The 112,234-nt window shown below is 69.5% G+C and carries 103 protein-coding genes and 3 pseudogenes (1 of these 106 only partly in view); 50 read left to right on the top strand and 56 right to left on the bottom strand.

All coding sequences use genetic code 11. The annotated features are described in order from the left end of the window. Nucleotides 1-451 precede the first annotated feature (451 nt). Together ACZ48Z_RS35775 and hutH are read left to right on the top strand one after the other, a co-directional pair. Nucleotides 452-1,600, top strand: coding sequence for a GGDEF domain-containing protein (locus tag ACZ48Z_RS35775; RefSeq protein WP_468740076.1), 1,149 nt, complete (start codon nucleotides 452-454; stop codon nucleotides 1,598-1,600). Between the two features lie 81 nt (nucleotides 1,601-1,681). Then, nucleotides 1,682-3,220: a histidine ammonia-lyase gene (gene hutH / locus ACZ48Z_RS35780; protein WP_468740184.1), complete on the top strand. Its 1,539-nt coding sequence runs from the start codon at nucleotides 1,682-1,684 to the stop codon at nucleotides 3,218-3,220. Nucleotides 3,221-3,268: 48 nt separating this feature from the next. On the opposite strand, the gene ACZ48Z_RS35785 is transcribed toward hutH, so the two are convergent. Beyond that, nucleotides 3,269-4,054: a hypothetical protein gene (locus tag ACZ48Z_RS35785; protein WP_468740077.1), complete on the bottom strand. Its 786-nt coding sequence runs from the start codon at nucleotides 4,052-4,054 to the stop codon at nucleotides 3,269-3,271. A gap of 42 nt (nucleotides 4,055-4,096) precedes the next feature. Continuing rightward, on the bottom strand, nucleotides 4,097-4,378 hold the full coding sequence (locus ACZ48Z_RS35790; RefSeq protein ID WP_468740185.1) for a hypothetical protein: 282 nt from the start codon (nucleotides 4,376-4,378) through the stop codon (nucleotides 4,097-4,099). Nucleotides 4,379-4,508: 130 nt separating this feature from the next. On the opposite strand from ACZ48Z_RS35790, the gene ACZ48Z_RS35795 reads away from it, so the two are divergent. From ACZ48Z_RS35795 to ACZ48Z_RS35820, 6 genes are all read left to right on the top strand, one after another. Continuing rightward, nucleotides 4,509-4,853, top strand: a complete 345-nt coding sequence (locus ACZ48Z_RS35795) for a hypothetical protein (protein WP_468740078.1) — start codon at nucleotides 4,509-4,511, stop codon at nucleotides 4,851-4,853. 212 nt (nucleotides 4,854-5,065) lie between these two features. Next, nucleotides 5,066-6,331: a L,D-transpeptidase gene (locus ACZ48Z_RS35800; protein ID WP_468740079.1), complete on the top strand. Its 1,266-nt coding sequence runs from the start codon at nucleotides 5,066-5,068 to the stop codon at nucleotides 6,329-6,331. Nucleotides 6,332-6,499: 168 nt separating this feature from the next. Further along, the gene (locus ACZ48Z_RS35805; RefSeq protein WP_468740080.1) at nucleotides 6,500-7,981 is read left to right on the top strand and encodes an ABC transporter permease; all 1,482 of its coding nucleotides are present in this window, start codon (nucleotides 6,500-6,502) and stop codon (nucleotides 7,979-7,981) included. Between the two features lie 272 nt (nucleotides 7,982-8,253). Then, on the top strand, nucleotides 8,254-8,937 hold the full coding sequence (locus tag ACZ48Z_RS35810) for an ABC transporter ATP-binding protein (protein WP_468740081.1): 684 nt from the start codon (nucleotides 8,254-8,256) through the stop codon (nucleotides 8,935-8,937). 212 nt (nucleotides 8,938-9,149) lie between these two features. Beyond that, entirely contained in the window at nucleotides 9,150-12,461 is a 3,312-nt protein-coding gene (locus tag ACZ48Z_RS35815; protein ID WP_468740186.1) for a S8 family peptidase, read from the top strand. Nucleotides 12,462-12,621: 160 nt separating this feature from the next. Beyond that, nucleotides 12,622-13,392: a globin domain-containing protein gene (locus ACZ48Z_RS35820; protein ID WP_468740082.1), complete on the top strand. Its 771-nt coding sequence runs from the start codon at nucleotides 12,622-12,624 to the stop codon at nucleotides 13,390-13,392. Nucleotides 13,393-13,399: 7 nt separating this feature from the next. On the opposite strand, the gene ACZ48Z_RS35825 is transcribed toward ACZ48Z_RS35820, so the two are convergent. After that, nucleotides 13,400-14,302: a helix-turn-helix domain-containing protein gene (locus ACZ48Z_RS35825; protein ID WP_468740083.1), complete on the bottom strand. Its 903-nt coding sequence runs from the start codon at nucleotides 14,300-14,302 to the stop codon at nucleotides 13,400-13,402. Nucleotides 14,303-14,486: 184 nt separating this feature from the next. Here ACZ48Z_RS35825 and ACZ48Z_RS35830 point away from each other — a divergent pair, with 184 nt between their 5' ends. Then, entirely contained in the window at nucleotides 14,487-15,527 is a 1,041-nt protein-coding gene (locus ACZ48Z_RS35830; protein ID WP_468740084.1) for an NAD(P)-dependent alcohol dehydrogenase, read from the top strand. Between the two features lie 75 nt (nucleotides 15,528-15,602). Here the strand turns inward: ACZ48Z_RS35830 and ACZ48Z_RS35835 are convergent, their stop codons facing one another. The 6 genes from ACZ48Z_RS35835 to ACZ48Z_RS35860 form a co-directional block, all read right to left on the bottom strand. Then, nucleotides 15,603-16,574: a toll/interleukin-1 receptor domain-containing protein gene (locus ACZ48Z_RS35835; RefSeq protein WP_468740085.1), complete on the bottom strand. Its 972-nt coding sequence runs from the start codon at nucleotides 16,572-16,574 to the stop codon at nucleotides 15,603-15,605. Beyond that, nucleotides 16,549-18,009, bottom strand: a complete 1,461-nt coding sequence (locus ACZ48Z_RS35840; protein WP_468740086.1) for a vWA domain-containing protein — start codon at nucleotides 18,007-18,009, stop codon at nucleotides 16,549-16,551. Before ACZ48Z_RS35840 ends, ACZ48Z_RS35835 begins: the two co-directional genes overlap by 26 nt. Nucleotides 18,010-18,123: 114 nt before the next feature. After that, on the bottom strand, nucleotides 18,124-19,185 hold the full coding sequence (locus ACZ48Z_RS35845) for a FecCD family ABC transporter permease (protein ID WP_468740187.1): 1,062 nt from the start codon (nucleotides 19,183-19,185) through the stop codon (nucleotides 18,124-18,126). Between the two features lie 98 nt (nucleotides 19,186-19,283). Continuing rightward, nucleotides 19,284-20,273, bottom strand: coding sequence for a FecCD family ABC transporter permease (locus tag ACZ48Z_RS35850; protein ID WP_468740087.1), 990 nt, complete (start codon nucleotides 20,271-20,273; stop codon nucleotides 19,284-19,286). After that, nucleotides 20,270-21,331 carry an ABC transporter substrate-binding protein gene (locus ACZ48Z_RS35855; protein WP_468740088.1) on the bottom strand — a complete coding sequence of 354 codons (1,062 nt, stop codon included), beginning with the start codon at nucleotides 21,329-21,331 and terminating at the stop codon, nucleotides 20,270-20,272. Before ACZ48Z_RS35855 ends, ACZ48Z_RS35850 begins: the two co-directional genes overlap by 4 nt. A gap of 260 nt (nucleotides 21,332-21,591) precedes the next feature. Then, on the bottom strand, nucleotides 21,592-22,512 hold the full coding sequence (locus ACZ48Z_RS35860) for a DUF5829 family protein (RefSeq protein ID WP_468740188.1): 921 nt from the start codon (nucleotides 22,510-22,512) through the stop codon (nucleotides 21,592-21,594). Between the two features lie 319 nt (nucleotides 22,513-22,831). Between ACZ48Z_RS35860 and msrA (ACZ48Z_RS35865) the strand changes: the two genes are divergently transcribed. Then, the gene (msrA, locus tag ACZ48Z_RS35865; RefSeq protein WP_468740089.1) at nucleotides 22,832-23,344 is read left to right on the top strand and encodes a peptide-methionine (S)-S-oxide reductase MsrA; all 513 of its coding nucleotides are present in this window, start codon (nucleotides 22,832-22,834) and stop codon (nucleotides 23,342-23,344) included. A 52-nt stretch (nucleotides 23,345-23,396) separates the two neighbouring features. Here msrA (ACZ48Z_RS35865) and ACZ48Z_RS35870 read toward each other — a convergent pair whose 3' ends face one another. From ACZ48Z_RS35870 to ACZ48Z_RS35885, 4 genes are all read right to left on the bottom strand, one after another. After that, nucleotides 23,397-24,491: a MerR family transcriptional regulator gene (locus ACZ48Z_RS35870; RefSeq protein ID WP_468740090.1), complete on the bottom strand. Its 1,095-nt coding sequence runs from the start codon at nucleotides 24,489-24,491 to the stop codon at nucleotides 23,397-23,399. A gap of 3 nt (nucleotides 24,492-24,494) precedes the next feature. Continuing rightward, the gene (locus tag ACZ48Z_RS35875) at nucleotides 24,495-25,232 is read right to left on the bottom strand and encodes a HEAT repeat domain-containing protein (protein WP_468740091.1); all 738 of its coding nucleotides are present in this window, start codon (nucleotides 25,230-25,232) and stop codon (nucleotides 24,495-24,497) included. An 86-nt stretch (nucleotides 25,233-25,318) separates the two neighbouring features. Continuing rightward, nucleotides 25,319-26,464, bottom strand: a complete 1,146-nt coding sequence (locus ACZ48Z_RS35880; protein ID WP_468740092.1) for an AI-2E family transporter — start codon at nucleotides 26,462-26,464, stop codon at nucleotides 25,319-25,321. Nucleotides 26,465-26,571: 107 nt separating this feature from the next. Next, nucleotides 26,572-27,735 carry a DUF2332 domain-containing protein gene (locus ACZ48Z_RS35885; RefSeq protein WP_468740093.1) on the bottom strand — a complete coding sequence of 388 codons (1,164 nt, stop codon included), beginning with the start codon at nucleotides 27,733-27,735 and terminating at the stop codon, nucleotides 26,572-26,574. Nucleotides 27,736-27,851: 116 nt separating this feature from the next. Here ACZ48Z_RS35885 and ACZ48Z_RS35890 point away from each other — a divergent pair, with 116 nt between their 5' ends. Next, the gene (locus tag ACZ48Z_RS35890; protein WP_468740094.1) at nucleotides 27,852-28,475 is read left to right on the top strand and encodes a hypothetical protein; all 624 of its coding nucleotides are present in this window, start codon (nucleotides 27,852-27,854) and stop codon (nucleotides 28,473-28,475) included. A 440-nt stretch (nucleotides 28,476-28,915) separates the two neighbouring features. Next, nucleotides 28,916-29,509 carry a hypothetical protein gene (locus ACZ48Z_RS35895; protein ID WP_468740095.1) on the top strand — a complete coding sequence of 198 codons (594 nt, stop codon included), beginning with the start codon at nucleotides 28,916-28,918 and terminating at the stop codon, nucleotides 29,507-29,509. Nucleotides 29,510-29,822: 313 nt separating this feature from the next. On the opposite strand, the pseudogene ACZ48Z_RS35900 reads toward ACZ48Z_RS35895, so the two are convergent. The 8 genes and pseudogenes from ACZ48Z_RS35900 to ACZ48Z_RS35935 all read right to left on the bottom strand — a co-directional run. Beyond that, nucleotides 29,823-30,272: pseudogene (locus tag ACZ48Z_RS35900) on the bottom strand (SRPBCC family protein); the annotation flags it as partial. A gap of 95 nt (nucleotides 30,273-30,367) precedes the next feature. Further along, the gene (locus ACZ48Z_RS35905; protein WP_468740096.1) at nucleotides 30,368-30,961 is read right to left on the bottom strand and encodes a DUF4291 domain-containing protein; all 594 of its coding nucleotides are present in this window, start codon (nucleotides 30,959-30,961) and stop codon (nucleotides 30,368-30,370) included. A 123-nt stretch (nucleotides 30,962-31,084) separates the two neighbouring features. Then, nucleotides 31,085-31,222 (bottom strand): annotated as a pseudogene (locus ACZ48Z_RS35910) (peptide-methionine (S)-S-oxide reductase MsrA); the annotation flags it as partial. Continuing rightward, nucleotides 31,223-31,705, bottom strand: a complete 483-nt coding sequence (locus tag ACZ48Z_RS35915; protein ID WP_468740097.1) for a hypothetical protein — start codon at nucleotides 31,703-31,705, stop codon at nucleotides 31,223-31,225. Then, a complete protein-coding gene (gene msrA / locus ACZ48Z_RS35920) occupies nucleotides 31,705-32,376 on the bottom strand; it encodes a peptide-methionine (S)-S-oxide reductase MsrA (RefSeq protein WP_468740098.1) in 672 nt (223 codons plus the stop codon). Before msrA (ACZ48Z_RS35920) ends, ACZ48Z_RS35915 begins: the two co-directional genes overlap by 1 nt. Nucleotides 32,377-32,513: 137 nt before the next feature. Further along, nucleotides 32,514-33,647 (bottom strand): hypothetical protein, encoded by a 1,134-nt coding sequence (locus tag ACZ48Z_RS35925; RefSeq protein ID WP_468740099.1) that lies wholly within the window; start codon nucleotides 33,645-33,647, stop codon nucleotides 32,514-32,516. Then, nucleotides 33,644-35,269 (bottom strand): M48 family metallopeptidase, encoded by a 1,626-nt coding sequence (locus ACZ48Z_RS35930; RefSeq protein WP_468740100.1) that lies wholly within the window; start codon nucleotides 35,267-35,269, stop codon nucleotides 33,644-33,646. The genes ACZ48Z_RS35925 and ACZ48Z_RS35930 overlap by 4 nt, the downstream gene beginning before the upstream one ends. 181 nt (nucleotides 35,270-35,450) lie before the next feature. After that, nucleotides 35,451-36,569: a hypothetical protein gene (locus ACZ48Z_RS35935; RefSeq protein WP_468740101.1), complete on the bottom strand. Its 1,119-nt coding sequence runs from the start codon at nucleotides 36,567-36,569 to the stop codon at nucleotides 35,451-35,453. 294 nt (nucleotides 36,570-36,863) lie between these two features. Between ACZ48Z_RS35935 and ACZ48Z_RS35940 the strand changes: the two genes are divergently transcribed. Then, nucleotides 36,864-38,021 carry a cystathionine gamma-synthase gene (locus ACZ48Z_RS35940; protein WP_468740102.1) on the top strand — a complete coding sequence of 386 codons (1,158 nt, stop codon included), beginning with the start codon at nucleotides 36,864-36,866 and terminating at the stop codon, nucleotides 38,019-38,021. 12 nt (nucleotides 38,022-38,033) lie between these two features. On the opposite strand, the gene ACZ48Z_RS35945 is transcribed toward ACZ48Z_RS35940, so the two are convergent. The 3 genes from ACZ48Z_RS35945 to ACZ48Z_RS35955 all read right to left on the bottom strand — a co-directional run bounded on the left by ACZ48Z_RS35945 (nucleotide 38,034) and on the right by ACZ48Z_RS35955 (nucleotide 39,493). Then, nucleotides 38,034-38,282 carry a hypothetical protein gene (locus ACZ48Z_RS35945; RefSeq protein WP_468740103.1) on the bottom strand — a complete coding sequence of 83 codons (249 nt, stop codon included), beginning with the start codon at nucleotides 38,280-38,282 and terminating at the stop codon, nucleotides 38,034-38,036. Between the two features lie 91 nt (nucleotides 38,283-38,373). Further along, nucleotides 38,374-38,874 (bottom strand): sigma factor-like helix-turn-helix DNA-binding protein, encoded by a 501-nt coding sequence (locus ACZ48Z_RS35950; RefSeq protein ID WP_468740104.1) that lies wholly within the window; start codon nucleotides 38,872-38,874, stop codon nucleotides 38,374-38,376. Nucleotides 38,875-38,989: 115 nt separating this feature from the next. After that, nucleotides 38,990-39,493 (bottom strand): MarR family winged helix-turn-helix transcriptional regulator, encoded by a 504-nt coding sequence (locus ACZ48Z_RS35955; RefSeq protein ID WP_468740189.1) that lies wholly within the window; start codon nucleotides 39,491-39,493, stop codon nucleotides 38,990-38,992. A 163-nt stretch (nucleotides 39,494-39,656) separates the two neighbouring features. Here ACZ48Z_RS35955 and ilvA point away from each other — a divergent pair, with 163 nt between their 5' ends. The 3 genes from ilvA to ACZ48Z_RS35970 all read left to right on the top strand — a co-directional run bounded on the left by ilvA (nucleotide 39,657) and on the right by ACZ48Z_RS35970 (nucleotide 42,883). Continuing rightward, complete coding sequence (gene ilvA, locus ACZ48Z_RS35960) at nucleotides 39,657-40,886, top strand: threonine ammonia-lyase (protein WP_468740105.1); 1,230 nt, start codon at nucleotides 39,657-39,659, stop codon at nucleotides 40,884-40,886. A gap of 162 nt (nucleotides 40,887-41,048) precedes the next feature. Next, nucleotides 41,049-42,029, top strand: a complete 981-nt coding sequence (locus ACZ48Z_RS35965) for an ATP-binding cassette domain-containing protein (RefSeq protein ID WP_468740106.1) — start codon at nucleotides 41,049-41,051, stop codon at nucleotides 42,027-42,029. After that, on the top strand, nucleotides 42,026-42,883 hold the full coding sequence (locus ACZ48Z_RS35970; protein ID WP_468740107.1) for an ABC transporter permease: 858 nt from the start codon (nucleotides 42,026-42,028) through the stop codon (nucleotides 42,881-42,883). Before ACZ48Z_RS35965 ends, ACZ48Z_RS35970 begins: the two co-directional genes overlap by 4 nt. Before the next feature lie 95 nt (nucleotides 42,884-42,978). On the opposite strand, the gene greA is transcribed toward ACZ48Z_RS35970, so the two are convergent. Together greA and ACZ48Z_RS35980 are read right to left on the bottom strand one after the other, a co-directional pair. Continuing rightward, entirely contained in the window at nucleotides 42,979-43,479 is a 501-nt protein-coding gene (gene greA / locus ACZ48Z_RS35975) for a transcription elongation factor GreA (RefSeq protein WP_328750160.1), read from the bottom strand. Nucleotides 43,480-43,647: 168 nt separating this feature from the next. Then, nucleotides 43,648-44,046, bottom strand: a complete 399-nt coding sequence (locus tag ACZ48Z_RS35980; RefSeq protein ID WP_468740108.1) for a DUF4307 domain-containing protein — start codon at nucleotides 44,044-44,046, stop codon at nucleotides 43,648-43,650. 192 nt (nucleotides 44,047-44,238) lie between these two features. On the opposite strand from ACZ48Z_RS35980, the gene mca reads away from it, so the two are divergent. Together mca and ACZ48Z_RS35990 are read left to right on the top strand one after the other, a co-directional pair. After that, on the top strand, nucleotides 44,239-45,099 hold the full coding sequence (gene mca / locus ACZ48Z_RS35985) for a mycothiol conjugate amidase Mca (RefSeq protein ID WP_468740190.1): 861 nt from the start codon (nucleotides 44,239-44,241) through the stop codon (nucleotides 45,097-45,099). Beyond that, a complete protein-coding gene (locus ACZ48Z_RS35990; RefSeq protein WP_468740109.1) occupies nucleotides 45,092-45,352 on the top strand; it encodes a hypothetical protein in 261 nt (86 codons plus the stop codon). The genes mca and ACZ48Z_RS35990 overlap by 8 nt, the downstream gene beginning before the upstream one ends. 447 nt (nucleotides 45,353-45,799) lie before the next feature. On the opposite strand, the gene ACZ48Z_RS35995 is transcribed toward ACZ48Z_RS35990, so the two are convergent. Beyond that, nucleotides 45,800-49,000 carry a tetratricopeptide repeat protein gene (locus ACZ48Z_RS35995; protein WP_468740110.1) on the bottom strand — a complete coding sequence of 1,067 codons (3,201 nt, stop codon included), beginning with the start codon at nucleotides 48,998-49,000 and terminating at the stop codon, nucleotides 45,800-45,802. 172 nt (nucleotides 49,001-49,172) lie between these two features. Between ACZ48Z_RS35995 and ACZ48Z_RS36000 the strand changes: the two genes are divergently transcribed. Both ACZ48Z_RS36000 and ACZ48Z_RS36005 read left to right on the top strand, forming a co-directional pair. Further along, complete coding sequence (locus tag ACZ48Z_RS36000) at nucleotides 49,173-49,835, top strand: hypothetical protein (RefSeq protein WP_468740111.1); 663 nt, start codon at nucleotides 49,173-49,175, stop codon at nucleotides 49,833-49,835. Between the two features lie 29 nt (nucleotides 49,836-49,864). Beyond that, entirely contained in the window at nucleotides 49,865-51,895 is a 2,031-nt protein-coding gene (locus ACZ48Z_RS36005) for a thioredoxin domain-containing protein (protein ID WP_468740112.1), read from the top strand. Between the two features lie 65 nt (nucleotides 51,896-51,960). Here ACZ48Z_RS36005 and ACZ48Z_RS36010 read toward each other — a convergent pair whose 3' ends face one another. The 4 genes from ACZ48Z_RS36010 to trhA form a co-directional block, all read right to left on the bottom strand. Beyond that, complete coding sequence (locus ACZ48Z_RS36010) at nucleotides 51,961-52,689, bottom strand: Mut7-C RNAse domain-containing protein (protein WP_468740113.1); 729 nt, start codon at nucleotides 52,687-52,689, stop codon at nucleotides 51,961-51,963. Between the two features lie 33 nt (nucleotides 52,690-52,722). Next, a complete protein-coding gene (locus tag ACZ48Z_RS36015; protein ID WP_468740114.1) occupies nucleotides 52,723-53,355 on the bottom strand; it encodes a TetR/AcrR family transcriptional regulator in 633 nt (210 codons plus the stop codon). 4 nt (nucleotides 53,356-53,359) lie between these two features. Continuing rightward, entirely contained in the window at nucleotides 53,360-54,904 is a 1,545-nt protein-coding gene (locus ACZ48Z_RS36020; RefSeq protein WP_468740115.1) for a DHA2 family efflux MFS transporter permease subunit, read from the bottom strand. A 101-nt stretch (nucleotides 54,905-55,005) separates the two neighbouring features. Next, the gene (trhA, locus tag ACZ48Z_RS36025; protein WP_468740116.1) at nucleotides 55,006-55,719 is read right to left on the bottom strand and encodes a PAQR family membrane homeostasis protein TrhA; all 714 of its coding nucleotides are present in this window, start codon (nucleotides 55,717-55,719) and stop codon (nucleotides 55,006-55,008) included. Between the two features lie 338 nt (nucleotides 55,720-56,057). On the opposite strand from trhA, the gene ACZ48Z_RS36030 reads away from it, so the two are divergent. Beyond that, entirely contained in the window at nucleotides 56,058-57,881 is a 1,824-nt protein-coding gene (locus ACZ48Z_RS36030; RefSeq protein ID WP_468740117.1) for a phosphoenolpyruvate carboxykinase (GTP), read from the top strand. A 223-nt stretch (nucleotides 57,882-58,104) separates the two neighbouring features. On the opposite strand, the gene ACZ48Z_RS36035 is transcribed toward ACZ48Z_RS36030, so the two are convergent. The 6 genes from ACZ48Z_RS36035 to ACZ48Z_RS36060 all read right to left on the bottom strand — a co-directional run bounded on the left by ACZ48Z_RS36035 (nucleotide 58,105) and on the right by ACZ48Z_RS36060 (nucleotide 64,548). Then, a complete protein-coding gene (locus ACZ48Z_RS36035) occupies nucleotides 58,105-58,701 on the bottom strand; it encodes a hypothetical protein (protein WP_468740118.1) in 597 nt (198 codons plus the stop codon). Further along, complete coding sequence (locus ACZ48Z_RS36040) at nucleotides 58,688-60,247, bottom strand: substrate-binding and vWA domain-containing protein (protein WP_468740119.1); 1,560 nt, start codon at nucleotides 60,245-60,247, stop codon at nucleotides 58,688-58,690. The genes ACZ48Z_RS36035 and ACZ48Z_RS36040 overlap by 14 nt, the downstream gene beginning before the upstream one ends. Continuing rightward, nucleotides 60,244-61,410 carry a toxic anion resistance protein gene (locus ACZ48Z_RS36045; RefSeq protein WP_468740191.1) on the bottom strand — a complete coding sequence of 389 codons (1,167 nt, stop codon included), beginning with the start codon at nucleotides 61,408-61,410 and terminating at the stop codon, nucleotides 60,244-60,246. The genes ACZ48Z_RS36040 and ACZ48Z_RS36045 overlap by 4 nt, the downstream gene beginning before the upstream one ends. A 24-nt stretch (nucleotides 61,411-61,434) precedes the next feature. Then, on the bottom strand, nucleotides 61,435-62,499 hold the full coding sequence (locus tag ACZ48Z_RS36050; RefSeq protein WP_468740120.1) for a hypothetical protein: 1,065 nt from the start codon (nucleotides 62,497-62,499) through the stop codon (nucleotides 61,435-61,437). 364 nt (nucleotides 62,500-62,863) lie between these two features. Next, nucleotides 62,864-63,280 (bottom strand): SCO4983 family protein, encoded by a 417-nt coding sequence (locus ACZ48Z_RS36055; protein ID WP_468740121.1) that lies wholly within the window; start codon nucleotides 63,278-63,280, stop codon nucleotides 62,864-62,866. Nucleotides 63,281-63,336: 56 nt separating this feature from the next. After that, nucleotides 63,337-64,548 carry a pyridoxal phosphate-dependent aminotransferase gene (locus ACZ48Z_RS36060; RefSeq protein ID WP_468740122.1) on the bottom strand — a complete coding sequence of 404 codons (1,212 nt, stop codon included), beginning with the start codon at nucleotides 64,546-64,548 and terminating at the stop codon, nucleotides 63,337-63,339. Nucleotides 64,549-64,737: 189 nt separating this feature from the next. Here ACZ48Z_RS36060 and ACZ48Z_RS36065 point away from each other — a divergent pair, with 189 nt between their 5' ends. Further along, the gene (locus tag ACZ48Z_RS36065; protein ID WP_468740123.1) at nucleotides 64,738-65,610 is read left to right on the top strand and encodes a S1 family peptidase; all 873 of its coding nucleotides are present in this window, start codon (nucleotides 64,738-64,740) and stop codon (nucleotides 65,608-65,610) included. 18 nt (nucleotides 65,611-65,628) lie between these two features. Here the strand turns inward: ACZ48Z_RS36065 and ACZ48Z_RS36070 are convergent, their stop codons facing one another. Then, entirely contained in the window at nucleotides 65,629-67,239 is a 1,611-nt protein-coding gene (locus ACZ48Z_RS36070; RefSeq protein ID WP_468740124.1) for an N-acyl-D-amino-acid deacylase family protein, read from the bottom strand. A 20-nt stretch (nucleotides 67,240-67,259) separates the two neighbouring features. Then, on the bottom strand, nucleotides 67,260-68,576 hold the full coding sequence (locus ACZ48Z_RS36075) for an amino acid deaminase (protein WP_468740125.1): 1,317 nt from the start codon (nucleotides 68,574-68,576) through the stop codon (nucleotides 67,260-67,262). A gap of 148 nt (nucleotides 68,577-68,724) precedes the next feature. Here ACZ48Z_RS36075 and ACZ48Z_RS36080 point away from each other — a divergent pair, with 148 nt between their 5' ends. Both ACZ48Z_RS36080 and ACZ48Z_RS36085 read left to right on the top strand, forming a co-directional pair. Further along, nucleotides 68,725-69,882, top strand: a complete 1,158-nt coding sequence (locus tag ACZ48Z_RS36080) for a sugar kinase (RefSeq protein ID WP_468740192.1) — start codon at nucleotides 68,725-68,727, stop codon at nucleotides 69,880-69,882. Then, complete coding sequence (locus ACZ48Z_RS36085) at nucleotides 69,879-70,634, top strand: IclR family transcriptional regulator (RefSeq protein WP_468740126.1); 756 nt, start codon at nucleotides 69,879-69,881, stop codon at nucleotides 70,632-70,634. Before ACZ48Z_RS36080 ends, ACZ48Z_RS36085 begins: the two co-directional genes overlap by 4 nt. On the opposite strand, the gene ACZ48Z_RS36090 is transcribed toward ACZ48Z_RS36085, so the two are convergent. Beyond that, the gene (locus ACZ48Z_RS36090; RefSeq protein WP_468740127.1) at nucleotides 70,624-72,291 is read right to left on the bottom strand and encodes a nuclease/transposase family protein; all 1,668 of its coding nucleotides are present in this window, start codon (nucleotides 72,289-72,291) and stop codon (nucleotides 70,624-70,626) included. The genes ACZ48Z_RS36085 and ACZ48Z_RS36090 overlap by 11 nt on opposite strands. A gap of 225 nt (nucleotides 72,292-72,516) precedes the next feature. On the opposite strand from ACZ48Z_RS36090, the gene ACZ48Z_RS36095 reads away from it, so the two are divergent. The 3 genes and pseudogenes from ACZ48Z_RS36095 to ACZ48Z_RS36105 all read left to right on the top strand — a co-directional run bounded on the left by ACZ48Z_RS36095 (nucleotide 72,517) and on the right by ACZ48Z_RS36105 (nucleotide 74,082). Then, nucleotides 72,517-72,927, top strand: a complete 411-nt coding sequence (locus ACZ48Z_RS36095; protein WP_468740128.1) for a RidA family protein — start codon at nucleotides 72,517-72,519, stop codon at nucleotides 72,925-72,927. Nucleotides 72,928-73,065: 138 nt separating this feature from the next. Next, nucleotides 73,066-73,469 (top strand): annotated as a pseudogene (locus tag ACZ48Z_RS36100) (GntT/GntP/DsdX family permease); the annotation flags it as partial. Nucleotides 73,470-73,551: 82 nt separating this feature from the next. Further along, nucleotides 73,552-74,082: a hypothetical protein gene (locus tag ACZ48Z_RS36105; protein WP_468740129.1), complete on the top strand. Its 531-nt coding sequence runs from the start codon at nucleotides 73,552-73,554 to the stop codon at nucleotides 74,080-74,082. Between the two features lie 87 nt (nucleotides 74,083-74,169). Here the strand turns inward: ACZ48Z_RS36105 and ACZ48Z_RS36110 are convergent, their stop codons facing one another. Then, complete coding sequence (locus ACZ48Z_RS36110) at nucleotides 74,170-75,501, bottom strand: M14 family metallopeptidase (protein WP_468740130.1); 1,332 nt, start codon at nucleotides 75,499-75,501, stop codon at nucleotides 74,170-74,172. A 242-nt stretch (nucleotides 75,502-75,743) separates the two neighbouring features. Here ACZ48Z_RS36110 and ACZ48Z_RS36115 point away from each other — a divergent pair, with 242 nt between their 5' ends. Further along, nucleotides 75,744-77,057, top strand: coding sequence for an Nramp family divalent metal transporter (locus tag ACZ48Z_RS36115; protein ID WP_468740131.1), 1,314 nt, complete (start codon nucleotides 75,744-75,746; stop codon nucleotides 77,055-77,057). 227 nt (nucleotides 77,058-77,284) lie between these two features. Beyond that, complete coding sequence (locus ACZ48Z_RS36120; protein ID WP_468740132.1) at nucleotides 77,285-77,965, top strand: hypothetical protein; 681 nt, start codon at nucleotides 77,285-77,287, stop codon at nucleotides 77,963-77,965. Nucleotides 77,966-78,080: 115 nt separating this feature from the next. Here ACZ48Z_RS36120 and ACZ48Z_RS36125 read toward each other — a convergent pair whose 3' ends face one another. Then, nucleotides 78,081-79,784: a chitinase gene (locus ACZ48Z_RS36125; RefSeq protein WP_468740133.1), complete on the bottom strand. Its 1,704-nt coding sequence runs from the start codon at nucleotides 79,782-79,784 to the stop codon at nucleotides 78,081-78,083. Nucleotides 79,785-80,028: 244 nt separating this feature from the next. On the opposite strand from ACZ48Z_RS36125, the gene ACZ48Z_RS36130 reads away from it, so the two are divergent. From ACZ48Z_RS36130 to ACZ48Z_RS36195, 14 genes are all read left to right on the top strand, one after another. Next, the gene (locus tag ACZ48Z_RS36130; protein WP_468740134.1) at nucleotides 80,029-80,937 is read left to right on the top strand and encodes a hypothetical protein; all 909 of its coding nucleotides are present in this window, start codon (nucleotides 80,029-80,031) and stop codon (nucleotides 80,935-80,937) included. Between the two features lie 65 nt (nucleotides 80,938-81,002). After that, the gene (cpaB, locus tag ACZ48Z_RS36135; protein WP_468740135.1) at nucleotides 81,003-81,710 is read left to right on the top strand and encodes a Flp pilus assembly protein CpaB; all 708 of its coding nucleotides are present in this window, start codon (nucleotides 81,003-81,005) and stop codon (nucleotides 81,708-81,710) included. A 9-nt stretch (nucleotides 81,711-81,719) separates the two neighbouring features. Then, entirely contained in the window at nucleotides 81,720-82,967 is a 1,248-nt protein-coding gene (locus ACZ48Z_RS36140; RefSeq protein WP_468740136.1) for an AAA family ATPase, read from the top strand. Continuing rightward, nucleotides 82,964-83,344, top strand: coding sequence for a TadE/TadG family type IV pilus assembly protein (locus tag ACZ48Z_RS36145; RefSeq protein ID WP_328750192.1), 381 nt, complete (start codon nucleotides 82,964-82,966; stop codon nucleotides 83,342-83,344). The genes ACZ48Z_RS36140 and ACZ48Z_RS36145 overlap by 4 nt, the downstream gene beginning before the upstream one ends. A 1-nt stretch (nucleotide 83,345) precedes the next feature. Beyond that, nucleotides 83,346-83,708, top strand: coding sequence for a TadE/TadG family type IV pilus assembly protein (locus ACZ48Z_RS36150; protein WP_468740137.1), 363 nt, complete (start codon nucleotides 83,346-83,348; stop codon nucleotides 83,706-83,708). Nucleotides 83,709-83,721: 13 nt separating this feature from the next. Continuing rightward, nucleotides 83,722-85,059 (top strand): CpaF family protein, encoded by a 1,338-nt coding sequence (locus ACZ48Z_RS36155; RefSeq protein WP_468740138.1) that lies wholly within the window; start codon nucleotides 83,722-83,724, stop codon nucleotides 85,057-85,059. Between the two features lie 11 nt (nucleotides 85,060-85,070). Continuing rightward, on the top strand, nucleotides 85,071-86,015 hold the full coding sequence (locus ACZ48Z_RS36160; RefSeq protein ID WP_468740139.1) for a type II secretion system F family protein: 945 nt from the start codon (nucleotides 85,071-85,073) through the stop codon (nucleotides 86,013-86,015). Between the two features lie 10 nt (nucleotides 86,016-86,025). Continuing rightward, nucleotides 86,026-86,916: a DUF5936 domain-containing protein gene (locus tag ACZ48Z_RS36165; RefSeq protein ID WP_468740140.1), complete on the top strand. Its 891-nt coding sequence runs from the start codon at nucleotides 86,026-86,028 to the stop codon at nucleotides 86,914-86,916. A 277-nt stretch (nucleotides 86,917-87,193) separates the two neighbouring features. Next, the gene (locus ACZ48Z_RS36170) at nucleotides 87,194-88,384 is read left to right on the top strand and encodes a sensor histidine kinase (protein ID WP_468740193.1); all 1,191 of its coding nucleotides are present in this window, start codon (nucleotides 87,194-87,196) and stop codon (nucleotides 88,382-88,384) included. A gap of 51 nt (nucleotides 88,385-88,435) precedes the next feature. After that, the gene (locus tag ACZ48Z_RS36175) at nucleotides 88,436-89,242 is read left to right on the top strand and encodes a response regulator (protein ID WP_468740141.1); all 807 of its coding nucleotides are present in this window, start codon (nucleotides 88,436-88,438) and stop codon (nucleotides 89,240-89,242) included. A 115-nt stretch (nucleotides 89,243-89,357) separates the two neighbouring features. Beyond that, a complete protein-coding gene (locus ACZ48Z_RS36180) occupies nucleotides 89,358-89,519 on the top strand; it encodes a hypothetical protein (protein ID WP_280863799.1) in 162 nt (53 codons plus the stop codon). Nucleotides 89,520-89,569: 50 nt separating this feature from the next. Then, on the top strand, nucleotides 89,570-90,115 hold the full coding sequence (locus tag ACZ48Z_RS36185; RefSeq protein ID WP_468740142.1) for a pilus assembly protein TadG-related protein: 546 nt from the start codon (nucleotides 89,570-89,572) through the stop codon (nucleotides 90,113-90,115). A gap of 34 nt (nucleotides 90,116-90,149) precedes the next feature. Continuing rightward, nucleotides 90,150-90,728, top strand: coding sequence for a hypothetical protein (locus ACZ48Z_RS36190; protein WP_468740143.1), 579 nt, complete (start codon nucleotides 90,150-90,152; stop codon nucleotides 90,726-90,728). Between the two features lie 8 nt (nucleotides 90,729-90,736). Beyond that, nucleotides 90,737-91,363: an OmpA family protein gene (locus tag ACZ48Z_RS36195; RefSeq protein ID WP_468740144.1), complete on the top strand. Its 627-nt coding sequence runs from the start codon at nucleotides 90,737-90,739 to the stop codon at nucleotides 91,361-91,363. A 69-nt stretch (nucleotides 91,364-91,432) separates the two neighbouring features. Here the strand turns inward: ACZ48Z_RS36195 and ACZ48Z_RS36200 are convergent, their stop codons facing one another. Then, entirely contained in the window at nucleotides 91,433-91,996 is a 564-nt protein-coding gene (locus tag ACZ48Z_RS36200; RefSeq protein ID WP_468740145.1) for a dihydrofolate reductase family protein, read from the bottom strand. A gap of 433 nt (nucleotides 91,997-92,429) precedes the next feature. On the opposite strand from ACZ48Z_RS36200, the gene ACZ48Z_RS36205 reads away from it, so the two are divergent. Further along, entirely contained in the window at nucleotides 92,430-92,630 is a 201-nt protein-coding gene (locus ACZ48Z_RS36205) for a hypothetical protein (RefSeq protein ID WP_468740146.1), read from the top strand. 10 nt (nucleotides 92,631-92,640) lie between these two features. Here the strand turns inward: ACZ48Z_RS36205 and ACZ48Z_RS36210 are convergent, their stop codons facing one another. The 6 genes from ACZ48Z_RS36210 to ACZ48Z_RS36235 all read right to left on the bottom strand — a co-directional run bounded on the left by ACZ48Z_RS36210 (nucleotide 92,641) and on the right by ACZ48Z_RS36235 (nucleotide 98,981). Continuing rightward, nucleotides 92,641-93,744, bottom strand: a complete 1,104-nt coding sequence (locus ACZ48Z_RS36210) for a hypothetical protein (RefSeq protein WP_468740147.1) — start codon at nucleotides 93,742-93,744, stop codon at nucleotides 92,641-92,643. Further along, nucleotides 93,738-95,015, bottom strand: a complete 1,278-nt coding sequence (locus ACZ48Z_RS36215; RefSeq protein WP_468740148.1) for a hypothetical protein — start codon at nucleotides 95,013-95,015, stop codon at nucleotides 93,738-93,740. The genes ACZ48Z_RS36210 and ACZ48Z_RS36215 overlap by 7 nt, the downstream gene beginning before the upstream one ends. Then, the gene (locus ACZ48Z_RS36220; protein WP_468740149.1) at nucleotides 95,012-95,662 is read right to left on the bottom strand and encodes a hypothetical protein; all 651 of its coding nucleotides are present in this window, start codon (nucleotides 95,660-95,662) and stop codon (nucleotides 95,012-95,014) included. The genes ACZ48Z_RS36215 and ACZ48Z_RS36220 overlap by 4 nt, the downstream gene beginning before the upstream one ends. A 2-nt stretch (nucleotides 95,663-95,664) precedes the next feature. Beyond that, on the bottom strand, nucleotides 95,665-97,956 hold the full coding sequence (locus ACZ48Z_RS36225) for a hypothetical protein (protein ID WP_468740150.1): 2,292 nt from the start codon (nucleotides 97,954-97,956) through the stop codon (nucleotides 95,665-95,667). A 58-nt stretch (nucleotides 97,957-98,014) separates the two neighbouring features. Next, complete coding sequence (locus ACZ48Z_RS36230) at nucleotides 98,015-98,344, bottom strand: hypothetical protein (protein WP_468740151.1); 330 nt, start codon at nucleotides 98,342-98,344, stop codon at nucleotides 98,015-98,017. 229 nt (nucleotides 98,345-98,573) lie between these two features. Continuing rightward, entirely contained in the window at nucleotides 98,574-98,981 is a 408-nt protein-coding gene (locus tag ACZ48Z_RS36235) for an ATP-binding protein (protein ID WP_468740152.1), read from the bottom strand. 230 nt (nucleotides 98,982-99,211) lie between these two features. Here ACZ48Z_RS36235 and ACZ48Z_RS36240 point away from each other — a divergent pair, with 230 nt between their 5' ends. After that, entirely contained in the window at nucleotides 99,212-100,063 is an 852-nt protein-coding gene (locus ACZ48Z_RS36240) for a helix-turn-helix domain-containing protein (protein ID WP_468740153.1), read from the top strand. A gap of 8 nt (nucleotides 100,064-100,071) precedes the next feature. After that, on the top strand, nucleotides 100,072-100,290 hold the full coding sequence (locus ACZ48Z_RS36245; RefSeq protein WP_468740154.1) for a DUF397 domain-containing protein: 219 nt from the start codon (nucleotides 100,072-100,074) through the stop codon (nucleotides 100,288-100,290). A 42-nt stretch (nucleotides 100,291-100,332) separates the two neighbouring features. Here the strand turns inward: ACZ48Z_RS36245 and mycP are convergent, their stop codons facing one another. The 4 genes from mycP to ACZ48Z_RS36265 form a co-directional block, all read right to left on the bottom strand. After that, the gene (gene mycP, locus ACZ48Z_RS36250) at nucleotides 100,333-101,652 is read right to left on the bottom strand and encodes a type VII secretion-associated serine protease mycosin (RefSeq protein ID WP_468740155.1); all 1,320 of its coding nucleotides are present in this window, start codon (nucleotides 101,650-101,652) and stop codon (nucleotides 100,333-100,335) included. Between the two features lie 86 nt (nucleotides 101,653-101,738). Continuing rightward, nucleotides 101,739-103,139 carry a PPE domain-containing protein gene (locus tag ACZ48Z_RS36255; RefSeq protein ID WP_468740156.1) on the bottom strand — a complete coding sequence of 467 codons (1,401 nt, stop codon included), beginning with the start codon at nucleotides 103,137-103,139 and terminating at the stop codon, nucleotides 101,739-101,741. Between the two features lie 73 nt (nucleotides 103,140-103,212). Beyond that, entirely contained in the window at nucleotides 103,213-103,533 is a 321-nt protein-coding gene (locus ACZ48Z_RS36260; RefSeq protein WP_468740157.1) for a hypothetical protein, read from the bottom strand. A gap of 263 nt (nucleotides 103,534-103,796) precedes the next feature. Continuing rightward, entirely contained in the window at nucleotides 103,797-104,504 is a 708-nt protein-coding gene (locus ACZ48Z_RS36265; RefSeq protein WP_468740158.1) for a hypothetical protein, read from the bottom strand. 305 nt (nucleotides 104,505-104,809) lie between these two features. Here ACZ48Z_RS36265 and ACZ48Z_RS36270 point away from each other — a divergent pair, with 305 nt between their 5' ends. From ACZ48Z_RS36270 to ACZ48Z_RS36285, 4 genes are read left to right on the top strand one after another with little or no spacing between them, the layout of a single operon-like run. Further along, a complete protein-coding gene (locus tag ACZ48Z_RS36270) occupies nucleotides 104,810-105,352 on the top strand; it encodes a hypothetical protein (protein WP_468740159.1) in 543 nt (180 codons plus the stop codon). Next, entirely contained in the window at nucleotides 105,349-105,933 is a 585-nt protein-coding gene (locus tag ACZ48Z_RS36275; RefSeq protein WP_468740160.1) for a hypothetical protein, read from the top strand. Before ACZ48Z_RS36270 ends, ACZ48Z_RS36275 begins: the two co-directional genes overlap by 4 nt. Next, nucleotides 105,933-107,960 carry a putative T7SS-secreted protein gene (locus ACZ48Z_RS36280; protein WP_468740161.1) on the top strand — a complete coding sequence of 676 codons (2,028 nt, stop codon included), beginning with the start codon at nucleotides 105,933-105,935 and terminating at the stop codon, nucleotides 107,958-107,960. Before ACZ48Z_RS36275 ends, ACZ48Z_RS36280 begins: the two co-directional genes overlap by 1 nt. Continuing rightward, the gene (locus tag ACZ48Z_RS36285; RefSeq protein ID WP_468740162.1) at nucleotides 107,960-109,003 is read left to right on the top strand and encodes a type VII secretion system-associated protein; all 1,044 of its coding nucleotides are present in this window, start codon (nucleotides 107,960-107,962) and stop codon (nucleotides 109,001-109,003) included. The genes ACZ48Z_RS36280 and ACZ48Z_RS36285 overlap by 1 nt, the downstream gene beginning before the upstream one ends. A gap of 298 nt (nucleotides 109,004-109,301) precedes the next feature. On the opposite strand, the gene ACZ48Z_RS36290 is transcribed toward ACZ48Z_RS36285, so the two are convergent. The 3 genes from ACZ48Z_RS36290 to ACZ48Z_RS36300 form a co-directional block, all read right to left on the bottom strand. Beyond that, the gene (locus tag ACZ48Z_RS36290) at nucleotides 109,302-111,314 is read right to left on the bottom strand and encodes an FG-GAP repeat domain-containing protein (protein WP_468740163.1); all 2,013 of its coding nucleotides are present in this window, start codon (nucleotides 111,312-111,314) and stop codon (nucleotides 109,302-109,304) included. 1 nt (nucleotide 111,315) lies between these two features. Beyond that, a complete protein-coding gene (locus tag ACZ48Z_RS36295) occupies nucleotides 111,316-111,678 on the bottom strand; it encodes a hypothetical protein (protein ID WP_468740164.1) in 363 nt (120 codons plus the stop codon). 283 nt (nucleotides 111,679-111,961) lie between these two features. Further along, nucleotides 111,962-112,234: the 3' portion of a DUF192 domain-containing protein gene (locus tag ACZ48Z_RS36300; protein WP_468740165.1), read on the bottom strand. 102 nt of this gene lie beyond the right edge of the window; only the last 273 of its 375 coding nucleotides appear in the window; the start codon falls outside the window, past its right edge; the stop codon is at nucleotides 111,962-111,964.

Below are 112,234 nucleotides of genomic sequence, written 5' to 3' on the forward strand. Positions count from 1 at the left end.
GGGGTGGGGGGGGTTGTCTGTCGGTGGTTTGGTGGTTCGGTTCTGGGGAGGGGGTTGGGGCGGGGGGGGGGGCGGGGGGGGCCCCCCCCCCCCCCACCCCGCCCCCTTCACGCCGTACGCGTCCAAAGGTGGGTTCAGCGTTCCCACTCAGGGGGCTGGGGCCGTGCGCGTCCAAAGGTGCGTTCAGCGTTTCCACCCGGGGGCGCGGGGGGCCGTGCGCGTCCGAAGGTGCGTCCATCGTCCCCACCCAGGGGCGCGGGGAACTGCGCGACCAGCCCCCACCGGGTCGCACCCGGCTTCTTTTAGGGGCGCGGGGAACTGCGCAAAAACGCCCGCCCGCACTGGGCCGCACCCGCCCGGCGACCTCACGCGGCACATCTATAGGCGCGTGCGTTCACGAACGGCCCAGCCGCACCCCGGTCCCCGGCCGAATCCTCCTTAGCCTGGCGTGATGGGTGAGGACATCCGGCTGGCTGCGGTCGTGGCGCTGGCGCAGGGCATGGCGGCGGCCCACGGCTCGCGTGACGCGTGGCGGGCCGCCGCTGCCGGGGCGTGCCGGGCGCTGGGCGGGAGTTTTGCCGCGCTGTCCGTGTGGGAGCGGGAGCTGGGGCGGCTCAGGGTGCTGGTGAACGTGGGGGACCGGACCGCCGGCGAGGAGGAGTTCCCCGACGGTGAGGCCTACCCCGTGCACCAGTTCCCGGAGATCACCGAGTTCCTGCACGAGCGGTGGGCCGGCGGCGGCGGGCCCAACGCGTGGGTGGAGACGGCCGAGGGGCCCGCGGCAGGGGGGCGCCCCGGATATGTGCATCAGCGGGTCGCCGCCCTGCGGCGGAGGGGCCGTGGGTGTTGTGTCGTCGCTCCGATCGTGCTGAACGGGCGGGCCTGGGGGGAGTTGTACGTAGCCCGGCCCGCCGGTGACCCCGTCTTCGGGCGGGAGGACGCCGACTTCGCCACTGTGCTGGCCGCCGTCGTCGCCGCCGGAATCGCCCAGGCGGAGCGGCTGGAGGAGGCGAGACGGCTGGCGTTCACGGACGCGCTGACCGGGCTGGCCAACCGTCGTGCCGTCGACGTACGGCTGGACGAGGCCGTGGAGCGGCACCGGAGGGACGGTGTCGTCGTCAGTCTCGTCGTGTGCGATCTCAACGGGCTCAAGCGGGTCAACGACACCTGTGGGCATGCGGTCGGCGACCGGCTGCTGGAACGATTCGGGTCGGTGCTCTCGCTGTGCGGGGCCATGCTGCCGGGGGCCCTCGCGGCCCGGCTCGGGGGCGACGAGTTCTGTCTGCTCGCGGTCGGGCCTGCCGCCGACGATGTGGTGAAGGCTGCCGGTGAACTCTGTCGGAGGGCAGGGGAGTTGGAGCTGGGGGAGGGGGTGGCCTGTGGGGTCGCGTCGACCGAGGATCCCATCGGGCCCGTTCGGTCCGCCCGGCGGCTCTTCCGGCTCGCCGATGCCGCCCAGTACCGGGCCAAGGCCGAGCGTGCCGTGAAGCCGGTCGTCGCGGGACGGGGAGGGCTGGACGATCCCGTCGTACGGCTGGCCGATGCCGCGCCCTCCGGGCAGAGTGCCGAGCGTCGCCGGTTCCGGGGGAGACAGCCCTGAGGTGGTGGGTGCGGTAAGGGGTGTACCCCCTACCCAGTAGTGACATCCTCGAATTCAGTGCGTACGCTCCTGAATATGGATATGCACACTGTGGTGGTGGGGACGTCCGGGGTCACCGCGTCCGACGTCCTTGCCGTGGCGCGTGGCGGTGCCCGGATCGAGCTCTCCGAGGAGGCGGTCACCGCCCTCGCCGCGGCCCGCGGGATCGTGGAGGCGCTCGCGGCCAAGCCCGAGCCCGTCTACGGCGTCAGCACCGGCTTCGGAGCCCTCGCGACCCGGCACATCAGCCCGGAACTCCGGGCCCGGCTGCAGCGGAACATCGTCCGCTCGCATGCCGCGGGAATGGGACCGCGGGTGGAGCGCGAGGTCGTACGGGCGCTCATGTTCCTGCGGCTGAAGACCATCTGCTCGGGGCGTACGGGTGTGCGGCCCGAGGTCGCGCAGACCATGGCCGACGTGCTCAACGCCGGGATCACGCCCGTTGTGCACGAGTTCGGATCGCTCGGTTGTTCCGGTGATCTCGCGCCGCTGTCCCACTGTGCCCTCACCCTGATGGGTGAGGGGGACGCCGAGGGGCCTGACGGTGTGGTGCGGCCTGCTGGTGAGCTGCTCGCCGAGCACGGGATCGCCCCCGTCGAGCTGCGGGAGAAGGAGGGGCTCGCCCTTCTCAACGGTACCGACGGCATGCTCGGGATGCTCTTCATGGCTCTCGCCGACCTGGAGATGCTGTACAAGTCCGCCGACATCACCGCCGCCCTGTCCTTGGAGGCGCTGCTCGGTACCGACAAGGTGCTCGCTCCCGAGTTGCACGCCATCCGGCCGCATCCGGGGCAGGGGGCCTCCGCCGCCAACATGCTGGCCGTGCTGGCGGGTTCGGAGCTCACCGGGCACCACCAGGACGACGCGCCCCGGGTCCAGGACGCCTACTCGGTGCGCTGCGCGCCGCAGGTCGCCGGGGCCGGGCGGGACACCCTGGCGCATGCGCGGCTGGTGGCGGAGAGGGAGTTGGCCTCCGCGGTCGACAACCCTGTTGTGCTGGCTGACGGTCGGGTCGAGTCCAACGGCAACTTCCATGGTGCGCCTGTTGCCTATGTGCTTGATTTCCTCGCCATCGCCGTGGCTGATCTTGCTTCGATCGCCGAGCGGCGGACGGACCGGCTCCTCGACAAGAACCGGTCGCACGGGCTGCCGCCGTTCCTCGCCGACGACGCCGGTGTCGACTCCGGGCTGATGATCGCCCAGTACACACAGGCCGCGCTGGTCAGTGAGCTGAAGCGGCTGGCCGTGCCGGCGTCCGCGGACTCGATCCCGTCGTCCGCGATGCAGGAGGACCACGTCTCGATGGGGTGGTCGGCCGCGCGCAAGCTGCGTACCGCCGTCGACAACCTCACCCGGGTCCTCGCCGTCGAGCTGTACGCCGCCTCGCGCGCCGTCGAGCTGCGCGAGGGGCTGAGCCCGGCACCGGCGACCCAGGCCGCCATCACCGCCGTACGCAAGGCGGGTGTCGAGGGTCCGGGTCCCGACCGGTTCCTGGCGCCCGACCTCGCGGCGGCCGACGTGTTCGTGCGGGAGGGGCGGCTGGTGTCGGCGGTGGAGGCCGTCACGGGGCCGCTGCGGTAGACAGGGCGGAGGGCCCCTGCCGTGCGACTGCGGCGGGGGCCCTCGGTGTCACTTCAGCTTGGTCACCTGCGCGTCGAGCACGGCGGTCGGTACGGCGGCCGGCTTGCCGCTGCCCAGTGAGGCGAAGTCGACCGTGTAGTACGTGGAGACGGTGCTGCCGACGCGGACCACGTCGACGTTGAAGGTCGCCGTGCCGTCGCCGTCCATGTCGGAGTTCACGGCGAACGCCACCGACTGGTCGCCCTTGCCGGAGGCCTTGCCCGCGGCGACCTTGGTGATCTTGAGGTTCTCGCCCTCGGCTACGATGCTGAACCCGCCGGAGCAGGCGGCGATCCCGTCGGAGACGGCCTTGACCGCCTTCTCGGCGCCGTCGCCCTCGTAGGAGGACAGGCCCACGATGGTCATGTCGACGTTGAACGCGTCCTCGATGGAGGCCTCGTCGGGGGAGGGCGTGGAGGTCTGCGAGGTGACGGTGTTGTTCGCGCTCGCCTCGGTGTCGGCCGGCGGAAGGCCGGACAGCGCGTAGGCGAGCGGCGCGCACGCGGACTTGTCGGCCTTCACGTCGCTCTTGGCCTTCGGCAGGGTGTCGTCACCCGAGTCGACGTCGTACCCGGCGACATCGCCCTTGGCGAGGAGCAGCTTCTCCAGTTCGGCCGCGCTGTGGGCCTTCGCGGCCGGGGCCGAGTTCGCGGAGGAGGAGGCGCCGGCCTCCTTGGACGTCCCGGACTCCTTGGAGTCGTCGTCCGAGCCTCCGCCGCATCCGGTGATGAGGGCGAGGGACAGCACGCTCACGGTCGCCGTGGCGCCTATCCGCGCTCTCGATGATCTCTTCATGTGCGGACTATGAAGGGCGAGCCAAGAAATCGTCAAGCGGGATTAAAAGCCCAGTCGTTCCCGGCGTACCGAATAGACGACGAAGCCCGCACCCAGCGTGAGGAAGAGCGTGCCGCCGACCAGGTACGGCGTGGTGTCGGGGCTTCCGGTGTCGGCGAGCTGCGTGCCGTCCCCGGTCGTCTCCGCGCTCGTGGTCGTGGCCCGCGCCTGTGTCGTGGCCTGCGCGGACGGCTCTGTTCTCGCCGGCATGTCCTGGGTCGCGTTGGCGGACGGGACGAACCAGAGGGCACCCAGAAGGGTCCCCGCGGCGGTGGCGGTCAGCAACGGACGGCGAACGGATGACACGGAATATCGATCCCCTTGTGGTGCTGGCGAATTGGCCGTGTGGGCCGATGTTAGTGAAAGGCGCGGGTCACGGGAAAGTCACGGGAGCGATGGGCTTTACGCTCCGGGCATGAGCACTGAAGAGACATCACGATTTGTACGGCTTCGGGTGGAACTCGTCGTCGAGGTCGGCGACCGGGAGGCCGTGACCCGGGCCGCGCTGGCGCGGATCGCGGACGATCCGGACATGCCGGACGACGAGCGGGCGCACGCCGAGGGTGCTGTGACGGAAGACACTGCGGAGGCCCTGGCCTATCTCGTGGACCCGTTCGACCTGGTCGGAGAGGTGCCGGGGGTCGAACTCGCCCAGGCGTCCTGGAGTAGTGAGCAGATCGACTACGACCCGGATTCGCCGGACTGGGACCTCGACGAGGATGATGTCGAGGCGGACGAGGAAGAAGAGACCGTCGGCTGAGCATGCTCGGGAAACAGTGACCCCGGGTGGCAACCGCCGTCCGGGGTTTCGTCGTCTCAGGAGTCGCACGCACCGGCAGACGCACCTTCCGCCTCGGCGGGAGTGGTGTGCCCCACACCTTCTGAAAAGGTGGAACGGGATGAACCGGTCGTAGCGTTCAGGTTTTATTGACGGGGCTCTCGTGGTTTCGGGGAATCGGGGATTCGGCAACGATGGAGAAGCGTGTGATGACGGTCAGTAAGCGGCGCAGGGGCCTCACGGTCGCGTCCGCACTGCTCGGCGGAGTGCTGGTGCTCTCGGCCTGTTCCAGTGGCGACGACTCATCGTCCAAGGACGGCGGCAGCGACACCTCGCAGGCCAGGGCCGACGAGGCGGCGGCCAAGAAGAGCTCCGAGGCCGAGATCAAGATCACACCCAAGGACGGCACGGACAACGCCTCCATCAACAACTCCGCCGCCGTCGTCGTGAGCAAGGGCACGCTCACCGACGTGGCGATGACGACCACCGACGGCACGAAGGTCGCGGGCGAGCTGTCCGCCGACAAGACGAGCTGGAAGCCGGACGCGCAGCTGGAGCGGTCCACGACCTACAAGGTCGCCGCCGAGGCCAAGGACTCCGCCGGGCTCGTCGCCCACGAGAACGCCTCGTTCACGACGGTCTCCCCGTCCAACAGCTTCATAGGCAATTTCACGCCGGAGGACGGCTCGACCGTCGGTGTGGGCATGCCGGTGTCGATCAACTTCGACAAGGCCATCACCAACAAGGCGGCCGTCCAGAAGGGCATCACCGTCTCCTCCACCAGCGGTCAGGAGGTCGTCGGTCACTGGTTCAACGCCAACCGGATCGACTTCCGCCCCGACGCCTACTGGAAGGAGAACTCCACCGTCACGCTGAAGCTCGCGCTCGACGGTGTCGAGGGTGCCAACGGCGTCTACGGCGTCCAGCAGAAGACGGTCACGTTCAAGATCGGGCGTGACCAGGTGTCGTACGTCGACGCCAAGACCAAGCAGATGAAGATCACGCACAACGGGCAGACCATCAAGACCATCCCGATCTCCGCCGGTTCGCCCGAGAACAAGACGTACGAAGGCGTCATGGTGATGTCCGAGAAGTTCAAGGAGACGCGCATGAACGGCGCGACCGTGGGCTTCACCGACGACGACGGCAAGGGCGAGTACGACATCAAGGACGTGCCCCACGCCATCCGCCTCACCAACTCCGGCACCTTCGTGCACGGCAACTACTGGGGCGCCAAGTCCGTCTTCGGCAGCGTGAACACCAGCCACGGCTGCGTGGGCCTGTCCGACACCAAGGGCGCCAACGACACCGGCACGGCGGGCTATTGGTTCTACACCCACTCGATCGTCGGCGACGTGGTGGTCGTCAAGAACACCGGCGACAAGACGGTCGCCCCGGACAACGGCCTCAACGGCTGGAACCTGAGCTGGGCGGACTGGAAGGCGGGCTCGGCGGTCTGACGGCCGCCGAATTCACCGACGCAGGAAGGCGGTTGCCCCTCCGGGCAGCCGCCTTCGGCGTTTCCTGACAGCTTCGTCCGGGGTCATTCCTGGCTCGCGGACAGCCTTCTCATGCAGCTCTTATATAGGGCTTATGGAGTCATCACGCGTCGTGCCTAGTTTGCGGCCATGTTCTTCACCTACCTGAGGCGCGAACTGCGCCGCCGCAGAAAGGCGGCCCTCGTCGTCGCCTCCGGGCTCGCGCTCGGGATCGCGCTGGTCATCGTGGTCAGCTCCGTGTCGTCCGGCATGGGCAAGGCCCAGGACAAGGTCCTCCAGTCGCTGTACGGCCTGGGGACCGACATGACGGTCACCAAGGCCGCCGCCGCTCCCAGCGCCAACAGCACCGAGCGTCCGCGCTTCCAGTTCGACGCGCAGGACAACGGCTCCGACGCGGAGCAGAGCACCGACCGGGTGCTGGTGCAGGGGTTCCAGACCCTGTCCACCACCACGGTCACCAAGGTCGACCAGCAGACGGGCGTCTCGGACGCGGTCGGCGGGCTCAGCCTCCAGGTCATCAAGGTGAGCGGGCAGTTCACCCGCGGCCAGTTCCAGCAGAACCAGAACGGCGGGACCGGGCAGCGCGGCGGCCAGAACGGCGGCGGCACCGGCCAGCCGCAGGGTGAAGTGCGGGGCGGCGGCGCCAACTTCGACGTCAACAACTACTCCGTCTACGGCACCGACGTCACCAAGCCGGCCCTCGGCCCGCTGACCTCCTCCAAGATCTCCAGCGGCCGTACCTTCACCTCCTCCGAGACCGACGCCAAGGTCGCCGTCCTCGACTCGGCGTACGCCAAGGAGAAGAAGCTCAAGGTCGGTTCCACCGTCACCGTCAAGAGCGTCAAGTTCAAGGTGATCGGCGTCGCGACGGCGGACAGCGGGGACGCGGCCGCCAACGTGTACATCCCGCTCACCCAGGCGCAGACCCTCAGCGACTCGAAGAACAAGGTCACCACGATCTACGTCAAGGCGACCGACTCCCAGAAGATCGGCGCCGTCAAGTCGACGATCCAGAAGAACATCTCGGGTACGACCGTCACGACCTCGGCCGATCTCGCGGACACCGTCTCCGGTTCCCTCTCCACGGCCTCCTCGCTCGCCACCAACGTCGGCAAGTGGCTGTCCATCGCAGTGCTGATCGCCGCCTTCCTGGTCGCCGGGCTGCTGACCTCGTCCGCGGTGTCGCGCCGGGTGCGGGAGTTCGGCACGCTCAAGGCGCTGGGGTGGAAGTCGGGCCGGGTGACCCGGCAGGTCGTCGGCGAGGCGATGGTGAACGGGCTCCTCGGCGGGGCGCTGGGCATCGGGCTCGGCCTCGCCGGCGCGTACGTCGTGACGGCCATCAGCCCCACGCTGCAGGCGCAGTTGGGCGGCGGTGGCGGTGGCGGTGGCGGTGGCGGCAACAGTGGTCCCGGCGGGGGCGGCGGCTTCGGCGGCCCCGGTCGGCAGGCGGCCGCCAAGACCCTGGACGTGGCCCTGACCGCACCGGTCAGCCTGACGACCGTGGCGATCGCGGTCGGGCTGGCGGTGGCCGGTGGTCTCATCGCCGGCGCCTTCGGCGGCTGGCGTGCGTCACGGCTGCGGCCGGCGGACGCGTTGCGCCGAGTCGAGTAGCGGGGGCCGCTGCGGTGCCGGTGCGCCTACGGATGTGCCTCGCCTTGTGGGATTGCGGGTGCGGGAGCGCCGTGGCCGGTCGCGCAGTTCCCCGCGCCCCTGGGTGGGTGCGGCCGGAGCATGCCTTGTCTGCACCCGCTCAGGAGTGCCGCACCCGCTCAGGAGTGCCGTACCTGCTCAGGGGCGCGGGGAACTGCGCGACCAGCCCCCCCACCGGCCCGCAGCCGACGACGACTCGCACCACCCCGAACCCCACCACCCGAGGAGTCACCATGTACGAACTCAGAAGCGTCACCAAGCGCTACACCCGCGGCAAGGACACCGTCGACGCGCTCGCCGGAGTCGACCTGACCATCGCCGACGGGGACCGGCTCGTCATCCAGGGCCCCACCGGCGGCGGCAAGTCCACCCTCCTCCAGATGCTCGGTGGACTGGACAAGCCCACGGAGGGCGAAGTCGTGCTCGACGGGACCGACTTGGCCAGGCTGTCGGAGGCCAAGCTCACCAAGGTCCGCAGCGAGAACATCGGCTTCGTCTTCCAGAGCTTCAACCTGATCCCGACGCTCAACGCCCAGGAGAACGTCGAGACCGCCCTCGTACCCCTCGGGGTGAAGGTGAAGGAGCGGCGGGCGCGGGCGGCCGAGGCCCTCACCTCCGTCGGGCTCGGGGAGCGGCTCTCGCATCTGCCCTCCGAGATGTCCGGAGGGCAGCAGCAGCGCGTCGCCATAGCCCGTGCCCTCGTCAAGCAGCCGAAGGTGCTCCTCGCCGACGAACCCACCGGCAACCTAGACGAGTCGATGCGCGACGAGATCATGGACGTACTCGAACGCATGTGGAAGGAGCTGGGGTTGACCTTCATCATGGTCACCCACGACTCCGCCATCGCGAAGAAGGCCCCGCGCGTCGCCACCATCCGCAAGGGCCGGATCACGGTGAAGGAGAACGCAGCCACCTGAAGCTCAACTTCCGTTCTTGCAAAGGCGGTTGGTGAACCCGACAGTCTTGTAACAGAGTTTCCTGTCGGTCGTCTGTGCATTGAGGTTGCTGATCACCCCCCGGCATACTGCGGAATCCGGGGGGCGCACGTTCATATGTGCGAGACCACCCCCGGCCGGGTGAACGGGGAATTCACCCGGTCCTTCTGCAAGGGGGAATCTTGCGCAGACAGATGAAAAAGGCATGCGCGGCCACGATCGCCACGGCGGCCGCAGTGGCGCTGGCGGCGGGCATGACCAGCCCGGCGTCGGCGGACGCGTCGCGGACGGCGAGCGCGCAGACGAACAAGGCGCAGCTCACGCCCGGGCACAGCATCACCCTGATCACCGGTGACCGTGTCACCGTCGACGCCAAGGGCCGGGTCGTCGGCCTGGAGCGGGCGAAGGGCCGCGAACACATACCCGTGCAGATCCGCAAGAGCGCCGGTCACACGCTCGTGGTGCCGGCGGACGCGGCCCGACTGGTCGCCGGCGGCAAGCTCGACCAGCGGCTCTTCGACATCACCGAGCTCAACAAGGCCGCCACCCGCACGTCCCAGAAGAAGGGACTGAAGGTCATCGTCGGCTACCAGGGCGCCGCCACGGCGGCCAAGGCCGACGTCCGGGACGCGGGCACCCTGCGGCGGAGCCTCACGACGCTCAACGCGGACGCCGTGCAGACGCCGCAGAAGGAGACGCCCGAGCTCTGGGACGCGGTCACCAACGGTGACAGGACCGCATCCGGCATCGCCCACGTGTGGCTCGACGGCGTCCGCAAGGCCAGCCTCGACAAGTCCGTGCCGCAGATCGGCGCCCCCAAGGCATGGGCGGCCGGCTACGACGGCAAGGGCGTCAAGATCGCCGTACTGGACACCGGTGTCGACGCGACCCACCCGGACCTCAAGACCCAGGTGATCGAGTCCAAGAACTTCTCCACCGCGGCCGACGCCAACGACCACTTCGGTCACGGCACGCACGTCGCGTCCATCGCGGCGGGCACCGGCGCCAAGTCCAACGGCAAGTACAAGGGTGTCGCGCCCGGCGCCAAGATCCTCAGCGGCAAGGTCCTCGACGACAACGGCTCCGGTGACGACTCCGGCATCCTCGCCGGCATGGAGTGGGCGGCCGCGCAGGGCGCCGACGTCGTCAACCTGAGCCTCGGCGGCCAGGACACCCCGGAGATCGACCCGTTGGAGGCGGAGGTCAACAAGCTCTCCGCCGAGAAGGGCATCCTCTTCGCCATCGCCGCGGGCAACTCCGGTCCGGAGTCCGTCGGTTCGCCGGGCAGCGCGGACGCCGCGCTCACCGTCGGCGCCGTCGACGACAAGGACAAGCTGGCCTACTTCTCCAGCACCGGCCCGCGCACCGGCGACGGTGCGATCAAGCCGGACGTCACCGCGCCCGGCGTCGACATCACGGCCGCCGCGGCCAAGGGCAGCCTCATCGACCAGGAGGTCGGCGAGAAGCCGCCGGGCTACCTGACCATCTCCGGTACGTCGATGGCGACGCCGCATGTCGCGGGCGCCGCGGCCATCCTCAAGCAGGAGCACCCGGACTGGGACTACGCCGAGCTGAAGGGCGCTCTCACGGGCTCCGCGAAGGGCGGCAAGTACACGCCGTTCCAGCAGGGTTCGGGCCGTATCCAGGTCGACAAGGCCATCAAGCAGACCATGATCGCCGACCCGGTGTCGGTCAGCTTCGGCACCCAGCTGTGGCCGCACACCGACGACAAGCCGGACACCAGGCAGCTGACGTACCGCAACCTCGGTACGAAGGACGTCACGCTGAAGCTGACGTCGACGGCCACCGACCCGAAGGGGCGGGTCGCGCCGGCCGGCTTCTTCAAGCTGGCCGCCACCACGGTGACGGTCCCGGCGGGCGGCAAGGCCTCCGTCGGCATGACCGTCAACACCAAGCTGGGCGGCACGCTCGACGGTGCCTACTCGGCGTACGTGACCGCGACGGGCGGCGGCCAGACCGTCCGCACGGCGGCGGCGGTGCAGCGCGAGGTGGAGTCGTACGACGTCACGCTGAACGTCCTCGACCGTGACGGCAAGCCGGCCAAGACCTACAGCACGGACCTGTCCGGCATCTCCGGCCTCGCCAACGGCAAGTGGTTCATGCCGTACGACGAGGACGGCTCCGTCACCGTCCGGGCGCCCAAGGGCGGTTACATCCTCAACTCCGCGAACATCGTGGACCCCGACGACGCCACCAAGGGCATCGACTGGCTGGTCCAGCCGAAGCTGAACATCACGAAGAACACGACGATCACGCTGGACTCGCGCAAGGCCAAGCCGGTGGACATCACCGTGCCGGACGCGACAGCCAAGTCGGAGTTCGCCTCACCGAACTTCTCGGTCGAGACCGCCGAGGGCGGATACGGCTACGGCTGGTTCCTCGACTCGTACACCGGCTTCCGTACCGCTCACGTGGGCCCGCAGGTCACCGACGGCTCGCTGAGCCAGCAGTTCGACGGCCACTGGAGCGCGGGCGCCACCGCGCAGTACGACACCGTGGCCGGCGGCCCGGTCAAGCAGTTCGCCACCGGTTTCACCAAGCACTACAAGGCGAGCGAGCTGGCCACGGTGAAGGTCGGCATGGGCGCGGCCGCGAGCGGCAAGAAGGGCTCGGTCAACGCCGTGGGCTGGCTGCCCGGCGCCTTCAGCGCCTCCTCCATCGCCATTCCGCAGACCCTGCCCAGCAGCCGCACCCTGCACCTGTCCACCCCGAGCGGGGTGAAGTGGGGGCTGGACTTCGAGCAGGACAGCGGCGTGGACCCGGACGGCTTCCCGATCGCGGACGCCTACTACACGTTCGGTGCCGCGCAGTCCTACCAGGGTGGGAAGTCCTACTCGAAGACCGTCAACACGGCCGTCTTCGGACCGCATCTCAACGCCGACTTCGGTCTGTACCGCGACGGCAACGAGATCTTCGGCTCCCTCCCGCTGTTCGCGGACGGCAAGGGCCACGCCGGCTCCTCGGTGTTCACCTCGGTCAACACCACGCTGTACCGCAACGGTGTCAAGGTCGGCTCGAACGACGACCCGCTGTTCGGCGAGAAGACGTTCAAGGTTCCGGCCGGTCAGGCCTCGTACAAGCTGACGACCTCGGTCAAGCGCAGCGTCAAGGTCGCGGCTGCCTCCACCCGGATCGACGCCAGCTGGACGTTCTCGTCCAAGAAGCCGGCCGACCTCACCAAGCTGCCCGCCTCCACGGTCCGCTTCAACGCGGCCACGGGTCTGGACAGCAGGGTCGAGGCAGGCAAGACCGTCAAGATCCCGTTGACCGTCGAGGGCGCCGCCAAGGGCTCCAACCTGAAGTCCCTCGCGGTGTACGTGTCGTACGACTACGGCCAGACCTGGAAGAAGGTCACGGTCTCGGGCGGCAAGATCACCGTGAAGAACCCGGCGAAGGGGAAGGCCATCTCCTTCCACGCCAAGATCGCCGACAAGAAGGGCAACAAGTCGACGATCTCGATCTACAACGCGTACTACGGGAAGTGAGCCGTAGCACCGAGTAGATGAGGGGCCCGTCGGGAGCGCTGCTTCCGGCGGGCCTCTCCGCGTCTCCACCAGCCGTCCCGGGACGTCCCGGAGTGAGCCCACAGCGAACGGCGGGCCGAAGGGGCAGCCTTCGATGGGGCAGCCGTGTTTGTGTGAAGCCATGACCACAGAGACCGTCGAGTACGTCCGCTACCGCATCCCGGAAGACCGCTCGGCGGAGTTCCTGTCCGCCTACACCCACGCCTCGGCCCAGCTGGCCGCGGCCCCGCAGTGCATCGACTACGAACTGGCGCGCTGCGAGGACGACTTCGAGCACTACATACTGCGCATCACCTGGACCTCCACCGAGGACCACCTGGAGGGCTTCCGCAAGTCGGAGCTGTTCGAGGACTTCCTCGCCGAGATCCGGCCGTACGTCGAGAACATCGAGGAGATGCGCCACTACAAGCCGACGACGGTCCGCGGCCGGGGCGCCGCCGTCCCCACCCTCTTCGCGTGGGCGGGCGGCACGGAGGCCTTCGGCCGGCTCACCACCGTGTTCTACGAGAAGGTCCTCGCCGACGACCTGCTGGCCCCGGTGTTCGCGGGCCTGGCCCCCGAGCACGCCGAGCACGTCGCCCTCTGGCTCGCGGAGGTCTTCGGCGGCCCGTCCGCCTACTCCGAGACGCAGGGCGGCCACGGCCACATGGTCGCCAAGCACATGGGCCGCGGCATCACCGAGCCGCAGCGCCGACGCTGGGTGAACCTCATCCAGGACGCCGCCGACGAGGCGGGCCTGCCCACCGACGCGGAGTTCCGCTCGGCGTTCCTCGCCTACGTGGAGTGGGGCACCAGGCTCGCCGTCCACTTCTCCGCCCCCGACACCACGCCACCGGCGGAGCAGCCGGTACCGCGGTGGACCTGGGGCTCGGCGCCGCCGTACCAGGGCTGAGAGCGGGTCAGGACTGCGCGGACGTGCCCGCCCGGGTCGCGTCCGCGCCCCAGCTCGCCAGCAGGCGGAGCGCCTCCGCCGAGGGGGAGCCCGGTTCCGCGTGGTAGGTGATCAGGGCCTGCTCGGTACCGTCGGACACGGGGAACGACTCGAAGTTCAGGATCAGTTCCCCGACCAGGGGATGCCGCAGGCGCTTGACGCCGTGGTTCTTCTCCTTGACGTCGTGCGTGGCCCACAGCCGCCGGAACTCGTCGCTCTTGACGGAGAGTTCACCGACGAGCGCGGACAGGCGGGGGTCCTCGGGATGGCAGCCCGCGTCCATGCGCAGATACGCGACGACATCGGTGGCCTTCTGCTCCCACGGCTGGAACAGCTCCTGGTACTCCGGCCGCAGGAACACCAGCCGCGCCCAGTTCCGCTCCTGCGCCGGCAGCTCCGACCAGTCGCCGAAGACCGCCGCCGCCATCCGGTTCCAGGCGAGGATGTCGGAGCGCCGCCCCGAGACGTACGCCGGGACCTCGATCGAGTCCAGCAGCTGCCGCAGCGCACCCCGCACCTGTTCGGTCCGCGCGGCCGGCTTCTTCTTGTGCTGCTTCGGCTTCGCGAGGTGCATGAGATGCGCGTACTCCGCGTCCGACAGCTGCAGGGCGCGGGCGATCGCGTCCAGGACCTCCGCCGAGACGTTCCGCCCGTTGCCCTGCTCCAGGCGGGTGTAGTACGCCACCGAGACGCCCGCCAGCTGCGCCAGCTCCTCGCGCCGCAGCCCCGGCACCCTGCGGTGCCGCCCGAAGTCCGGCAGCCCCACGTCCTCCGGCTTCAGCCGGGCCCGCCGGGTGCGCAGGAACTCGCTGAGCTCGGCACGCCGGTCCAGTGAGCCACCGCCGGGCTGGTTCTCGGCCATGTCGTCCATACGCCCAGTATTCACCGGCGTACGCCCAGCATCCTGTCCCCGCCAGTAGTAGGACCGCCAGACGTACGCAAAGCCGTGGCCTGGGTGATGTCCGGCTGATGGGGCAGGCTGGTGGTCGTGCCCGGACGGATGGACAGACAGAAGGCAGCCGGGCACGGACCCCCTCGCTAGGAGAACCCCCGGCATGACCACTGTCGCCGCGTACGCAGCTCCCGCCTCCAAGGCCCCCCTGGAGCGCACCACCATCGAGCGCCGTGCGGTCCGCGAGCACGACGTGCTGATCGACATCAAGTTCGCGGGCATCTGCCACTCCGACATCCACCAGGCCCGTGAGGGCTGGGGCGAGGCCATCTTCCCGATGGTCCCGGGCCACGAGATCGCGGGCGTCGTCGAAGAGGTCGGCTCCGCCGTCACCAAGTACAAGGTCGGCGACCGCGTCGGCGTCGGCTGCTTTGTCGACTCCTGCCGCGAGTGCGAGAACTGCAAGGCGGGCCTGGAGCAGCACTGCCTGAAGGGCGGTGTCGGCACCTACAACGCCGTCGGTTACGACGGCGCGCCCACCTACGGCGGCTACTCGCAGAAGGTCGTCGTCGACGAGGCCTTCACCCTGCGCATCCCCGACGGCGTCGACCTCGACGTGGCCGCGCCGCTGCTGTGCGCGGGCATCACCCTGTACTCCCCGCTCAAGCACTGGGGCGCGGGCCCCGGCAAGAAGGTCGCGATCGTCGGCCTGGGCGGCCTCGGCCACATGGGCGTCAAGATTGCGCACGCGCTCGGCGCCGAGGTCACTGTCCTGTCGCAGTCGCTGCGCAAGCAGGACGACGGCCTGAAGCTGGGCGCCGACCACTACTACGCGACCAGCGACCCGAAGACGTTCGAGGAGCTCGCCGGCACCTTCGACCTCATCGTCTCCACGGTGTCCGCACCGCTCGACTTCGGCGCCTACCTCAGCCTGGTCAAGACGGGCGGCGCGCTGGTCAACGTGGGCGCCCCCGAGGAGCCCGTGTCGCTCAACCTGTTCTCCCTCATCGGCGGCAACAAGACCCTCGCCGGTTCGATGATCGGCGGCATCGCCGAGACCCAGGAGATGCTGGACTTCTGCGCGGAGCACGGGCTCGGCGCGGAGATCGAGCTGATCGCCGCCTCCGAGATCAACGAGGCGTACGAGCGGGTCGTCAACAGCGACGTGCGGTACCGGTTCGTGATCGACACGGCGACGATCTGATCGACCGCTTACCGATCCGCGGCCCACCGGCCGCGGATCGGTGACTCCTCGGCTTCGCCCTCGACGGCCCGCTCCTCAGTGGCTGAGGACGAAGTTGATGAACTCGTCGAACTCGGTCTTGTTGGTGCTGGAGACGTAGCGCTTGTCTCTCAGCAGGATCGGGATGTCGCCCGGATCGGTACCGGCCAGCAGGACCGGGATGGTGACGGTGGACGAGTCGCCGCTCAGTTCGCCGTTCAGGACGCCGCCGAACTCGGCCCGGGTCCACTCCCGTTCGGCGATGTCCTTGGTGATGCAGGCCAGGAGGTAGCGGCTGTTGCGCAGCCCGTTCTCGATCTGTACGGAGATGCGCTGTCCGTAGTCGATCTGCTCACTGTCCAGCCAGTAGCTGACCCCTCTCGCCGCCAACGCCTTGGCGATGTCGCGCACTTCCTCCGCGGTGTCCGAGGTGTGGCAGAGGAAGACGTCGTACATGAATTTCTCCTTCGCCGGCCGCGCTGCGGCGGTGACGAACGGCATCCGGGTCTGTTCCACGGACCAGGAGGTGACGAGCACGCCCGCGCCGTAGAACTTGACCACCCCCGCATGGCCGGGAAAGGGCACGTGGGGGCAGTTGGCCGTCAGCTCGTACGTTCGGTCACCGGCCCGGATCTCACCGCGCATCCGCCCGGAGAAGTACTCCAGCGTGAAGTGGTTGTAGCCGGGCTCCAGCCGGATCGGTTCGGCGAGTTGGGCGATCGGGTGCAGGACTCCCTCCCGGAACACGCCGAACCGTGCGACGGTGGTCTTCGCGCTCACGTCCTGCGGCGCCGTGTAGAACGCCACGAACGTCCAGGCCGGATCGGCCCGGCAGACCAGCCCGGCACCCGCCGCCCCGCGCTCGGTCAGCAGGATGTCGGCGGACACGGAGCCGTTGAGCAGGGCACCGGGAGCGAGGTCGATCGCGTACGAGGCCGCGTACGGGCCTATTCCGCCGCCGTGCCCGGTGAGCATCCGATCGCCGATCGGTGTCCACTCCGCGTTATCGGATGCGTGCCAGTTGGTCACGGAGGCTCTCGCGCTTCTCTTCCAGGTCGGCCCGGTTCGCGGGAAGGCGCTGAAGAAGGGTGTCGGTGACGCTGATCGCCTGTACCACCAGGTAGATCTCGACGTCCTCGTCGCTCTCGCTCACTGCGTGATAACCCATCGCGCCGCGCTGGTGCTCGTGCCGCATACTTTTGCGCCAGCCGTCGACCAGGCGCTGTACCTCGGGCTGGTCGCCGTACCGCTCCATCAGCTCCATCAGGACCAGCCCGGTCTCGCTCATGCTGGCGTGGTGGGACAGGTGCATCACATCCTGTGCCGCGCGCCATTCCCCCACCTCCGGCCACTGCGCGTACACCGCGGCCTCGGCCTGCCGGACACGCGCCACCTCGTCCTCCAGCATCTCCTTCAGGCTGCTGAGGTCCCCGTCCTCCATGTCCTTGAGCATCTTCTCCTCGGTCTGCGAGGAGCGGTACATCTCCACCACGCTGCTGACCAGCGCGTGCACGGGAGTGGTGACGACCTCCGCCTGCGGGGCCAGTGCGATCTCCGTCGCCGCGGAGGTCACCTCACGGGTGCCGTCGTACAGCGTGGCCCCGAGCGGGAACCGCGAGCCCTCCACCTGGGTGGGGTCGATCTCCAGTCGGACGGCGAAGTTGAAGATGTCGGCTCCCTTCAACGGACGCAGCCCGTACCGGCGGGAGATCTTCCGCAGGGAGTTCAGCTCCTCGCTGGTGGTGACGCCGGGAGGCAGGCGCAACTCGACCTTGGGCCGGTCGAGTACGACCGTCAGCGCGGTGCGGAACTCCTCCTCCAGGATGGTGTCGATGCCTGACTCACCGATGTACCAGAACCGTCCTCCCGAGGCGGTGGCGATCGCCTCCAACAGGTCCTCCTGGAAGTCGCTGTCCCTGCCGACTCCGATCGTCGAGGTGGTGATGCCCTCGTCCCGGGCTCGCGCGGCGACCGCCGCCAGCGCGGACTTCTTGGTCTCCCCCATGTTGGCCAGACCGTCCGAGAGGAGGATCAGCCGGCCGTAGTGCTCGTCGGTCATGTGGCTCTGCAGTTCCAGCAGGCCCTGGAACCACCCCAGCGACAGGTTGGTCGAGCTCCCCGGCCGGATCGCCATGATCTTGCTCTCGACCTGTTCCCTGGGCGTCTGCGGGTTGATCACCACCTCGGCGGTGTCGTCGAACACGATCACCGTCAGCAGGTCGTCGTCCTTGATCCGCCCGAAGATGTCCAGGCAACTGCGCTTGGCCGTCTCCAGTTTGCCCTGGTCCTGCATGGAGCCGCTGCCGTCGATCACCAGGCAGAGATTCATCGCCCCGCTCGGCCGGTCGGCGTTCTCGGCGGTGCGGCACCTGACCTCGATCACCACGTCGAACTCGGTCACCTCGTCGTTCCGGGCCGCGGGCCGCTCGGGCAGAACGAGGATTTCAATGGCCTGATCGCTCATGTTGTTCCCCCTGTTGGGCCAACAGGGAATCACACCCCGGAGGCCTTGAGGAGGCAGCGGGAGACGATCCACGGCGAATGGGAGCGCGCAGTGGGTTCGTGCGCCCCCGAGTACCTACCGCGCGCCTCGTCGGGAGATCGCTCCGTCCCGCCCCAGCAGCCACAGCAGATACGGCCCCCCGACGAGGGACGTCAGCGCGCCCACCGGGATCTCCAGCGGGGGCAGCAGCGTCCGCGCCGCGAGGTCGGCGGCGACCAGGACGAAGGCACCGGTGAGTGCCGAGCACAGCAACGGCAGTTGGGGTGTACGGGTCAGCCGCCGGGCCAGTTGCGGCGAGGTCAGCGCGACGAACCCGATCGGCCCGGCGGCCCCGGTCGCGGTGGCGGCGAGCACGACCCCGAGAACCGTCAGCCCGAGCCGCGCCCGGTCCACCCGCACCCCGAGCGCGGCGGCGGTGTCCGGATCGAGCCCGAGCGGCCGCGCGGCCCTGCTCGCCCACACCAGCGCGGGCAGACACAGCAGGAGTACGACGGTCAGGGGCCCCGCCTGCTCCCACCCGCGCCCGTTGAGACTCCCGGTCAGCCACAACTTGACCTGCTCGGCGGCCTCCAGCTCGGAGTCGGTGAGATAGAGCTGCACGATCGCCGACAGTGCCACCCCGATCCCGACACCGGTCAGCACGAACCGGCTCGCCTGCATCCCGCCCCGCCAGGCCAGCACGTAGACGAGCGCGGCCGCGGCGAGTCCGCCCACGACGGAGACGAGCGGCATGGCCCCGGGTGAGCTGACGGCTCCGGTGGCGAGAGCGAGCACGGTGGCGGCGGCGGCCCCGTGCCCGACGCCGATGACGTCCGGACTGGCCAGCGGATTCCGGGTGACGGTCTGCACGAGGGCCCCGGACAACCCGAGCGCGGCCCCGACGAGAGCGCCGAGCACGATCCGGGGGACGCGCAGCTCGTTGACGACCAGGTCGTAGGGTCCGGATCCGGCGCGGAGGGTGCTCCAGACCTCGGCGGGGGAGATGTAGGTCTGGCCGAGGGAGGCGGAGGCGGCCATGGCGGTGAGCAGGAGGGCGAGCAGGACGAGGGCCACGACGACGGATCGGCGGTGGATGAGGAGGGAGACGTGGGGGTGGGGCCGGAGGACTGTCAACCCGCTCTCCTTAGCTGCGGGCAGTCGTGCCGCTGGGGCGGCTCCCGACCCACAGAGAGCGGCACCCCGCGAGCGCGGGCGAGCGACACCCAGCCCCGGCCCACCCCCACGCCGAGCCCCCCTCACGACACGGCCCCCCGACGCCGTACCAGAAAGACCAGCACCGGCACCCCCACCAGCGCGGTCATCACCCCGGCCGGCACCTCTGCCGGAGGCCTCACCACCCGCCCCAGCACATCCGCCCCCACCAACAACGCGGCCCCGAGCACTGCCGACAACGGCAGCACCGCCCGATGCCCGCCCGACACCACCCGCCGAGCCAGATGCGGCACCGCGAGCCCCACGAAAGCGATCGGTCCCGCCGCGGCCACGGCCGCCGCCGTCAGCAACGTCGCCCCCAGTGCCGCAGCCCCCCGCACCACAGCGACCCGATGCCCCAACGCCCGAGCCGTCTCATCGCCGAGGGCCAACGCGTCCAGCCCCCGAGCACACGCCAGCACCAGCACGGCCCCGACGGCGAGAAACGGCAGCATCCGTACGACCGTCCCCGCGTCCCGCCCGCTCAACGCGCCCACCTGCCAGAACCGGAACTGGTCGAGCGTGGCCGAGCTGGAGGTGAGGACGACGGTCGTGGCCCCTGCTGTCATGGCCGACAGCGCCGTCCCCGCCAGCGCCAGCTTCACCGGCGACGCCACACCCCGCCCCAGCGCGGCGATCCCGTACACGAGACACGCGGCGAGCACCGCCCCGACGAAGGCGTACCAGACGTACCCGGAGAACCCGTTCGCGAGCCCGAACCCGATGGCGAGCACGACCCCCGCCGCCGCGCCCTGGCTCAGCCCGAGGATCCCGGGGTCGGCGAGCGGATTGCGGGTGACGGCCTGGAGCGCGGCGCCCGCGACCCCCAGCGCGGCCCCGGCGGTCAGCCCGATCTCGGTCCGCGGCACCCGCAGCGACCGTACGACGAGCGCGTCCGGGGACCCGCCACCGTGCAGCAGGGCGTCCACGACGGCGGACAACGGCACCGCGCGCGTGCCGACCGCGAGGCTGAGCAACCCGGCGGCGGCCACCGTGAGGACGGCCGTCGGCCAGGCAAGGTGTTTCGGGCTCACTTTCCGATGTTCTCGGCGAGCTCCGAGACCACCAGACGCGCGGCGGTCGGGCCGGCGTTGAGGTACCAGGGGTCGTCGTCGACCTTCACGGCCTGCCCGGCCGTCACCGCCTTCATCGACTTCCACAGCGGCCCGGCCAGCACGCTCGCCGCGTCCGTCTTCGACGCGTCGCCCTGGACGGAGTAGAAGATCCAGTCACCGTCGGCGGTGTCGACGCTCTCCGCGCCGATGTCCTCCGAAATGGCCTTGAACTGCTGGGACTTGGGGCGCGAGAGCCCCATGTCGACGGCGATCGACCCGGTGAAGGAGGAGACGCCGAACATCCGCGTGCGGTCGGGGGTGAAGCGGACCATGGAGACGGTGGGGTCGCCTTCGACCTTGGAACCCTTCTCCTGGGCGTCGGCAACGATGTCGTCCAGCAGCTTCTGCGCCGCCTCGCCCTTGCCCACCGCGTCGCCGACGAGCAGCAGGTCGCGCTTCCAGTTGATGCCGTTGCCCGCGGTGATCACGGTAGGGGCGATCTTCGACAGCTTGGGGTAGAGGTCGCCGAGGGAGTCGTTGGCGAGGATCAGGTCGGGCTCGGCGGCGGCGAGGGTCTCCAGGTTGGGGGCCTGCCGGGTGCCCGCGTCGGTCATGCCGGCGAGCTGCTTCTTGTAGGAGGGGAAGGCGTCCGCGAGGTAGTCGGGCACGAGCCCGGCGTTGTCGGCGCGGGTGGTGGCCGCGGGTACGACTCCCAGGGACAGCAGGTCGTCGAGCTGCCCGGTGCTGAGCACGGCGACCTTCTGCGGCGCGGCCTCGATCGTCGTCCGGCCCTCGAAGTGCGTGACCGTGCGCGGGAAGGTCCCGTCGGCGTCCTGGTCGGAGCCCATCCCCTCGGCGAGGGTGCTCGGCGCGGCGGAGGGCCCCTCGGAGGCGCCCGCGGAGGCACCCAGTACCGGGTTCCGCTCGCCGCCGGCCTCCTTCCCGCCGTTCCCGCCGCTGCCGGCCGACGAACAGCCGGCGAGCAGTCCTCCGACCACGGTCGCGGTCACGACGGCCTTCACTGCTGCTGCACGCACGAGTACTCCGGGGTACGGGGAAGTGGGGGGAGGGCGCCTTTCTAAGGCAAGCCTTACCTTATCCCGTTCCGGAGTGGGGTCTGAACGAGGAGGTCACGATGGCCGTACGGGAGCGGGGCGGGGGTTGAGGTGTCCCGCGCGGGGGTGCGCCCCTCGTCGGGGGCGCACCCGCTGTCACCGCGTGCCGTCCGTCCACCATGTGCCGTCCACCGTGTGCCGTCCGGCTACGGCGTTCTGCTCCGCAGTGGCCTGCTGTCCGGCTAGCGCGTGCCGTTGTGGGCGAACGTCCACACCGCGTGGCTGCCGGGGCCGACGGTGAGGGTCGAGTGACCGATCTGCTCCACGTGCCGGTCCTTCACGGGCCGGTTGAGGGACATGTCGACCCGCTGCATCCCCGCCTGTTCGCGCGGGACGACGTCGAACCGGATCGTGGTGCCGCCGCCCGACGCGACCACGCCACCGCCCGTCACGGTCTTGACGGTGAACCCACCGGCCCGCAGCAGCGGCACGGTGTCGGCGAGGTCGCCCTCGGTGACCGCGAGGCGCACCGAGGTCACGTCACGCATCAGGTGGGTGCGGTAGTCGTCGGAGAGAACGCGCTCCCTGCCGACGTCACCGGGGAAACTGGCGGGCTCGGTCGCGCTGCGGGGATCGGCGAAGTACTCCGGCCGGTACTCCATCGCCCAGGCTCCGAAGGCGTCGTACTCGGTGGCGGTGAGGATGGCGTCGAACCACGGCACGGGCACTCCGTCGCCGAAGTCCCGGGTCTGCAGGAACTCGATGGGATCGACGACCCCGTCGCTCCTGAGCCGCTCGGTGACCGTCGCCAGGTCTCCGTCCCGTTCGGTCGACAGCCCCAGTCCGGCGGAGCCGAGGGTGCCGTCCTGGCCGCCGATGTCACCGACTCCGAACAGTTCCAGGTAGGTCTCGCGGCCCCGCAGATAGCGGCCCGTCCAGGTCTGTCCGCCGCTACCGGTCGTGGTGCGGACCTGGAAGCTGGCGAAGTCCCTCAGATAGTCGGAGTGCTCGATGGCGTCGGCGGTCTCCCGGTCGAAAACCCCGTAGGAGTGGTTGTAGAACAGCAACTGCCGGTCGGACGAGGATCGGCTCCCTTCGGCCTGTGCCGTCCCCACAGCACCCCCGAGCGCTCCGGCGAGGGCCACAGCGAGCACGACGATCATTCGTGATATCCGCTGAATCAGCATGCGGCCGATCGTAGGGCGGCCGGGCCGCTGCCGCGGTTCTTTCTCAACGAGGTCGAAATGCTTGACATACGGCGTTCGGCGCGGTGCCGTATGGCCGCCGTCCCATGGAGGGCAGGGGAGGGGAGTGGGCGGCGCCGAACATCGGATCCGGCAGCGTGTCTCCTCCCCGGTCCCGGGGCCGACCGGTGCGGAATCGTCCGGAACTCTCGCGCGTTGAGCAGGGTGGGCACGGGAGCCGTCGGTGAGCGAGTCGAGCGGCCCGAGTGACCGAGCTGACTGAAATGGGAGGACCTCAATGGCTGCGCAGACGCAGAGGGCCGTACTGGCGGGCGGATGCTTCTGGGGGATGGAGGAACTGATCCGCCGACTTCCGGGCGTGACGGCGACCCGGGTGGGCTACACCGGGGGTGACGTGCCGAACGCGACGTACCGCAACCACGGCACGCACGCGGAGGCCATAGAGATCCTTTTCGACCCCGCGAAGACCGACTACCGCGCCCTCCTGGAGTTCTTCTTCCAGATCCACGACCCGAGCACCAAGAACCGCCAGGGCAACGACATCGGCCTCAGCTACCGCTCGGCGATCTACTACGTGGACGACGAGCAGAAGCGGATCGCCGAGGACACCATCGCGGATGTGGACGCCTCAGGTCTGTGGCCGGGCAAGGTCGTCACCGAGGTGGAGCCGGTGGGCCCCTTCTGGCAGGCCGAGCCCGAGCACCAGGACTACCTGCAGCGCTACCCGGACGGCTACACCTGCCACTTCCCGCGCCCGGGATGGCGGTTGCCCGCCCGCGCCGAGGGCTGACTGAGTGGGCGCCGGTGGCGTACGCCGTCCCCGCGGCGGAGCGCGAGGTCCGTCACCGGCCGCCGCGTAGCCGAAGCAGGTACGCCGCGGTCAGTGCGACGGCACGGTCGCCGTCACCGGACAGCTCCACGAGGGCTCGGGACGCCGTGCTCCCCGGGATGTCCGCCAGCGCCTGGGTCAGCCGTACGCGGGCACGCGCGTCGGTGGTGTGGTGTGCGAGGCGTTCGACGAGACCGGCGGCGATCCGCGCCGCTGCAGGGGTCGTAGCGGGGCTGGAGTCCCGTGCGGCCGTTGCCGCGGTTGCCGCCGTCGATGCTGGCGCGGCTGTCGATGCCGTCGTGGCTGTCGCGGTGTCGTTCGCCAGCAGGCTCAGGGCGTCCGCCGCGTCGGTGTCGTTCCTGCCCTCCACGATCATGTCGATGAGCACCGGGACGGCATCGACCACCCCGCGCGCCCCGAGCGCCGCCGCCGCGTGGCCGCGGACCGCGGCATCAGGGTCGGTGAGGGCGTGCCGCAGCCGGGCGGTGGACTCGTCACCGGGCATCTCGGCGAGAGACCGGACGGCACGTTCCCGCACCGCGGCCACCGGTGAGTCGAGGCCCTCCGCCAGCAGTGCCGTACCGGCGTCGCCCGATCGCGCCAACGCCCACCGCAGCGCTCCGGCGACGTTCGGATCCGTCTCCCTGAGCACCGCCTCGACCAGCGCCTCCACCGGCACCGGAACCCCGTCGGCCGAGGAGAGGGCCGCGCGCTGGCGGGCGGCGGCGCTCTTCGACCCCAGCGCCTGGAGGAACGCGACGGCCTGGAGGACGTCCTCCCAGCCGACGGGTTCCGCGGCGTCGATCCGGCGGAGCCGCGTCAGCAACTCGGTCTCGGCCGCGATGCGTTCGCGCGTCTGACGGATGAGGTCGTCGACGAGTGCCGAGGGCGTGAAGCCGGGGTCGTCGAGCGCGCGTGCGATCTCACGCAGGGACAGTCCCAGCGACCTCAGGCTCTCGATGTGGAAGATCCGCCGGATGTCCTCGCCGGAGTACTCCCGGTAGCCGGAGCCGGTACGGCCCGAAGGCCGCATCAGGCCGAGCGACTCGTAGTGCCTGAGCATGCGGGCGCTGACTCCGGACCGCCGCGCCACCTCACCGATCAACACGTCCTATCGGCCTTCCTGTCCCTGTCCCTGTCCCTGTCCCCGTCCCTGCTCCTGCTCCTGCTCCTGGCCGTGTTTTTGTCCGTGGCTGTGGCCGCCGAGGGCCACGACGCGCTTCGCCTCCTCGACCGCGGACTCGAATCCGGCGTCCGGGTCATGCAGCAACCGTTCCGTGGCGACCGCGTGCGTGCGCACACGCCGGTCCGGGGCCGTCGTCGCGGCACGCAGGGCCGGGAGCACCACCTCGCCCAGTGCGACCAACGCCCGGCTGAGACTCAGCTGCGTCTCCCGCTCACCGCGCCCGAGTTGCGTGGCCAGTACCGCGGCCAGCCCGGCCTCCTCGCCTTCCGGTACGAGCACGACCGCGGCCCGCCAGGCGCTCCGCGCCACCTCGTCGTCGGCGTCGCACAGGAGCGCCCGTGTGATCGCCGGCCACGCCTGCCGGTCCCCGAGCTTGGACAGCGTGTGCAATGCCTGACTCCGTGACTGCGCCCGCCCCGAGCGAGTCTCGCGCAGCAGCCCGGGGAGCGTCATGGACGCCGGGTGGCGGGTGAGCGCCCAGGTCAGCATCTCGCGGACGAAGAACTCGGGCTCGATCGCGCACCGCTCGACGAGCTCGTCGACGAAGCGGGGATCCGGGGTCGTACCGGCCGCGAGAGCCGCCCGCAACCGCACGGACGACCGTGTGTCCTGCAGCCCCTGGAGGACTCGTACCGCATCCGTGTCCTGGCTTGTGGTCGTCATCGAGACCACCTCCTCGGCAAGCAGTGAAGGCCTTCTCACCGTGTCAAGGTCAAAGGCGGAGCGCCGAGGCGGTGACGCGATGGTCCCTACGACGGGGCGCCGGCACCGGCGTCCGATCCGTCGGGCCCCGGATCAGGCCCCGGACTCGGCTCCGTATGCGGATCGTGCGACGGTTCGCTGAGCTGCTCGCGCACGTAGTTCCAGACCACCGCGATCAGCGCGGCGACCGGTACCGCGAGCAGACTGCCCACGATGCCGGCCAGGTTGCCGCCCAACGTCACCGCCAGCAGGACCACCGCCGCATGGAGCCCCAGCCCCCGACTCTGGATCATGGGCTGGAAGACGTTGCCCTCCAGCTGCTGCACCACGACGATGATGGCCAGCACGATCAGCGCGTCCGTCAGCCCGTTGGAGACCAGGGCGATGAGCACCGCGACGAAGCCCGCGAACAGGGCACCGATGATCGGCACGAACGCGGAGACGAAGGTCAGCACGGCCAGCGGAAGCACCAGCGGCACCCCCAGCACCCACAGGCCGAGGCCGATCAGGACGGCGTCGAGAAGGCCGACGGCCGCCTGGGAACGTACGAACGCGCCCAGGGTGTCCCAGCCGCGCGCGGCCACGGTCGGGACGTCCGTCGCGAGCCGACCGGGCAGCTGACGGGCGAGCCACGGCAGGAACCGCGGGCCGTCCTTGAGGAAGAAGAACATCAGGAACAGGGCCAGGACGGCCGTGACCAGGCCGTTCACCACGGTGCTGACGCCGGTGACGACAGTGCCGACCATGCTGCCCAGGCCGTCCTGCGCACGGGACACCGCGCTGTCGAAGGCCTTGTTGATCTGGGCGTCGCCGATGTTCAACGGCGGCCCGGCGGCCCACTCACGCAACTTGTGGATGCCCTCGACGACACCGTCCGTCAGATCACCGGACTGGGACGCCACCGGTACCGCGATCAGTGCCACCACGCCCAGGGCGACCAGGAGGAACAGCACGGTCACGGCCGAGGCGGCGAGGGCGGGTTTCCACCCGCGTCGGCGCAGGAACCGGGTCGGTGGCCAGGTCAGGGTCGTCAGCAGCAGGCCCACCACGAGCGGCCAGACGACCGACCACATCCGGCCCAGGATCCAGAGAGTCACCGCGAGCATCAGAAGTATGAGCAGCGACTCCGCGGAGACCCGGGCCGACGTGCGGAGCGCGGCGCGGGTTCTGGCGGAACTCAGGGTGGCAGTCACGCCCTGCACCCTATGGGTACTCGAGCCACACCGGCATCGCCGCGTCACAGGGGTACGGGCGCACGGAACACCAACCGACCTACGGGCCGGGCCGATTCAGGGGACGCTCAGTGATCTGCCAGCCATGCCAGCAGACGGCCACGCGACCAGCAGCGGCCGATGGCCTCGGCACGCCGGGCCCGACCGTCGAACATCGCCAGGCCGACGATGCTGTGGCCGGAGGCGCGGCGATCACCGAGCGTCGGAATCGCCGGCGCGACACCGACGCCCTCGGCCGACACCCATGCCACCGGCCGGCCCCCGGTTCCCGCTTCGTCGAGCCGCTGCAGGAAGCGCTGCCGCCTCTCGGGCGGGAACTGCGACAACGCCCACGTCGTGATGACGACGGGCAGGGCGTCGGCGGGCACCCGCGCCAAGGCGTCGGGCAGCACCTCGACGGCGTCACCGCGCAGCAGGAGCGGAGGAGCGGTTGCCGCCAGCGCCACCTCCGCCTCAAGCCGCGCGGCCCGCTGCGGCTGATGCGGCGGATGCGACGGATGCGACGGGTCCGGCGGGTCCGGCAGGTCCGGCGGTTCCGGCTGGTACGGCCACAGGCAGGCGCGCAGCCATCGGACGTCGTCCGGGTCGGTCACGTCGACCGGATCGAGGTCGACCCCGACCCGGGCAACCACCTCGGGCATCGCGCCCGTCGGGACGGGCCGGCCTCCCACGAGGGAACACGACACCTGCACGGGGGATGACGGGTCGCCCAGGGACTGTCCGTTGCTGTACGCGACGCCCACACGATCGACATTGAGGTTGAGCCCGGCGGAGCACCCCACGTCGATCAACCCCACCGCCTGCGCACCCGCCCGGCGCGCGGCCTCGGCGATGGCCGGATACAGCACGGCGCAGCGTCCGGTCTCGTCCGGCCGCGTGGTGTGCCGTACGGCGATGGCCACGACCTCGTCGGTCATGCGCAGCAGCGTGTCGATCGCCGCGTCGGCGGCGGCGTCGCTGTCAGCAGCGGCATAGGCCGCGGCAAGCGCGGGGGCGCGTCCAGCGAGAGCGAGGTCGTGCAGTGCGGCGAGGACGACCGTGGGGTGCCGCTTGCGCGCCGGTACCGCCTCGATGGCGCGCAGCGCCTCGCCGGACCGACTCAAGGCGACCGCGACACGCTCGTACAGCGGCGAGGTTCCGGCGGCATCGACCTCCCCGAAACGCCGGTACATCGCAGCGAGCCTGCGGGCACCGCCCTCGGAAACGGCACTTCTGGCGGTCGGCTTCGGCATCTCCCCGATCCTACTGAGACCGCATCAACCGGTCGCCGTCCCAGCCGGGTTGGAGCCGGCTCAGGGCGCGGATAATGACTGCGGCACTCGGATCAGGGCAGTTAGGGTGCGCCACCATGGGCACGGACATCCACGGTGGGATCGAATTCCGCCATCCTCACGTCGGCACCGACTACTACGACGGCGAACCATGGGTGACCGCAATGGATCTGTGGCCGCTGTACGACGAGAGGGACTACTCGGCTTTCGGCCTCCTCTTCGGTGTCCGCAACTACGTGGGCTTCCGTCCGCTTGCAGCCGGTCGTGGTCTTCCTGTTGACCTGTCGAGCGACATGCGTTCAATGCTGGGATCATGGGTTGACCGGGGCGAGGTGGACGGCGCGAGCTGGATCAGCTGGGCCGAACTCGCCTCCATCGATCCCGCGACCAGGCCGGCGGACTTCGTCGGCAGAGTGACTTGGCACAAGAAGTCGCAGCCGTCGATGCAGCGGAGCCAACTCGTATCTCGGCCGTGGCCGGCGGCAATCCTGTCCACCGTGGGCGTGCCGCCTGCCGACTCGGACAGCGCTTCAGAACGCGTCGAGTGGACCACCGACGACTTGGTCTGTGCCTATGAACCACTGACCATCGGTACCGTCCTGGGACCGACGACACACTGGCCCCACGTCTTCGCTGTGATGAAGGCCCTGGCCGGGCGCTTCGGTGACGAGGGCGTCCGCCTGGTCGTAGCGTTCGACTGAGGGCGCGTGCCCCGCGCCCGCACTCCTGCTCAGCGGGCGCCCCCAATGCCGTTCAGTGCTCAGAGTGGCGAGGCCCTGAAGGGCGGTGCGCCGTGCCGAGACGGACCACCGGTTGAGGGCTGTGAACGCGGCTTGATGACCCGCGCCGAGCCGCGTTCACAGCTCTCTCGCTCGCCCCCTGGAGCCGCCCTGAGCTTCAAAAACCCATGTCACTCCCAAGCGGACGATCTACTGTGTTGCGCACTGCCTTGAGCCGGAGCAGTGGGCTTGCGGTACAGAATCAAACGGGTGGAGAAACAGTGGTTCGCCAGGCACGTGTCGGCGTTACGGTTGCCATGCTCATGACCTCGTTGGTGCTCGGAGGATGCGGAACCGGCCAGGGCTCCCGGGCAGGTGCAGCATCGGAGCCGACAGGGACGTCCGGGGTACAGGACAAGCCGTTGAGCGAAGCGGCCCTGGAGCGGGCGACGATCACAGGAACAGATGTCGTCGGCTACGAAGTGCAGCGGGACATCGCTGCCACCTTTGCGTCCCACAAGACGGCGGACCCTGCGAAATGTGCGCCTGCCATGCAGGCGGTGGGCGGCAGCAGTGGGTTCGCGGCCTCCGCGCGCATCGCCCGGATCATTTCTCCGAAGGAGCGCGGATCCAGTGCGCACATGACCCTCTCGTCGCACAGCCCAGGAGACGCCAGGCAGGTGATCGACGAGTTGCGGACAGCCGCCGAAGGGTGCAAGACCTTCAAGGACATTCTGGTGGACTTCGACTACGACGCGGTCCAACTCCAACCCGACCCTGGCTACGGCGATGAATCCGTGTCCCTCCGGCTCACACAGTTGGCGTCGTTCAGCGAGGACGAGGAAACGGTCCGGGTGCCCTATGCGGTGGTGGCTGTTCGACAGGGGGCCACGGTTGCCATGTTCACCAACTTCAAGCGCCCCAGCGGGCCGAAGGACAAGGAGCCGGCTGCCGTACCGAAAGCGATCATCAAGGCACAGCTGAACAAGCTCAGCAAGCTGACGGCTGCCAAGTGACGGCGTACGACTGACCGCACAGAGTCTCCCTCTCACACACCAGGGACTTGTCGGTCCCACTCGCGAACCGGCCCATGAACGGCCCTCCTTCAGGACCATGCCGCCAACGGCATGGATGAGGGCAGTGAAGTCTGCGAGTGCCCCCACAACTGCGCGGCCTGTTCCCGTCATACGACCGGGAAATCCACGTCAAGCCGCGTGCACGGACTGTTGGCGGTGCCCGCTCGGCAGGTCGGCCGACGCTGCGCTCCGGGCATCTGCCCGGCCACGGGCTGTTTTCGCAGCAGGCCGCCGGCGATGACAGCGGGGCCCAGCCCTTCGCGTCACCGGCCAGGAAGGCACTCAGGCTGTCGAGGAGCATGGTGCTGCCCTGCTCGGCCATGTCGCGTTCCTCTGCGGTGTCGCAGGTCTGACGGAGCACGATCTGCGTGTGCCGGCCGTTCTGCTCTTCGAGTTCCATGGTCATGGCTGCGGGCTCGGGCTTGCCGGGTACATCCATACCGACTACCAACAGGCGGTTCTCGTCGACCTCGAGATAGGAGCCGGTCAGCGGGAACTGTCCGCCGTCGGGCGTGACCATAGTGGCCTTCCATGCACCGCCTGGCCGTACGTCCATCTCTACGGAGCCGGGAGCGGCGTAAGCCCACTGTGCGTACTGGTCGGCGGTGGTCCACGCCCGCCACACCTGCACCGCCGGAGCGGCCAGCGTTCGGGTCAGCTTGTAGGAGAAACCGTTGGCCGGGGTGGGCTGCTCGATGGTCATGGTTCATCGCCTCTTTCGTGCCTCGCGGGACTGTCGTGTCTGTAGACGCTCGCGGGCGCGAAGACTCATCGGTTCGGGCTTCCTGTGTTCGGCCGTCACTCCAGGAGGTGGGCAAGTGATTCGTCCGCAATGGGATAAGGACGTTCCTGAGGCAGCAGCCGGATCGCGGAGTTCAGGTCGCCGGCGCTCACGAGCGCGTGAATCTCATGGGCGAGCGGGGTCACGTCGCGGATGGAGACCGTCCATTCGTCCGCATAGCGGCGTACGGCCTCACCGGAGAGGCCGAGTTGCAGCGACCGGTACGGCAGCTGCTGGAGGTGCAGGTCCCGCTCGGGGTCCCACTGCACGCGAGCAGGCGAACGCTTCAACTGGCGCTGCCAGGCAGCCCGGTCGGGGTGCACCCCTCGGACGTAGCTCGACAGGCAAGCGTGTCGCAGCGCCCACTCGAAGCCGTCGCGACTGATCTCGACAGCGAGGACGGTTTCCTGCCCCGCTTTCGTGCCCCAGCCGCAGCGGTACATCATCCACAGGAACGATGGCTTGATCCATGTCATCCGGTCGCGCAGCCACAAGGCGGGGAAACGGCCCTCCCGGGCGGCGGGCAGGCCGATCTCCGGGGCGTACGCCTGGTAGACGGTGACTGTGGATGGCGTGTGCAGCGCGCGGATCCTGTGTCGCGGTTCGTTCATGACGTACAGGGTGTGATGCCTCGACCCCGGGTGGCCATTCTTTTTACCTGCGCGGAGACGGCGGTGTTCGTCGGTGCAGCAGAACCAGCACGACGATCGCCGGACCCGGTCATCAGCGACAGGTCAGTCGTCCGTGGGAGCCGTAGCCACACCCGTCGGGCAGGACACCCCCCAGTTCGTCCCGGACGGGTCGCTCAGCTTGACCCCCGTCCCGCCGATCCCGCAGTAGCCCGCAGGGTTCTTGTCGAGGTACTGCTGGTGTTACCAGCCAGGTGGGATGAGTACTGGCTTGCGGGTCCACCACCAGCGAGTTTCACGGCCCTCGGCCAGTGGACGCCAGTACTGGGCCAGCTCAGATCCGCCGTCATCAACGGTGACCGTCTTGTAGCGCTGGTCGAGTTCTGCCAGGGCACCCTCGTACTTGCCCTGCAGGCCTGAGGGCATGGTGTGCTGGTAGTCCTCAATCGCGTCCCGGACCGTGAGGAGGTTGAGGTACTCGTAGACCATGTAGTACGTGGTCTCGGCCCACTCAGCCTCCATGCGATTGATCAGGGACTCCCACATCTGGAGGCAGATGAGGACTCCGTACAGCGGCTCCTCGGGGATGTCGCTGCTGGCCGGCGGGCGGCCTGCCCGCTCGATGTCGAGACGCTCGCGGTCCAGAGACTCGATCACCGCCAGCTCTGCGGCGTCGAGATCCTTGAACAGACGATGGGCAGCCGTGCCCGGCCTGAGATCGCGCATTAGTCGCCTGCCGGTGCAACGCCCACCGGGCAGCTCACACCAGTCCCGCCAATGCCGCAGTACCCGCCCGGGTTTTTGCTGCCCGAAAGGTACTGCTGGTGGCGGCGTTCCGCCGGATAGAAGGGCCGTCCCTCCGCCGGCAGGATCTCCGTCGTGATCGTGCCGTGGCCCGTGGACGTGAGGAGTTGCTGGTAGGCGGTGCGGGAGGCCTCCGCGACGGTCGCCTGTTCCGGGGTGTGGGTGTAGATGGCGGAGCGGTACTGGGTGCCCACGTCGTTGCCCTGGCGGAAGCCCTGGGTGGGGTCGTGGGACTCCCAGAAGGTCTTCAGGAGGCGCTCGTAGGTGATCAGGGCGGGGTCGAAGACCACGCGGACCGCCTCGGTGTGGCCGGTGAGGCCGGAGCAGACCTCCTCGTAGACCGGGTTCTCGGTGTGGCCGCCCTGGTAGCCGACCAGGGTCGTCCACACACCCACCGGAAGCCGCCAGAACGTGCGTTCCGCACCCCAGAAGCAGCCGAGGCCGAAGTCGGCCGTCCGGTAGCCCTCGGGGTAGGGGCCGAGCAGCGGGGTGCCGAGGACCGTGTGCCGGTCGGGGACCGTGAACTCCGGCTCGGAGCGGCCTTTCAGTGCCTGTTCGGGGGTGGGCAGGACGGGCGTACGGCCGAACAGCATGAGGCGGGCTCCTTCGTTCGTCGCGGTCGCCGGGCACAGGTGCGGGGCGGCGACGGAACAACCGTCCGGTGCCGCCCCGCATTCCGCCAAGGCCGACGTCAGCCCAGTCAGCCCGAGGCCGCCCGAGTCAGTCCGGGTCAGCCCGAGGCCGCCCCGCCCGCGTTCGCCAGGCTCAGATCCCGCATCCGGCAGAACTCACCCGCCGGATCGCCCCGGTAGCGCCACGGCAGCGCGTCCACGTGCCCGTCCACCAGCCGGAACTGCTCCACCGCCGCCTCGTCCCGGTCCTGCAGGCACAGGTAGAACGCCAGCAGATGCCGTACCTCCGCCACGCGCGGGTGGCCCGGACCGGCCGCCGCCACATCCGCGAGCGCCGCGTCGACCAGGGCCCGCATCTGGGGCGTACGGTCGGCGTCCGCGGAGTCCGACTCGTCGTGCTCGAAGTGCGCGATCAGCGGGAACACCGTCATCAGACTGCCCAGCGGCGCCTTCTCGGCGGCCTCGGCCGCGAAGTCCCGGGCCAGCTTCTCCGAGCCGCGCCACTTCGCGCACCAGTACTGAAGCGCCATGTAGTGGGCCTCGTAGTGGTGCGGGTCGCGGTCGGTGATCTCCTGCCAGAGGCGGTCCATGTCGGCGTGCGGGAGGCCGAGACCCAGCGCGGTCGCTATCTGCGCGACGTACGGCACCGGGTCGCCCTCGACGGCCAGTGCGACCGCGCGCGCGTGGTCCTCGCGGGACTGGGACATCACCCGGTGGAAGCCCTCGAACTGCTCGGCGGTCGTGTGCTTGGCCCGCTTCGCACCGCGGATCCGCGCCGCCAGTGCCACTGTGCTGCGGGCCCGCACCAGGGCCGCGCCCGGGTCGTCCGGGCGGGCGGTCTCCCAGGCCAGCAGCCAGGTGTCGTCCTCGGCGGCGACGTTCGCGAACCACCCGCTGTGGAACGACCGGTTCTCCCAGTCCCGCTCGGCGGCCGTCGCGTCCAGCAGGTCCGCGGCCGGCTGCCAGTCGCCGCCCTTGGCCGCGTCGAGCGCCGCGGTGAGCACGGCCGGGACCGGCGCCGCGGAGTCCTTGTTCTGCCTCTCGGGCGGCAGCAGCCCGAGGGCGGCGGCCGCGGCGGGCAGCTCGTACGGCTTGTCGGCGTCGTCGGCGGAGTCGTCGTCCGCTCCGCGCCAGCCCTCGACCGCGCCCTGGACGATCGCCTTGAGGAAGTACAGGCCCAGAGCGAGCAGGGGAAGTCCGACGACGGCCAGAACGATCCAGAGGATGATCACAGCGCACCTCGCGGTGAGGGCTCCGGGGCGAGCAGCGCCCGCAGCGGGGCGGTGTCCGGAACGTCGGCGACCGCCGGGGCGACCACCTCGTCGAGGCCGGTTTCGATGCCGTCTGCGGCGGGCGGCAGATGCGGGATCGCCGACCGCTCCCAGGAGAACTCCCAGCACAGCAACGCCCGGTCGTTCAACTCGGCCAGCGCCATGCCCGCCAGCGACTTGTGCAGAATCGGCCGTACGAACTCACGGAACACCCGGCCCTGCGCCGCGGACGCCTCGTCCGACATTGGCAGTCGCTTCGCCAGCTGCCACAGCCGTCCGTCCTCGATCAGATCGAGCACTGCGGGCAGCGTCGGCTGCTCCCCGGTGTACTCGGCGTACGCCCGGTGCAGCGGTGTGTTGCCCGCACGGAACGACTCCGCCATCACCAGGTCGAGCAGCTCCTGCCAGTCGGAGGTACGGCGGAACCGCCGCACCTCCTCCGTCAGGACGGCGTCCTCCAGCTCCGTCAGCGTGCGCTGAGGGTCGGTGAGGAGGTCGAGGGCGGCGCCCCGGGCCTCGTCCGCGCGTCCGTCGTCGGGCAGTTCCTCGATCCGGCGGACCCGGTCGGCCATCGGCGGATGCGAGTCGTACGGCGACGTGGGCTCCGTCGGCAAGGTGCCGCGCATCTCGATCAGCTCCAGCCGGCGGGCGCTCAGCATCCGGCTGTAACCGCCGAACATCTCACCGCGCGGTGGCAGCAGCTCCTGGCCGGTACCGAGAGTGGCGTAGCAGTTCATGTAGAAGTCGAACGCCCCGTCCAGCACCAGGATCTCGCGCAGCGCCGACGCGGTGGCGTCCCGGCCGGCGATCCGAGCGGCGGCCGCGTCGGCGGCGTACTCCTGGCGGCGGGAGACGGAGAGCAGGGAGCGGAAGTACAGCTTGGCGTAGCCGATGTAGAGCTGCGCCATCGCGCGGTACGTGATGCCGGCGCCGCCGGTGTCGATCTCCTTGGTCTTCTTGCCCTTCGCCTCGGCCTTGGCGTTCTTCTTCTCCTGCTTGGCCTGCTCGCGCGCCGCGGTCCTGTCGGCACTCTGCTCGAAGTGCCTGATGGTGCGCAGCACTTGGGCCCGGCCGCGCATGTTGAGGGCGGAGAGCCGGGTGTCGGAGTTCGAGTAGTGGCCCAGCTCGTGGGCGAGGATCGCGCGCAACTGGGCCTGCGACAGCCCTTGCAGCAGCGGCACGCCGAGGTAGAGGTGGCGCGGTCCCGGCAGCAGGCCGAGCAGCCGGGCGTCCTCGGAGACGGCGGCGTTGACGTCGGCCGTCAGCACGATCCGGGACGGGGCGGTGGTGCCGACCTCATCGGCCAGCTCCCTCACCGTGCGCCACAGTTCCGGTTCGTCGGTCTCGGTGACGGGCAGGCCCGCCATGTCGTCACCCGGCGGGGTGCGCAGCATGAACAGGCCGCGCACCAGCGGGATCGCGAGCAGCACGGAGACGATGACGAGCTTGCCCGCCAGGCTCGTCGGGGCGTGCAGGAGCAGCAGATAGTCGGTGCCGGCCAGCAGGGCCAGCAGCAGGACGCCGAGCAGATAGAAGCCGGCGAGCATCAGAAGAGCGCGCAGCGCACGCAGAGTAGTGCCCATCGGGCAGAGGTCCCCCCACAGGACGGATCACAAGATCACGGAACGACCGGGCGGGTCAGCGGACACACGGGACGTGTGCATGACCAACTCGGGTGAGCGCGGATTGTGACCGACGCGTCCGCCGTGAGGCAAGACGTGATCGGGAGCGGAACCCTGGTCCGCCGCGGAAGGGGCTACGGCGTCACTGCGTGATCGTCGCCGGACTGCCGCCGTTCGCCTCGTACCCCGCCACCGCCAGGGCCCGGTATATCGCGAACTCGGCCGCCGGGTCGGCGGACAGTGTCCAGGGCAGGGCGCCGACATGGCCGTCGATGTGCACGAGCTGGCTCATCGCCTCCGCCCAGCGCTCACCGCGTACCAGGAAGAACACCAGTAGATGGCGGACGTGAGCCAGTATCGGGTCGTCGCCGCGGGCCGAGTGGACGGCGTGCAGCGCCCCGTGGATCGCCTTGGTGACGACCTCGCTCTGGTAGAAGCCACTGACCAGGTTGACCTCGGGCAGGTGCTCGAAGACCGCGAAGAGCGGCATCGCGGCCAGCAGCGAGCCGCGCGGGGCCCGGGCGGCCGCCGCCTCCGCGAAGCCGTACGCCTGCTGCCGCGAGCCGTGCCACTTCTCGCACCAGTAGTGCAGCGCGGCCAGGTGCGCCCCCATGTGGGCCGGCGCACGGTCCAGGATCTTCAGCCACAGCTGCTCGAACTCCGCCTGGGAATAGGCCAGTCCACGGGCCACGGAGAGCTCGACGATGTAAGGGATCGGGTCGCCGGGGGCCAGCAGTGCGGCCTCGCCGCACGCCGACCTCGCCTCCTCCATGATGATCCGGAACTCGTCCGTGCCCGGCGTCGCCGTCCGCCAGGCCTGCTGCACCAGGAACTCCGCGTGCACGGCCGCGCCGCCCGCGTCCTTCGGGTGCTCGATCCGCCACACCCGCAGCCACTGCCCGCCCGGCGACTCGCTGACCCCGCCCGGCCGCTGCCGCAGCTCCAGCGAGGCGGCCCCGGCGAAGGCCTGCACGCGCTGCCAGCGCAGCTCGCCCTCCCGCTCGGTGCCGGCCAGCAGCTGGGCGGCCGCCTTGTAGTCCTGGGTGCGCTGCACCAGGTCCAGGACGTCCAGCAGGTCCTGGTCGGGGCCGGGCATGCGGATGTCCAGCTCCTCCTGCTGCACGAAGCCGTAGTCCGCCGGGTCCGCGGCGTCCGGGTGGCCCGCCGGGACCTGCTCGATCCCGCCCCGCCTGCGCCGCAGGAACGGAAGCAGCACGAAGCCCAGCAGGACCGCCGCCATCAGGACCCAGAGAATCTCCATGCCCCAAGAGTTCCAGACGCCACCGACAATTGCCCAACCCGGCCGACAGCCTGTGGAAAACTCCCCGGGCCGGCCCGAAGACTCTGTGGAAAACCCTGCCGACCAGCCCGACCGCTCCGGGGAAAGCCCCTGCCGACCGGCTCGACCGCTTCGTGGAAAACCCCTGCCGACCGGCCCGGACACCGGGGCGAACGCTCCGGGACCGGCCCGGACACCAGGGGAAAACCCTGCCGCACGGCCGTCGGGACCTCGGCGTCCGTCATCGGACTCCCGAGCGGACTACCCTCGGGGCCCATGAGCGACAGGCACATCAGTCAGCACTTCGAGACTCTCGCGATCCACGCGGGCAACACCGCGGATCCCCTCACCGGTGCGGTGGTCCCCCCGATCTACCAGGTCTCGACCTACAAGCAGGACGGCGTCGGCGGTCTGCGCGGCGGCTACGAGTACAGCCGTAGCGCCAACCCGACCCGCACCGCCCTTGAGGAGAACCTCGCCGCCCTCGAAGGCGGCCGCCGAGGCCTCGCGTTCGCATCCGGACTGGCGGCCGAGGACTGCCTGTTGCGTACGCTGCTCAGCCCCGGCGACCACGTGGTCATCCCCAACGACGCGTACGGCGGCACGTTCCGCCTCTTCGCGAAGGTCGTCGCCCGGTGGGGTGTCGAGTGGTCGGTCGCCGACACCAGCGACCCGGCCGCCGTACGGGCCGCGATCACCCCGAAGACCAAGGCCGTGTGGGTGGAGACCCCCTCCAACCCGCTGCTCGGCATCACCGACATCGCGGCCGTGGCCCAGATCGCCCGGGACGCTGGCGCGAGGCTCGTCGTCGACAACACCTTCGCCACGCCGTACCTCCAGCAGCCGCTGGCCCTCGGCGCCGACGTCGTGGTGCACTCCCTGACCAAGTACATGGGCGGCCACTCCGACGTCGTCGGCGGCGCGCTGATCACCGCCGACGAGGCACTCGGCGAAGAGCTGGCGTATCACCAGAACGCGATGGGCGCGGTCGCCGGGCCCTTCGACTCCTGGCTGGTGCTGCGCGGCGCGAAGACGCTGTCGGTGCGCATGGACCGGCACAGCGAGAACGCCACCAAGGTCGCCGACATGCTGACCCGCCACGCGCGCGTGACGCAGGTCCTCTACCCCGGCCTGGCGGAGCACCCCGGGCACGAAGTCGCCGCCAAGCAGATGCGGTCCTTCGGCGGCATGGTCTCCTTCCGCGTGGAAGGCGGCGAGGAGGCGGCCGTCGAGGTGTGCAACCGCGCGAAGATCTTCACGCTCGGCGAGTCCCTGGGCGGTGTCGAGTCGCTGATCGAGCACCCGGGCCGCATGACGCACGCGTCCGTGGCAGGTTCCGCGCTGGAGGTCCCCGCCGACCTCGTACGCCTGTCCGTGGGCATCGAGAACGTCGACGACCTGCTGGAAGACCTTCAGCAGGCACTGGCGAAGTAGGCCGGCCCGGACTCACCAGCCCGACATCGGTGGAGTCGTCGTGGACGGCGGCTCCACCCAGGGCTGTGCGGTCAGCGCCCACACCACGAACGCCACACTCACGGCGAACAGCAGCAGCCACATGGCCCGGCGTGCCGCGACCCTGCGCCGCAGCAGCCGCGACCCACGCCGTACGGCCTCCCCGCACAGGTCCGCCGGCACCTGCGGCGTCGCCCGCTCCATGAGCTGCCGTACGGCGGCCTCGCGCTGGTTCCGGTTCACCTGCGCCTCCCGCGATCCGGCGGCCCACCGACGCGGCCACCCGCTCCGCCTGCCGGCCGTCTGCCACGGCGCGCACTTCGGTCCCGGGCCCTCATGACGCCGCCACCTTGGCCCCCAGCACCGTCGGCGCGGGCCCGCGCGGCGGGTGCAGCAGCGTTGCCGTCGCCCGGTCGCAGATCGTGCGGACGCGTTCCGCGGGCAGTCCGAGCAGGGCCGCCGCCTGTTCCTCGGCCACCCCCTCGTAGAGGCGCAGCACCACGATCAGACGTTCCTGGGGGGTGAGCCGGGACAGCGGGGCCGCGGGGTGGGCGCGGTGGCGGAGCAGGATTCCGTGGCGCCACGCTCCGTGCGCGAAGCGCAGCCCGAGGTACTGACGGGCACGGTTGTACGGGTCCTCACCGCGCAGCCGGTCCCAGCACGCGTACGTGTGGGCGAGCGCCAGCGTCAGCAGACGCCGCGCGCGCGGGTTGTCGTCCGGGGCCTCCGCGGTGAGAAGCGTCGCGGCGTGCAGCAGCCGCCCGGCTGCGCCCGCGACGAACGCCTCGAACTCCCGGGCCCGACGCGTGCCCTGGGACACCTGCCGTTGCCGCACCACACCTCCCCGCCCGCGGATGGCCGTACGACGGCTTCGTACGACCCGAGGACCCCGGTCTCATATGAGGCCCGGCGCGGCCGTCCGGTCAAGGGGTGGGGCAGGACGCGCGTGCCTAGGAGGACTGCGCTTCGGGTCCCGGTACGCCCTGGGCCGTCATCCGGGTGGAGAGCGCCGTGTTGAAGCGGGTGAGGAGCGTGCAGAACGCGTCGCGCTCCTCCGGTGCCCAGTCGTGTGTCAGCTCGGCCATCAACTGACGCCGGGAGGAGCGCACTTCCTCCAGCCGGGACTGCCCGCGCGGGGACAGCTGGAGCACCACAGCGCGCCCGTCCTCGGGATGCGAGGTCCGCTTGACCAGTCCGGTGTCGACGAGCGGGGCCACCTGCCGGGTGACCGTCGACGAGTCGATGCCCATGCTCGCCGCGAGCGCCTTGACGCCCATCGGGCCTTCCTTGTCGAGCCGGTTGAGCAGCAGGTACGCGGCGCGGTCCATGGAGTTGCGCACCTGCCCCACCCCGCCGAGCCGGGTCTGTTCGGCACGACGGGCGAAGACCGCCACCTCGTGCTGCAGGGTGTCGAGAAGACCGGTGTCACCGACGGTCGTCATGTCCATCGACATTCCAGGTGTTGTGGGCATGGCCGGAGGCTCACTTCATGAAGGGGGAGCTGGATTGGGGGACAGAGTACGCGGCCGGGAGGCAGGTCGTACCGGGGCTGCGCAAACCCGTCTCGGACGTTGGTCACAGCGCGAGCCCGCGCGTGTGAACTGCGAGACTCGAGTCATGAACTACCGCAAGGCCCACCCCGTGCCGTCGGTGACGCTCGACGACGTGCGCGGCGCGCAGAAGATGCTGACGGGCGTGGCGCGGACGACCGCGATGGAGGGCAGCCGCCATCTGACCCAGCTGGTGGGCTCTCCGGTGCACTTCAAGTGCGAGAACCTCCAGCGGACGGGGTCGTTCAAACTCCGCGGCGCCTACGTCCGCATCGCCGGACTGCTGCCCGAGGAGCGTGCCGCGGGCGTCGTCGCCGCGAGCGCCGGCAACCACGCGCAGGGCGTCGCACTGGCGTCCACGCTGCTCGGCGTGCGCTCCACGGTGTTCATGCCGAAGGGTGCCCCGCTGCCGAAGATCAGCGCGACCAGGGAGTACGGCGCCGAGGTGCGCCTGCACGGCCAGGTGGTCGACGAGACGCTGGCCGCCGCCCAGGAGTACGCGGCCGGGACGGGCGCGGTGTTCATCCACCCCTTCGACCACCCCGACGTCATCGCGGGCCAGGGCACGGTCGGCCTGGAGATCCTGGAGCAGTGCCCGGAGGTGCGCACGATCGTCCTCGGGATCGGCGGCGGCGGACTCGCGGCCGGTGTCGCGGTCGCCGTGAAGGCGCTGCGGCCGGACGTGCGGATCGTGGGCGTGCAGGCGGCTGGCGCGGCCGCGTACCCGCCCTCGCTGGCGGCCGGGCACCCGGTGTCGATCCGGAACCCGGCGACGATGGCCGACGGCATGAAGGTCGGCCGGCCCGGCGATGTGCCGTTCGGGATCGTGGACGAGCTCGTGGACGAGGTCCGCACGGTCACGGAGGACGAGCTGTCCGCCGCGCTGCTGCTGTGCCTGGAGCGGGCCAAGCTGGTCGTCGAGCCGGCCGGGGCGAGCCCGGTCGCGGCCCTGCTGAGCGACCCGGGGTCCTTCGAGGGGCCGGTCGTCGCCCTGCTGTCCGGCGGCAACGTCGACCCGCTGCTGCTCCAGCGCGTCCTGCGGCACGGCATGTCCGCGCAGGGCCGCTATCTGGCCGTCCGGCTCCGGCTGACGGACCGGCCCGGCGCCCTCGCGACACTTCTCGGGGTGTTGTCAGTGGTCGACGCTAATGTCCTCGACGTGAGCCACGTCCGGACCGATCCACGGCTCGGGCTCGCGGAGGCGGAGGTCGAACTGCACCTGGAGACCAAGGGGCCGGAACACTGCGCCGAGGTCGGCCGGGCTCTGCGCGAGTCGGGTTACACGGTCATCGACTAGGCCGGAGCACCGGGCGTCACTCGTTCGGGTAACTCCATTGAGAGACGCGATACATCGCGTTATGGTGTGTCTCGTGGCGGTCCCCGCTCCACCCGTCACCAGGCGGAAGAAAACGCGCAAATCTAGGCTTTCCCAAGAATCCCCGACGACGTGGAGACTCATATGCCAGGCGCCATCTATGCCGAAGGTCTGGTCAAGACCTTCGGCGACGTAAGGGCTCTGGACGGCGTCGACCTCGATGTCCCCGAAGGCACCGTCCTGGGCCTCCTCGGACCGAACGGCGCGGGTAAGACGACCATGGTCCGCTGTCTGACGACCCTCCTGAAACCCGACAGCGGCCGCGCGGTCGTGGCGGGCATCGACGTGCTCAAGAACCCCGACGCCGTACGCCGCTCCATCGGCCTCTCCGGCCAGTTCGCGGCGGTCGACGAATACCTCACCGGCCGCGAGAACCTGCAGATGGTCGGCCAGCTCTACCAGATGAAGGCCAAGCCGGCGAAGACCCGCGCGGGCGAGCTGCTGGAGCAGTTCGACCTCGCCGACGCGGCCGACCGCCCCGCCAAGACCTACTCCGGAGGCATGCGCCGCCGCCTCGACCTCGCGGCCGCCCTGGTGGTCTCACCGCCCGTGATGTTCATGGACGAACCGACGACCGGCCTCGACCCCCGCAACCGCCAACTGCTGTGGGAGGTCATCAAACAGCTGGTCTCCGGCGGGACGACCCTGCTGCTGACCACCCAGTACCTGGAGGAGGCCGACCACCTCGCCCACGACATCGCCGTCGTCGACCACGGCCATGTCATCGCCCAGGGCACCTCCGACCAACTCAAGGCCCGCACCGGCGGCGAGCGCGTCGAGGTCGTCGTGCACGAGCGCGAGCACATCCAGGCGGCCTCGGAGGTGCTGCGCGGCTTCGGCAAGGGCGACACCACCGTCGAGGACCACATGCGCAAACTCACCGTGCCGGTGACCGGCGGCGCGAAACTGCTCGCCGAGGTCATCCGCGAACTCGACACCCGTGGCATCGAGATAGACGACATCGGTCTGCGCCGCCCGACCCTCGACGACGTGTTCCTCTCGCTGACGGGGCACGTGGCCGAGGTCAAGGCCGAGGGAACCGACGAGAAGGAGGCCGCCAAGTGAGCGCCGTCACCGACACCGCGCGGGTCGCCGCCTCCGGCAACCCCCTGGGCCGGTCCGTCCGGGACTCCCTGGTCGTGGCCAAACGCAACCTGATCAGGATGACCCGCATTCCGGAGATGATCCTTTTCGGGCTGGTCCAGCCCATCATGTTCGTGGTGCTGTTCACCTACGTGTTCGGCGGGTCCATGCAGATCGGCAACAGCACCGATCTGGATGTCTACAAGAACTTCCTGATGGCCGGCATCTTCGCGCAGACCGTCACCTTCGCCACCGCGGGTGCCGGCGCGGGCATCGCCGACGACATGCACAAGGGGCTCATCGACCGGTTCCGCTCGCTGCCGATGGCGCGCGGCGCGGTGCTGACCGGCCGTACCGTCGCCGACCTCGTGCAGACGGCCCTGACCCTGCTGGTCCTCGCCCTGGTCGCCCTGCTCGTGGGCTGGCGCCCCGGCTCCGTGGACCCGACCAACTTCGGGAAGATCCTCGGCGGCTTCGGCCTGCTGCTGCTCCTCGGATACGCCTTCACCTGGATCGGCGCACTGATCGGCCTGACCGTGCGGACTCCGGAGGCGGCGACCTCCGGCGGACTGATCTGGCTCTTCCCGGTGACGTTCATTTCGAACGCCTTCGTGGACTCCAGCAAGATGACGCCCTGGCTGCGGCACATCGCCGAGTGGAACCCGTTCAGCGCGACGGTGCAGGCCTGCCGTCAGCTCTTCGGCGATCCGGGACTGTCCCCGTCCGACGCGTGGCCCATGCAGCATCCGGTGTGGGCGTCGCTCATCTACTCGGTGCTGATCATCGCCCTCTTCAGGACCCTGGCGGTCCGCAAGTACCGGTCGGCGACGGCGTGACGCGACGGCACGGTACGGGGTCGTGACGAAGCCCCCGGCGTCGCGAGGACGCCGGGGGCCCGTCAAGGACAGCGGGACCAGAGGGCCGGCCGGGGTCAGCCGTTGTAGGGCTCGGCCCTGAGGATCGTCACGGAGGCCTTCCTGCCGTTGGGCAGCTCGTACTGCGCGTCCTCGCCGACCTTGTGGCCGAGCACGCCGGAGCCCAGCGGGGACTGCGGCGAGTAGGTCTCGACGTCCGCGCTCGCGTACTCGCGGGAGGCGAGCAGGAAGGTCACGGTGTCGTCCTCGTCACCGTCGAAGGCGATCGTCACGACCATGCCGGGCGCCACCGCCCCGTCCGTCGACGCCGGAGCCTCGCCGACCTTGGCCTTCTCCAGGAGCTGGGTCAGCTGGCGGATGCGGAGCTCCTGCTTGCCCTGCTCTTCCTTGGCCGCGTGGTACCCGCCGTTCTCGCGCAGGTCCCCCTCCTCGCGCGCGGCCGCGATCTTCGCGGTGACTTCCTCGCGCGCGGGACCAGACAGGTACGCCAGCTCTTCCTTGAGCTTGGTGTACGCCTCCTGCGTAAGCCAGGTGACGTCTTCGCTGGTCTGGGTCACAGGTGCTCCTCGTAGGTACTGGGAATACAAAGCATCGCCCTACCCAGAAGAATGTGCCTTCACGGATGGGCGAAACCACGAGCCTAACAATTCGGTGGCCGAAGGGGGAGGACATAAGCCGTCGGAATAAGGTCGGCGCAGGTCAGTGCCCGGGTATCGAGGGTGACGTCAGTCGGCGTGACAGCCCAGCAGTTCGGCCGTGGTACCCCGGGCCGTCGTACGCAGTGTCACGGCCTTGTCGATGCGGGTTGCGTCGCCGCCGAAGCGGAAGTCGGCCCGGCCCACCTCGGAGCCGTCCGCCGCCTGGGAGCGGATCGTGCAGTAACCGGAGGTGCCGGAGTCCTTGCGGACCTCCAGATGCACCGTCACCGCGGACGGCTGTGCCTCGAACGCGATCACCTCGGCGCTGATCTTGTTCTGGCCGACGTAGTGATACGCGAAGTAACCGATCAGGGCGAGCACGAGGGCACCCAGCACGGCGCCGGCGATCTTGAGTTTGTGGTCGGCACGCTCGTCCGAGGAGCTGCCGTAGCGGCCCTCGGGCAGCTGTGTGCTCGCCGTACTCATGATCGTCTCCTGGGAAACCAAGGCCGTGGAATTAATCGCCTCCCGATTCGGTCACTATAGAAGCCTGCCCCCGCCGCCCGACACCGGCCCCTCGACGACGTCGCGGCGGGACGGCACCTGATGAAATGCGCCCGAGGACACCGGTGGCGCCGACCTACTGAGGATTGAGTCTTGACTGACCAGTTGCGACTGATGGCCGTGCACGCCCACCCCGACGACGAGTCGAGCAAGGGCGCGGCCACCATGGCGAAGTACGTGTCCGAGGGGGTGGACGTGCTGGTCGTGACCTGCACGGGCGGGGAGCGCGGCTCCATCCTCAACCCGAAGCTTCAGGGGGACGCGTACATCGAGGAGCACATCCACGAGGTACGCAAGAAGGAGATGGACGAGGCCCGCGAGATCCTCGGCGTGCGGCAGGAATGGCTCGGCTTCGTGGACTCCGGTCTGCCCGAGGGCGACCCGCTGCCGCCGCTGCCCGAGGGCTGCTTCGCCCTGGAGGACGTGGACAAGGCGGCCGGCGAGCTGGTGAGGCAGATCCGCTCCTTCCGTCCCCAGGTGATCACCACCTACGACGAGAACGGCGGCTACCCGCACCCCGACCACATCATGACGCACAAGATCTCGATGGTGGCGTTCGAGGGCGCGGCGGACACCGAGAAGTTCCCCGAGTCCGAGTACGGCCAGGCCCACCAGCCGCAGAAGCTCTACTACAACCAGGGCTTCAACCGCCCCCGCACCGAGGCGCTGCACAACGCGCTGATCGCGCGCGGCCTGGAGTCGCCGTACGGGGACTGGCTCAAGCGCTGGGACGACTCCCCGATGCGCGACCGCACGCTGACCACGCATGTTCCGTGCGCGGAGTTCTACGAGATCCGCGACAAGGCCCTGATCGCGCACGCCACGCAGATCGACCCCGACGGCGGCTGGTTCAAGGTCCCGCTGGACCTCCAGAAGGAGGTCTGGCCGACGGAGGAGTACGAGCTCGCGAAGTCCCTCGTCGATACCTCCCTCCCCGAGGACGACCTCTTTGCGGGCATCCGCGACAATGCCTGACATGAGCGCAAGCGCAAGCCTGGCAATGACGCACCTCGCGACCCTCGCCCAGGAGGTCGACGAGGACAAGGTCACCCCCGGCGTCCTCGGCTTCATCGTCTTCGCGGCGATGGCCCTGGCGGTGTGGGTCCTGATGAAGTCCATGAGCAAGCACATGGGCAAGGTCGACTTCAAGGAGACCCCGGACGAGGGGGCCTCCGAGGAGGGCACCACCACGGGCGCCTCCGGCAAGGCCTCACCCGCGAAGGGCTGACGACAGAGCCCCCGCCACGCCACATGTCGGGCCAGGTTGTTGGACGACTGCGGGCCGGTGGGGGCTGGTCGCGCAGTTCCCCGCGCCCCTGAAAGCACGTCGTGCCCGCAGTCGCCGACGGCGGGGAGGCGACGGGCCAGGTTGTCGGACGACTGTCGGCCGGTGGGGGCTGGCCGCGCAGTTCCCCGCGCCCCTTAAAAGCAGTGGGTCAACGCCACGTAAGTCACAACGCACCTGCAGGCCGCCGACGGCGTGAAGGGGACGGGGTGGGGGGTGTCCGCCCGCAGCGGCCGGCGTCCGGAACCGAGTACTGCTCAAGGAACCGAGCCGCCGGACCGAGGACGGACACCCCCCACCCCGGCCCCGACCCACCCACCGAACCGCAGGCGCATTAAAGGGGCGCGGGGAACTGCGCAAAACGCCCGCCCCCACCGAATCCGCGGGGGCTCAGTGGGCCGGCGCCACCGCCACCCCCATCACCTCCCGGGCGTGCCGGTTCGGCACCATTCCCAGTCGCCAGGCCTGCCAGCCGGCCTCCAGGTTGACGCCGCGTTCCAGCAGCAGCCCGTACGCCCCCACGTAGTCGTCCAGCTTGTCGTCCCGTGCCCCGTGCCCCCGGCGTCCCAGCTCCGCCAGCTCCTCCTGGGCGACCGCCGCGCCGATCTCCACGCCGCCCGGCGCCGCATACGGCAGCAGGGTGCAGCGCAGGAAGCGGGCCCAGTCCTCGCCCCGCTGGTCGCCATAGGAGGCGAAGAGGGCCGCCGCCTCGTCGCACAGGGACAGGGCCTGGGGGGTACGGCCGTTTCCGGCGTCGACCACCGCCAGTTCGAGGCAGGTCCAGGCCTCGCCGTGGGCGACGCCGATGCGCTGGAAGTCGGCGCGGGCGTCGACCAGCAACTGCCTGGCGAAGCCCGAGTTGCGCAACGAGCCGGTCTGCGCTGCGCGTTGGTCGCGGGTGGCGCGGGCCGAGTGGTGGCGGGCGCAGGCCAGGCCGTAGACGTCGCGCATGCGGGAGAACATCGTGCGCGAACGCTCCAGTTCCCGGACCGCCAGGTCGAGGTTGCCCGTCTCCTCCAGCGCCTGGCCCAGGTAGTAGACCGTCCAGGCCTCGCCTCGCGCGTCCTCGTTGTCGCGGTGGCGGGAGGCCGCCTGGCGCAGACCGTCGACCGCCGGCGACGGGTCACCGGCCACCAGGCGGGCTCTGGCCAGCTGGGTGAGCGCCCAGGCCTCGCCGCGGGCGTCGCGGGTGCGGCCGTACAGGTCGAGGGCGGTTCGCAGTTCCTTCTCCGCGCGCGGTACGTCTCCCATGCGCAGGCCCAGTTGGCCGAGCTGGAAGTGGGCCCAGGCCTCGCCGTGCACGGATTCGCCGGCCCGGTGCAGGACCAGGGAGCGGGTGAGGAGGTCGAGGGACTCGGCGACGCGGCCGCGGTCGCGTTCGACCGCCGCGAGGGCGTGCATGGTCCAGGCCCGGTCCGTGGCCAGTTCGGGTGGCGACTGGAGGTCCAGGGCCTCCTGGAGTCGCGCCGCCGCCTCCGTCAACTGCCCTTGGTGGTGCAGGGTGATCCCCAGGGAGCACAGGGCGCGAGCGGCGCCCGCGTCATGGTGGGCCTCCATGTAGAGGTCGACCACCGAGGTCAGGGTGGTGCGGGCCTTGTCCAGCTCGCCGAGCTGGCGGGCGGCGATGCCCGTGCGCCACTGCACCGAGCGGACCAGCAGCCCCTGGTCCACCGCCTGCGCCAACTCGCTGATCTCGCCCAGGCGGTAGAGGTCGCCCCGCAGGAGGCAGTAGTCGCACAGCGCGCCCAGCAGGTTCAGGACCGCCCCCTGGTTGACGCCCTCCGCGTGTCTGAGCGCCGCCGTGATGAAACTCGACTCGTCGTCCAGCCAGCGCAGCGCCTCGTCGAGGGAGGTGAAGCCGTGCGGGCTGAAACGGTCCGAGCGGGTCGACATGTTGCCGTCGACCAGCCGCAGCACGGAGTCGGCGAGATCGGCGTAGTTGACGATGAGACGTTCCTGCGCGGCCGTACGCTCGGCCGGCTCCTCCTCGTCCAGCAGCCTGGCCTGGGCGAACGCACGGACCACGTCGTGGACGCGGTAACGGCTGCCGCGGACGTGGTCGATGAGGCCCGCGCGGGCGAGTGCGACCAGATGCCGGGTCGCCTCCGTCTCGTCGGTGGCCAGCAGCGCGGCCGCGGCGGCGGCACCGAGCGAGGCCCGGCCGGCCAGCGCGAGGCGGCGCAGCAGCCGGCGGGCCGGCTCCGACTGGTCGGTGTAGCGCAGCCACAGCGCACGTTCGACGGGTTCCACCGGGCCGTACGCGCCGAGGTCCGTGGCCAGTTGGCGCGGCGAGCGGGCGCCCAGTGAGGAGCCCGCTATGCGCAGGGCGAGCGGGAGTCCGCCGCACAACTCCCTGATGAGGTCGGCGGACTGGGCGTCGTAGGGGCCGGTGCCGGACTGTGCGGACGCGTCCAGGAGCTCCTCGGCGCCCGCCGCGTCCAGGGCGTCGACCGGGAGTTCGTGCACCTGGGCGGCGAGGTCCGGCGGCAGGGCCAGCGGCTCGCGGGCGGTGACCAGGACCAGGCTGTCGGAGCGCTCGGGGACCAGGACACGGACCTGCTCGGCGTCGGAGGCGTCGTCCAGCACGATCGTCACCGGAAGGCCTCTGAGATGCTGGTGGTACAGCTCGCTCAACCGCTTGACCTGCTGGTCCGGCGACGAACGCTCGCGGAACAGCAGTTGCTCGCGCGGGGCGCCGAGCCGGTTCAGCAGATGCAGCAGCGCCTCGCGGGTGGACAGCGGGGACTCCTCCGGACTGCCGCCGCGCAGATCCACCACGCAGGCGCCGCGGAAGTAGTCCTTCAGGTCGTGTGCCGCGCGGACCGCGAGCGCGGTGCGGCCGCTGCCGGGCGGGCCGTGCAGGACGACCACCGTGGGATGGGTCTCGGTGGTCGCGCGCGAGGCCTGCACCCACTGCCGGATGCGGCCCATCTCGGTGCGACGGTCCGCGAACTTGCTGATCGGCGCCGGGAGTTGGTTGAACGACTGCTCCAGCACGCTCCTTCCGCGGGCCGCGGCGCTCTTGTCGGTGCCGCGCAGCCGCGGGCCCGGTTTCTTCGGACCGGTGGACGCGCTGAGCACCCGCTGCTGGTCGAGGAAGGGCCGGATGCCCCGTACCTCCAGGGCCGTCAGCCACTGGAGCCGCAGCTGTTCCGGGCCGCCGGGCTGGCCGATCGCGCCCGCCCTGTGGTGTGCGGCGGGGAGGTGCGAGCCGGCCACCTTCACGACTGTCGTCGCCGCGCCCACGACTCCCACGGCCACGCCCGCGCCCAGTGCGGTGCCGGTGCCGGTGCCGAGTGCCAGGTCGGCGACGGCGGCCGCCACCGCGGCGACCGCCGCCACCAGCAGGGGAGTTCCGGACGCCTCCTTCGAGTACCGCTGCCCGAAGGTGAGTTGACCGGCCTGTGTCTCGTCGAGGGCACGTGTGTACGCCTCGTACTCCGTGGCGGCCGTCTGTGCCATCGCGTCCAGCGATCCACGGGCCCGGGACAGCAGTACGGCGCCGTCGACACGCCTGCCCGACCGCCGCACCTCCTCCTCCACGGCTCTGGCCAACAGCCGTTCGGCTTCCGCCCGATGGCTGTCCCGCATGTGACTTCCCCCTCCGGCGGCAACGGCTTTCTTGGTCAAGTGTGCGGCTGACGGGGCATCGGGGCGAGAGGGCGGGGGTGCCGCGTCGTCGTGAAGGGTTGGTGAATCGGGGCTGTGGGCCGTCTGTGTGGCTATCGTGATCACAGACATCACGGGGAAAGACGGGGAACACATGACTGCGGACAACACTGCGCCGACGGACTCGCCGCAGGGCCCTCACCAGCAGCCGCGCTGGGCCTGGTGGGTCGTCGGGATCGTCGTGCCGGTCGTGGGAATCCTCATCACGGTGCTGCTGAACGGCTCGGGTTCGTCGAACGACGACAAGGGCGACGAGGGTGCCGGCGTGGCCGGGAGCGTACGGTCGGGGCCCACCGCGTCCGCGCCCACCACCCCGACGTCGTCCGACTCCGTGGGGGAGCAGCCCGCGAAGAGCGCGCCGGCCGGCCGGGTGCGGTTCGGCCCGGCCGTCGTGGAGGCCGACACCACGAACTCGGGGTCGTACATCGAACTCGACTCGCCCCGGCCGATCGTGTCGGGCACGGAGATCAAGGGCGGCGACATCATCTTCGGGGCGTCCATCGGCGACCCGAACCTCTTCGTGCCCCGTTCCGTCTCCAACCTGGCCCCGCTGCCCGCCTCGGGGGCCGCGCCGAGTGCCGAGGAGTGTGCCGCGAGCGTCGATCGCAACGGCACCTACACGGCGAACGTGAAGCGCGGCAACCGTTTCTGCCTGCTGACGGACGAGGGCCGGGTCGCCTACCTCCGCGTCGTCACGGCACCGAGCAGCGGCACGGGAAAGCTCGACGTCACGGTGTGGGAGACGCCTGACGCCTGACTCCGGGGTACTGCGGCAGGATGGACCCCATGCCGAACCGACTGGCTCACGAGACGTCCCCCTACCTCCTCCAGCACGCGGACAACCCCGTCGACTGGTGGCCCTGGTCGGCCGAGGCCTTCGAGGAGGCGCGGAAGGCGAACAAACCCGTCCTGCTGAGCGTCGGATATTCGAGCTGCCACTGGTGTCACGTCATGGCCCACGAATCCTTCGAGGACGAGGCCACCGCCGACTTCCTCAACGAACACTTCGTCAGCGTCAAGGTCGACCGCGAGGAACGCCCCGACGTCGACGCCGTCTACATGGAGGCCGTGCAGGCCGCCACCGGGCAGGGCGGCTGGCCCATGACCGTGTTCCTCACCCCGGACGCCGAACCCTTCTACTTCGGCACCTACTTCCCGCCCGCCCCCCGTCAGGGCATGCCCTCCTTCCGGCAGGTCCTGGAGGGGGTGCGCACTGCCTGGACCGACCGGCGGGACGAGGTCGCCGAGGTCGCCGGGAAGATCGTGCGGGATCTCGCCGGACGGGAGATCTCCTACGGCGACTCGCAGGCGCCCGGTGAGGAACAGCTCGCCGCGGCCCTGCTCGGGCTGACCAGGGAGTACGACCCGCAGCGCGGCGGATTCGGCGGGGCGCCGAAGTTCCCGCCGTCCATGGTGGTCGAGTTCCTGCTCAGGCATCACGCCCGCACCGGCGCCGAGGGCGCCCTCCAGATGGCCCGGGACACCTGCGAGCGCATGGCCCGCGGCGGTATCCACGACCAGCTCGGCGGCGGCTTCGCCCGCTACTCCGTGGACCGCGACTGGATCGTGCCGCACTTCGAGAAGATGCTGTACGACAACGCCCTTCTGTGCCGCACCTTTGCCCACCTCTGGCGTGCCACAGGCTCCGACCTCGCCCGCCGGGTCGCGCTCGACACCGCCGACTTCATGGTGCGTGAACTGCGCACCAACGAGGGCGGGTTCGCCTCCGCGCTGGACGCCGACAGCGACGACGGGAGCGGGAAGCACGTCGAGGGCGCCTACTACGTGTGGACGCCTGAGCAGTTGCGCGAGGTGCTCGGGGAACAGGACGCCGACCTCGCCGCCCAGTACTTCGGCGTCACCGAGGAGGGCACGTTCGAGCACGGGCAGTCCGTCCTGCAACTTCCGCAGCTGGACACGGTGTTCGAGGCCGAGAAGGTCGAGTCGATCCGGCGGCGGCTCCTCGACGCGCGCGCGGAACGCCCCGCTCCCGGCCGGGACGACAAGGTCGTCGCCGCGTGGAACGGCCTCGCGATCGCCGCGCTCGCCGAGACCGGCGCGTACTTCGACCGGCCCGACCTGGTGGAGGCCGCGATCGGCGCAGCCGACCTTCTCGTACGGCTGCATCTGGACGAGCACGCCCGTCTCTCCCGTACGAGCAAGGACGGTCAAGTCGGTGCGAACGCCGGGGTGCTGGAGGACTACGCCGATGTCGCCGAGGGCTTCCTCGCGCTCGCGTCGGTCACCGGGGAGGGGGTCTGGCTCGACTTCGCCGGGTTCCTGCTCGACCATGTGCTGTCCCGGTTCACCGACGAGGCGGGGACGCTGTACGACACCGCCTCGGACGCCGAGCAGTTGATCCGGCGGCCGCAGGATCCCACCGACAACGCGGTGCCCTCCGGGTGGACCGCGGCGGCGGGGGCGCTGTTGTCGTACGCCGCGCAGACCGGGTCCGAGCCGCATCGTGCCGCTGCCGAGAAGGCACTGGGGGTGGTCAAGGCGCTCGGGCCTCGGGTGCCCCGGTTCGTCGGGTGGGGGCTCGCGGTGGCGGAGGCGAACCTGGACGGGCCGAGGGAGGTTGCGGTGGTGGGGCCCTCCTTGACCGACCCCGTGACGAAGGCCTTGCACCGTACGGCACTTCTGGGGACCGCCCCCGGTGCGGTGGTCGCCGTCGGGGCGCCGGACAGTGAGGAGTTCCCGTTGCTGGCCGACCGGGTTCTCGTCAGCGGTGAACCCACGGCGTACGTCTGTCGGCACTTCACGTGTGATGCGCCTACGACCGACGCGGATGCGTTGCGGGTGGCATTGGGGGGTTGAGCGGGTGCGGCCCGGTGGGGGCTGGTCGCGCAGTTCCCCGCGCCCCTAAAGGCGGTTGGTGACGCTCAGTTGGCTGAGAATTCCGTCATGGCGCGCTCCACGATCGCCTCCAGTTGTTCGTGGTGCGCGCCCTTCCAATACGCCCTGCCGCACTCCTCGCACTGGGCGAAGACGTCGTACGACCGCTGCGTGCCGCTCTCCAGACGGTCCGCGACCTGCTCCTTGGTGGCCTCCCGCAGCGGGCCGTTGCAGGCGGTGCAGCGGGTCCAGGGTTTCAACGCGGGGCGGAAGCGGTCCAGGACGTCACGGAGTTGGTCCTCGGGGCTGGTGCTGTAGACGAAGGCGCCCGCCCACAGTTCCCTGCGGTGCAGCAGACCGCGGTCGCGGCTGAGCATGACCCGTTTCTCGGTCGCGGAGCGGGTGGCGAGCGCCGGGTCGCCGATGTCCGTCGACTCGTAGGCCGTGTCCACGCCGAGCAGGCGCAGGCGGCGGGCGAGGGTGCCGAGGTGGACGTCGAGGAGGAAACGCAGGGGAGCGCCGGGGACCTGCTGGGGGCGCTCGACGGCCCGTACGGTCACGCGGTCGCCCGCTGCGGGGACGTACGACACCGGTACCTCGCGGCCGTTGACCACGAGTGCCCCCACCTCCGTGAGGGGGACGCCGGCCGACTCGACGACATGGCCGAGGGAGGCGACCCCGTCGGTGGTGAGGGGGTGGGGCCCCTGGCGTCGGCCGCTCGCGACGAACACGGCCGGACCGGGGGCGAACTCGACGTGGATCTCGGGACCGTTCACCCGGTCAGGATGGCATGGCAGGGGTGGGCGGACTCAGGCCTTTTTCGGGGGCAGGCCGTGTTCCAGGACGTCCAGGGCCCGGTCCACGTGATCGCTCAGTTCGCCTTCGAAGCCGTTCTCCGCCCAGTACATGGAGACCTCCATGAGACCGCCGATGAGGGACATCGTGAAGACCCGCACCTCAAGGCTGTCCGTGGCCAGGCCGGAGCGCTCGGCGATGACCTCGCGGAGCATGCGTGAGGTCTCCGACATGCTCTCGACCATCCTGGCGCGGACGGCGGGTACCTGGACCCCGAGGTGTGCCCGCAGACGGGCCACGTCGACGTCCTCCGCCATGTTCCCCTCCATGGCGATGCGTATCACGTGCCGTAGCGAGTCCATCCATGACTCGTCAGCGGGCCGGTTCCGCAGTTCCTCCAGCATCAGGGGGTCGTACTCGTCGGTGAGCACGATGTCCTCCTTGGTCGGGAAGTAGCGGAAGACGGTCGACGGTGACACCTCGGCACGCTCGGCGATCTGCTCGACGGTCGTGGCGTCGTAGCCCTGTTCCGTGATCAGCGCGTAGGTCGCGGTGCGGATCGCCTCGCGTGTCTTGATCTTCTTGCGCTCGCGAAGGCCCAGTTGGGGGCGGTCGGCGGGGGAGAGGGGGGAGCGTGCGGCCGTCATGGGTTCATTGTCGGGCATCGGCCTCGTCGGCAGCCATGTCCGGTGCGGTGGACGTCCCGGCCGGGCCGGGGGTGCCCGGCAGGAACGCGGCTGCCAGCAGGGCGGCGACGAGGGCGGCGATCCCGCACACCAGCAGGACGAGGCCCATGCCGTGGACGTACGCGCTGTTCGCGGAGGCCAGCAGATCGGCCGAGCCGGTCCGTTCGGCGACGAGGTGCGCGGCGACCACGGACTCCCCCGCGGTGTCGGCGGCCCGCGCGGGCAGCCCGGTGACGTCGACGCGGTCCCGGAACGCGCCGGCGAGCAGGCTGCCGAGCAGGGCGATACCGATCGCGCCGCCGACCTGGCGCATGGTCATGAGGAGTCCGGAGCCGCTGCCGGCGCGGTCGCGGGGCAGGGCGCTCAGGCCGCCGTTCATGGCGGGGATGAGCGAGAGGCCGAAGCCGAAGCCGGTGAGGGCCAGCCACAGCGCGACGAAGCCGTAGCCGGACTCCACCGTCGTACGGCTGCCCAGGAGCCCGGCGAAGGCCAGCACCACCAGGCCCGCGCTCACCGTGGCGCGTGCACCGAACCGGGCGACGAGCCGTGGGGCGAGACGGGAGGCGACCAGCAGTCCGCCCATCATCGGCAGCAGGCGGACGCCGGTGCCCAGGGCGTCGTGGCCGAGGACGGTCTGGAGGAAGGGCGGCAGCACGAACAGGAGGCCGGACAGGACGAAGTTCACCAGGGTCGCGGCGACGGCGTTGAAGAGGAAGCCGCGGTGGGTGAGCAGGGTCATGTCGAGCATGGGGCGCTCGACACGGCGTTCGCGCAGCACCAGCCCGGCGATCAGGAGGACGGCCGCCGTCAGCATGCACAGGACCAGGGGGTCGCCCCAGCCGCGGGCGGGCGCCTCGATGATCCCGTAGACCAGGGCGCCGAGGCCGGTCGCGGTGAGCGCGGTGGAGAGGGCGTCGACCTTGGGGGAGGAGGGGTCGCGGGTCTCGGGGAGGAGGAAGACGCAGGCGGCGATGCCGATCGCGGCCATCGGGACGTTGACCAGGAAGACCGAGCCCCACCAGAAGTGGTTCAGCAGCCAGCCGCCGATGATCGGGCCGAGCGGCAGGCCGAGCGCGGAGGCGGCGGAGACGATGCCGACGGCCTTGGTGCGCTCGTCGGGGGCGAAGAGGGTGGGCAGGACGGAGAGCGCGAGCGGGGTGACGAGGGCGCCGCCGACGCCCATCACCGCGCGTGCGGCGATCACCGCGTTCACGTCGCCGGCCAGCGCGCCGACCAGTGATCCGGCGAGGAAGATGCCGAGCCCGGTGATCAGCATGCGGCGCCGTCCGAACCGGTCGCCGAGCAGGCCGGCGGGGAGCATCAGCGCGGCGAAGACGACGACGTACGCGTCCGCCATCCACTGCTGTGCGCCGGTGCCGGCGTCGAGGTCGGCGGCCATCGTCGGCAGGGCCACGTTGAGGATCGTCAGGTCGAAGCCGAGCGTCAGCATGCTCGCGACGAGGGCGGCCAGGGCCCACCAGCGACGGGGGTCCGGTGTGTTGGTTTCCATGAAATGAGAGTAACTCTCAAAAGCTAGTAACTGTCAATCGATTTTGGCATGCAAAAAGGGCCGCGGCTGCTGGGCTGCGGCCCTCGAACGGCGAGAACGGTCTACGTGTGCTGGTACGCCACCAGCGAGATGCCGATGTAGTGGACGACGAACGCGGCCAGGGTGAGGGAGTGGAACACCTCGTGGAAGCCGAACCAGCGCGGTGACGGGTTCGGCCGCTTCAGGCCGTAGATCACGCCGCCCGCGCTGTAGAGGAGGCCGCCGACGACGACCAGGACGAGGACCGTGACACCGCCCGTGCGCATGAAGTCGGGCAGGAAGAAGACGGCCGCCCAGCCCATGGCGATGTAACAGGGGGTGTAGAGCCAGCGCGGGGCGCCGACCCAGAACACCCGGAAGAGGATCCCGGCGAGCGCCGCGGCCCAGATGCTCCAGAGCAGCCACTGCCCCTTGGCCCCCGGCAGGAGCAGCATGGTCAGCGGGGTGTAGGTGCCGGCGATGATCAGGAAGATGTTGGCGTGATCCAGCCGTCGCAGGACGCCGTCCATGCGGGGGCTCCAGTCGCCCCGGTGGTACAGCGCGCTGACACCGAAGAGCAGACAGGCCGTCAGGGCGAAGATCCCGCAGGCGATGCGTCCTCTGGTGGAGTCGGCGAGGGCGGTGAGGATCAGCCCCGCGACGAGTGCGGCGGGGAACATCCCCAGATGCAGCCAGCCGCGCAGCCTGGGCTTGATCGGCTCGGCGAGCTGCTGGGCGTGCTGCTTGATCTGGTGGGGCAGGGAGGGCGCGTCGGCGTCGTGGGCGGGCGGCGTCATGCCCCGCATCGTACCTACGGAGGCGTAGGTTACGCGTGAGTACGGCTTGGCGAGCGGCTGAGAGTGGCCATCGTCTCACGCGAGATGATCTGTAAAGAGACGGTCAGCCGAACCCTAGGTGCACGCAAATAAACACGCTGTGCCCAAAGAGAGCGTGGCGATCCTCACTCCGCTCATCTGTCATGCCCTCTGGACAGATGGGCGCAACGGTCGGATGATCAAATGAGTGCGGTCGACACCGGATGAGCGCCAAGGTCACCACCAAAAGGCACGAAAAGCATCCGGGTCGCAGCCCCCACGGGGCCTCCAAACAAAAAATCCCTCATCTAGGAGCAATCGTGGCGCGCGACATCGCGGCTCCCCCCGTCATTCCCACCCAGCACAAGGAACTGATCTCGTGGGTGAACGAGATCGCCGAACTGACCCAGCCGGACAGCGTGGTCTGGTGTGACGGATCCGAAGCGGAGTACGAGCGCCTGTGCGGGGAGCTCGTAGCGAACGGCACCTTCAAGAAGCTCGACCCGATCAAGCGCCCCAACTCCTACTACGCGGCCTCCGACCCGACCGACGTCGCGCGCGTCGAGGACCGCACCTTCATCTGCTCCGAGAAGGAGGAGGACGCCGGGCCCACCAACCACTGGAAGGACCCCGGCGAGATGCGGGAGATCTTCGCCGGTGAGAAAGGCGTCTTCCGCGGCTCGATGAAGGGCCGGACGATGTACGTCGTCCCGTTCTGCATGGGCCCCCTCGGCTCGGACCTCTCCGCGATCGGCGTCGAGATCACCGACTCCGCCTACGTCGCGGTCTCCATGCGCACCATGACCCGCATGGGACAGCCCGTCCTCGACGAACTCGGTACCGACGGATTCTTCGTGCGTGCTGTGCACACGCTCGGAGCGCCGCTGGCCGAGGGCGAGGCGGACGTGCCGTGGCCGTGCAACTCCACCAAGTACATCTCGCACTTCCCCGAGAGCCGCGAGATCTGGTCCTACGGCTCCGGCTACGGCGGCAACGCCCTGCTCGGCAAGAAGTGCTACGCCCTGCGCATCGCCTCGGTGATGGCCCGCGACGAGGGCTGGCTCGCCGAGCACATGCTGATCCTCAAGCTCACCCCGCCGCAGGGCGAGTCGAAGTACGTCGCCGCCGCCTTCCCGTCCGCCTGCGGCAAGACCAACCTCGCCATGCTGGAGCCCACCATCTCCGGCTGGACCGTCGAGACGATCGGCGACGACATCGCCTGGATGCGGTTCGGCGAGGACGGACGGCTGTACGCGATCAACCCCGAGGCCGGCTTCTTCGGTGTCGCGCCCGGCACCGGCGAGCACACCAACGCCAACGCGATGAAGACGCTGTGGGGCAACTCCGTCTTCACCAACGTGGCGCTGACGGACGACGGCGACGTCTGGTGGGAGGGGATGACGGAGGAGACTCCGGCGCACCTCACCGACTGGAAGGGCAACGACTGGACGCCCGGCAGCGAGACGCCGGCCGCCCACCCCAACGCCCGCTTCACCACCCCCGCCGCGCAGTGCCCGATCATCGCGCCCGAGTGGGAGGACCCCAAGGGCGTGCCGATCTCGGCGATCCTCTTCGGCGGGCGGCGCGCGAGCGCGGTGCCGCTGGTGACGGAGTCCTTCGACTGGAACCACGGCGTCTTCCTCGGTGCCAACGTGGCCTCCGAGAAGACCGCCGCCGCCGAGGGCAAGGTCGGCGAGCTGCGCCGCGACCCCTTCGCCATGCTGCCGTTCTGCGGCTACAACATGGGCGACTACATGGGGCACTGGGTCGACGTGGCCAAGGGCAGGGACCAGTCGAAGCTGCCGAAGATCTACTACGTCAACTGGTTCCGCAAGAACGACGCGGGCAAGTTCGTCTGGCCCGGCTTCGGCGAGAACAGCCGCGTCCTGAAGTGGATCGTGGAGCGGCTGGAGGGTAAGGCCGAGGGCGTCGAGACGCCGATCGGTGTCCTGCCGACCAAGGACGCCCTCGACACCAAGGGACTCGAACTGGCCGACGCCGACCTGGAGTTCCTGCTCACCGTCGACAAGGAGGTGTGGAGGGACGAGGCCTCCCTGGTCCCCGGCCACCTCAACACCTTCGGCGACCACACGCCCAAGGAGCTGTGGGACGAGTACCACGCGCTGGTGCAGCGCCTGGGCTGACGCCCCCCAAGACGCCGCGGCCGGCTCCGATCGCGCCCTGACCAGCAATATCGTCACGGCCGGCCGCGGTATCAGTACGGCGAGGCCGCACACAACGGCGTGTGCGGTCCTGGGCCTGTCCTCACTTTTTCCCGTCCGCCCCGACGGGAAGTCCGGTGGGGACGGGCCTTCGCCGTTCCCCGAGTCGTCCCCCGCGCCACTCCCCGCGCCCTCCCCGCGCCCCTCACTGACCCGAGCGTTCCTCCAGGTAGCGGGTGTGGGTCTGCTGCCTGCGGGCCTCCGTCTCCCTCAGGGCCGCCGCCAGGTGCTCGGCGTCCTTCCGCATGAGGCCCAGCTGTTGCTCCAGGTGGAGTTCCGGGGATTCCGTGCCCGGCGTCATCCGCGTCCACCACCTCGTGCGGACGAAGCTGTCGACCGCCTCGGGCAGGTCGCGCCGGACGATACGGGAGAGAGAGTGCACGCCCTCCGGATCGTGGGCCAGCAGCTCCTTGCTCCAGCCCTGGTCGAGCAACGCCGTCAGAAGCTCGGTGAGTTCGCGCAGGCGGGCGGCGGCCGTGACCGACAGGTCGATGTCCGTCAGGTACACCCGCAGTGTCTCGAAGTCACCCCGCACCTCGTCGAGCTGGGCCGACGGGTCGGGGAAGTCCGGCACCGGGGGCCGCTCCGGCGGGGCGATCAGCGCACCCGCGCCGTACAGTCCGGCCACGACCACCGGCCAGTACGGGCCAGCCACCCCCGTGAAGGTCAGCGCCAGCCCCACGAGGCCGCACGCACTGCCCGCGATGTTCTTGCGGGACTCCAGGTACTCACTGATAGCCACGGATCTCCTCGAAGGCGCCGTCCAGCGAGCCCTGCCGGGCGTCGAAGAGGCGGCCGCCGGTCAGGTCGGCGATATGGGCCAGTTCGGAGCGGTCGGAGTCGCCGAAGAGGATGGGGAAGACCGGGATCCGCTGCGCGGCGGGGGTCAGGCGGTCCCGGTAGAAGCCGTCGAAGTCCCGGGCACCGGCGCCCTCCGTGTTCTCGCCGTCCGTCATCAGCACGATCGACGTGAACGTGTCGCCGTCGGCGCCGAGATGGCCGTACGCCTTCTCCAGCGAGGTGTAGATCGCGGTGCCGCCGTCGGCGGAGAGCCCCTCGGCGTCCTCGCGGATGGCGTTCAGGCCGGTCCGCGGATCCGCCGGGTCGACCACGTGTGTGCGTACGTCCTTCACCTGCGACCCGAACGGCATCAACGTGACCTGTTCGCGCTCGCGGAAGTCGCCGGTGAGGTCGGCGAGTGCCGTCTTCAGACGGTCCAGGCGGTCGCCCTTCATCGAGCCCGAGGTGTCCAGGACGTACACGGTCCGGGAGGGGCGGCGCAGTTCGTTCTCGTAGGCGTCGAGCAGACCGTCGGCCACGGAACGCGTTCCCGGGAAGGGCAGTTCACGGCGTCGGGTCGTGTCCAGGCCGCTCGCCGGCGGGACCGTGGCGACGACCGGGCGGCGGTGGGTGCGCGCGGTGATCAGCCGCTGGATCTTCTCGGTGCGCAGGTCCTCCGTCAGACGGCGGACGTCCTCGCGGGTCCGCGCGCTCGTCGACCTGAGCGAGGTGACCGGGTAGTCGGCGGTGATCACGCCGTCGCGGGGGCGGATCACGGTCAGGCCAGGGATGCCCTTGAGGACGGACTCGTAGTTGAGCAGGGCGTCCACGTCGCCGCGCCGGTCGTAGGCCGCGGCCAGCCAGCCCGAGGAACCCGAGGTCAGCTTCTGGCCCTCGAAGAACTCCTTCAGCCGGGGCGTGGCCTTGGCGACGTCCGCGTCGGTGAGCGCGGACTGGGCGCCGGAGAGCGCGGAGGCCACCGAGACCAGCGTGGAGAAACCGGAGTTGGAGCGGGCCGGGTCCGTCATGCCGTACGTCAGCTTCCCGTCCCGGACGGCCTGTTCGACCTGGGACCAGGTGACGTCCTCGGGCTTCCAGCCGAGCGCCCTCACCGTCGCGGACCTCACCCCGACGGCGACCGGGCTGGTCATGACGGGAGTCTCCGACACCACCCTCCTCGCCGCGTCGGGGCGCAGCCGGAGGTAGTCGTTCGAGGACAGCCACAGGGCGTCGTACTGCCCGTCGGTCTTCCCCTCCGCCAGCATGTCCACGGCGTCGAGGGTGCCGATGGGGTTCAGCTTCACCTTGACGCCGGTGTCCTTCTCGACCTGGTCGAGGACCGGGGTCATGTCGCTCAGCTCACTGGAGGCAAGGACGCGGAGCGTGCCCGGTTCGGCGGGCCCGGGTACGCCGAACGTCGAGACGTCGACGGCCGGGCTCTTCTGTGTCGTACAGGCGGTGAGCAGACCGAGGGCCGCCAGGCAGACTGCGAGTGCGTGTCGTCTCATCCCAGACCCCCTTCCAGGGCACCCTGGGCGCGGCTGCGCTCCAAGTACCCGCTGGCGTGCTGGAGTTCGGAGGTCAGCGATTCCACGGTCGCCGCCATCACCTCGGTCGCCTGGACCTTGTAGGTGTCGATCGCGTCGAGGGTCCGGCAGATCTGCTGGAAGGCGGAGCGCAGGGTCTCGGCGCCGACCGCCGGGTCCGCCGCGATCCGCTGGATCTCCCCGCTCTGCGTCGCCAGCATCTCGGCGTTGCCCCGGATCAGGTCCTCGGTCGTCCCGCGCAGGGCGTTGACCTGCTCGATGACCTTCTTCTGGTTGTCGAGCGCGGAGGCCAGCATCACGGAGATGCGCAGCGCCGACACCGTGGTCGTGGCCGCCCGGTCGACGCCCTTGATCAGCTCCTCGTTGTTGCGGCGTACGACGTCCATGGCGAGGTAGCCCTGCGCGCACACCGCGAGCTGGGTGAGCAGGTCCTGGTGCTTCTGCCGGACGGGGAAGAGCACGTCGGCGCGGAGAGTGTCGGCGGCCTGGTGGTCCGGGACGGCGGTGATGTGCTGCTCGACGGCCGTGTCCAGCGCCTCGGTCAGCACGACGTACTCCTGGAGCTTGCCCATGGTCTCCCACAGGCGGACCCGCTCGGTCTGCAACGCGGCGTTGTCGCGGCGGAGTTCGTCCTGGCCGCCGCGCAGCGAGCCGACGATCCTGTTCAACGTGCCCTGCGCGGAGGCGTACTTGGCGACGTGGTCGCGCAGTCTGTTGCCGCCGGGCAGCCGGGACAGGAACTTGCGGCCCTTGGAGGCCGGCAGGTCCCGGGGGTCCAGGTCCTCGACCACGCGCCGCAGTTCGACGAGCGATCCGGCCACCTGGGACTGGGCGTCGCCGCCCTTGTCCGGCAGACTGCGCACCGTCCGCTCCAGCATGCGGTTGGACTGCGCGGCGGCACTGCGCATCTCGCCCGCGCCGAGACCGGTGATCTCCCCGACCTTGCCGGCGAACTGGGGTGAGCGGGCGTCCAGGGCGGCGAGTTCTCCGACGTACGCGGAGGCCTTGCGCGCCATGTCCGTCCGGACGGACTCGTCGACGGGAACGAGCCCGCCGGCCTTGTCCCGCGGCACGGCGGCCACGGGCTCGGGCGGGGTGAGGGTGAAGGTGTCGTCGTCGTTCATGAATGTCATCGGTGGTGCCCCCCGTTATCCGCGCGCCCGTCGCGCCAGCTCGTGCAGCACCGCGGAGGTGGGCACGGGCGCCTGGCGGACGCCGGTCAGTTCCTGCTTGAGGTAGGTGGTGGCCGAGGCGAACTCGGTGGCCTCGCCCTGCGGACGGAACCCGTGCCGGACCTCCAGCGTCCGCAACCGCGGGTCGGTGGACAGGAGCCCGGCGAGGGCCTGGCCGTCGTCGGTGAGCGGTACGACCGTGTGGTCGCTGTTGACCGTGGTGTCCGGGTAGAGGACGACCAGGTCGTCGGGGCGCTGCCCGTCCGCGAGGAGCGAGGCGACCTGGGACTCGTAGACCAGGACCAGCGGATTGCCGGCGCCGCTGACGAAGTCCCGGAAGGCCGCGTCCGTGCTGGACTGCTGGGCACCCTGCACGCTGACGAGCTTGTGCAGCAGCGGAGTCGTCCTCCTGACCTCCGCGTCGCTCGCGATGACCTTGCCGCCGTTGGCCACGTAGGAGGCGGCGGCGAGGTAGAGGGCGCCGGAGCTGGAGGTCTCCGGGTCGGTGCTGGAGAGGTAGAGGGTGCCGGTGAGCTCCCCGTACTTGCTCGCGCCCCTGAGCTGCTGCCAGGTCCGGTCCGCGCGGGCCGCGTCGAGAAACGCGGCCATCCTCAGCGTGCCGCGGTGCTCGGCGTCCAGCGTGGCCAGGCCGTTGCCCGCGAGCACCCCGGCGGCGCTCTTGTGCGCCACGACGACGAGGGGCGAGTAGAAGGGGCGGGGGAGGGTCCCCCGTACCTTGTACTTCGCGGCGAGCTCGGTGGCCGGGGCCTGGCTGGAGGGGAAGGCGAAGTCGTACCCCTTGAGGTCGAGGCCCTCCATGGCCCAGGACCCCGAGGTCTCGGCCTTCACGGTGTAGCCCTTGGCGGCGAGGGCCTTCACCACGTCGGGATCGGCGAAGAACTCGGCCTTCTCCGATCCGATCACTGCGCGCACGGTCTTCGTTGCCGTGCTCCTGTCGTCCGCTTCCCGGCCCGCTACGACGGCGGCCACCACGCCACCGATCAGCAGAACCGCGAGGACGATTCCTGCGATTCGTCTCACGCTGTGGAGAGTGCTCCCGGAACCCAACATTCCCCGGCGAACGGGGTGAACAGGAGGTGTAGTACCGGTCCCGGATCAACACGCCAAGGGTCAGCGCCCCTTCAGGGGCGCGGGGAACTGCGCGACAAGCCACGAAGCACTACGGCGAACAGGCGCCCGGGTCACCGGATCAACACGGCCAAGGGTCAGCGCCCCTTCAGGGGCGCGGGGAACGGCGCGACAAGCCACGACGAACCCGCACCCGCCGGACGGCATCAACCCCTACGGCGATCAGGCGCCCCGGCTCAAGCCAACGCAGTGCTGTGGCACCCGGTCCGCACGTCGCTGTGGGTGCGCGCGGACCGGGGCCGTCGGAGGGGAGCCGTCAGTGGGAGGTGAGTTCCCTGGGCTCGATGGCTGCCGTGTGCGCGTCCATACGCTCGGCCGCCAAAATCGCCGCTGCCGTGTCCGCACGGGATGCCGCGACCACCAGCGCCCGCCCGGCGAGGGCATGCGCACGCTCGTGCAGTGCCGCGAGGCGCGGGTCGGCGACAGCGAGAGGGGACCTGGCCGGTGTGCCGCCTCCCCGGAGCCGGGTCACCTGCTCGGCGAGGCGTTCGGCTGCGGTGTCCAGCTCGGCCGAAGGCGAAGCCCCACGCAGCTCGTCGGTGACTGCCAGCAGCGCCGCCAAATGACCCGCGAGCTGGATGTCCAGCTCTTCCTCACGGGAGCGGTGGGGAAAGTCGGTGGGGGCGTCGGCCATCGTGCTGTGGACCGACTTGGTGCGGATCGGTTCGTACATGGGATGGCCTCCTGTGCTGTCAGGAAACCATCCTAGCTTGGATTTCGTCTAAAGTTCTACGGCTGCCCGTACCCGTCCAGGAAGTTCGCGATCCGTCCCACCGCATCGCGCAGGTCCCCGGCCGTCGGCAGGGTCACCACCCGGAAGTGATCGGGCTCGGGCCAGTTGAAGCCGGAGCCCTGGACGACCATGATCTTCTCCTGTCGCAGCAGGTCCAGGACCATCCGCCGGTCGTCCTTGATCTTGAAGACCTTGGGGTCGAGCCGAGGGAAGAGATACAGCGCCCCCTTCGGCTTCACGCAGCTCACACCGGGGATCTGGGTCAGCAGCTCGTAGGCGATGTCCCGCTGCTCGACGAGCCGTCCGCCCGGCAGGACCAGGTCGTTGATCGACTGGCGTCCGCTGAGCGCGGCGACCACTCCGTGCTGTCCCGGCATGTTCGCGCACAGGCGCATGTTGGCCAGGACGGTGAGGCCCTCGATATAGGAGTCGGCGTGCGCGCGCGGGCCGGAGATCGACATCCAGCCCACCCGGTATCCGGCCACCCGGTATGCCTTCGACATGCCGTTGAAGGTGAGGGTCAGCAGGTCCGGGGCGATCGATGCCGTCGGGGTGTGCGTGGCGCCGTCGTAGAGGATCTTGTCGTAGATCTCGTCCGAGCAGACCAGCAGGTTGTGCCGGCGGGCGATGTCGGTCAGCCCCTTGAGCATGGTCTCGTCGTACACCGCGCCCGTGGGGTTGTTGGGGTTGATGATGACGATCGCCTTGGTGCGGTCGGTGACCTTGCGCTCCACGTCCGCGAGGTCGGGCATCCAGTCCGACTGCTCGTCGCAGCGGTAGTGCACGGCCGTACCGCCGGAAAGGGAGACCGCGGCCGTCCACAGCGGGTAGTCGGGGGCCGGTACGAGGACCTCGTCGCCGTCGTCGAGCAGGCCCTGCATGGCCATCGCGATCAGCTCGGAGACGCCGTTGCCGATGAAGACGTGCTCGACGTCCGTCTCGATGCCGATGGTCTGGTTGTGCATGACGACGGCCCGCCGCGCGGCGAGCAGGCCCTTCGCGTCGCCGTACCCGTGTGCCGTCGAGACGTTGCGGAGGACGTCCTCCAGGATCTCCGGCGGCGCCTCGAACCCGAAGGCCGCGGGGTTGCCCGTGTTCAGCTTGAGGATGCGGTGCCCTGCCGCTTCCAGGCGCATCGCCTCCTCGAGGACCGGGCCCCGGATCTCGTAACAGACGTTGGCGAGCTTGGTCGACTGGATCACCTGCATGACTGGGAGCTTACGGCCCGGTAACGCGTCGCGGCTCGTGTTTTCCACCACGTGGGACGGCGCGCCGGAGGCGGGGGTGGCTGGAAATGACCGCTTGTCCTCGACCTTCCTTACGTTGAAGATGCACATGACAAAACAGCGGGTGGCCGGAAGATCTCCGGTCACCCTCGTCATGTAGAGGACCCCCACATGAAAAAGCCTCTCGCCGCCGCACTGCTCGCCCTGGTGATCGCCGGAGCGGGTGCGGCGCCCGCGGTCGCGGCCCCCGCGCCCGCGGACAAGGGCAGTGCCACGGCTGCCTCGGCCAAGGCCGCGTCGCCCACGCTGCAGGCCGTCACGCTCGCCGGGACCGTCGCGCTCAGCAACTGTTCCGGGTCGGTCATCCGCTTCCCCAACTCCCTGGACACCGCCCCGGCGCTGGTCCTCAGCAACGGGCACTGCCTCAGCACCGGCTTCCCGGAGCCGGGCGAGGTGCTCACCAACCAGTCCTCCACCCGGACCTTCGGCCTGCTCAACTCCGCCGGCACCCGGGTCGCCACCCTGCGCGCCAGCAAGCTGGCCTACGGGACGATGACCGACACGGACGTGTCGATCTACCAGCTCACCAGCACCTACGCGGCGATCAAGAGCTCGTACGGGATCAGCCCGCTCACCGTGGCGGACACGCACCCGACCGCCGGGACCGCCATCACCGTGGCCTCCGGCTACTGGAAGACCCTCTACAACTGCAGCATCGACGGGTTCGCGTACCGCCTGAAGGAGGGCGACTGGACCTGGAAGGACTCGGTCCGTTACACCTCCGCCTGCCAGACCATCGGCGGCACCTCGGGTTCGCCGGTCATCGACCAGGCCACCGGCAAGGTCGTCGCCGTCAACAACACCGGCAACGAGGACGGTGAGCGCTGCACGGAGAACAACCCGTGCGAGGTCGACGCGAGCGGCAACGTCACCGTCCGCGAGGGCATCAACTACGCCCAGGAGATCTACAACATCCCCGCCTGCTTCACCACGGGCAACCAGCTCAACCTGAGCGCGAGCACCTGCACCCTGCCCAAGCCGTAAGCGGACAGGGGCGTTCCGTCACATGGGACTGCGACGGACCGCCCGCCCCGCCAGGACGTCCGTGCGCCGGCCGTCCTCGATCACGAACCGGCCGTCGACCAGGACGTGCGGGATGCCGGTCGGGAGCCTGCGCGGGTCGTCGAAGGTCGAGCCCGGGGCCACCGTCTCCGGGTCGAAGAGGACCAGGTCGGCACGGTGCCCCTCGCGGATCAGACCCCGGTCCGGCAGCCGCAGCCGGGACGCCGGGCGCGAGGTGAGGTGCGCGACGCACTCCTCCAGGGAGAGGACGCCCAACTCCCTCACATACGTGCCGAGATACCGCGGGAACGTGCCGTACGCCCGCGGATGCGGCTTGGCACCCTGAAGGATGCCGTCGGAACCGCCCGTGTGGACGGGGTGGCACATGATCTGCCGGACGTTCTCCTCGTGGCCGACGTGCTGGAGGATCGACGGGGCCAGCCGGTCGCCGAGGAGCAGCCGGCGGGCGGTCGTCCAGGGGCTCTCGCCGCGGGAGCGGGCCGACTCCGCGACCGTACGGCCGACGAGGTCCGCGAAGGCCGGGTCGCCGACCCCCGAGATCTCGACGGTGTCCCACTCGACGGGCACGCCGTGGCAGCCGTCGGCGCCGATCTCCTCCAGGTGGTGCCGGATCCGCTCGGCCGTGTCGTCGTCCGCCAGCCGCTTCAGGACGGCCTCGGGGCCGCCCTCGCCCGCCCAACTGGGCAGCAGGGCCGCGAGGGTGGTGGAGCCGGGCGTGTAGGGATACGTGTCCAGGCTGATGTCGGCGCCCGAGGCAAGCGCCTCGTCCAGGAGCGCCAGCAGCTCGGGCGCCCGGCCCTTGTTCACGCCGAAGTTCATGGTGGCGTGGGCGAGATGGAGCGAGCAGCCCGCCTCCTCGGCCAGGGCGACCATCTCCGCGTACGCCTCCAGGGCCCCCGCCCCGTAGGAGCGGTGGTGCGGGCAGTAGTAGCCGCCGTACCGGGCCACCACCCGGCACAGCTCGGTGAGTTCGGCGTCCTCGGCGTACATGCCGGGCGTGTAGGTCAGCCCGGACGACATGCCGAGCGCGCCCTGTTCCATGCCTTCGGCGACCAACTCGCGCATACGGCCGAGCTCCTGGGGAGTCGCCTCGCGGTCCTCCCAGCCGACGGCGAGCGCGCGGACCGTGCCCTGGGGGATCAGATAGGCCGCGTTGACGGCGATCCCGCGGTCGAGGCGGTCCAGGTACTCGCCGACCGACCGCCAGTCGAAGTCGATGTCGTCGCCGGGGCCGTTCCAGCCGGTGATGGCCCGCCGGACCTCCTCCAGGGTGCGGTCGTCGACCGGGGCGTACGACAGCCCGTCCTGGCCCAGGACTTCGAGCGTGACCCCCTGCGCGGCCTTGGCGCTGTGGTCGGGGTCGCGCAGCAGGGCCAGGTCGCTGTGGGCGTGCATGTCGATGAAACCGGGGGACAGGACGAGACCCTCGGCATCCAACTCCCGCCGCGCTTTCGGGCGTTGGCACCCCGCGGCGGCGGCCTCCTTGACGATGGACACGATCCGGCCGGCGTCGACCACCACGTCGGCGCGGTACGAGGGGGCGCCGCTGCCGTCGACGACGTCGGCGTCCCGGATGACGAGTTCCTCCACGGCGGGCCTCCTGGGCGCTTCTAGAAGAACGTGCGGATGTATTCCACGACCGTGCCGTCGGCCTCCGCCACCGGGATCAACTGCCACTTGTCGAAGGACGTGCACGGGTGGGAGAGGCCGAGGCCCAGCCAGTCGCCCACCTCCAGGTCGGCGTCCCCTGTCGTGCTCAGCCAGGCGTGCTGGTCGGAGAGGGCGGTCACCTCGATGCCGGTGGCCGGGCGCTCGGTGCCGTCGCGGCGGACCACCTGGGGGAAGGGGAGGTCGAGGTCGTAGGCCGCGTCCCGCTTGCCCGCGTTGCTGAAGGCCTGGCCGGGGGAGGGGCGGGAGACGACCTGCGTCCACAGCCGGAACGCGGGCTCCAGGGCGCCCTCCTCGGGGACCCGGTTGAAGGGGGACACCTTGCGGTAGTGGCCGTCGTCGTGCGAGACGTATGCCCCGGAGCGGAGCAACTTCACGACGGGGAGGGAGAGTTCGGGGATCTCCGCGAACACGTCGGCGACCGCGTCGAACCAGGCGCTGCCACCGGCGCTGACCACGATCCCGTCGGGGCCCGCGTCGGCGAACCGTCCCGCCTTGTCGAAGTCGGCGGCCAGGGCCACGAGCCGACGCAGCCACGCGTGTACGCGCTCCGGGTCCGCCCGCGGGACCTCGCCCTCGTAACCGGCGACGCCGACGAGCCGCAGCGTGCCGGTGGCCGCCACCGCGTCGGCGACCGCCGCGCACTCCGCCTCCGTACGGACACCGGTGCGGGCGCCCTCACCGGCGGCGAGTTCCACGACGACGTCCAGGGGGCGGGCGGCGCCCCGGAGGGCCGCGTCCATCAGCTCGACCCCGCGCACGGAGTCGACGTAGCACAGGAAGCGGAAGTCCTCGTCGGCCGCCAGTTCCCCGGCGATCCAGCGCAGCGCCGCCGGGTCCACGAGTTCGTTGGCGAGGAAGATCCGCTGGACGCCGTACGCCCGTGCGACTCGTACCTGGTGCGGTACGGCGAGGGTGATGCCCCAGGCCCCGTGTTCGATCTGGCGCCGGAACAGCTGGGGGGCCATGGTCGTCTTGCCGTGCGGGGCGAAGGCGAGGCCGTGACGGGTGGCGTACCGCTCCATCAGCGCGAGGTTGTGCTCCAGGCGCTCGGCGGAGAGGGCCAGGACGGGGGTCGTGAAGCCGTCGGTGAAGAGGTTGCGGCGCTGGGCGGTCAGCTCGGCGACGGTCAGGCCGTCCGCGTCCGGGGGGAGGCCCTTGAAGCGGTGGTCGACGCGGTCCTCCGCGAGGCGGGCGAGCGCTTCGGTGCCGGTACCGAGGGACACGGGACCTCCCTGATCAGGTGTGTTGCACTGCATGCAACGGCCATTGCGTGGAACGCTTACTGCTGTCTAACATCCAGGCCAACGCCGGGTCAATGGAGCCGCCACTGCCCGGGGACGACGAGGAGCTACGACCATCGTGAATGCCCCCGACGTCGTGGACGTCGTCGCGCTCGGCGAGTCCATGGTCACCTTCCTGCCCACGCGGGCCGGCCGCCTCGCCGACGTACCGTCCTTCGACCGGGGGATCGGGGGCGCGGAGTCGAACGTGGCGTGCGGGCTGGCTGCGGCCGGGCATGCGGTTCGGTGGGTCAGCCGGGTCGGGGCCGACGGGTTCGGGGACCACCTGGTCGAGACGGTCGGGGGGTACGGGGTCGATACCTCTGCGGTCGGGCGGGATCCTTCGCGGCCTACGGGGGTGTACTTCCGTACGGCGGGGGACCGGGCGACGGACGCGCACGAGGTCGCGTATTACCGGGCGGGGTCCGCTGCATCGGCGATGTCGGTCGAGAACGTGGACCTGTCCGTGGTGCGGGCGGCCCGGGTGCTGCATCTGTCGGGGATCACGGCGGCCCTGTCGGACGCGTGCCTGTCGCTGTTGCGTGAGCTGACCGCTCCTGGCGAGGGGCGGCCCATGGTGTCCTTCGACGTCAATCACCGGGCTGGGTTGTGGCGTGATGCCGAGGGGCCGCGGGTGCTGCTGGAACTGGCCCGGCGGGCCGACATCGTGTTCGTGGGGGAGGACGAGGCGGAGGGGGCGTGGGGGATTGCGGGGGGTCCGGCGGCGATTCGAGCGGTGCTGCCCGAGCCGGGGGTGCTGGTGGTGAAACAGGGGGCGGTGGGGGCTACTGCCTTCGTGTCGGGTGCGGGCAGTGGTGGGCTGGTCGCGCAGTTCCCCGCTCCCCTAGGGGGGTCCCAGGCGCCGCCAGTCGACACGCTGCCGTCGCTGCGGGCAGTCGTGCCGCAGGGCGGCTCCCGACCCACAGAGAGCGGCATCCCGCAAGCGCGGGCGAGCGAATCCCACCCCCGGCCGACCCCCACGCAGGGCACCTTCGTCCCCGCCCTCGACGTCGACGTCGTGGCGACCACCGGAGCCGGTGACGCCTTCGCTGCAGGCTTCCTGTCAGCGACCCTCCGCAACCTCCCCATGAGGGATCGGATAAGGCACGGCCACCTCTGGGCCGCCGCCGCCCTCACCGCCCCCGGTGACCTGGCGGTACCCCCCTCCCGCGCACACGCCGACCGCCTCGCCGCCGTCGGGGACGAAGCGTGGGGGACACTTCGACTCGGCCCCGGCTGGACGCAAGCCGACAGGGCCCCGGAGGAGGTACACACCCCATGAGCCAGACCGTCGACCGAGCGCTGAGCATCCTGCCGCTGCTCGCCGAGGGCCCCGCCGACCTCGGCCAGGTCGCCGACCGCCTCGGCGTCCACAAGTCCACCGCGCTGCGCCTCCTCCGCACCCTGCACGAACACGGCCTGGTCTACCGCCAGTCGGACCAGCGCTACCGTCTCGGCGCCCGCCTCATCGCGCTCGCCCAGGAGGCGATGGAGAACCTCGACATCCGCGAGATCGCCCACCCCCACCTCGTACGGCTGAACGAACAGTGCGGCCACACCGTCCACCTCGCCGTGTACGAGGAGGGCGAGGTGCTGTACATCGACAAGGTCGAGAGCCGCTACCCGGTGCGGATGTACTCCCGGATCGGCAAGCCGGTCGCCATCACCGTCGCCGCCGTGGCGAAACTGCTGCTCGCCGATCTCCCCGAGGCCGAGCGCCACACCCTCGCCGACAAGCTCGACTACCCCCTGTACACGGCCCGTTCGACACCCAACGCGCTCGCCTTCCGCAAGGAACTGGAGCGGGTGCGCGAACAGGGCTGGGCCACCGACCTCGGTGGTCACGAGGAGTCCATCAACTGCGTCGCGGCTCCCGTCCGCGGCGCCGACGGCAAGGTCGTGGCCGCGATGTCGGTCTCCGCGCCGAACGTCGTCGTCACCGCCGAGGAACTCCTCACCCTGCTCCCGCAGGTGCGCCGCGTCGCGGACGCCATCAGCGGCGAGTACTCCGGAAGAACCGTTCCTACAGACTGAGCGGGGGTGGGTCCTGTTGCCAGAACGCATGCTCAGCCGGGTGCTCCGAACGGTGTTGGGCACCCTGGTCGCCCGCTTTCGCTCCACGGCCCGGCGGCGCGCATTGGGTGCGCGGTCCGGGAATGTGGGGGCGGGTTTCCTCGCGCCTGCGGGTGTCCGGTCGGGCCTGGACGGTCCGATGCCCCGCACCATCACTCTGGTGGGACGGGGGCGGTGTCGTCCGTCGCCTGATCGGGTGTCCGAGGGCGCGTCGCCCGATCGCGATGCTTGCCGCATCGTGCCGGGAAATCTTGCGGGTTGTCGCGGTGAGCGGCTTCTGCCAGTGCTGGGCGCCCCAGCGGCTGGTGTAGGCGGGGTCGACCGCGACGACGGCGATGTCCTGCTCGGCGGCCATCGACACCAGCCGGGCCCTGAGCTTCGCGGTGGGGAAGCTGGAGATGAGGCGGCGGAAGCGTTTGCTGCGGCCGTGCTTCTCGCGGCTGGTGCCGTCGGTGAAGTCGAGGTCCTCGATGGCGATCGCGGCGGCCCCGCAGCGCCGGGCGTGGTGCAGCAGCCTGCTCAGCGCGTGCCGGATCTGCGCGTCCCGGTGCTGGGCGGTGCCGGTGAGGTCGTAGAAGAACCGCTGTGGTTCGCCGATGGGGTTGCCGTGCACATCCAGGTACCAGGCGGCGAGGTGGTCGTCGTTCATGTCCACCCCCACCACCCCCCGCGCCAGCGCTGCTTGAAGCGGCAGGACGGGAGCGGCGGCCCGCTGCCAGGACGCGGTGACATACCAGCGGCCGCGTGCCGTGTCGTGGTGGATGCGGTAGGCCACCGCCCGGTTAACGGTGACCCGGTCGAGCCACTCCTGACCCCGGTGCTTGAACACCACGGCCGCGTCCAGCACATACCGGCCGTGCGGGGCGTTGGCCAGGTGGGCCAGCGCAGCGGGGAGCTTGAGGGAGAGCTGTCCGGTGTCGGTGACGCGGATCGTCTCGTTGCCGAAGCGTTTGCCGGACTCCCCGTCGGCGGTCAGGAACATCCGCTCCGCGCGCCAGTGCTGCCGCCAGGTGTGCTCGTCCAGTCCGGCCGCCGCAAGGTGGTGGCGGGTGTTCGCGAGGCGTTTGCCACCACGCACCACCCGCACCCGGCCTGCAGCCCGGTCCGCCTCCACCACCGCGAGCCGGTCCTTGAGGGTCTGCAGGCGGCGGGACTTGGCATGCCACTCGCCCCGCGAGGCATACCCGCGGACCAGCCCCGCGCGCTTGTCGGCCTTGGCGCCCAAGGGCCGGGCCAGCCGCGCCTCGACGGAGGCGATCTGCTTCCGCAGCCAGGCCGTGTGGGCGGCCTGCCCGCGCCGGGCCAGCGCCCACTGGTCATGGGTGGCCTTGGTGATACTGCCCGCCCAGCGCGCCGACGACCTCCCCGTCAGCGACCTCTTGCGTACCGCCCACCCCGCAGCGTCATGGGCCGGCCCCTGCCGGGAGCGCTCCGCGAGATCCCCGGCCGCCAGCGACCCCAGGGAGACGCCGACCTCGGTAAGCACCGCCGCGTCCGCATCCGACACCCGCAGCCGGGCCCGGATCGCCACCCCGGCCGGGCCAGGCACCACGAACGACGCCGCCACCTCCCGCAGTGCGCCCACTCGTACACCCCGCCCTCTGCCGAAGATCCCCATCCACGGCAGTCAACGAGCAGCATCCGCAAAGGTCACCCATTCGACCCACGAACTCCTGTTCCCTCCCGAAAGAGCAGGCAGCACACCCCCGCCGGCAGACCCTCCCGGCGCGCAGACAAACCACCGCGTCCAGTACAGGCACCCACTCACGATCACCAGAAGTCACTTCCGCTAAGTGCAGCGGCAACAGTTCCCAACCCCAGCGAAGGATCCCGAGGACCCCGTATGACCGAGAAGACCGCACTCACCCCGAAGACCCACACCACCCCGCCCGCGAAGTTCTCCCACGGGGTCAGGAAGGGCAACATCCTCCAGGTCGCCGGGCAGGTCGGCTTCCTTCCGGCGGAGGACGGCAGGCCGCCCACGCCCGCCGGTCCCACCCTGCGCGAGCAGACCCTGCAGACCCTCGCCAACGTCAAGGCGATCCTGGAGGAGGGCGGCGCCTCCTGGGACGACGCGATGATGATCCGCGTCTATCTGACGGACGTCGACCACTTCGCCGAGATGAACGCCGTTTACAACACTTACTTCGAGGAGCAGGGCCTCACTGCGCCCCCGGCCGCCCGGACTACGGTCTACGTCGGCCTTCCCGCCGGGCTCCTCATCGAGATCGACACGCTGGCCGTCCTCGGCTGACGGACTGACGGCTCTTCAATTCCCGCACGACGCACACGGCATGGCTCCCGCACGGGCGGTCATGCCGCGCTCCGCCCTGCCCGAAAGCCGGATGCACGCACTCACGCAGAGGACCCCCATGTCGGTCTATGCGGTCCTCAAGGCCAGGGGGTCGCCCAGGCGCTCTCGGACACCTTCAACGACGTCGGTCTGGCGGTGATCGTGCTGTCCTACCTGATCTCGGTGGTGCTGCGCGTCGCCCAGGGCTCGGCGACGGTCGCCATCGTGACGGCGGCCGGCATCGTGGCGCCGCTGCTGTCCGAGGGGCACCACTCCCAGGCCTTCGTCGCGCTCGTCATCATGGCGATCTCGGCCGGTTCCATCTTCGCCTCGCACGTCAACGACGGTGCCCGCGCGCGGAGTGCGCTGATGGATGCAGCTGGATGGTCGCCAAGTACTTCGGCATCAGCGAACGCGACACCCTGAAGACGTGGACCGTGCTGGAGACGGTGCTGTCGGTGGCGGGGTTCCTGATGGCCGCGGTGCTGAGCGTCTTCCTGTGAAGGGTGCGGCTCATGTAGGCGTCCGATAACGATGTAGGGGTCGGCTGTGTGCGGCACAGGATCGTCGACCATACTGCCCGCTGTGGAGCAGCGCATAGGTTCGAGCAGCCAGCCCCTGGAAGGCGCCGGATTCGACCCGGCCTTCATCCCCGGGCTCACCTCACCTGTATCCGGCGAGGCGGAGGACGCCAAGCCGGAGGAGGCGGAGGTGACTCCGGAGGAGCCCGGCGAGGAGGCCGTCGAGGAGGCCGCTTCAGGGGCCGCCGAGGAGCCCGTCGAGGAGGAAGCCCCCGACGGGCCGGTCTTCGAGGCCTCCGACCGTCGCGCGAAGATCGTCGCCGACCACCGGGGCGTACGCCTCTTTCTCGACGACCAGGCGTGCGAGTTCCGTTGGGACGAGATCGGCGCCGTCGAGACGGAGACGCCACGGTTCGGGAAGCGCTTCACCATCACGGTGCACACGCCGGACCGCCGCTGGTACCCGATCGAGATCGAGGCGGGGTCCAGGTCCCACTTCGCGGAGTGGGACGAACAACTCGACGCGGTCATGGACAAGTACTTCGAGGACGAGACTCCGAAGACAGAGGAAGAAGAGCCCGAGGAGTCCGACTAGGGGGCGCGGGGCTGTGTCTATTTGCGGCTCCGCCGCGTGGGCGCGACCAGCCACCACAGTCCCGCGATTCCCCACAACCGTCAGCCCCTAGCAGTACTGCGCCTGCTTCCCGATCGACCGGTACATGCAGTCGGAGTTCTCCAGGAGCTGCAGCACCGCGTCCCGGTTCCGCGAGGTCTCCCGCTCGATCACCTCGTCGGGCGGGTAGAAGCCGCCGCCACCGGACGACGGGTACATCTCGAAGGTGTACGAGAAGATCCGGTGGGTGCCCCACAGATAGTCGTCGATCGACCCGTCGGTGATGTACAGGTCGCTGGCCTGCTCCGCCGTGTACCCGTTGCTCGCGGCCATCTTCTGCCCGACCGTCTTGAACACGGCGTTGTCGTCGGCCGTCATCCCGGTCGCCGTGTCGGAGTACGTGTACCCGAAGGGCCACAGCACCAGTTCGCTGTACGTGTGGAAGTCGATGTTCGTCTTGATCTGCTGGACCCCGCCGACGACCCGGCTGCGCACGAAGTTCGCGACGACCTTGACCTCGGGCGCCGACTCGGCGGCAGGACCCCGGTACGTCTCGGAGGACGTGGACCCGGACGAGCCGCCGCAGCAGCCCCACCGGTAGGCCCAGTTGCGGTTGAGGTCCGTACCGACCGCCGACGAACCGGAGTTGGGCTGCCGGTTCTTGCGCCACGAGCGGTACGAGCCGCTGGCGATGTCGTACTCGCCGCCGTCCGGGTTGAGGTCGGGGATGATCCAGATCTCACGGTTGTTCACCATGTTGGTGATCCGGGAGTCGGAGCCGTAGCCCGCGCCGAGTTCGCGCAGCAGATACAGCGCCATCTCCACCGTGAGGTGCTCACGGGCGTGCTGGTGGTGGGTGAACAGCACCTCGGGCTCGGCCTCGTCGGTCGCCACGTTGTCGCTGATCTTGATGGCGACGATGTCCCGGCCCTGGTACGACGTGCCGATGACCCGCTTGCTCATGATGTTCGGGTAGGCGGCCAGGCGCTGGTCGATCTCGGCGTTCGTCTCGGCGTAGTTGTGGTAGCGGGCGTCGGCGGTGGGGAAGTCGTAGAGCCGGGCCTCGTCCTGCGCGACCCGGTTCGGAGCCGCCCCCGACGGGACGACCTCGTACCCGAGTTGACGCAGCTTCCTGATCTGGTCGGCGCGCCCGGAGACCACGACGGTCTCCTCGTCGGCCTCGTCGACGGTCACCCCGGTCTGCTGGATCGCCGTGCGGGTGACGGGAGTCGTCCGCTGGTGGATCTCGTACTGGCGGACGTCCTCGGCGCTCGGGGCCGCCTTCGGGGCGCTGTCGGCGTTCGCGGAGAGCGGGGCCGCGAGGGCGAGGGCAAGGACGGCGGCGAGGGCGGCGTAGCGTCTGCCGCCGAGGGCGCCGGAACCGCGTGTGCGAAGTCGCATGAAGTCTCCTGTGTTCTCCGGGGTTCCGGGATCTCCGGAAGCGGGGGAGTGGAGCGGGGGGTGGTTCAGCGAGTTCTGCGGACGTGCTGCCGGTGCGGGTGTGCGGCACATCGTCTACTTATGGCATGACCAGGTCAAGAGCGAACAAAGACGCGATGGCGTGAAACCGTGCCGCTTTCCTCCGAGTTCCTTCACCGCACGCCCTCTTGCCGCTCGCCGCTCTTTAGGGTTTCTTGACCCGCATGGCGGACACCACGGACAACACAGTGACCGGTGAGACACGTTCCGTACCCCGCAAGTCCAGTTGGCGGTACATCGGCCCGGGGATCGTCGTCGCCGCGACCGGCGTCGGTGCCGGCGACCTCGTCGCCACGCTCATCGCGGGCAGCAACTTCGGCTACACCCTGCTGTGGGCCGCGGTCATCGGCTGCCTCGTCAAGATCTCCCTCGCCGAGGCCGCCGGCCGCTGGCATCTGTCCACCGGCCGCACCCTGTTCGACGGCTGGGCCGGCCTGGGCCGCTGGACCAGCTGGTTCTTCGGCGTCTACGTGGTGATCTGGGGCTTCGTGTACGGCGCGGCGGCGATGTCGTCGAGCGCGCTCCCGCTCCAGGCGCTGTTCCCGGACGTGATGGACCTCGAATGGTGGGCCATCGCCTGCGGGTTGGTGGGACTGGTCTTCGTCTGGTTCAACAAGTACGCGGTCTTCGAGAAGGTCATGACGGTCCTGGTGGGCGTCATGTTCGTCGTCACCGTCTACCTGGCGATCAGGGTCACGCCCAACATCCCGGACGCCGTCGCCGGTCTCCTGCCCGTCCTGCCCGACGAGAAGGACTCCGTCCTCAACACCCTCGGCCTGATCGGCGGCGTCGGCGGCACGATCACGCTCGCCGCGTACGGCTACTGGGTCAACGCCAAGGGCTGGACCAACTCGGGCTGGATGAAGGTGATGCGCCTGGACAACCGGGTCGCCTACATCACCACCGGCATCTTCGTCGTCGCGATGCTCTTCGTCGGCGCGGAACTGCTGCACTCCGCCAACGTGGCGATCGCGAGCGGCGACAAGGGGCTCATCCAGCTGAGCGACATCCTGGAGGACGAGTACGGCTCGGCGACCGCAACGTTCTTCCTCATCGGCTTCTTCGCCACGTCGTTCACCTCGCTCATCGGCGTCTGGCACGGCGTGAGCCTGATGTTCGCGGACTTCGTGGCCCGCTTCCGGGGCCAGGGCGAGCAGAAGGGCGAGGAGGTCGCCACCGGTGCGCGCGAACGCTCCTGGCCCTTCCGCGCGTACCTGCTGTGGCTGACCTTCCCGCCCATCGTCCTGCTCTTCCAGGGCGAACCCTTCCGCCTGATCATCCTCTACGGCGTCCTGGGCGCGGCCTTCCTCCCGTTCCTCGCCGGCACCCTGCTCTGGCTCCTCAACTCCGCGCGCACGCCCCGGGAGTGGCGCAACGGCCCGGTGAGCAACGCGATGCTGGCGATCGCGGGTCTGCTGTTCCTCGTCCTGTGCGTGAAGCAGGTCTGGGACCAGCCGTGGTCGGAGTTCTTCGGGTAGGCGCTCCCGCCGGTGCGCCCAGTGCGCTCTGTGGCCTCACCGAGTCGGTGACGGTCGAGCAGGCGCCTCATGGGGCGCGGGGAACTGCGCGACAAGCCCCCACGCGTGCGTCACACAACGCCCCGTCGAGGGAGGAGGCGGTCCGGGGACCCGGCCCGCACCGGCCGCGGGAACGGCCGGATATCCTCGGCGACCGAAAACCCCACCACCGACGAGGGCCGACGCCGATGACCACCCCACAGCCCCCCACCGAACCGCCGCCCACCCCGGCGGAGGAGCCCCCCGCGGACTGGGTCCTCGCCCCACCGACCTCCACCGAGCCGCCCCTCGCCGCGGCCACTGTCCAGCCACGCGAGGCGCCTCCGGCTGTCGCGGAAGCGGAGACCGCTCCATCGGCCACCGCCCCAGCAGCTCCCACCGAGCCGCCCCTCGCCCCTCCGGCTCCCGTCCCGCCGGCCCCGCAGCCCTCCGTCGCCGCCGCCCCGCCCGGTTTCGGCCCGCCGGTCCCCGTGGCTCCGGGATTCGGGCCGCCCGCTCCGCCGTACGGCCACCCGACCGCCCTGCCGCAGTACGGCGCGCCCCCGTACGGGTATCCGACGGCCCCGGCCCCGCCCCAGCAGCCCGCTGACGGACCCGAGTTCATGGCTGTGGACCGGCACAACTCCGTCGTCGTCGACTCCGCGGGCGTCGCCTTCGAGGACCACGGTCACTCCGCCGAGTTCCCCTGGCACGAGATCCGCAGCGTCCACTACAAGGCCGGCCCCAACGGCAAGACCCTCATGGTGGCCGTCATCCACCTCGACAGCCGCTTCTACGAGTGCGTCGTGGACGCCAAGGGCCGGGACCAGCTGGCTCAGTGGTTCGCCCAACTGGCCCCGGTTCTCGGGTACTACAGGCCACTGACGTGACGGTGGCGGTGCGCTGCCTCCGCGGCCCGGAAGCACCGGCCGGGAGATCATGCCGGTCGTCCGGGGCCGCAACCCGACCGCGCCCTGACCGACGGCTCCCCACGGCCACCCCCGGCTACGGCAGTCCGTGCACGTGCGGTCCCACCGTCCCCGACCACGCGTTGCCCGCCGTCGCGTCCCAGTTCGTCGACCAGGTCATGGCCCCACGCAGGTCCGGATAGGTCTTCGACGGCTTGAAGGAACCGCAGGACGTTCCCTTCGTCAGGCAGTCCAGGGCGTTGTTCACGACGGAGGGCGAGACGTATCCGCTGCCCGCCCCGCTGGTGGACGCCGGCAGACCCAACCCGACCTGGGACGGGGCCAGTCCGCCCTCCAGCTGGATGCAGGCCAGGGCGGTGAGGAAGTCCACGGAGCCCTGGGAGTAGACCTTGCCGTCGCAGCCGAGCATCGAACCGCTGTTGTAGTACTGCATGTTGACGACCGTGAGGATGTCCTTCACGTTCAGCGCGGTCTGGAAGTACGCGTTCGACGTCGACTGCATGTCGATCGTCTGCGGTGCCATCGTCAGCACCAGCGAACTCCCCGCCTTCCCCGCCAGTGATCGCAACGCCTGTGACATATAGGTGGCGTTGAGCCCGTTCTCCAGATCGATGTCGACGCCGTCGAAGCCGTACGTCTGCATCAGCGCGTACACCGAGTTCGCGAAGTTCGCCGCCGACGTGGGGTCGGTCACCGAGACCGTGCCGTTCTGGCCGCCCACGGAGACGACGACCTTCTTCCCGGCCGCCTGCTTCGCCTTGATGTCGGCCTTGAACTGGTCGACCGTGTACCCGCCGAGCCCGGCCGAGTCGAGGGTGAAGGTGACGGCACCCGGAGTCGTCGTGGCGTCCGCGAAGGCGACGGCGATGATGTCGTACTGGGACTGGACGGCGGACAGCTTCTGGACCGTGGCCCCGTTGTTGAAGTTCTGCCAGTACCCGGTGACCGCGTGCTTGGGCAGCGCGCCGCCCCCGTCGCCCGGAGTGGCGGTCGTCGTCCCCGTCACCGCACCCGACTTCCCGGACTCACCCGCCGAGTTCACGGCCGTGACCTGGAAGCTGTACGACGTCGACGCGGCGAGCCCGGTCACGGTCGCCGACGTGCCGGTCACCGCGGTGACCTTCGTACCGGCGCGGTAGACGTTGTAGCCGGTCGCCCCCGACACGGCGTTCCAGGCCAGGGAGACCGACGACGAGGTCGTACCGGAGACGCTCAGCCCGCCCGGGGCGCCGGGAACCGTCGGGGAGGGGCCGGACCCGCCGCCCCCGTCGGGGCCGTACACCGACACGTCGTCCGCGAGGTAGGCGGCCTGTCCGTACCAGCCGTGGGTGTACACCGTCACGGAGGTCGTCGAGGAGCCCGTCGTGAAGGTCGTCGACAGCTGCTTCCAGGAGGCGGAGTCCGGGGTCCAGGTCGACACGTCCGTCGTGCCGGTGCCGGTCGCGCCCAGGTAGGCGTAGCCGCCCTGCACCCAGGCGCTCAGGGTGTACGTCGAGTTCGGTTTCACGGCGACCGTCTGGCTGCAGCGCGCGTTGTCCTGCCCGGCCGGTGTCGCCTTCAGCGCGGCCGAGCCGCCGTGGACGGGTGCGGAGATGGTCGTACCGCTGTTCGCGGAACAGGTCCAGTCGGCCAGGCCGGACTCGAAGCCTGCGTTCTTCGCGTTGTTGACGTCCGCGGCGGAGGCCGGTCCCGCGAGCCCCAGGGCGAGCGTCACGGCGGCGGTGGCGACGACGGCGGCGGCGGTCCGGAACCGCACCGGTTTTCTGCTGAGTATGGGCATGACAAGAGAGTTGGTCCAGACCAATCCCGCTGTCAAGGATGTATACGCAACTCGCCATTCTCTGGAGCACGCACGTGGCAAGTGCGCCCCATCTGGGCAGGAATCGCCCGCTTTTGATCCGTCATCCAGGTCAGGAAGTCACAGAATCGCTGTTCTCCGGTCACAGAGCCGTGGTTACAGTGCTCAGGTAGTCACGCAGTGAAGTCGACCGGGTGCGCCGGAGTGATCCGTCGGACCCCCGGGCATGGGATACGGGGAGCTGCGCGTGCCAACTGCCATCGCAGTGACCGGTGCCGACATGGCGCTGCCGGCGCAGGACGAGCGGACCCTGCCCGCCGTCGTGCTCGACGGCCTCGACCGGCAGCCGCTCGACCACTCGCTCAGCGCGTTGCAGTCGCTGATCGACCAGCACGGCCATGTGATCGTCGTGTACTCCCATGCCGTGCCGCCTGCGGTGGACCAGCGGCTGCGCACCGTGCGATCCCTTCTGGAGAGCGACCGTATCGCCCTGTTCCGCCCCGAACTGCCGCCCCTCGCGACCGCCGTCCTGGCCCGCCAGCTGCGACAGCTCGCCTCCTGCGACCTCAGCCCGGGCGTCCTCGCCTCGGCCGGCCGGCTGCTCACCCACTACCTCCACGCGGGCGCGCTGCTCGGCTCGGTCGCGAAACTCGACCGGGTCCCCGTGGGTCTCAAGTCGCACGCCAAGTCCTGGGTGCCGGGCAGCCAGTTCGCCGTGCTCGCCCACCCCCAGCCGCAGCTCGTCAGGATCGCCCCGGACGCCACGCTCGCCGGCCCGGAGTTCGCCACCTCGCTGCTCGTCGCCCGCGGCCAGCTCCAGTCCGACTGGGTCTCCGGGGACCTGGCCAAGGCCTGGCGGGTCCAGGGGCTGCGCGAGAGCCCGCTGCCCGCCGAGTCCGCCGAGTGGTGGGGCACCGGAAAGCTGATCGAGTTCTGCGCCTTCCTGCCCGACCTGTCCGTCCTTTACCAACTGGTCACCTCGGTACGGCAGAACGTATGTCACTGGTGCGGTATCGACGTCATCGGGGACCGCTGCGTCTTCTGTTCGGCCATCGCACCGGTGACGCCAGGACCCCAGCAACAGCAGCACCAACAGCTGCAACCGCAGCGACAGCACCAACTGCCCGCCGGGTGAGCCGTACCGGACCGCCCCCGCCCCGATTCCGCTCGACCTAGCCCCCCAACGAGGTTGCACGGTTCATGAACTCCCGTCAGCGCCGCGGCGTGATACTCCTGCTCCTGTCGGTCCTGGGCGCCCTCGCGGCGTTCGCCGGCGTGCTGTCCGTCATCGACGACGCGAAGTCCAAGGTCGGCCCCGAGGTCACGGCGTACGAGGTCAGTAAGGACATCCCGCCGTACACCCGGCTCACCGCGGCGCAGTTCGAGAAGACCGAGATGCCCAAGCGCTGGCTGTCGGCCAACGCGATCACCGACCTCGCCGAGGTCCGCGGCAAGATCGCCGTGACGACCCTCAGGCAGGGCTCCCTGCTGCAGAGCGACATGATCGTCGACCAGCCCGCCCTCCAGCCCGGGCAGCAGGAGGTCGCCATCATGATCGACGCGGCGACCGGAGTCGCCGGCAAGATCACACCGGGCTCCCTGGTCAACGTGTACGCCACCTTCGAGGGACAGCGGGAGGGCGACCCGGACCAGTCGAAGATCATCGTGACGAACGCCCGGATCCTCGACGTCGGTGACCTCACCGCGCTGCAGCCCGACGCCGACGAACGCACCCGTGAGGCAACCAAGGCCCGCCCCATCACCTTCGCGCTCTCCGCGCTCGACGCCCAGCGCATCACGTACGCCGAGTCGTTCGCCAAGCGCGTCCGGCTCGCCCTGGTCGCCCCCGGCGAGACCGGCACGGTCCCCGAGCGGGACCGCACGTACGAACTCGCGAAGGACAAGTGAGAGGCCGCCATGCCCACGAGGATCCTCCCGGCAGTCGGCGACGCGGACGCGGTCCGTTCCCTCATCACACTGCTCAGCCAGCTCCCGGACGCCGAGCCCGTGACCCCGGTGAACGACTCCACCCAGCTCATCGACACCCTGGCCCGCCTGGCGTCCGAGTCGATCGACGAACTGCCGGAAGTGGTCGTCGTCCATGAGCGCATCGGCCCCGTCCCGGCCCTGGAGCTCATCCGCGAGGTCGCGCTCCGCTTCCCTGCCGTCGGTGTCATCCTCGTCACCTCCGACGTCAGCCCCGGCCTCTTCCAGGCCGCCATGGACTACGGCGCCCGCGGCCTCATCGCCCTCCCGCTCGGCTACGAGGAGCTCGCGAACCGGGTGCACGCGGTCGCCCAGTGGTCGGTGGGGGTACGACGGCACCTGGGCGCCGCCGGAGACGTCTTCACCGGCGTCGGCGGCACCGTCGTCACGGTCAGCGGCGCCAAGGGCGGCGTCGGCGCCACCACGACCGCGATCCAGGTCGCCCTCGCCGCACAGGCCTCCGGCCGCACCACCGCCCTGCTCGACATGGACCTCCAGACCGGAGACGTCGCCTCCTACCTGGACGTCCAGTTCCGCCGCTCGGTCGTCGACCTCGCCACCATCAGCGACATCACCCCGCGCGTCCTCGCCGACGCCGTCTTCAGCCACGACACGGGCCTGGCCCTGCTGCTCGCCCCCGGCGACGGCGAACGCGGCGAGGAGGTCACCGAGCGCTCCGCCCGCCAGATCGTCAGCGCCCTGCGCTCCCGCTACGAGGTCGTGATCGTCGACTGCGGTTCACAGCTCAGCGGGGCCGGCGCGGCGGTCGTGGAGATGGCCGACACCGCCCTCCTGGTCACCACCCCGGACGTCGTCGCCGTGCGCGGCGCCAAGCGTGCCGTACGCATGTGGGACCGGCTCCAGGTCCGCAAGGCCGAGGAGACCACCGTCGTCGTCAACCGCCACAGCCGCGGTACGGAGATCCAGCCCGCGCTCATCCAGAAGATCACCGGCACGGGTGTCGCGGCGACCGTGATCCCGGCGAACTTCAAGGAGCTGCAGAGCGCGGTGGACGCGGGCCGGGTCCACGAACTCGACGCCAAGGGCACGGTCAAGCAAGCCCTGTGGGCGCTCGCCGGCGAACTGGGCCTGGTCAAGGGCACGGAGGCGAACTCCCATCGCAACGGCGGCAAGGATCGGGCGCTGACCTTCCGGCGGCGCAGGGAGCTGGGGAGATGAGCACCCGGGTTCTCCGACGCGACGAGGGCCAGGTCACCATCGAGTTCCTCGGGATGACCCCGCTGATCCTGATCACCCTGGTGCTGCTGTGGCAGTTCGTGCTGCTGGGGTACACGTTCACGCTCGCGGGGAATGCTGCGGACGAGGCGGTACGGGCCGCGACGGCGGCGGCGCCGGGAGAGCGGGAGGCCGCATGCGAGCAGGCGGGACTGGACAAGCTGCCCGGCGCCTGGACCGGCCAGGTGAACTGCTCCACCGGCGGCGGCTATGTCACGGCCGACGTCCACCTCGACGTCCCCGTCCTCTTCCCGGGCTCGATCGCCTTCCCCTTCAAGGTCGACGGACACGCGGGCGCGGTGGAGGAGGACAAGGACTGAGATGCCGTACTCCCGGAAGGACAGCGGCTGCCGGCGTGACCGCGGTCAAGTCGCCCTCGAATACCTCGGTTTCATCCCGATCCTGATCCTCGTCGCCATGGCGGGTGTCCAGCTCGGGCTCATCGCCTACACCGCCCAGCAGGCCGGTACGGCGGCCAGAGCGGGGGCACGGGCGGCCTCGCTCGACCTGAGCGCGCAGGAGGGCTGCGTGAACGCGATCAGCGACTGGCTGTCCGTCGACTGCGCCGAGGGCGGGGGCGGCGACTCGGTCACCGTCACCGCGACCGTCCAGATCCCGTCGATCGTCCCCGGCTGGAGTTTCGACCCCGCAGTCAAGACCGCCACCATGCCGCTCGACCACTGAACGAGGTACCCCCATGAGCCTGCGGTCCCGTATCAACACCCCCGAGGAGAACGGCAGTCGGGGCGAGGACGGCCACCTGGTCTCCTCCTACCGGGCCAAGCTCCTGGAGGAGATCGACCTCGCCGAGATGAGCTCGCTGGCGGCGGCCGAGCGCCGGGCCCGCCTCGAACGGGTGCTCGGGCACATCATCAGCCGTGAGGGACCGGTCCTGTCGACCGTCGAACGCTCGCAGCTGATCCGGCGCGTGGTCGACGAGGCCCTCGGCCTCGGCATCCTGGAACCCCTGCTCGAAGACGCCTCCATCACCGAGATCATGGTCAACGGCCCGGACTCGATCTTCGTCGAACGCGCCGGCCGGGTCGAGCAGTTGCCGCTGCGCTTCCCCTCCCACGACCAGCTGATGCAGACCATCGAACGAATAGTGTCGACGGTCAACCGGCGGGTGGACGAGACGAACCCGATGGTCGACGCGCGCCTCCCGTCCGGCGAGCGCGTGAACGTCATCATCCCGCCGCTCTCCCTGACCGGCGCCATCCTCACCATCCGCCGCTTCCCCCGCTCCTACACGCTCCAGGAACTGTCCGGCTTCGGCTCGCTCGACGAGCACATGCTGTACCTGCTGGCCGGACTGGTGCAGGCCCGCTTCAACATCATCGTCTCGGGAGCGACGGGCACCGGGAAGACGACCCTCCTCAACGCCCTCTCCGGTCTCATCCCCGACGGCGACCGGATCATCACCATCGAGGACTCGGCCGAACTCCAGCTCCAGCAACGGCACGTGGTCCGCCTGGAGTCACGCCCGCCGAACGTGGAGGGCCAGGGCCAGATCACCATCCGCGACCTGGTCCGCAACTCGCTGCGCATGCGCCCCGACCGCATCGTGGTCGGCGAGGTCCGCGGCGGCGAGTCCCTGGACATGCTCCAGGCGATGTCGACGGGTCACGACGGCTCCCTCGCCACGGTCCACGCCAACAGCGCGGAGGACGCGCTGATGCGGCTCAAGACCCTGGCATCCATGTCGGAGGTGGAGATCCCCTTCGAGGCGCTCCACGACCAGATCAACAGCGCGGTCGACGTGATCATCCAGCTCACCCGGTTCGCCGACGGCGCCCGCCGCATCACCGAGATCGCCCTGCTGGAGAGCAGCGGCAGCGAGCCGTACCGCCTGGTGTCGGTGGCCCGCTTCAAGGCCCAGCCGATGTCCGCGGACGGCCGGATCTACGGCCGGTTCGAGTACTTCCCGCTCCCGCGCCGTACCGTCGACCGCCTCTACATGGCGAGCCAGCCCACCCCCCAGGCCTTCGGCGTGGCCCAGTCCGCCGCCGAGCTGTCCATCCGAGAAGCCAGGTAGGACGCACCCCCATGGACCTCCAGAACCTAGTCCGGCTCACCGTCGGGATCACGCTGGTGACGTGCGTGCTGGCCGTCGTAGGCGTCCACGTCTACGGCAGGGGCCGGGCCCAGCGGGCCGCCCTGGTCGACCGGCTGTCGGCCGCGGGCCAGGTGTCGTACACCGGCCGCCGGCGCCACTTCCGCGACCTGGACCGCCGGCTGCGCCGCACCCGGCTCGGCAGGCAGCTGGAACTCCGGCTCGCGGCCACGGGCCTGGACGTGACTCCGGGCGAGTTCTTCGTCGCGATGCTCGCCGTGGTGGCGGGCCTGTGGCTGGTCGGCGAACAGACACTGGCCCCCTTCTTCGGCCCGATCGCCGCGCTGGTGGGCATCTGGGCGGCGGTCCAGTTCCTCAACTGGCAGCGCCAGAAGCGCATCGAGAAGTTCATCAACCAACTCCCCGAACTGGCCCGCATCCTGGCCAACGCGACCCACGCGGGCCTCGCCCTGCGCACCGCGATCGGCATGGCGGCGGAGGAGCTGGAGGCACCGGCCGGGGAGGAACTGTCCAAGGTGGCCAACCAGTTGGCGATGGGCGTGTCCCTGGACGAGGCCCTCGACGAGATGGCGAAACGACTCCCGTCCCGTGAGCTGGTGGTCCTGGTGACGACCCTGGTGCTGTCCAACCGGGCGGGCGGCCAGGTCGTCAGCGCGCTGCGCAACCTGACCGAGACCCTGGAGGAGCGCAAGGAGACGCGGCGCGAGGTCCGTACCCAGCTCTCCCAGGTCAACATGACGTCGTACGCGGTCCCGGTCCTGGGCATCGGCTCGCTGTTCCTGATGAACGGCGTGAAGGGCGGCGCGCTGGAACGCATGACGGGCTCACCGCTGGGGCAGGCGGCGGTGATCATCGCGTTCGGTCTGTACGCGGTCGGATTCGTCCTGATCCGCCGCCTGTCACGGATCGACGTCTGAGGGGGTGGCCATGATCGGAATCGGACTGGCCCTGTTGATGGCCGTGAGCGTGTGGGGCGTCTTCGCCGGCCTCCGCATGTACCGTGCGGAGGCGAAGCTGCCCAGCGACCTGCTGCTGGCCCTGGAGGTGGGCTCGACCCGCACCGGCGCGGTCGACTCGCTGATCGACCGCATGGGCATGCGGTACGCGCCCGCCGTGCTGCGTCTGATGGGCCCCAAACAGGTCGCCAAGTACCGCCGCAAGATCGACCTGGCGGGCAACCCCGGCGGCCTGACCATCAACCGCTACGCGGCCCGCAGGGCGGTGTACGGCTTCCTCGGCGCGCTGGGTTTCCTGGTCTTCCTGCTCCGCGGCCAGATCCTGGTCGCCCTGCTCCTGCTGGCCTTCGGGGCGTTCTGGACGGAGGTCGGGATCTGGTCGGCGATCCGGCTGCGCAAGGACGTCATCGAGCGCACCCTCCCCGACTTCCTGGACGTGCTGGCGGTGGTGGTGAGCGCGGGCCTCGGCTTCCGCCAGGCGCTGGACCGCGTCGCCTCGAAGTACGAGGGCCCCTGGGCCGACGAACTGCGCATCACGCTCCGCCAGATGGACCTCGGCATGAGCCGCCGCCAGGCCTTCGCGGAGCTGCGTCGCCGCAACGAATCCGAACAGGTGGCGATGTTCGTGACCGCGCTCCAACAGGGCGAGGAACTGGGCGCGCCCATCGTGGACACCCTGGTCTCCCTGGCCAAGGACATGCGCCGCACGGACGCCCAGAACGCCCGCCGCAAGGCCGCTCGCGCCGTCCCGAAGGCCACCATGATGATCACCACGTTCATGGTCCCGGCCACGATGCTCCTGCTGGCCGCGGGCCTGCTGCTCGGCTCGGGCACCGACTTCGGCACGATCACGGGGAAGTAGGGGGCCGGCTATGTCGATGACGGGTGCGCGCAGGACGGGGCGTGGGCTCCGGGGGCGGGGGCTCGGGCTGCGGCATGGGGACCCGGAGAGGCGACAGCCGGTGGCGCAGGCGCGAAGGTCGGCGCCGTTGATCGGCCGCGCGGCCGCCGACGGCGCTCAGCCAGGGATGGGGCCACCGGCACACGACGACGAAAGTGGTGCGGGTGGTGCGGGTGGTGCGGGTGGTGTGGGTTCCCACGCACCCGCACTCAAGATCCAGGTGAACGCCCTCCAGGCAATGTGCCGTCAGGTCTTCGGCTTCCGCCTGGCGATGATCGCCCTGGCCGCCCCCGCCGCCCTCCTCAACGCCAACCCGGGCCTCGGCACCCGCCTGGTCGGCGCCGCGGTCGTCGTCACGTTCATGCTGTCGTACGCCCTCTTCAGGGACTGGGAACGCTTCGGCCCCCTGCTCCTCCGCCACCCCACCCTCCTCGCCGCGGACACCCTCTTCGGCAGCCTTCTGCTGATCTCCGCGGGCCCCGACACCACGCTCGCCTACGTCAGCGTCTGCACCCCGCTCCTCGCCGGCATCGCCTACAGCTGGCGAGGCGCCGCGGTGTTCGCGTCCCTGCAGTCCCTGATCCTGCTGCTGGCCCAGACAGCCCTCCCGCACCCGAACACCACCCCCGCCGACACCCTCCTGCTCCCCGGCTTCTGCGTGATCACCGGCGCGGTCGGCTCCACCCTCCGCAACCTCCTGCTCCGCTTCGGCACCGCGACCCAGGCGCTCACCGCGATGAGGGCCCGCCTCGCCGTGACGGAGGCGATCAGCGAGGAACGCGCCCGCCTGGCCAGGGAGATGCACGACTCGGTGGCGAAGACGCTCCACGGCGTGGCGCTGGCAGCGGAGGGCCTGGCAGCCTCGGCGGCGGCCCGGACCCCGGATCCGGCCCTGCTCAAACAGCAGGCGGAACTGGTGGCCCGGGCAGCCCGCAGAGCCGTGACGGAATCCCGCGAACTCGTCACCGACCTGCGCACCAACCCGGACCCGGCCCCCACCACGGACGTACTGAAGGAACTGGCCACCCGCACAAGGGACTTCAGCGACCGCACCGGACTCCCGTCGACCTACCGGGCCCCCGTCCGCCACCACCTCGCCGTCCCCCACACCGTGGCCCGCCACCTCCTCACCATCACCGAGGAGGCGATGGAGAACGCCCACCGTCACGCCCGGGCGACGCACATCGACGTGAGCGCGGACGTCGACCCCGACCACCACCTGCTCCGCATCAGCGTCCACGACGACGGCCGCGGCCTCCCCCCGGGCACCTCGCTCGACGAACTCCGCCGGTCCGGCCACTTCGGCCTGGTCGGCATGGTGGAACGCGCCGAGTCGGTGGGCGCGCGTATCCACATCGGCGAAGACGCCCGGGCAGGAGGCACGGAAGTCCTGGTGGAACTCCCTTTGACACCACAGCCACCTGGTTGACCGACAGCGCCCCCGCCCTTCCCACCCTCCCACCACGAGAGGAGGCCACGAATGCCGAACGACTCCCCATCCCCCACCCCCCGACCGTTCGCGCTCTTCCCGACGGCACCGCAGCCCACCCCCGTCCGGATCGTCGTCGCCGACGACAACCCGGTGGTCCGAGCGGGCCTCACCGCGCTCCTCTCGGGCCGCGAGGACATCACGGTCGTAGCGCAGGCGGCGGACGGCAGAGAGGCGTACGAGGCCGCGAACCGCCACCGCCCCGACGTGATCCTCCTGGACGTCCGGATGCCGGGCGTGGACGGCATCTCGGCGCTCCCGTACCTCGTGCCGATCGCCCCGGTGCTGATGCTGACGTACAGCGGGGAGCCGGAGATCGTCCAGGAGGCCCTGCGCAGGGGAGCCCACGGCTACCTGGTCCACGGCGAGTTCACGGCGGACCAACTTGTGGTGGCCGTGCGGGACACCGTGCAGGGCCGCACCCATCTGACCCCCACGGCGGCCGGCGCGGTGCTGACCCAGCTCCGGGAGTCAAGTGCGACTGCACATGAGGTCACGGAACTCCCAACTGCCGTCTCCACATTTTCCCCGCAAAGCCTTTCGCGATTGCAACCAGTTGTGGGACAGTCCTTGTTGGACAGGTCGCGTTTCCAACTCAGCGCCAGGGAGGCGGAGATCATGGACCTCATCGCATCCGGCATGAACAACCAGCAGATCGCCGCCGCCTGCTTCATCAGCGAGAAGACGGTCAAGAACCACATCAACCGCATCTTCGCCAAGCTCCACAGCACGAGCCGCTCCGAGGCCGCCGCCAAGTGGCTGGGCACGGCGCCCGGTTCGAGCCGGGGAGTGGGGTGACCCATGAGGATGTCGACTTGGGCCCGGATTTGGGCCCAGGGACCCTCCGCCGAACCGCCCGCTCCGGCCTACGTTCCGGAGGTCGACAGCGACGACGCCGAAGGGGCCCATCACCATGAACAACCGGTTCAACGACGACAAGGGCCAGACCGCGGTCGAGTACCTGGGCATCATCGCGGTGGTGGTGGCGATCGTGCTGGCGATCACGGGGACGGACATCGGTCAGGCCATCTACGACGCGATCGTGGACAAGATCGACGAAGTCATCGGCGCCTGACGCAGGCTCGTCGGCCCAACGACGCAGGGCAGGCTTTCCCCATCTACATCATGGTGGTGGCGGGCCTGCTCTTTCTCGCGTTCGCCTTCCTGGCGGTCGGCCAGGCCGCGGCGAACCGGAACGGCGCCCAGACGGCGGCCGACGCGGCGGCGCTGGCGGCCGCCCTGGACACGCGGGACAAACTCGCCGACGAGTGGGTGCAGAACGTACTCGACCCCACCAAGTGGCGGGACATCTTCGACGGTCTCGGAGTCCCGTTCGACGGCTGCGCACGGGCGGATCAACTGGCCGCACAGAACGACGCCACGGTCGTCTGCGGGGCGGTGACGGAGGAGTACCCGGGTTACGAGGTAGAGGCGACGACCAACAAGACCGTCGGTGATTCCATCGTGCCCGGCACCGAGATCAGGAAGTCGAAGCAGCGGGCCACCGCCGTCATCGAGCCGGCCTGTGATTTCGACCCCCCGGCGGCGGATGCCGGGACGGACGTGCTGCCGAAGCTCACGTGTGACGACGGTGATTGGACTCTGGATCCCGAGCATCTTGAGGATCTCCCAGGGCCCGAGGATCTCTTCGACGTCCACCTGGCCGACTGACAAGCGAACGACGAGTGGTGAAGGAAGCGCAGTGATGAGCATTCGGTTCACGGCGAAGGCCCGCAGGGGGATGGTCGCGCTGACGATCGCGGCCGGTCTGGCCGTCGGCGTGGCCGGCTGCGGCGGTGGAGGTGGCGACGACAAGAAGCCAGAGGCGTCTGCGTCCGCTTCCAGGAGCGGGGGATCCGGCGCGACCACGCAAGAGGGCACGGACGAGCCCATCGCCGAGCTCAAGGGTGAGGACGGGCTGATCCTCCAAATCGCCTCCGTGCAGCGGGACTCCGGGGGGTTCCTCACGGTGAGCGGCGAGATGAAGAACGACGGCGACAAGGCGGCCCGCGTCTCGGTTCGGACGGCGGGTGACGAAACCGAGATCATCAGGCACGGCTCGTCGCTCGGCGGGGCGACCCTCGTCGACTCCAAGTCCAAGAAGCGTTACTACGTTCTGCGCGACACCGACGGCCGCCCCCTCACGACCACGGGCATGCCGAGGATCGAGGCGGGTGCCTCCATCCCGGTGTTCATGCAGTTCCCGGCTCCGCCGACCAGTACGACCGAGGTCGATTTCCAACTCCCCACCTTCGCCTCCGCGACCATCCAGATCTCCGGGTGACGCGACCCATGACCACCCACACGCCACCGCGCCTCGCCCTGGTCATGACCCTCGCCTCGGTCATGGCGGCGCTGACTCTCACCGCCCCGGCCCAGGCCGACGACGACCCCAGCGTCCCCCCGGGCACCGAACCCTCCGCCTCCGCCCCGGTCGAAGTCGACCCCAACGACCCGGACCTGAAGCTTCCTGAGGGCGCCACCCTCGCCGAACCGAAGGTCCTGGACATCAAGCAGGTCGTCGAGGACCAGAGCGGAGACGAACGCCGCGAGGACACCAACGCGGACGTGAAGTTCGCCCTCCAGGCGGAGGTCCTGTTCGGCAAGGACAGCTCGAAACTGAACGGCGAGGCCAAGGCCCGTATCTCCGCCATCGCCGCGGAGATCAAGAACCAGAACGCGACGCAGATCCGCGTCTTCGGCTTCACCGACAACCTCGGCTCCTCGGCCCACGGCGACGTCCTCTCGAAACAGCGCGCCAACGCCGTACAGGACGTCCTGGACCAGGAACTGAACGACCCGAACATCACCTTCGAGGTACGCGGCTACGGCGAGCAGTACCCGATCGCCTCCAACGCGACAGAGGCCAGCCGCAAGAAGAACCGGCGGGTGGAGGTCTCATTCCCACGAGGAGACTGACCCACGGCGGTTGAGAACACGGCCTGCTCTCCACCCCGGTGGCGGCGTTCATGCTCGCGTGACAGTTACTCAGCGCCTCGTCTCGTACCTGGTCAGGATCACGCCGCCGGGAAGCGTCCGCGTCTCCACCAGGTTCAGGTTCACCCAGCTGTCCAGCGCGGTGAAGAACGGTGTGCCGCCGCCCACCACGACCGGTGCGGTGGCCAGCACGTACTCGTCGATAAGTCCGGCCCGCATGGCCGCCCCTGCGAGCGTCGCGCCGCCGATGTCCATCGGGCCGCCGTCCTCGGCCTTGAGCCGGGTGATCTCGGCGACCGCGTCACCGGTGACCAGGCGGGTGTTCCAGTCGACCTTGTCGACCGTCGAGGAGAACACCACCTTCGACATGTCCCGCCAGCGGCGCGCGAACTCGATCTCCGCCGGGGTGGCGCCCGGCTGCTGGTCGCCGGTCGGCCAGTAGGAGCTCATCGTCTGCCACAACTTGCGCCCGTACAGCGTCAGATCGGTCGCCTGCAACTGGTCCGACCACAACTGGAACAGCTCGTCGCTCGGCACGCTCCAGCCGATGTCGTCGCCGGGAGCGGCGATGTAGCCGTCCAAGGACACGTTCATGCCGTAGATCAGTTTCCGCATGGCATCAGCCTTCCGTGAGCTGGTCTCACACGTACAGACCGGCGTAGCACGGGAAACTCAGCGGTGCGCGATCCGAGCTCGTAGGTGGTCCTCGTGCTGCCCGTCTCATGGGTGAGCTGTCCTCCGCGCATGCGCGGACAGTTCACCGGCTGGCCGGAGCAGGCCATGGACGTCTTGTGGCAACTCCAGGGCGAACCGAACCAAGCGATCCGCGAGCGCTACCGAGCGGACCGCGAACGGCTGGTACGGCAGCCGATGATTGCCCTGCTCAACGACGTCGCGGCCACCGACCCCCGCTACGAGGACTTCTCCGTCTGGCACTACCGCACGAACTCCTGGTGGATGACGTGTGCCTGTGGCTACCCGTCCTGTGCCTCGTGGAGGCTGAGCGTGAGCGCGCGGGGATCGTCGCCCACGTGGGGTGTTGCTGGACGTGTTCCGCGTCATCGACGACGACTATGCGCCGGCCGTGACGGTGGCCGAGCTGGTCCGCGACGGTGTCGCCCTCGGTGTCGCGGCCGCAGCGCATGTGGCGCGACCGAACGCGATGCTGCCTGAAGGGGCACTGGTGGCCACGGTCACGCCGGAGGCCTACGCCGGGCTCGGCGTTGGGGTCATGGACCTGAACCGCTGAACGCTGCGGGTCAGAGTGCCGCTGGGGCAGAACACCCGTGGGCTTTCGCCGAGCGTTCGGCGAAAGCCCCGAGCGCGGCACGCTCGTAGGCGAAGCCCGGTGGCTCCGCGGTGTCCTTGCGATCAACGCCCCTATCCCCGGCGGCCTGCAGGGTGAACAGGGCTACTCCGTCCGGGCACTTGGCCGTCGACCAGCTGACCGGGCCGTCAGCATCGCGCTGTTGGGCGGGGATGTCGGGCGACGGCATGCCCTCGCCATAGCTCCGCTCCTGGTAACCGGCGTACGCCTCCTGCGCGTAAGGGCCGAACTGGGCACTGAGGATGTACCGCGTACTGACGTCCGCGTCGGCCAACCGGCAGATCTCGTACGGCGCACCCCCACGGTCCGTCTCGGTGGCGACGGACACCCCCCGCGCGGTGGGGATGCCGGAGCAGGTCCCGCCTGCTGTGCGGAGCGGCTCGTACTCGTCCTCGGACACGGGCAGACCGAGACGCCGTACGTCCTTTCCGATCTTGGCCCCGCAGCCCAGCTTCTCCGACACCTTTACCGCGGTGGACGTGGCGATCCTGGCGTATTGCGGCCGGTTCGCGGGATTGTCCAACGTAGCGTCGCGCAGCTTGGTCCTGACGGTGACGGACAGGCCGTCGACCTGGCTGCTCTCGGCGCAGTCGAGGACCAGGCTCGTGGTCGCGTGCTCGGTCGGTGAGTCGAAGGAATCCTTCGGATCCTCCATGTCCGCCCCGAAGAGACCTGACCAGCCATGTCCCACCGGTACGGAGACAACGTCCGAGAGGTTCGCCTGGTAGAGGGAGTCCCTTCTCTCCTCGACGGAGGCGGTGTCGAGAACGCTGACCTCGGCGGAGCCGCCACCGTCGACATCCACCTGGCATTCCGCCACCAGGTCCCCGTCACCCCGGTCGTGGACCTCGACCTCCCCGGACCCGAGAACTCCGCGCACCACGTCCCGGTCGAGGAGACCGTCACAGGCGCCGTCGAGCGCCGAGTTGTCGCTCCAGCGCTGGAAGTCCCCGTGCACATCCAGATAACCGAGAACACCAGCGACCGTAACCGCCAGGGCGAGCGCTGCCCGCAGGACGATCCGCCTCGTCACCATCCCTGTACCTCCCCGAGGAACTTGGTGTCATGGCAACGCTGTTGCCGGGGCCAGCCGTCGGGGTCGGTGAGATAGCCGTCCATGAGTTTGCGGGCGTCGCGCGAGAGCCCGCTCCGCTCCGCCTCGGTGAGCGTGCGCTCGTAGGTGTCCTGCTCGTCGTAGCCGTAAATACTTTCGTGCATGTAGACGGCCACGCGGTGATAGGTGTTGCCCGCGGCGCACGTCGACCTGGCCCAGAAGATGAGTTCGAGCTGCTCCGCACCGTCCGAGAAGGCCGTGGTGCGCCGCTCTTCCGCGGAGTCGAAGGTGCGGTCCGTGATGTCGTACTGGTCCACCGCGGCCGAACTGAGCGGTCCGGCCCAACTCGCCACGGACACATCGGCGATGGTGCCGTCCTCCGGTGACGGGACGGGCTCGGTCGGATCATCGGGATCCATGAGCGTGGCGGTGCAGACGCTGAGCAGCCGGGAGTCCTGCAGGTCACCAGTGGCAACCCAGGTCCCGGGAAAGATCGACCGCTTGGAAAGCCCACGGCACTTCCTCGCCTGCAGCCCCGGCTCCTCCACCCGCGTGGTCTCACCGTCGATGCTGTCCGGGTCCGCGACCGTGTGCTCCTCGTAGGTGTCGACCATCCGGGTGGGTACGGCCAGCGGGGTCCCCCCGCACTTCTGCCGCGCGGTGATCCCATTGGCGACCTGAACGGCGGTCCGGAAACCCGTGAGGTTCCGCGCCTGTTCCCCCTTGCCGGGAACGGGCAGATCAACCTCGGCCATGACATACATGTCCTGCACTTCACGCACCTGGCCGTCGAGCCCGCCGGGACACTCGGCGATGATCCAGGGCGACGTATCCTTTCCGACTCTCCCGGTCAGGCCAGGTACCTCGTACTCCTCGTCACCCCCGCCGGCCGCGACCTCCACCGACATCGGCAACGGCGAGATCAACGGGACGGCCCGCACTCGCGCCGAACCATGCCCCGGCCAGGTCACCGCACAATTCACCAGCGAGCGACTCGCCTGCCCGGGCTCCAGCAGGGTGCCGTACTGGGCCACTTCACCCGCGACCTCGTCGGGCACGAGCCCCTTCAGCTCGTCATACGGCAACAGCCCACCACAGGCACGCTTCAACTGCGCCCGGTTGGCCGCCGCGTGGCCACCGCCGCCGGAACCGTCACCGCCACCGAGGGCGGCGACAACTACCCCACCGCCGATCAGGACGAGCGGCAGCGCTGTGAGCAGCGGTCTGCGGAACCGCTGTGGTACCCGAGTCATTTCGGTGCGGTCGTGGGGATCAGCGTCGGCGAGGCGGGAAGGTCTGCCGCTTCCTTGCACCCCACCACTTCGGCCATCTTCCGCAGCACCGGGTAGAGGACGGAGACCTGGAGCTTCTGGCGCTCGGCTAGGGGGAGATCCGAGTCCGGACCGGTCATGCTGGCGAGAAGGTAGTGCTCCTCATCGGGGTTGAGCTTCGGGACGGAGGCGCTGCACTTGACGAGTACGTAGGCCATCCGCCCATTGGAGAAGGCCCTGTCGGCCACGGAGAAGAACGCCGTGCCGGAGGTGTCAGAAGGGTTCCAGGGACCGTAGGACCAGCCGAACTCGATGGTCATCCCGCGGTCCGTCGTGTCGGACAGAACCACTCCGCACGCCTTCACATCGGTGCCCTTGGCCTGCTTCAGCTCATCGGCAGTGTTCGCGAGACCGCTGTTGTACGACGACTCTTCTACCTTTCTTCCGGCGAAGAGCTTCTCGAAATCCTTCCTCGCCGCCGGGGACAGAGAGGAGTCACAGACTTCCTTGGCGAGCTGCGGGACCGATGTCTTCTCCTCTACGTCAGTCCCGTTTGAGCAACCCACCGCAGCCAGGGCCAGCAGCGGCAAGGCGGCCGCGGTACGGGCGAGTGTCCTACGCTTCGCCATGCCTAGTCGTCCTCCGTGTAGGCCGTGCGAGAACTCTTACCTCGGTCGTATCCAGCCGCTGCCGCCTCCGTGAGCTGTCGATGTTGAGTTGAATATTCCTCGATTCCATGCGCCGTGATGTAGGCGGTGATCGGGAGGGCCGCACGGCTCTCCCCAGTGGTGGTGTATTTGTCCTGCGCCTGGTTGATGGTGTCGTTGGCGTTCATCTCGTACTTCTCGGCCGTGTCGTCGATTCGCTGACCCACGAAGGTCTCCAACGCTCCACCAACGGTTTCCGCAGCCAGGGGAACGGCGATTGCCGCGCCTGTGCCTCCGGTTGCGATACCGACCGCACCTCCGATGACGGCGCCAGTACCCCATTTGATCCACTCGGTGGACTTACCGAGCTCTTCCTGCTGTTTCTTTGCGTCACCCGCGAAGTCCGCTTCGATCTGCTTCATCCGGGAATCATCGAGTACGCCCTGCGCCTGGGCGCCCGTACTCACGGCGGACTCGGCTTCGGCCATGTTGTGCGTCGAGTCGAGAACGCCGAGTGTGTACGCCTGCTGTGCCTGGGACATCGCCGCGTGGGTGTCCTCGTTCTGTCCCATGACCGAGAGGAAGTCGAGGGCGTCACTCCGGGAAATCTCGGCGTGAGCCTGCCCCTTCGTGTCGTACAGGGGGTCGCGCGCGTCGCCGTTGCGATCGCCGAAGTCCGAAACCCCGTTGTTCAGGTCATCGATGTACGCGGCACCGACCTTGCTGAGACTGTCCTCGATACCGGCCCGTTCGTGCATGAGTTCCGGATGGTCACCGTAGGTCGTGACGAGACGGTCCATGACGGCCGCGCCTTCGGTGGTCCGGTGCAGCGGTGGAACCTCGGATCCGTACGACCGGCCGATCGTGGCCGACTCAAGGGCATGGCCGAGCGAGTCGTAGCCGGCGATCTTGTCGCGGTCGCCGCCGAATGCCGTGTCGTGGGGCCAGTCGCGGGACTTGGGGTCCTCGCTGCCGCCGACCAGGTAGTCGAAGTGCTTGTCGTCCGAGAGGAACTCGGCCGACGCCTCCGGGTTGTGACCGAGGGCTTCGAGGAAGCCGGTCATCGGGTCGTTGCCGCGGTCGTTCTCGGAGCCGAAGTTGAGGTCGCCACTGTTGAGGGTGCCGGTCCAGAGCCGGTCCAGCCCCAGTCCATGGCTGGCGTCCCCGTCGTTCCAGGGCTTCTCGGCCTTGATGATGGCGTTGCCGTAGCTCTGCAGGAAGTCGCTGTCGTACTCCCCGCTGCGCATCAGGTTGCTCATCACCTGGAATCCGTACGGGTTGCCCGCGTCGTCGACTTCAAGGCGCTGCGGTCCGAGCTCGATCATGTCGTGCTTCCAGTCCGCCATGGCCTTGCTGTCGGACTGGGTCGCGTTGCCGAGGGTGGTGCCGAGTTGATTCTGGAGGTCCTTGAGGAGCTTCTCGCGCTCATCGGTGCGGCCGTAGTAGTTGTCGGCCGGGTCGGCCATCTCGGACCAGAAGGCCAGCGTGCCCTTGGGCCCGAGGCCGGTGGCGAACATCTCGGCGAAGCGGGGGTCCTTGACCGCCTTGAAACCCCCCTTGCCGTCAGGGGTGATGGTGGTGTCGTTGCGATGCTCTTCGAGGAGAGTGTTGAGCTCCGTCAGCTCCTGGTCCGTCATGTCCTTGCCCTTGCGGGCCAGTTCCAGGGCACGGGCTGAATCGCGGGCCGCGTCGGCGTCGTTGAGCGAGGTGTAGACGCTGTCGTTGAAGTTCGCGTTGTCGCCGCCGAGGTTCTTGTTCAGCGCGTAGCAGGCTTCTTCGTCGGCGTCGGTGGCCTTCTGAAGGATGCGTTCCAGCTTGACGACGATGGCGTCGATGTCGGCCCGCTGCTGGCGGATGAGGTCCTGGCCGTCCGGGTCGTGGCGGGCCCCGTTGTCCTGGGACAGGTCGTGGCGCGCGGTGACCTCCCCCTTGGTGCTGACGTGCAGACCTTTGTTCTTGGCCTGCACATCCGCGCACTCACGCAACTCCGTCTGGTAGGCCGCGAGCTTGGTACGCAGGTCACTGAGAATCTTGGCGACGCTGTTGGCCTCGATCCCGGCGTCCTCGAACTCCTGCTTGGCCTCGGTGGTCTTGGTCCCCGCATACGCGGCGGTCATGACCGGCTGCCGCCAGCCCGCGTCCTTGTACGGCCGTTCCACCCGCTCCCCGAAAGAGGTGTGCAGGCCCTTGAACTTGGTAGAGGTCTCCACCCACCGGTCGGCGGCGCTTTTGAGGTTGCCAAGCTTGAGGTGGTAGAGCTGCTCGTACGTCGGCATCGGCCGGACTTCTCCCCGTGAAGCTGGTCGTGTAAGGCTGGCTGGAACGTGCTTCCGCTCAGCCGAAGGGCGACGGCTGGACGGACTTCACGGTCTGGGTGTTGACCGACTCGACCTCTACGTAGTTGCCACCCGTGGTGCCGAACCGGGTGCTGAGATCCCGGCACCGGCCGACCAACCCGTCCACCTGGAGGGACCAGACCGACGCGAGACTGTTGAGCGCCGCGCCCAACCCGCCGCTCCAGTCGGCGCTGAAGTCCGCGGCCGCCGAACGGGTCTCGTCGAGTGGATGGTTGCCGGCGATCCGTGTGTCACCCGCGATCTCCGCCGCCCCGTTCCCGGCCTTCTTCAACGATTCCGGGTTGTCAACGTCCGTACCGCCTGGCATGGTTTGCTCCTCTTCACCCCGTGAGACCGCCAGTGAGGGTGAGATTACCGTAAGAGGATCAAGTCGACCTCGTTGCAGTTTGCCGAGGTAGAAGGTTTTCGGCCGCCGTCCGGGCATGGCTGTGCGCAGAAGATGAGGTTCCCCCGGATACGCCTGCCAGCGCTTCAGCCAGCCGTTGATGAGCTGTCGCTCGCCTCTCGGAGTGCTGAGAGCTCACCTCACAGACGGGCTAGGCTGCGGCCAGTTCGAACCACACGTACTTGCCCCGGTTGCCGTTCCGTGCCAACGGCTGCCACCCCCACAGGTCGGCACAAGCACGCACCAACGCCAGGCCTCTCCCTTGCTCTGCCTCTCCGATCAGTTCGAACTCCTGCGGTGGCTCGGGTGGTTCGGGGTCGGCGTCCCACGCTCCGATGCGCAACACGTCCGCCGACCACCGCACCCTGAGAGCAGCGGGCCCTTCCGTGTGGCGCACGGCGTTGGCAACCAGCTCTGTTGCGAGCAGTTCCGCGGTGTCGACCAGGCGGATCAGGCCGTGCATCGTCAGGATCAAGCGAAGGGTGCGGCGGCTGATAGTGACGGCTCTGAGGTCGTTCGGGATGTACAGCGTGTATTCCCAAGGGGCGTTTTCGGGCATGTGGCAACTCCGATTCGGTGGTGGGGGAGATGGGGGTCTACGGGTGGTGGGCGGTGGCATTGCCGCAGCCGTCGTGGCAGGACGGAGCGGTGCACTTCCGGGATCCCGATGTTCCGTAGCGTGTGCGTCGCGTCACTCAAGGTTGGTATTGATTTCTATACTTTGCAAGCCGGTCGCGTAATCTGACCCCGAACGAGTCGCGCCCGCTGGCGCGTTGAGAGGAGCACGCGATGGCACTGAGGCGTGAGCCGACGGCACGTCAGATGCGACTGGCTACCGAGCTGCGCAGGCTTCGCGATGCGGCCGGCATCACGGGCCGTGAGGCGGCGGCGGCCCTGGGGGTGAGTTCCGCACAGATCAGTCAGATCGAGACGGGCCTCGCGGGTGTGAGCGAGAAGCGGCTACGCCACCTGGCCGCCAACTATGCCTGCTCAGACACAGCACTGATCGATGCCCTCGCAGCCATGGCGACCGATCGGACGCGCGGTTGGTGGGAGGAGTACCAAGAGCGCTTGCCCACGCCCTACTTGGATCTCGCCGAGTTGGAATATCACGCGAGTCATCGATGGGACGTCGACTTCCTGCATGTGCCGGGTCTGTTGCAGACCGAGGCATACGCCCGAGCGCTCTTCTCCTACGTGAATGCCGAGTTCCCGCAGAGCGAGGTGGACTTGAGGGTGGAGCACCGCATGAAGAGGAAGGCCATCATCGAGCATCCCGACCCGACCCCGTACGAGGCGGTGATTCATGAAGCGGCACTTCGTATCCGAGTCGGCGACCGTTCTGCAACCCGTGCCCAGCTCGCTCGAATCCTGGCGCTGTCCGAAGCCGACCACGTCAGCGTCCGTGTGATCCCCTTCGACCTGGACGAGTTCGCCGGAGCTGGAGGCGCCATGGTGTATGTGGGCGGCCCAGTTCCCAGGTTGGACACCGTCGTGCGCGATGGCCCCCACGGAACTGGGTTCATCGATGCCACAGCTCAACTGAGCCGCTTCCGAACACTCTTCCGTAGGCTGGAAGGGGTGTCACTCGACCCCGAACGATCGCGCGACTTCATCCATACGTTGGCCAAGGAGCTGTGAGCCACATCATGACCACCCCCGATACCTGGCGGAAGTCGAGCTACTCCGGTGGCGGCGAAGGCAATGCCTGCGTGGAGATCGCAACTCGCCTCACCCGTATATCCATCCGCGACTCCAAGGCCCGGACCCGGGCAACCCTCACCTTCCCGGCCGGAGCCTTCAGTCCCTTCATAGAAGCTCTGAAGGCTCACCCCGATGGCACCGAGTTCGCGAGGCTCCGAGGCTGATCCGCCTGCTTCCCCAGGGCTGTGGCGTGGCCGAACCTGTGATTACTGCTGGGGCGGCCACTGGCCGTGAGGCGGGGTCTGCTGTTGCTGGTACGGATTGTGCTGCTGCGACGAGACCGGTTGCTGGTACGGGTTCTGCTGCAGCGCGTAGGGCTGCTGGCCGTACTGAGGAGAGGCCGCAGTGCCGCCGGGGCCGCCGTTGTTGTTCCTGTTTCGCCTGGATCGCTTGACCAGCAAGAGCACGATCAAGCCGATCACAGCCAGGCCCACAACACCAATGACAGCCCAGATAATCATCGCCTTTTGGTCGGCCTGTGCCTGTTTCTCATCGGATGTACCGGGCGCAGCAGCGGCCGACTTCTCCTTCAATGATTCCGGAACAGTGAGTGGGCCGTACTTCGAGCCGGCCGGGATGTTGTCCTTGAGAGCGGCGAGCGGCTGGATGATGCCGTAGCCGTAGCTCTTGTCAGGGACGGACAGGCCCTTCTTGGAGTCGGGCAACGCTGCGGTCTTTACGAGGCGGTTGGCGATCTGGCCTGCTGTCAGGTCAGGGAATTTGGAGCGGAGGAGGGCAGCCGCGGCCGACGTGTATGCCGCCGCGTCGGAGGTGCCGTTTGCCGCACGATAACCGTTGCCGGTGCCCTTTGCGGAGACGATGTTGGTGCCAGGGGCTGACAACGCGACAAAGTCACCAGGATTGGATTGCTCCCAGATCGACCCGTCGTTCTCTACGGCGCCGACTCCAAGGGCTCCAGGCGAAGCGGCCGGATAGCACTTACCGCCCTTGTCTTCTTCATTTCCTGACGCGCCAACGACCAGCACATCGTGGCTCAGGGCATAGGCCACAGCATCCGAGACCTGTTGTACTTTGTCGGGGTCGCTGGAATCGAAACACATGGAGACGTTGATCACGGACGCACCATGGTCAGCGGCATATCGAATAGGTTCAGCGAGGCCCGGCCCGTCGGTACCAAAGGATCGGATGGGTAGGATCTTTGCTTCCGGTGCCAAGCCGATTACGCCATCGCTTGAGCCGTGTCCACGTGCAGCAATGATCGATGCCATGGCTGTGCCGTGATCATCGCCAGGATCTGGAGTAGCGCTACCCCCATCCATGAAGTCCTTACCCGCAAGGACATTGCCCTGGAGGTCGACTTGGCTGGCGTTCACGCCGTCGTCGATGACGGCAACGGTTACACCGCTTCCCTTTGAAAGCTTCCACACTGAGTGGGCGTTGAGGGCGTCCAACGCCCATTGGTCCTCTCGCACCTGGTCTGCTGAGGCAAAAGGAGCAGAGACGAACAACAGCGCAGCAACCAACGCGCTGCAGCCAGACGCGCGCTTTACCTCGGTGAAGCCCATCCGTGTGTTCCTCCCTCGGGCCGGTGCGAATGCGAAGGCGTATCGGACAACACCTTCGCACCTTCTTGCTGCGATCGCTGTGGGGCTTACTCGCCGATGACTCGGGGCGCCACGTTACGCTGCGGGGTCCAGGTCTCCTCATCCTCGACGAGGTAGTCGGGACGCTCGCTCTCGCGCTGTTCCTCTTCCTTGCGGCGACCGGTGCGCCCACCGGGGGCACCGGCGACGCCACCCTTGCGGACCGCGCTGGCTCCCTTACCTGCCGCACCACGGCTGTTGTGCAGACCCGAACCGCCAGTAGTGCCCTTGCCGCCCGCGCCCGTACCGGCCTTGGGCGTTCCACCGACCACGCCACCGCTCCCGCGAGCCAAGCCTCCGGAACGTGCAGCACCGCCTCTGGCGCCACCCGTTCCAGCGAAACCGTCTACGCCCCCGGCGCGCCCTGCCCTACCACCAGCACCGACGCGGCCGGCCATGCCGCGAGCTGCTCCGGCTCCAGCCGCCCCGCCAATCGCACCACCCACGAAGCCGGAGCCGCCGACGCCGCTGCCACCAGTAGCTCCACCGCCGACCCTTCCGGAGCCAGAAACGGGGGATGCTCCAGTGTGACCAGTGGAAATACCATCGATCGCCATGCCGACATTTCGCTGTGGAGTAGTTGCCTTGTGTGCACCACCGGTGATACCTGAGGGTGAAGTAACAGATTTCGACGAACTGATGCTGCTCGTCTGACCAGTCCGTGCTGAACTCGATGACACACTCTTCGCGATTCGAGACGCGCGGGCAGTTGGAGTGGCGACGGGCGTGGGGGCAACGCCGCCAGGGTCGCCCGGATAGTCTTGCACTTCATCGCGTTGAGGAAGTTTGTTCCACGACCCCATAGCCATAGCCTGCGAGTTGTACGCCGCCCCCAACGTCTCCATCTTGGAGGCCATCTTCAGCTGCGCCTCCCGCCCCGCCGACAAGTCGTCATGGTTGCGGTCGAGGACCTCCTGGGCGCCCTTCCCGGCAGCGATGTCCTTGTCCGTGCCCTCTTCGCTGCGCGTGAATCCGTCTCCGGCGGAATTGAAGAAGCTGGACACCCGGCCCGGCTTCTCCATCGCCATGACCTCGTCCTTGATCGGACCCAGCGCGGCGCCGACGTTCGACATCGCTGTCGACGTGTGGCTGGCGTACTTCGCGGTGTTGCCGATGCTCTTGCTGACCTGCTTGGCCTTGGCGGCGAATCCGTCGGCGGCGGCACCCGTCCAATGGGCCTGGATGCGGGTGACCTCCTTCTCGAACTCCTCCTGGATGGCGACGAGTTGGGCCGACAAGCCGGACCAGCCCTTGGCAACGTCCGTCACGAGGTCAGGCCTGGCATTGCTGAGCATGGCCTTCATCTCGTCCATGTTCTTGCCAAGCGCGAAGTTCGTCGTGTGCTTCGCGTTGAAGCACATGTTCATCTCGGTGTAGTCGTAGTCGATCTGGCCGTCGCTGTCAGCCATGTCCCCGTGTCCCCTCGTCACCGCTGTTGCCGCACATCTCGGCCTGCACCCCGTCCATGGACCCCTGGTACCTCTACTGTCCCGCGTTCGGGAAGCTCGCCTGAGTCTCGTAGTCGGTGTCCTGGTACGCCCCGTGCGTGTACTTCGTCTTCCGCCCGAACTCGTCCATGACGGTGTTGAGGTACCTCACCGCGTCCTCGATGTACGTCTTGATCTCGCTGTGCGCGCCGGCGAGTTTGTCCGCTTCGTCGAACCCGGTGCCGAGGGCGCCCGGCGGGAGGTAGGTGTTGGTCGCCGTGTCCGTGCCCGCCTTGCCGAGACCGCTCAGTACCTGGTTCAGCGCGGCGACGGTCTTTTCCAACTCGTCGAGATCGACGCGTACTTGTTCAGCCATGTCCAGCTCCCCGTTGTTACCCGCACCCAGCTCGCATCGTCGGCGGCCGTGACCCTGACCGCCGGCATCAGACGCGTGCCCCGCGGCCGACCTCACCCCGTTCACGAAACGCCATCACCGAACGTCAGCTGGCGTATCCAATCCGGTGTACTACCACTTTAGTTATGTCCACTGACAGAAAGAACGTCAGCCGAGGTGGGTGGCGAGATCGAGATCAGCCCGGCTCACCTTCTTCACATCGAGCGGCGAGGGAGCACGCCCGCTCAGTGACGCCGCCGCACATCCCGGCACTCGACCTCCGGAGAGCCGCCGTACGACTCGACGACGGTCCCGTCGGATCCGGTCGTGCCGTCGAGGCACAGCTCGCCTCCCAGCAGCCGTAGGTCGAGGGTGAACTTCACCCGGTCCCCGGAGCGTTGCGGACCTTCGATGCGCTCGTCGATGTAGCCGAGGTCGTGCAGGGTCTGCCGGACCTGCTGGGGTGATGCGGTCGGGGTGTCCGCCAGGGCCCTGGTGATGCGGCGGCTGTGGATGCGGGCCTCGCATTTCTCCGGGGAACCCAGTTCCGTCTCCTGGGCTGCGGCCGAGGGGTCCCGGGGTTCCGAGGTGGGCGTTGGTTCGTCCTCCGGGAGGAGGGTGGGCGGCTGACCGGTGAACTGCGGTGGCTCCGGTCCGTCCTCGGACACCTCAGGGGCCGCGGTGGGCAGATCCTTCATGCACGGCTCCGCGAGGGCGAGTTGGTGTTCCATGAAGGGGAGGAAGTCCGACCCCTCGGTGTCACTCGGCCCGGCCGAGCCCACGGGGAGAGGCGTGGCCGAAACCGCCACGGCCCTCCCGGCGGACTCGCCCTTCGCGTCGCCGTCGCCCGCCCGTTCCGTGCCGCAGGCGGTGAGGGCGAGGGCGCACAGTGTCCCGAGGACAACCAGTGCGGTACTGCCTGGACGGTTCGTTTCTCTGTCACGTCGCTTCATGCTCGAAGTGTCGGTTCAAGCGGCGTCCCGGGCATGAGTACGCCTACTCAAAGAGGTCTCCCGGCCTCACCCGTACGGCTGACGACAAGAACCGCTGCCCCGAAGGGACTTCGCAAGTCCCCGACTTCACCCGCGCGGGCGGCGCACGAGGAGCGCGTGGCGTACCTGCCGTACGGGGTGCTGTTCCCGAACTGCCCCGGTGCGCCTCACAGTTCCCGCCTCAACCACCCCACCTGGTTGGACTGACACACGATCATCGTGATGTGCTTTCGCGCATCACGATGTCGGCCACGGGGTGACTACGCATGACGGTGGACGCAGCCGACGACCCGGCGCACGGTCCGGGGGACGACCTGGGCAGGGGCCAACGGGCCGCGCTGGCGGCCGAGATCCACGATCTGTACGACGGTCAAGGCGACGGCGACCGGCTGTTGGCGGCCTTCCGGGCGGCGGCGCTGTACGTGCCGTTGGTCGAGGGCGAGGCGATGTGCTCCGGCGAGTCGGACGGCGTCCGCTGGTTGTACGCCTTCACTTCCACCACCGAGTTGGAGCGTTTCGCGCGTGCCCGTCTCGGGTCGGGGACCGATCCCGGGTGGGAGAACGGCCGTATTCGCTACTGGACGGTGTTCGGTTCCCGGCTGCTCGACGTCGCCGTACCGGCAGCTGTCGCCGAGGCGCGGACCCCGGCCGGGGTGGCGGTGGACGTGGGGGGCATCCGGCCGTTCCTCCTCCCTCCGCTGTCCGGAATCGTCCCGGACCCGGTGGCGGTGGATCTCGAGTTGGATCCCGCGGAGGAACTCATGGAACGGCCGTCCTCGACGAGGCTCCATAGCGCGGAGGAAGCGTGAGCGACGGTTACGGAGCGGACCCCGAGGTCCTCAAGCAGGCCGCCAAGGGCATCAACCAGACGATCGAGGAGCTCCAGGGCGTCGGCATGGTCGGCGGGGGCGCGGTCGGGCGTGGCTTCAGCAGCCTGCAACTGACCCAACTGCAGATGGGGCACACCGGGTTGGCCAAGGTCTTCGCCACCTTCGCGGAGCGTTGGGAGTGGGGCGTGAAGGCGCTGGTCGACGAGGGCAACGAGATCGCGGAGAAGCTCGACCTGTCGGCCGGTTACTACCACGAGGCCGAGGAGTACGCGGTCGGGGTCGCCAAGGACTACGTCGTGGCCTCCTTCGGTGATCCGGCCCTGTCCGGGGAGGACACCGAGCGGATGTCGTGGAGCCAGGTCGGGTCCTCGGCGAAGGGGAGCTGGACACCGGACCTCTCCCAGGAGTCGGCGTCCGCGTCCCTGCAGCAGATGGGGCAGACCTGGCACGCCACCGAGGAGGACCTGACCACCAGCGGTCAGTACGGGACGCAGCTCAAACTCGGCGGAGAGTTCGTGCGGGAGTCGGTGGACGCCGTCACGCCCGAGGACGGTCCCTGATGGGAGTTCTGGGGGAACTGGAAGACCTGGCCGAGGGCGCCAACCAGGGCATCGCTGACGGAATCGGCGCGACCGCGGGTGTCGTGGGCGACACGTTGGACTCGGTCGGGCTGGAGTCCGTCGGGGAGAAGGTCCGTGACGGCGCCGAGTACTACGCCGGTTTCACCAACGCCGTTGTTCCCGAAAGGGAGTTGGGGGAGACCGACCAGCCGGGCGAGCTGATCCACGGGTCGACCGGTGATCTCGAGGAGACGATCGGGCATCTGAAGGCCTTCGCCACCGCCTTCGAGAACGCCGGACAGGCGTTGAAGAAGCTCGACCCGGGGCACTGGACCGGCACCGCAGCCGAGTCGTTCCGGGACACCTTCACCACTCACCCCGGGAAGTGGCTGACCGCGGCCGACGCCTGCACGGCCGCGATGGACGCGCTGGCCTCGTACGCGCACACCGTTTCCTGGGCGCGCGGGCAGGCTGCCGAGGCGATCGAGCAGTGGCGTGCCGCTGAGGCGAAGAGCTCCGCGGCCCGGCAGAAGTACGACCAGCAGGCCTGGGAGTACAACCGGTACCAGGGAGTCCTGTCGCTCGGTGGCGAATTGGGCTCCACCGCGGCCGCCCCCACCGCCCCGGGGGATTTCGTGGACCCCGGCGAAGCCGGCCGCGAGACGGCCCGCGAGACCCTCGGGCACGCCCGCCACGTGCGCGACTCCGCCGCCGAGACCGCCATGACCAAGGTGACCGGCGCCTTCGAGGCGGCCCCGGCCGAACCCGGCGCCTGGGCGAAGTTCAAGGCGGCCCTGACGGACGCCCCCATGGCCGTCAACATGGAGCTGGAGCATTTCGCCGGCGGTTTCCTCAAGGGCGGGATCGGGCTGACCCGCATGATGCGGACGGTCAACCCGCTCGACCCGTACAACCTCACCCACCCCGCGCAGTACCTGCGGAACGTCTCCATCACCGGTATGGGGCTGCTCACCTCGGCCAACCACCCCGTGCGCACCGCCAAGTCGATGGTCGGCTCCGGCTGGTCCACCGACCCGTCCGAGGCGTTCGGCACCGCCGTCTTCGACGTCGGCATCGACCTGCTCACCGGCGGAGCGGGCGCTGGTGCGGGCGCGGCCCGCCGCACGTTCACCGCGGGCGCGAAGGACGCCATGGAGTCGGGGGTGGAGCGGGGCGCCCGTGAGGGGATCGGGACGGCGGCCGAGAGCGCGGGGGAAGCGGCCACCAAGAACGTGGCCAGGGACGTCGCCAAGGAGGGCCTGCCGGACGGCTGGACCCTCAAGCAGGGCCAGGAGGCCGCGGACGTCACGGCGGACGCCGCCAAGGATGCCGCGCGTGACAGGTGGGGGAATGTCTCCGGCTCCGGGGACGGTTCACCGGCCACGGAAGCAGGCGCCAAAAGCGCTGCCCCGGACTGGGACGATCTCGGGGACCCTGTCAAGCACCAATCGGCGATGGCCGATATCTCCGACGGAACAGTCACGTTCAATGGCAATGCGGACGCGCTGCAGTACGGGGCCAAGCACTGGAACGACTACGCGGAGAACCTGCCCGCCGACCAGCAGGCGGCGGTGCGCAGCTATACGGGGTCCGAATACCAGAAGATCAACGGGCTTCTACGGGGCAACGACTACTACGACACACCGGTGGTACGTCAGCAGATCGAGCAGATCGACAGGGCCCTCGCCGGAAACAGGCTCCCTGAGGACGTCATCGTCACCCGCGGCACGGACCTGGGACACTTTCTGGAGAAGATTGCCGCCGACGACCCAAGAGGCATGGTCGGTGAGGTTTTCAACGAGGAGTCCTACATGTCGACCTCGCTGGGAGACACCGTATTCAGCAACAAGGAAGCCGTCCTTCATCTGCGAGCGCCTGAGGGAACCCCGGGTTTGTGGGTGGAGAAGCTGAGCCACTACGGCTCCGACGAGCGTGAACTGCTTCTCGGCCGCGGCAACGAATACACGATTACCAAGGCGTTCAAGGACGCGAACGGGCAGTGGCAGATCTACGGAAAGATCCATTGATGAGTGAGCAGCACGGGCCGGGCGGGCACTCCGAGGAGAGGCCGTTCTCCCGGCTGGCGGATGACCTGCAGCCACGGCGGGTCGGCGGCCCGGACGACTACGGGCAGCGGGCTGACGGTCCTGTCCAGTACGTGGTGGTGGCCAACATGGAGGGAATTCTGGGGGCGGCGTGGGTGTCGGACGCGGAGGAGGCTTTCGGCTACGTCGTGCGCCCGGAATTGGGGCCCACCGCCGCCAACGCCAGCGGCTTCTGGATCTCTCGTCGGCGATCCGCGAAACAGCGGGGACTCGCACCCACCGAGGCGTTGGCCGAGATGGTGGCGCAGCAGGACGGACTTCCGTTCGAGGCGTGGGTGGTACCTGGGCCCTGGCGGGAGGCTCCCAGCCTGGTGACTCTCAAGGAAGAGATCAAGGGCGACGGCACGTGGGACCGGAACCCGCGCGACCTGAAGCTGAACGTGTATCCGGTGATCGCCCTCCACGGCGAGAAGATGCGCGTCCCCGAAGTGACCGAGAAGATGCGGCGCTCCGCCCGACGCCAGCCCCACAGAACGATATTCGCCATCGATCCGGCCTACGACCCGCACGGCGAGGTCCCGGAGCACAGGATGCTGGGCGGCTGGCTCATCGACGAGCACGGTGAGATCCGCGACGGGTTCTACGCCAATCCCTCCTACGAGCCCACCCTCACCGCGCTGCGGTGGCGCGCTCCGGAGAACGAGCTGGAGCGTGCGCTGCAAGGTGTCTGGACACGCCACGGCACCGCTGAGGCGTTCCTGGACGCTTTCCGCGAAGGCACCGTGCTGGTTTCCGTCGAGGCAGACGGAAAGCAGCTCCGCTTCGTCCAAGACGATGCCGGTGCACGCCTCCTGTACGTCTACACCAGCACCCAGTACGTCCCGGACGACGGTCGGCAGGTGCGGGCGATGAACGGGGGGGATCTCGCCAAGGGCCTGTTCGGCTGCACAGTGGCCATCAACCCCGGCAGCCGCCCAGGTATCACGATCCCTTCATCCGATCTCGCCGTCAGCGCGTTCGGATAAAGGCCGGCGTAACGACGGTTCGGCGCCGAGACGGCCTTCCCGCCGGGCGGGCTCGGGTGCGTCTCCCGCCTGGACCGCCCGGACCGCCCTGGCCGCCTGGACCGCCCGGACCGCCCGGGCGTCGACGCCCCCTCGCAGCCGCCCCGGCCGCACGGTCCGCCCCGGCCACCCGGTCCGTACGGCGACTCTGGCACGCCCCGGCGGCGGGCCCTCCGGTTCAGGCCCGCCGCCGCGGTCGATCGTGTTGTGCCCGGCTCGTGTTGCACACGTTCCTGACTCGTCCGGGAACCTCCGGATGTCAGGTCCGGTTGACCCACACCCCCGCGTCGCCGAAGCCGAGAACGTCGGCGCGATTGTCGCCGGTGATGTTGGCGACGAAGCGTGGGTGCTGGTCGACACGCCAGCCCCCGGCGTCGTAGCCGAAGTTCGCGATCACCCTGCCGGGGGCGTCGAACCGACCCCCGCCGAGCGCGCGGGACACCCAGACGCCGGCGTCGCCGCAGCCCACGACGTCCGCGCGGCCGTCGCCCGTGGTGTCGGCGAGGAACCGCGGGTGTTTCTCGACGCGCCAGCCTCCGGCGTTGTAGCCGAAGTTGTTGATGGCCAGGTTCATCGGCTGGAAGGTGCCGTCGCCGTTGGACACCGCCACCCAGGCGCCCGCGTCGCCGAAGCCGATGATGTCGGCCTTGCCGTCGCCGGTGGTGTCGGCGAGGAACCGTGGGTGTTTCTCGACGCGCCAGCCTCCGGCGTTGTAGCCGAAGTTGTTGATGGCGAGGGTCATGGGTTGGAAGGTGCCGTCGCCGTTGGAGAGAGCGACCCAGACTCCTGCGTCGCCGAAGCCGATGATGTCGGCCTTGCCGTCGCCGGTGGTGTCGGCGAGGAACCGTGGGTGTTTCTCGACGCGCCAACCCCCGGCGTTGTAGCCGAAGTTGTTGATGGCCAGGTTCATCGGCTGGAAGGTGCTGTCACCGTTGGACACCGCCACCCAGGCGCCCGCGTCGCCGAAGCCGATGATGTCGGCCTTGCCGTCGCCCGTGACGTCGGCGAGGAAGCGCGGGTGTTTCTCGACGCGCCAACCCCCGGCCACATAACCGAAGTTGTCCACGCTCAGCCGTGGCGTCTCGAAGCGGCCGTCGGAGTGGCCCGGCGACGCCCAGACGCCCGCGTCGCCGAAGCCGACGATGTCGAGCCGCTTGTCCCCGGTGATGTCGGCGAGGAACCGCGGGTGCTTGTCCACCCGCCAACCACCGGCGACGTAACCGAAGTTGCGGACCAGCAGTTGGGGCGCCCACCCCAGGTGCGCCGGGGTGAACTCGCACACCTCGAACGTGTTGGCCTTCATCAGGCAGGGAACGCCACCGTCTCCCGCGCAGTTCTCGCAGTTGCCATTGGCCAGACCGAACCGGCCCCAGGAACCGCCGCAGTCGCACTTGCTGTTGGCGTACTCGTCCGGGCAGCCGAAGATGTGCCCCGTCTCGTGGGCGAAGACCCGGTCGATGTTGTCCGGCCCCCACCCGTCGTTGGCGTACTGCATCACCAGCCTGGGGCCGCCGATGCTCGCGTACGCGAAGTGGGCCAGCGGGTACTTGGTGAAGAACCCGCAGTAGGTCCAGCGGGTGCCGAAGCGGCCGCGCAGGTCCTCGACGTACGCGCCCACCCCGGCGAAGTCCGCGCTGTAACCGATCGCGGCCATCGCCGGGTCGCGCCACAGCGCCTCCAGGTCGGCGGCGTTCGGGTCCGCGGGGACCGTCACGGCCACGTCCTGGATGTCGTAGGAGAAGCTGATTCCGGCGATGGGGTTGGTCGTCGCGTAGAAGCTCAGCCCGTTCTGGACCTCGGCGACGACCTTGAGGATCTCGTCGTTGGAGAACTGCAGGTCGGGGGTCGGCCCCTGCACGATGACGATGCCGACCGCGACCGTCCCCTCCAGGTAGGAACTGGTGGGTGCGGGCGCGGTGGCGTCCGCCGCCCCGGCCGAGAAGGTGGACGTGGGCGTGGGCACGATCGTGGTGCAGTCGGGCATGTCCCAGACCTCGGCGTGGCGCGGCCGGCGGCTCTTCGCCGCCCGGTAGCCGGCCGACTCGCGCAGACGCAGTGCGCCGAGTCCCAGCCGTTCCACCTCGGTGAGTCCGTCCGCGTCACCCGGCTCCGGGGCGGGTGCGGCAGCGGCGCCGGCCGGGGAGGTGACGACACTGACCCGGCCGTACCGGTGGATCGTGTGCCCCAGGCCGGGCCAGGCCGGGGCGGCGCCTCGTTGGTTGGCGTCCGCTCCGAGCACCGCACGTTCGGTGACGCTGATGTCGCCGGCCATCTCACACTCCGTTGGGGTTCAGGTCGGGCGGCCGGAAGTCCGGGTCGCCCCAGTTCCGGCCTTCGCCCAGCCTTGATGACTTCCTTGAGGGCCCTGACTTCCAGGCCTCGATGAACAGGAGCGCGGGCTCGTCGACTTGTCGTACGACGGCCTCGTCGCCCATGCTCGTGATCTCTCCGCGCGGGGAACGGGCGAGGGCGAGACGGCCGTCGCCGGACAGTTCCCGAAGATGCTCCGCCAGGTTCTCCGCGCTCACGCGGAACACCGTGATCCAGGGAGGGACACGGGCCACCACCGGCCAGTGGTCATCCACCGCGCCACCGTCGCGGGCCTCACCCACGACGAGGATCTCCGTGTCGTCCATGGCGGCCCCCGCTGCCCTGAGCGTCTAAGGACGCGGCGCGTCCCGCTCAGGGGGGAAACTCAACTCCCGGCACAGGTGGCCGTCAACGCGAAATCGAGCCAGATGGCCAAAGATGTACTGAACTATCAGGAAGAGTCAGATTTATCGGAAGTACCCCGCTGACCCACTGACGCGCTGACCGGCTGATCCACTGACCTGCTGACCCGCTGACCGGCTGACCTGCTGATCCACTGTCCACTGACCCGCCAGCTCACTGACCCAGCGTCGGCCGTCGTCCCGGTCGTTACCCCGCGACGGTGTCCCTCCGTACCTCCACCCGCACCCCCACCCGCACCCCCCACCCCTCCATCGCCCCCGCCTCCGCCTCCAGCACATGCCGCGACCGCACCCGCGGCAGCCCCAGTCGTCCCGGCCTCATCGTGCGTACGGCGATGACGCGGAGCCGGCGGTCGAGGTACGCGACGTCGATGGGGAACCGCATCCGGAACGTGTGCACGCTGCCTGCGGGGGAGAGCAGCAGGGCGCCGTCGACGGAGTCCCGCCCGAGCAGTCCCTT

The organism is Streptomyces sp. NPDC031225, assembly GCF_055570355.1.

Coding starts and splice junctions, on each gene's coding strand:
- ACZ48Z_RS36290 (WP_468740163.1), bottom strand. CDS start 111,314: ATGGCCGGCGACATCAGCGTCACCGAACGTGCGGTGCTCGGAGCGGAC.
- ACZ48Z_RS36015 (WP_468740114.1), bottom strand. CDS start 53,355: ATGACGGCCGCACGCTCCCCCCTCTCCCCCGCCGACCGCCCCCAACTG.
- ACZ48Z_RS35995 (WP_468740110.1), bottom strand. CDS start 49,000: ATGCGGGACAGCCATCGGGCGGAAGCCGAACGGCTGTTGGCCAGAGCC.
- ACZ48Z_RS35775 (WP_468740076.1), top strand. CDS start 452: ATGGGTGAGGACATCCGGCTGGCTGCGGTCGTGGCGCTGGCGCAGGGC.
- hutH (WP_468740184.1), top strand. CDS start 1,682: ATGCACACTGTGGTGGTGGGGACGTCCGGGGTCACCGCGTCCGACGTC.
- ACZ48Z_RS36120 (WP_468740132.1), top strand. CDS start 77,285: ATGACCACCCCACAGCCCCCCACCGAACCGCCGCCCACCCCGGCGGAG.
- ACZ48Z_RS36170 (WP_468740193.1), top strand. CDS start 87,194: ATGTGCCGTCAGGTCTTCGGCTTCCGCCTGGCGATGATCGCCCTGGCC.
- ACZ48Z_RS35800 (WP_468740079.1), top strand. CDS start 5,066: ATGGAGAAGCGTGTGATGACGGTCAGTAAGCGGCGCAGGGGCCTCACG.
- trhA (WP_468740116.1), bottom strand. CDS start 55,719: ATGACGCCGCCCGCCCACGACGCCGACGCGCCCTCCCTGCCCCACCAG.
- ACZ48Z_RS35940 (WP_468740102.1), top strand. CDS start 36,864: ATGAGCGACAGGCACATCAGTCAGCACTTCGAGACTCTCGCGATCCAC.
- ACZ48Z_RS35905 (WP_468740096.1), bottom strand. CDS start 30,961: ATGAACGAACCGCGACACAGGATCCGCGCGCTGCACACGCCATCCACA.
- ACZ48Z_RS35965 (WP_468740106.1), top strand. CDS start 41,049: ATGCCAGGCGCCATCTATGCCGAAGGTCTGGTCAAGACCTTCGGCGAC.
- mca (WP_468740190.1), top strand. CDS start 44,239: ATGGCCGTGCACGCCCACCCCGACGACGAGTCGAGCAAGGGCGCGGCC.
- ACZ48Z_RS36185 (WP_468740142.1), top strand. CDS start 89,570: ATGGTGGTGGCGGGCCTGCTCTTTCTCGCGTTCGCCTTCCTGGCGGTC.
- ACZ48Z_RS36265 (WP_468740158.1), bottom strand. CDS start 104,504: ATGAAGCGACGTGACAGAGAAACGAACCGTCCAGGCAGTACCGCACTG.
- ACZ48Z_RS35990 (WP_468740109.1), top strand. CDS start 45,092: ATGCCTGACATGAGCGCAAGCGCAAGCCTGGCAATGACGCACCTCGCG.
- ACZ48Z_RS36240 (WP_468740153.1), top strand. CDS start 99,212: ATGGCACTGAGGCGTGAGCCGACGGCACGTCAGATGCGACTGGCTACC.
- cpaB (WP_468740135.1), top strand. CDS start 81,003: ATGAACTCCCGTCAGCGCCGCGGCGTGATACTCCTGCTCCTGTCGGTC.
- ACZ48Z_RS36155 (WP_468740138.1), top strand. CDS start 83,722: ATGAGCCTGCGGTCCCGTATCAACACCCCCGAGGAGAACGGCAGTCGG.
- ACZ48Z_RS35795 (WP_468740078.1), top strand. CDS start 4,509: ATGAGCACTGAAGAGACATCACGATTTGTACGGCTTCGGGTGGAACTC.
- ACZ48Z_RS36210 (WP_468740147.1), bottom strand. CDS start 93,744: ATGGTGACGAGGCGGATCGTCCTGCGGGCAGCGCTCGCCCTGGCGGTT.
- ACZ48Z_RS36000 (WP_468740111.1), top strand. CDS start 49,173: ATGACTGCGGACAACACTGCGCCGACGGACTCGCCGCAGGGCCCTCAC.
- ACZ48Z_RS36160 (WP_468740139.1), top strand. CDS start 85,071: ATGGACCTCCAGAACCTAGTCCGGCTCACCGTCGGGATCACGCTGGTG.
- msrA (WP_468740098.1), bottom strand. CDS start 32,376: ATGCTGTTCGGCCGTACGCCCGTCCTGCCCACCCCCGAACAGGCACTG.
- ACZ48Z_RS36195 (WP_468740144.1), top strand. CDS start 90,737: ATGACCACCCACACGCCACCGCGCCTCGCCCTGGTCATGACCCTCGCC.
- ACZ48Z_RS36090 (WP_468740127.1), bottom strand. CDS start 72,291: ATGGGGATCTTCGGCAGAGGGCGGGGTGTACGAGTGGGCGCACTGCGG.
- ACZ48Z_RS35915 (WP_468740097.1), bottom strand. CDS start 31,705: ATGCGCGATCTCAGGCCGGGCACGGCTGCCCATCGTCTGTTCAAGGAT.
- ACZ48Z_RS36055 (WP_468740121.1), bottom strand. CDS start 63,280: ATGTACGAACCGATCCGCACCAAGTCGGTCCACAGCACGATGGCCGAC.
- ACZ48Z_RS36215 (WP_468740148.1), bottom strand. CDS start 95,015: ATGACTCGGGTACCACAGCGGTTCCGCAGACCGCTGCTCACAGCGCTG.
- ACZ48Z_RS35890 (WP_468740094.1), top strand. CDS start 27,852: ATGGGCACGGACATCCACGGTGGGATCGAATTCCGCCATCCTCACGTC.
- ACZ48Z_RS36280 (WP_468740161.1), top strand. CDS start 105,933: ATGGGAGTTCTGGGGGAACTGGAAGACCTGGCCGAGGGCGCCAACCAG.
- ACZ48Z_RS36125 (WP_468740133.1), bottom strand. CDS start 79,784: ATGCCCATACTCAGCAGAAAACCGGTGCGGTTCCGGACCGCCGCCGCC.
- ACZ48Z_RS36095 (WP_468740128.1), top strand. CDS start 72,517: ATGACCGAGAAGACCGCACTCACCCCGAAGACCCACACCACCCCGCCC.
- ACZ48Z_RS36220 (WP_468740149.1), bottom strand. CDS start 95,662: ATGGCGAAGCGTAGGACACTCGCCCGTACCGCGGCCGCCTTGCCGCTG.
- ACZ48Z_RS36225 (WP_468740150.1), bottom strand. CDS start 97,956: ATGCCGACGTACGAGCAGCTCTACCACCTCAAGCTTGGCAACCTCAAA.
- ACZ48Z_RS36230 (WP_468740151.1), bottom strand. CDS start 98,344: ATGCCAGGCGGTACGGACGTTGACAACCCGGAATCGTTGAAGAAGGCC.
- ACZ48Z_RS36075 (WP_468740125.1), bottom strand. CDS start 68,576: ATGCAGTGCAACACACCTGATCAGGGAGGTCCCGTGTCCCTCGGTACC.
- ACZ48Z_RS35930 (WP_468740100.1), bottom strand. CDS start 35,269: ATGGGCACTACTCTGCGTGCGCTGCGCGCTCTTCTGATGCTCGCCGGC.
- ACZ48Z_RS35955 (WP_468740189.1), bottom strand. CDS start 39,493: ATGTCGATGGACATGACGACCGTCGGTGACACCGGTCTTCTCGACACC.
- msrA (WP_468740089.1), top strand. CDS start 22,832: ATGGCTGCGCAGACGCAGAGGGCCGTACTGGCGGGCGGATGCTTCTGG.
- ACZ48Z_RS36020 (WP_468740115.1), bottom strand. CDS start 54,904: ATGGAAACCAACACACCGGACCCCCGTCGCTGGTGGGCCCTGGCCGCC.
- ACZ48Z_RS36180 (WP_280863799.1), top strand. CDS start 89,358: ATGAACAACCGGTTCAACGACGACAAGGGCCAGACCGCGGTCGAGTAC.
- ACZ48Z_RS35860 (WP_468740188.1), bottom strand. CDS start 22,512: ATGATCGTCGTGCTCGCTGTGGCCCTCGCCGGAGCGCTCGGGGGTGCT.
- ACZ48Z_RS36200 (WP_468740145.1), bottom strand. CDS start 91,996: ATGCGGAAACTGATCTACGGCATGAACGTGTCCTTGGACGGCTACATC.
- ACZ48Z_RS36145 (WP_328750192.1), top strand. CDS start 82,964: ATGAGCACCCGGGTTCTCCGACGCGACGAGGGCCAGGTCACCATCGAG.
- ACZ48Z_RS36270 (WP_468740159.1), top strand. CDS start 104,810: ATGACGGTGGACGCAGCCGACGACCCGGCGCACGGTCCGGGGGACGAC.
- ilvA (WP_468740105.1), top strand. CDS start 39,657: ATGAACTACCGCAAGGCCCACCCCGTGCCGTCGGTGACGCTCGACGAC.
- ACZ48Z_RS36110 (WP_468740130.1), bottom strand. CDS start 75,501: ATGCGACTTCGCACACGCGGTTCCGGCGCCCTCGGCGGCAGACGCTAC.
- ACZ48Z_RS36065 (WP_468740123.1), top strand. CDS start 64,738: ATGAAAAAGCCTCTCGCCGCCGCACTGCTCGCCCTGGTGATCGCCGGA.
- ACZ48Z_RS35815 (WP_468740186.1), top strand. CDS start 9,150: ATGAAAAAGGCATGCGCGGCCACGATCGCCACGGCGGCCGCAGTGGCG.
- ACZ48Z_RS35805 (WP_468740080.1), top strand. CDS start 6,500: ATGTTCTTCACCTACCTGAGGCGCGAACTGCGCCGCCGCAGAAAGGCG.
- ACZ48Z_RS36140 (WP_468740136.1), top strand. CDS start 81,720: ATGCCCACGAGGATCCTCCCGGCAGTCGGCGACGCGGACGCGGTCCGT.
- ACZ48Z_RS36295 (WP_468740164.1), bottom strand. CDS start 111,678: ATGGACGACACGGAGATCCTCGTCGTGGGTGAGGCCCGCGACGGTGGC.
- ACZ48Z_RS36150 (WP_468740137.1), top strand. CDS start 83,346: ATGCCGTACTCCCGGAAGGACAGCGGCTGCCGGCGTGACCGCGGTCAA.
- ACZ48Z_RS36060 (WP_468740122.1), bottom strand. CDS start 64,548: ATGCAGGTGATCCAGTCGACCAAGCTCGCCAACGTCTGTTACGAGATC.
- ACZ48Z_RS36260 (WP_468740157.1), bottom strand. CDS start 103,533: ATGGCTGAACAAGTACGCGTCGATCTCGACGAGTTGGAAAAGACCGTC.
- ACZ48Z_RS36285 (WP_468740162.1), top strand. CDS start 107,960: ATGAGTGAGCAGCACGGGCCGGGCGGGCACTCCGAGGAGAGGCCGTTC.
- ACZ48Z_RS36165 (WP_468740140.1), top strand. CDS start 86,026: ATGATCGGAATCGGACTGGCCCTGTTGATGGCCGTGAGCGTGTGGGGC.
- ACZ48Z_RS36235 (WP_468740152.1), bottom strand. CDS start 98,981: ATGCCCGAAAACGCCCCTTGGGAATACACGCTGTACATCCCGAACGAC.
- ACZ48Z_RS36175 (WP_468740141.1), top strand. CDS start 88,436: ATGCCGAACGACTCCCCATCCCCCACCCCCCGACCGTTCGCGCTCTTC.
- ACZ48Z_RS35825 (WP_468740083.1), bottom strand. CDS start 14,302: ATGGACGACATGGCCGAGAACCAGCCCGGCGGTGGCTCACTGGACCGG.
- ACZ48Z_RS35840 (WP_468740086.1), bottom strand. CDS start 18,009: ATGAGCGATCAGGCCATTGAAATCCTCGTTCTGCCCGAGCGGCCCGCG.
- ACZ48Z_RS35980 (WP_468740108.1), bottom strand. CDS start 44,046: ATGAGTACGGCGAGCACACAGCTGCCCGAGGGCCGCTACGGCAGCTCC.
- ACZ48Z_RS35830 (WP_468740084.1), top strand. CDS start 14,487: ATGACCACTGTCGCCGCGTACGCAGCTCCCGCCTCCAAGGCCCCCCTG.
- ACZ48Z_RS35885 (WP_468740093.1), bottom strand. CDS start 27,735: ATGCCGAAGCCGACCGCCAGAAGTGCCGTTTCCGAGGGCGGTGCCCGC.
- ACZ48Z_RS36005 (WP_468740112.1), top strand. CDS start 49,865: ATGCCGAACCGACTGGCTCACGAGACGTCCCCCTACCTCCTCCAGCAC.
- mycP (WP_468740155.1), bottom strand. CDS start 101,652: ATGGGCTTCACCGAGGTAAAGCGCGCGTCTGGCTGCAGCGCGTTGGTT.
- ACZ48Z_RS36045 (WP_468740191.1), bottom strand. CDS start 61,410: ATGAACGACGACGACACCTTCACCCTCACCCCGCCCGAGCCCGTGGCC.
- ACZ48Z_RS35785 (WP_468740077.1), bottom strand. CDS start 4,054: ATGAAGAGATCATCGAGAGCGCGGATAGGCGCCACGGCGACCGTGAGC.
- ACZ48Z_RS36115 (WP_468740131.1), top strand. CDS start 75,744: ATGGCGGACACCACGGACAACACAGTGACCGGTGAGACACGTTCCGTA.
- ACZ48Z_RS36245 (WP_468740154.1), top strand. CDS start 100,072: ATGACCACCCCCGATACCTGGCGGAAGTCGAGCTACTCCGGTGGCGGC.
- ACZ48Z_RS35935 (WP_468740101.1), bottom strand. CDS start 36,569: ATGGAGATTCTCTGGGTCCTGATGGCGGCGGTCCTGCTGGGCTTCGTG.
- ACZ48Z_RS36080 (WP_468740192.1), top strand. CDS start 68,725: ATGGTCACCTTCCTGCCCACGCGGGCCGGCCGCCTCGCCGACGTACCG.
- ACZ48Z_RS36040 (WP_468740119.1), bottom strand. CDS start 60,247: ATGAGACGACACGCACTCGCAGTCTGCCTGGCGGCCCTCGGTCTGCTC.
- ACZ48Z_RS36130 (WP_468740134.1), top strand. CDS start 80,029: ATGGGATACGGGGAGCTGCGCGTGCCAACTGCCATCGCAGTGACCGGT.
- ACZ48Z_RS35820 (WP_468740082.1), top strand. CDS start 12,622: ATGACCACAGAGACCGTCGAGTACGTCCGCTACCGCATCCCGGAAGAC.
- ACZ48Z_RS36085 (WP_468740126.1), top strand. CDS start 69,879: ATGAGCCAGACCGTCGACCGAGCGCTGAGCATCCTGCCGCTGCTCGCC.
- ACZ48Z_RS35875 (WP_468740091.1), bottom strand. CDS start 25,232: ATGACGACCACAAGCCAGGACACGGATGCGGTACGAGTCCTCCAGGGG.
- ACZ48Z_RS36190 (WP_468740143.1), top strand. CDS start 90,150: ATGAGCATTCGGTTCACGGCGAAGGCCCGCAGGGGGATGGTCGCGCTG.
- ACZ48Z_RS35810 (WP_468740081.1), top strand. CDS start 8,254: ATGTACGAACTCAGAAGCGTCACCAAGCGCTACACCCGCGGCAAGGAC.
- ACZ48Z_RS36255 (WP_468740156.1), bottom strand. CDS start 103,139: ATGGCTGACAGCGACGGCCAGATCGACTACGACTACACCGAGATGAAC.